The sequence below is a fragment of the Mesorhizobium sp. P2_E6 genome (genome assembly GCF_056403835.1).
Map to the genome: position 1 here is coordinate 225,814 of NZ_JBFUEQ010000015.1, position 96,052 is coordinate 321,865.

General features: G+C 61.0%; 93 protein-coding genes, 1 tRNA gene and 6 pseudogenes (1 of these 100 cut by a window edge). 58 read left to right on the forward strand and 42 right to left on the reverse strand.

The features are described 5' to 3' along the window. Positions 1-285, reverse strand: partial view of a GntR family transcriptional regulator gene (locus AC1D08_RS30120; RefSeq protein ID WP_457154758.1) — the start only. 453 nt of this gene lie to the left of the window's left edge; the window shows 285 of its 738 coding nt (coding positions 1-285); its start codon is at positions 283-285; the stop codon falls past the left edge of the window. Between the two features lie 162 nt (positions 286-447). On the opposite strand from AC1D08_RS30120, the gene kynU reads away from it, so the two are divergent. Continuing rightward, the gene (gene kynU, locus AC1D08_RS30125) at positions 448-1,695 is read left to right on the forward strand and encodes a kynureninase (protein ID WP_457154759.1); all 1,248 of its coding nucleotides are present in this window, start codon (positions 448-450) and stop codon (positions 1,693-1,695) included. 4 nt (positions 1,696-1,699) lie between these two features. Here the strand turns inward: kynU and kynA are convergent, their stop codons facing one another. Together kynA and AC1D08_RS30135 are read right to left on the reverse strand one after the other, a co-directional pair. Further along, the gene (gene kynA / locus AC1D08_RS30130; RefSeq protein ID WP_477424722.1) at positions 1,700-2,536 is read right to left on the reverse strand and encodes a tryptophan 2,3-dioxygenase; all 837 of its coding nucleotides are present in this window, start codon (positions 2,534-2,536) and stop codon (positions 1,700-1,702) included. Further along, positions 2,533-4,158 carry an AMP-binding protein gene (locus AC1D08_RS30135; RefSeq protein ID WP_477424724.1) on the reverse strand — a complete coding sequence of 542 codons (1,626 nt, stop codon included), beginning with the start codon at positions 4,156-4,158 and terminating at the stop codon, positions 2,533-2,535. The genes kynA and AC1D08_RS30135 overlap by 4 nt, the downstream gene beginning before the upstream one ends. Positions 4,159-4,469: 311 nt before the next feature. On the opposite strand from AC1D08_RS30135, the gene AC1D08_RS30140 reads away from it, so the two are divergent. After that, entirely contained in the window at positions 4,470-5,300 is an 831-nt protein-coding gene (locus AC1D08_RS30140; RefSeq protein WP_457152015.1) for an alpha/beta hydrolase, read from the forward strand. Positions 5,301-5,348: 48 nt separating this feature from the next. Here the strand turns inward: AC1D08_RS30140 and AC1D08_RS30145 are convergent, their stop codons facing one another. The 5 genes from AC1D08_RS30145 to AC1D08_RS30165 are packed head-to-tail and all read right to left on the reverse strand — an operon-like array spanning position 5,349 to position 10,754. Then, positions 5,349-6,554 (reverse strand): molybdopterin molybdotransferase MoeA, encoded by a 1,206-nt coding sequence (locus AC1D08_RS30145; RefSeq protein WP_457152014.1) that lies wholly within the window; start codon positions 6,552-6,554, stop codon positions 5,349-5,351. Beyond that, on the reverse strand, positions 6,554-7,036 hold the full coding sequence (gene moaC / locus AC1D08_RS30150) for a cyclic pyranopterin monophosphate synthase MoaC (RefSeq protein WP_457152013.1): 483 nt from the start codon (positions 7,034-7,036) through the stop codon (positions 6,554-6,556). The genes AC1D08_RS30145 and moaC overlap by 1 nt, the downstream gene beginning before the upstream one ends. A gap of 2 nt (positions 7,037-7,038) precedes the next feature. Continuing rightward, positions 7,039-7,851 (reverse strand): indole-3-glycerol phosphate synthase TrpC, encoded by an 813-nt coding sequence (gene trpC, locus AC1D08_RS30155; protein ID WP_457152012.1) that lies wholly within the window; start codon positions 7,849-7,851, stop codon positions 7,039-7,041. A 3-nt stretch (positions 7,852-7,854) separates the two neighbouring features. Beyond that, positions 7,855-8,865: an anthranilate phosphoribosyltransferase gene (gene trpD, locus AC1D08_RS30160; RefSeq protein ID WP_457152011.1), complete on the reverse strand. Its 1,011-nt coding sequence runs from the start codon at positions 8,863-8,865 to the stop codon at positions 7,855-7,857. Further along, the gene (locus AC1D08_RS30165; RefSeq protein WP_477424726.1) at positions 8,862-10,754 is read right to left on the reverse strand and encodes a SurA N-terminal domain-containing protein; all 1,893 of its coding nucleotides are present in this window, start codon (positions 10,752-10,754) and stop codon (positions 8,862-8,864) included. The genes trpD and AC1D08_RS30165 overlap by 4 nt, the downstream gene beginning before the upstream one ends. Positions 10,755-10,897: 143 nt before the next feature. On the opposite strand from AC1D08_RS30165, the gene tpiA reads away from it, so the two are divergent. The 5 genes from tpiA to AC1D08_RS30190 all read left to right on the forward strand — a co-directional run bounded on the left by tpiA (position 10,898) and on the right by AC1D08_RS30190 (position 16,173). After that, positions 10,898-11,665, forward strand: coding sequence for a triose-phosphate isomerase (tpiA, locus tag AC1D08_RS30170; protein WP_457152009.1), 768 nt, complete (start codon positions 10,898-10,900; stop codon positions 11,663-11,665). 148 nt (positions 11,666-11,813) lie between these two features. Next, a complete protein-coding gene (gene secG / locus AC1D08_RS30175; protein ID WP_457152008.1) occupies positions 11,814-12,290 on the forward strand; it encodes a preprotein translocase subunit SecG in 477 nt (158 codons plus the stop codon). A 211-nt stretch (positions 12,291-12,501) separates the two neighbouring features. Next, a complete protein-coding gene (locus AC1D08_RS30180; RefSeq protein ID WP_095081393.1) occupies positions 12,502-13,620 on the forward strand; it encodes a L,D-transpeptidase in 1,119 nt (372 codons plus the stop codon). Between the two features lie 240 nt (positions 13,621-13,860). Next, positions 13,861-15,498 (forward strand): CTP synthase, encoded by a 1,638-nt coding sequence (locus AC1D08_RS30185; protein WP_111546553.1) that lies wholly within the window; start codon positions 13,861-13,863, stop codon positions 15,496-15,498. A gap of 135 nt (positions 15,499-15,633) precedes the next feature. Further along, a complete protein-coding gene (locus AC1D08_RS30190; RefSeq protein ID WP_457152006.1) occupies positions 15,634-16,173 on the forward strand; it encodes a DUF1697 domain-containing protein in 540 nt (179 codons plus the stop codon). Between the two features lie 38 nt (positions 16,174-16,211). Here AC1D08_RS30190 and AC1D08_RS30195 read toward each other — a convergent pair whose 3' ends face one another. Further along, on the reverse strand, positions 16,212-17,669 hold the full coding sequence (locus AC1D08_RS30195; RefSeq protein WP_477424728.1) for an NCS1 family nucleobase:cation symporter-1: 1,458 nt from the start codon (positions 17,667-17,669) through the stop codon (positions 16,212-16,214). A 298-nt stretch (positions 17,670-17,967) separates the two neighbouring features. Between AC1D08_RS30195 and AC1D08_RS30200 the strand changes: the two genes are divergently transcribed. Then, a complete protein-coding gene (locus AC1D08_RS30200) occupies positions 17,968-18,270 on the forward strand; it encodes a DUF982 domain-containing protein (RefSeq protein WP_457154190.1) in 303 nt (100 codons plus the stop codon). A gap of 123 nt (positions 18,271-18,393) precedes the next feature. On the opposite strand, the gene AC1D08_RS30205 is transcribed toward AC1D08_RS30200, so the two are convergent. Then, positions 18,394-18,753: a YybH family protein gene (locus tag AC1D08_RS30205; protein WP_457154191.1), complete on the reverse strand. Its 360-nt coding sequence runs from the start codon at positions 18,751-18,753 to the stop codon at positions 18,394-18,396. Between the two features lie 81 nt (positions 18,754-18,834). On the opposite strand from AC1D08_RS30205, the gene AC1D08_RS30210 reads away from it, so the two are divergent. Next, positions 18,835-18,911, forward strand: a tRNA-Ala gene (locus AC1D08_RS30210). 88 nt (positions 18,912-18,999) lie between these two features. On the opposite strand, the gene AC1D08_RS30215 is transcribed toward AC1D08_RS30210, so the two are convergent. Further along, positions 19,000-19,809 carry an MBL fold metallo-hydrolase gene (locus AC1D08_RS30215; RefSeq protein ID WP_457154192.1) on the reverse strand — a complete coding sequence of 270 codons (810 nt, stop codon included), beginning with the start codon at positions 19,807-19,809 and terminating at the stop codon, positions 19,000-19,002. 52 nt (positions 19,810-19,861) lie between these two features. Continuing rightward, positions 19,862-20,230 carry a nuclear transport factor 2 family protein gene (locus AC1D08_RS30220; RefSeq protein WP_457154193.1) on the reverse strand — a complete coding sequence of 123 codons (369 nt, stop codon included), beginning with the start codon at positions 20,228-20,230 and terminating at the stop codon, positions 19,862-19,864. Positions 20,231-20,398: 168 nt separating this feature from the next. On the opposite strand from AC1D08_RS30220, the gene AC1D08_RS30225 reads away from it, so the two are divergent. After that, positions 20,399-21,283, forward strand: coding sequence for a LysR substrate-binding domain-containing protein (locus AC1D08_RS30225; RefSeq protein WP_457154194.1), 885 nt, complete (start codon positions 20,399-20,401; stop codon positions 21,281-21,283). A 730-nt stretch (positions 21,284-22,013) separates the two neighbouring features. Further along, positions 22,014-22,255, forward strand: a pseudogene (locus tag AC1D08_RS30230) (ABC transporter permease); the annotation flags it as partial. A gap of 451 nt (positions 22,256-22,706) precedes the next feature. On the opposite strand, the gene AC1D08_RS30235 reads toward AC1D08_RS30230, so the two are convergent. The 3 genes from AC1D08_RS30235 to AC1D08_RS30245 form a co-directional block, all read right to left on the reverse strand. Continuing rightward, positions 22,707-22,850 (reverse strand): hypothetical protein, encoded by a 144-nt coding sequence (locus AC1D08_RS30235; protein ID WP_164482338.1) that lies wholly within the window; start codon positions 22,848-22,850, stop codon positions 22,707-22,709. Between the two features lie 173 nt (positions 22,851-23,023). After that, the gene (locus tag AC1D08_RS30240) at positions 23,024-23,485 is read right to left on the reverse strand and encodes an RrF2 family transcriptional regulator (protein WP_477424729.1); all 462 of its coding nucleotides are present in this window, start codon (positions 23,483-23,485) and stop codon (positions 23,024-23,026) included. 55 nt (positions 23,486-23,540) lie between these two features. After that, complete coding sequence (locus AC1D08_RS30245) at positions 23,541-24,005, reverse strand: group III truncated hemoglobin (protein WP_477424731.1); 465 nt, start codon at positions 24,003-24,005, stop codon at positions 23,541-23,543. A gap of 603 nt (positions 24,006-24,608) precedes the next feature. On the opposite strand from AC1D08_RS30245, the gene AC1D08_RS30250 reads away from it, so the two are divergent. Then, complete coding sequence (locus AC1D08_RS30250) at positions 24,609-26,144, forward strand: FAD-dependent oxidoreductase (protein WP_477424733.1); 1,536 nt, start codon at positions 24,609-24,611, stop codon at positions 26,142-26,144. Between the two features lie 77 nt (positions 26,145-26,221). After that, positions 26,222-26,518: a hypothetical protein gene (locus AC1D08_RS30255; RefSeq protein ID WP_477424735.1), complete on the forward strand. Its 297-nt coding sequence runs from the start codon at positions 26,222-26,224 to the stop codon at positions 26,516-26,518. Between the two features lie 113 nt (positions 26,519-26,631). Here AC1D08_RS30255 and AC1D08_RS30260 read toward each other — a convergent pair whose 3' ends face one another. From AC1D08_RS30260 to AC1D08_RS30270, 3 genes are all read right to left on the reverse strand, one after another. Further along, positions 26,632-27,252 carry a Tim44/TimA family putative adaptor protein gene (locus AC1D08_RS30260; RefSeq protein WP_477424737.1) on the reverse strand — a complete coding sequence of 207 codons (621 nt, stop codon included), beginning with the start codon at positions 27,250-27,252 and terminating at the stop codon, positions 26,632-26,634. 59 nt (positions 27,253-27,311) lie between these two features. Next, complete coding sequence (gene ctaD, locus AC1D08_RS30265) at positions 27,312-28,907, reverse strand: cytochrome c oxidase subunit I (RefSeq protein ID WP_477424739.1); 1,596 nt, start codon at positions 28,905-28,907, stop codon at positions 27,312-27,314. A 102-nt stretch (positions 28,908-29,009) separates the two neighbouring features. Continuing rightward, positions 29,010-29,672, reverse strand: a complete 663-nt coding sequence (locus tag AC1D08_RS30270; protein ID WP_477424741.1) for a 5-formyltetrahydrofolate cyclo-ligase — start codon at positions 29,670-29,672, stop codon at positions 29,010-29,012. Between the two features lie 35 nt (positions 29,673-29,707). Here AC1D08_RS30270 and AC1D08_RS30275 point away from each other — a divergent pair, with 35 nt between their 5' ends. Together AC1D08_RS30275 and AC1D08_RS30280 are read left to right on the forward strand one after the other, a co-directional pair. Continuing rightward, positions 29,708-30,640, forward strand: a complete 933-nt coding sequence (locus AC1D08_RS30275) for a LysR family transcriptional regulator (protein WP_477424743.1) — start codon at positions 29,708-29,710, stop codon at positions 30,638-30,640. A gap of 67 nt (positions 30,641-30,707) precedes the next feature. Next, positions 30,708-31,253 carry a DUF488 domain-containing protein gene (locus tag AC1D08_RS30280; RefSeq protein WP_322414422.1) on the forward strand — a complete coding sequence of 182 codons (546 nt, stop codon included), beginning with the start codon at positions 30,708-30,710 and terminating at the stop codon, positions 31,251-31,253. 8 nt (positions 31,254-31,261) lie between these two features. Here the strand turns inward: AC1D08_RS30280 and AC1D08_RS30285 are convergent, their stop codons facing one another. The 3 genes from AC1D08_RS30285 to AC1D08_RS30295 all read right to left on the reverse strand — a co-directional run bounded on the left by AC1D08_RS30285 (position 31,262) and on the right by AC1D08_RS30295 (position 33,373). Next, positions 31,262-31,822, reverse strand: a complete 561-nt coding sequence (locus AC1D08_RS30285) for a GreA/GreB family elongation factor (protein WP_477424745.1) — start codon at positions 31,820-31,822, stop codon at positions 31,262-31,264. 161 nt (positions 31,823-31,983) lie between these two features. Continuing rightward, on the reverse strand, positions 31,984-32,448 hold the full coding sequence (rnk, locus tag AC1D08_RS30290; RefSeq protein WP_477424747.1) for a nucleoside diphosphate kinase regulator: 465 nt from the start codon (positions 32,446-32,448) through the stop codon (positions 31,984-31,986). A 625-nt stretch (positions 32,449-33,073) separates the two neighbouring features. Then, positions 33,074-33,373 carry an XRE family transcriptional regulator gene (locus AC1D08_RS30295; RefSeq protein WP_477424749.1) on the reverse strand — a complete coding sequence of 100 codons (300 nt, stop codon included), beginning with the start codon at positions 33,371-33,373 and terminating at the stop codon, positions 33,074-33,076. Between the two features lie 281 nt (positions 33,374-33,654). Between AC1D08_RS30295 and AC1D08_RS30300 the strand changes: the two genes are divergently transcribed. The 16 genes and pseudogenes from AC1D08_RS30300 to AC1D08_RS30375 all read left to right on the forward strand — a co-directional run bounded on the left by AC1D08_RS30300 (position 33,655) and on the right by AC1D08_RS30375 (position 50,330). Continuing rightward, a complete protein-coding gene (locus AC1D08_RS30300; RefSeq protein ID WP_477424751.1) occupies positions 33,655-34,200 on the forward strand; it encodes a hypothetical protein in 546 nt (181 codons plus the stop codon). Positions 34,201-34,211: 11 nt separating this feature from the next. Beyond that, positions 34,212-34,910: a CBS domain-containing protein gene (locus tag AC1D08_RS30305; protein ID WP_477424753.1), complete on the forward strand. Its 699-nt coding sequence runs from the start codon at positions 34,212-34,214 to the stop codon at positions 34,908-34,910. Between the two features lie 33 nt (positions 34,911-34,943). Further along, entirely contained in the window at positions 34,944-35,342 is a 399-nt protein-coding gene (locus AC1D08_RS30310; protein WP_477424755.1) for a group III truncated hemoglobin, read from the forward strand. 47 nt (positions 35,343-35,389) lie between these two features. After that, positions 35,390-35,578 (forward strand): annotated as a pseudogene (locus AC1D08_RS30315) (ferredoxin FdxA); the annotation flags it as partial. 94 nt (positions 35,579-35,672) lie between these two features. Beyond that, a complete protein-coding gene (locus AC1D08_RS30320; RefSeq protein WP_477424757.1) occupies positions 35,673-37,691 on the forward strand; it encodes a hydantoinase/oxoprolinase N-terminal domain-containing protein in 2,019 nt (672 codons plus the stop codon). A 341-nt stretch (positions 37,692-38,032) separates the two neighbouring features. Beyond that, entirely contained in the window at positions 38,033-39,196 is a 1,164-nt protein-coding gene (locus tag AC1D08_RS30325; RefSeq protein WP_477424759.1) for a cytochrome P450, read from the forward strand. 601 nt (positions 39,197-39,797) lie between these two features. Next, positions 39,798-40,046 (forward strand): annotated as a pseudogene (locus tag AC1D08_RS30330) (DUF6455 family protein); the annotation flags it as partial. A 464-nt stretch (positions 40,047-40,510) separates the two neighbouring features. Beyond that, positions 40,511-40,687, forward strand: a pseudogene (locus AC1D08_RS30335) (IS5/IS1182 family transposase); the annotation flags it as partial. 280 nt (positions 40,688-40,967) lie between these two features. Further along, a complete protein-coding gene (locus tag AC1D08_RS30340; protein ID WP_477424760.1) occupies positions 40,968-41,411 on the forward strand; it encodes a pseudoazurin in 444 nt (147 codons plus the stop codon). An 88-nt stretch (positions 41,412-41,499) separates the two neighbouring features. Continuing rightward, positions 41,500-42,705 carry an NnrS family protein gene (locus AC1D08_RS30345; RefSeq protein ID WP_477424762.1) on the forward strand — a complete coding sequence of 402 codons (1,206 nt, stop codon included), beginning with the start codon at positions 41,500-41,502 and terminating at the stop codon, positions 42,703-42,705. 776 nt (positions 42,706-43,481) lie between these two features. Next, the gene (locus AC1D08_RS30350; protein ID WP_477424764.1) at positions 43,482-43,952 is read left to right on the forward strand and encodes a (2Fe-2S)-binding protein; all 471 of its coding nucleotides are present in this window, start codon (positions 43,482-43,484) and stop codon (positions 43,950-43,952) included. Beyond that, positions 43,949-44,818 (forward strand): FAD binding domain-containing protein, encoded by an 870-nt coding sequence (locus tag AC1D08_RS30355; protein ID WP_477424766.1) that lies wholly within the window; start codon positions 43,949-43,951, stop codon positions 44,816-44,818. Before AC1D08_RS30350 ends, AC1D08_RS30355 begins: the two co-directional genes overlap by 4 nt. After that, on the forward strand, positions 44,815-47,061 hold the full coding sequence (locus AC1D08_RS30360; protein ID WP_477424768.1) for a xanthine dehydrogenase family protein molybdopterin-binding subunit: 2,247 nt from the start codon (positions 44,815-44,817) through the stop codon (positions 47,059-47,061). The genes AC1D08_RS30355 and AC1D08_RS30360 overlap by 4 nt, the downstream gene beginning before the upstream one ends. Before the next feature lie 1,011 nt (positions 47,062-48,072). Then, positions 48,073-49,434: a hypothetical protein gene (locus AC1D08_RS30365; RefSeq protein ID WP_477424770.1), complete on the forward strand. Its 1,362-nt coding sequence runs from the start codon at positions 48,073-48,075 to the stop codon at positions 49,432-49,434. A 23-nt stretch (positions 49,435-49,457) separates the two neighbouring features. Then, positions 49,458-49,979, forward strand: a complete 522-nt coding sequence (locus tag AC1D08_RS30370; protein WP_477424772.1) for a DUF2249 domain-containing protein — start codon at positions 49,458-49,460, stop codon at positions 49,977-49,979. 99 nt (positions 49,980-50,078) lie between these two features. After that, the gene (locus tag AC1D08_RS30375; RefSeq protein WP_477424773.1) at positions 50,079-50,330 is read left to right on the forward strand and encodes a DUF1858 domain-containing protein; all 252 of its coding nucleotides are present in this window, start codon (positions 50,079-50,081) and stop codon (positions 50,328-50,330) included. Here the strand turns inward: AC1D08_RS30375 and AC1D08_RS30380 are convergent. The 3 genes from AC1D08_RS30380 to AC1D08_RS30390 all read right to left on the reverse strand — a co-directional run bounded on the left by AC1D08_RS30380 (position 50,296) and on the right by AC1D08_RS30390 (position 52,843). Continuing rightward, positions 50,296-51,000, reverse strand: coding sequence for a Crp/Fnr family transcriptional regulator (locus tag AC1D08_RS30380; protein WP_477424775.1), 705 nt, complete (start codon positions 50,998-51,000; stop codon positions 50,296-50,298). The genes AC1D08_RS30375 and AC1D08_RS30380 overlap by 35 nt on opposite strands. Positions 51,001-51,272: 272 nt before the next feature. Beyond that, positions 51,273-51,716, reverse strand: coding sequence for a pseudoazurin (locus AC1D08_RS30385; protein ID WP_322414405.1), 444 nt, complete (start codon positions 51,714-51,716; stop codon positions 51,273-51,275). Positions 51,717-51,997: 281 nt separating this feature from the next. Then, positions 51,998-52,843, reverse strand: coding sequence for a ferritin family protein (locus AC1D08_RS30390; protein WP_322414404.1), 846 nt, complete (start codon positions 52,841-52,843; stop codon positions 51,998-52,000). Between the two features lie 144 nt (positions 52,844-52,987). Here AC1D08_RS30390 and AC1D08_RS30395 point away from each other — a divergent pair, with 144 nt between their 5' ends. Genes AC1D08_RS30395 through AC1D08_RS30425 form a run of 7 tightly spaced genes read left to right on the forward strand, consistent with a single transcriptional unit; the run spans position 52,988 to position 61,967 of the window. After that, positions 52,988-55,348 (forward strand): 4Fe-4S binding protein, encoded by a 2,361-nt coding sequence (locus AC1D08_RS30395; protein WP_322414403.1) that lies wholly within the window; start codon positions 52,988-52,990, stop codon positions 55,346-55,348. A 24-nt stretch (positions 55,349-55,372) separates the two neighbouring features. Beyond that, positions 55,373-57,298, forward strand: coding sequence for a TAT-dependent nitrous-oxide reductase (gene nosZ / locus AC1D08_RS30400; RefSeq protein WP_322414402.1), 1,926 nt, complete (start codon positions 55,373-55,375; stop codon positions 57,296-57,298). Between the two features lie 3 nt (positions 57,299-57,301). Continuing rightward, positions 57,302-58,690 carry a nitrous oxide reductase family maturation protein NosD gene (locus tag AC1D08_RS30405; RefSeq protein ID WP_322414401.1) on the forward strand — a complete coding sequence of 463 codons (1,389 nt, stop codon included), beginning with the start codon at positions 57,302-57,304 and terminating at the stop codon, positions 58,688-58,690. Then, positions 58,687-59,604, forward strand: a complete 918-nt coding sequence (locus tag AC1D08_RS30410; protein ID WP_322414400.1) for an ABC transporter ATP-binding protein — start codon at positions 58,687-58,689, stop codon at positions 59,602-59,604. Before AC1D08_RS30405 ends, AC1D08_RS30410 begins: the two co-directional genes overlap by 4 nt. Beyond that, positions 59,601-60,431, forward strand: coding sequence for an ABC transporter permease (locus AC1D08_RS30415; protein WP_322414399.1), 831 nt, complete (start codon positions 59,601-59,603; stop codon positions 60,429-60,431). Before AC1D08_RS30410 ends, AC1D08_RS30415 begins: the two co-directional genes overlap by 4 nt. Positions 60,432-60,445: 14 nt before the next feature. Beyond that, positions 60,446-60,970, forward strand: a complete 525-nt coding sequence (locus AC1D08_RS30420) for a nitrous oxide reductase accessory protein NosL (protein WP_322419313.1) — start codon at positions 60,446-60,448, stop codon at positions 60,968-60,970. A gap of 16 nt (positions 60,971-60,986) precedes the next feature. Further along, positions 60,987-61,967, forward strand: coding sequence for an FAD:protein FMN transferase (locus tag AC1D08_RS30425; protein WP_322414398.1), 981 nt, complete (start codon positions 60,987-60,989; stop codon positions 61,965-61,967). Positions 61,968-62,610: 643 nt separating this feature from the next. Here AC1D08_RS30425 and hemN read toward each other — a convergent pair. From hemN to AC1D08_RS30450, 5 genes are all read right to left on the reverse strand, one after another. Continuing rightward, positions 62,611-63,963: an oxygen-independent coproporphyrinogen III oxidase gene (hemN, locus tag AC1D08_RS30430; RefSeq protein ID WP_322414397.1), complete on the reverse strand. Its 1,353-nt coding sequence runs from the start codon at positions 63,961-63,963 to the stop codon at positions 62,611-62,613. Positions 63,964-64,215: 252 nt separating this feature from the next. Continuing rightward, positions 64,216-64,557 (reverse strand): ferredoxin FdxA, encoded by a 342-nt coding sequence (gene fdxA / locus AC1D08_RS30435; protein ID WP_322414396.1) that lies wholly within the window; start codon positions 64,555-64,557, stop codon positions 64,216-64,218. Between the two features lie 9 nt (positions 64,558-64,566). Continuing rightward, complete coding sequence (locus tag AC1D08_RS30440) at positions 64,567-64,803, reverse strand: hypothetical protein (RefSeq protein ID WP_322414395.1); 237 nt, start codon at positions 64,801-64,803, stop codon at positions 64,567-64,569. Continuing rightward, complete coding sequence (locus AC1D08_RS30445; RefSeq protein ID WP_322414394.1) at positions 64,797-65,069, reverse strand: hypothetical protein; 273 nt, start codon at positions 65,067-65,069, stop codon at positions 64,797-64,799. Before AC1D08_RS30445 ends, AC1D08_RS30440 begins: the two co-directional genes overlap by 7 nt. Before the next feature lie 71 nt (positions 65,070-65,140). Further along, the gene (locus tag AC1D08_RS30450) at positions 65,141-65,569 is read right to left on the reverse strand and encodes an RrF2 family transcriptional regulator (RefSeq protein ID WP_322414393.1); all 429 of its coding nucleotides are present in this window, start codon (positions 65,567-65,569) and stop codon (positions 65,141-65,143) included. 248 nt (positions 65,570-65,817) lie between these two features. Between AC1D08_RS30450 and AC1D08_RS30455 the strand changes: the two genes are divergently transcribed. From AC1D08_RS30455 to AC1D08_RS30470, 4 genes are all read left to right on the forward strand, one after another. Further along, complete coding sequence (locus AC1D08_RS30455; protein ID WP_322414392.1) at positions 65,818-66,072, forward strand: DUF2249 domain-containing protein; 255 nt, start codon at positions 65,818-65,820, stop codon at positions 66,070-66,072. A gap of 69 nt (positions 66,073-66,141) precedes the next feature. Continuing rightward, entirely contained in the window at positions 66,142-66,480 is a 339-nt protein-coding gene (locus AC1D08_RS30460; RefSeq protein WP_322414391.1) for a metal-sulfur cluster assembly factor, read from the forward strand. Then, positions 66,477-66,737 carry a hypothetical protein gene (locus AC1D08_RS30465; protein ID WP_322414390.1) on the forward strand — a complete coding sequence of 87 codons (261 nt, stop codon included), beginning with the start codon at positions 66,477-66,479 and terminating at the stop codon, positions 66,735-66,737. Before AC1D08_RS30460 ends, AC1D08_RS30465 begins: the two co-directional genes overlap by 4 nt. A gap of 91 nt (positions 66,738-66,828) precedes the next feature. Next, positions 66,829-67,116 (forward strand): DUF6522 family protein, encoded by a 288-nt coding sequence (locus AC1D08_RS30470; RefSeq protein ID WP_322414389.1) that lies wholly within the window; start codon positions 66,829-66,831, stop codon positions 67,114-67,116. Positions 67,117-67,489: 373 nt separating this feature from the next. Here AC1D08_RS30470 and ric read toward each other — a convergent pair whose 3' ends face one another. After that, positions 67,490-68,185: an iron-sulfur cluster repair di-iron protein gene (ric, locus tag AC1D08_RS30475; protein WP_322414388.1), complete on the reverse strand. Its 696-nt coding sequence runs from the start codon at positions 68,183-68,185 to the stop codon at positions 67,490-67,492. 448 nt (positions 68,186-68,633) lie between these two features. Here ric and AC1D08_RS30480 point away from each other — a divergent pair. Next, positions 68,634-69,241 (forward strand): annotated as a pseudogene (locus AC1D08_RS30480) (IS5 family transposase); the annotation flags it as partial. Positions 69,242-69,285: 44 nt separating this feature from the next. On the opposite strand, the gene mog reads toward AC1D08_RS30480, so the two are convergent. From mog to AC1D08_RS30505, 5 genes are read right to left on the reverse strand one after another with little or no spacing between them, the layout of a single operon-like run. Continuing rightward, positions 69,286-69,792, reverse strand: a complete 507-nt coding sequence (gene mog / locus AC1D08_RS30485) for a molybdopterin adenylyltransferase (protein WP_322414387.1) — start codon at positions 69,790-69,792, stop codon at positions 69,286-69,288. Positions 69,793-69,814: 22 nt separating this feature from the next. Then, positions 69,815-70,714: a ubiquinone anaerobic biosynthesis protein UbiV gene (gene ubiV, locus AC1D08_RS30490; RefSeq protein WP_477424782.1), complete on the reverse strand. Its 900-nt coding sequence runs from the start codon at positions 70,712-70,714 to the stop codon at positions 69,815-69,817. 4 nt (positions 70,715-70,718) lie between these two features. Beyond that, positions 70,719-71,717, reverse strand: coding sequence for a ubiquinone anaerobic biosynthesis protein UbiU (ubiU, locus tag AC1D08_RS30495; protein ID WP_477424784.1), 999 nt, complete (start codon positions 71,715-71,717; stop codon positions 70,719-70,721). Beyond that, positions 71,714-72,262, reverse strand: coding sequence for a ubiquinone anaerobic biosynthesis accessory factor UbiT (gene ubiT / locus AC1D08_RS30500; RefSeq protein WP_322414384.1), 549 nt, complete (start codon positions 72,260-72,262; stop codon positions 71,714-71,716). Before ubiT ends, ubiU begins: the two co-directional genes overlap by 4 nt. A 50-nt stretch (positions 72,263-72,312) precedes the next feature. Further along, positions 72,313-72,729 carry a hypothetical protein gene (locus AC1D08_RS30505; protein WP_322414383.1) on the reverse strand — a complete coding sequence of 139 codons (417 nt, stop codon included), beginning with the start codon at positions 72,727-72,729 and terminating at the stop codon, positions 72,313-72,315. A gap of 155 nt (positions 72,730-72,884) precedes the next feature. On the opposite strand from AC1D08_RS30505, the gene AC1D08_RS30510 reads away from it, so the two are divergent. Genes AC1D08_RS30510 through AC1D08_RS30520 form a run of 3 tightly spaced genes read left to right on the forward strand, consistent with a single transcriptional unit; the run spans position 72,885 to position 75,266 of the window. Then, the gene (locus tag AC1D08_RS30510) at positions 72,885-74,393 is read left to right on the forward strand and encodes a UbiD family decarboxylase (RefSeq protein WP_322419312.1); all 1,509 of its coding nucleotides are present in this window, start codon (positions 72,885-72,887) and stop codon (positions 74,391-74,393) included. Continuing rightward, positions 74,390-74,974: a UbiX family flavin prenyltransferase gene (locus tag AC1D08_RS30515; protein WP_322414382.1), complete on the forward strand. Its 585-nt coding sequence runs from the start codon at positions 74,390-74,392 to the stop codon at positions 74,972-74,974. The genes AC1D08_RS30510 and AC1D08_RS30515 overlap by 4 nt, the downstream gene beginning before the upstream one ends. A 37-nt stretch (positions 74,975-75,011) precedes the next feature. After that, positions 75,012-75,266 carry a DUF2249 domain-containing protein gene (locus AC1D08_RS30520; protein ID WP_322414381.1) on the forward strand — a complete coding sequence of 85 codons (255 nt, stop codon included), beginning with the start codon at positions 75,012-75,014 and terminating at the stop codon, positions 75,264-75,266. Between the two features lie 42 nt (positions 75,267-75,308). Here AC1D08_RS30520 and AC1D08_RS30525 read toward each other — a convergent pair whose 3' ends face one another. Together AC1D08_RS30525 and AC1D08_RS30530 are read right to left on the reverse strand one after the other, a co-directional pair. Continuing rightward, complete coding sequence (locus AC1D08_RS30525; protein WP_322419311.1) at positions 75,309-75,785, reverse strand: cupredoxin domain-containing protein; 477 nt, start codon at positions 75,783-75,785, stop codon at positions 75,309-75,311. A 143-nt stretch (positions 75,786-75,928) separates the two neighbouring features. Continuing rightward, positions 75,929-76,318 (reverse strand): hypothetical protein, encoded by a 390-nt coding sequence (locus AC1D08_RS30530; RefSeq protein ID WP_322414380.1) that lies wholly within the window; start codon positions 76,316-76,318, stop codon positions 75,929-75,931. A gap of 310 nt (positions 76,319-76,628) precedes the next feature. Here AC1D08_RS30530 and AC1D08_RS30535 point away from each other — a divergent pair, with 310 nt between their 5' ends. Beyond that, positions 76,629-77,786, forward strand: coding sequence for an NnrS family protein (locus AC1D08_RS30535; RefSeq protein WP_322414379.1), 1,158 nt, complete (start codon positions 76,629-76,631; stop codon positions 77,784-77,786). Between the two features lie 216 nt (positions 77,787-78,002). Here AC1D08_RS30535 and AC1D08_RS30540 read toward each other — a convergent pair whose 3' ends face one another. The 3 genes from AC1D08_RS30540 to AC1D08_RS30550 all read right to left on the reverse strand — a co-directional run bounded on the left by AC1D08_RS30540 (position 78,003) and on the right by AC1D08_RS30550 (position 80,322). After that, a complete protein-coding gene (locus AC1D08_RS30540; RefSeq protein ID WP_256754679.1) occupies positions 78,003-79,085 on the reverse strand; it encodes a tellurite resistance/C4-dicarboxylate transporter family protein in 1,083 nt (360 codons plus the stop codon). A 240-nt stretch (positions 79,086-79,325) separates the two neighbouring features. Continuing rightward, a complete protein-coding gene (locus tag AC1D08_RS30545) occupies positions 79,326-79,502 on the reverse strand; it encodes a hypothetical protein (protein ID WP_256754680.1) in 177 nt (58 codons plus the stop codon). A gap of 100 nt (positions 79,503-79,602) precedes the next feature. Further along, on the reverse strand, positions 79,603-80,322 hold the full coding sequence (locus AC1D08_RS30550) for a helix-turn-helix domain-containing protein (protein ID WP_322414378.1): 720 nt from the start codon (positions 80,320-80,322) through the stop codon (positions 79,603-79,605). 158 nt (positions 80,323-80,480) lie between these two features. On the opposite strand from AC1D08_RS30550, the gene AC1D08_RS30555 reads away from it, so the two are divergent. The 9 genes from AC1D08_RS30555 to AC1D08_RS30595 are packed head-to-tail and all read left to right on the forward strand — an operon-like array spanning position 80,481 to position 93,066. Beyond that, positions 80,481-83,219: a nitrate/nitrite transporter gene (locus AC1D08_RS30555; protein WP_477424788.1), complete on the forward strand. Its 2,739-nt coding sequence runs from the start codon at positions 80,481-80,483 to the stop codon at positions 83,217-83,219. Between the two features lie 15 nt (positions 83,220-83,234). Next, on the forward strand, positions 83,235-86,978 hold the full coding sequence (locus tag AC1D08_RS30560) for a nitrate reductase subunit alpha (RefSeq protein ID WP_477424790.1): 3,744 nt from the start codon (positions 83,235-83,237) through the stop codon (positions 86,976-86,978). Then, entirely contained in the window at positions 86,975-88,501 is a 1,527-nt protein-coding gene (narH, locus tag AC1D08_RS30565; protein ID WP_477424792.1) for a nitrate reductase subunit beta, read from the forward strand. Before AC1D08_RS30560 ends, narH begins: the two co-directional genes overlap by 4 nt. Further along, the gene (narJ, locus tag AC1D08_RS30570) at positions 88,501-89,226 is read left to right on the forward strand and encodes a nitrate reductase molybdenum cofactor assembly chaperone (RefSeq protein ID WP_477424793.1); all 726 of its coding nucleotides are present in this window, start codon (positions 88,501-88,503) and stop codon (positions 89,224-89,226) included. Before narH ends, narJ begins: the two co-directional genes overlap by 1 nt. Beyond that, positions 89,219-89,995, forward strand: a complete 777-nt coding sequence (narI, locus tag AC1D08_RS30575) for a respiratory nitrate reductase subunit gamma (protein ID WP_322414374.1) — start codon at positions 89,219-89,221, stop codon at positions 89,993-89,995. Before narJ ends, narI begins: the two co-directional genes overlap by 8 nt. Positions 89,996-89,998: 3 nt before the next feature. Then, positions 89,999-90,901, forward strand: coding sequence for a peptidylprolyl isomerase (locus AC1D08_RS30580; RefSeq protein WP_477424795.1), 903 nt, complete (start codon positions 89,999-90,001; stop codon positions 90,899-90,901). Then, positions 90,864-91,196 (forward strand): hypothetical protein, encoded by a 333-nt coding sequence (locus AC1D08_RS30585; protein WP_477424797.1) that lies wholly within the window; start codon positions 90,864-90,866, stop codon positions 91,194-91,196. Before AC1D08_RS30580 ends, AC1D08_RS30585 begins: the two co-directional genes overlap by 38 nt. Before the next feature lie 2 nt (positions 91,197-91,198). After that, positions 91,199-92,449: a molybdopterin molybdotransferase MoeA gene (locus tag AC1D08_RS30590; RefSeq protein WP_477424799.1), complete on the forward strand. Its 1,251-nt coding sequence runs from the start codon at positions 91,199-91,201 to the stop codon at positions 92,447-92,449. A 29-nt stretch (positions 92,450-92,478) separates the two neighbouring features. Further along, positions 92,479-93,066 (forward strand): DUF2478 domain-containing protein, encoded by a 588-nt coding sequence (locus tag AC1D08_RS30595; RefSeq protein WP_477424801.1) that lies wholly within the window; start codon positions 92,479-92,481, stop codon positions 93,064-93,066. Positions 93,067-93,396: 330 nt separating this feature from the next. Here AC1D08_RS30595 and AC1D08_RS30600 read toward each other — a convergent pair whose 3' ends face one another. Together AC1D08_RS30600 and AC1D08_RS30605 are read right to left on the reverse strand one after the other, a co-directional pair. Then, entirely contained in the window at positions 93,397-94,143 is a 747-nt protein-coding gene (locus tag AC1D08_RS30600; RefSeq protein ID WP_477424803.1) for a patatin-like phospholipase family protein, read from the reverse strand. Positions 94,144-94,175: 32 nt separating this feature from the next. After that, positions 94,176-94,874 carry a M67 family metallopeptidase gene (locus AC1D08_RS30605; protein WP_477424805.1) on the reverse strand — a complete coding sequence of 233 codons (699 nt, stop codon included), beginning with the start codon at positions 94,872-94,874 and terminating at the stop codon, positions 94,176-94,178. A gap of 125 nt (positions 94,875-94,999) precedes the next feature. On the opposite strand from AC1D08_RS30605, the pseudogene AC1D08_RS30610 reads away from it, so the two are divergent. Further along, positions 95,000-95,137: pseudogene (locus tag AC1D08_RS30610) on the forward strand (methionyl-tRNA formyltransferase); the annotation flags it as partial. Between the two features lie 369 nt (positions 95,138-95,506). Further along, the coding region (locus AC1D08_RS30615) for a cytochrome ubiquinol oxidase subunit I (RefSeq protein WP_477424807.1) at positions 95,507-96,052 on the forward strand (546 nt) is incomplete at its 3' end.

A 96,052-nucleotide genomic window follows, 5' to 3' on the forward strand; every position in this document is an offset into this window, starting at 1 on the left:
CTGGAGCAGAGGCAGTTCAACCACCAATCTGGCGCGTGACAGATCTTCCAACTCGTTGCGCGATACCGCGGCGACGGCAAAGCCGCGATTGCTGATGGCGGTCACCAGGCGCTCGGCCTCCAACCGCGAGAGTGCCTCGCGCAGCGGTGTCCAGCCGATGCCGTAGCTGTTGCGCAACGCGCTGAGCTTGAGCGGCGCGCCGGGCTTCAGACGGGTGGTGAGGATATCGCGGCGCAGCAGCCTGTAGGCTGCTACTGTCTTCGAGAAGTGCTCGTCGTCCAGCATTGCCGACCATCCGTACCAATTGGTCGGGTGATTATATATGAAATCCTTCCATTGCGTAAATAATATATAATGTTTGACAAGACCCAAGGGACTGCCCATGATCGCCAACGGTTTCACCTGATATGTTCATCTGAGCACGCCCATGCGCGGGGATAGTCGACCATGAATGCAACTCCCGATCTCGCTGCAATCGAGGCGATGGATGCCGCGGACCCGCTGCGTTCCATGCGCGATCGTTTCGTCTTGCCGCAACGGGTGATCTACCTCGACGGCAATTCGCTTGGCGCGGCTTCTCCCGCCGTCTTCGACGAACTGAACAAGGCCGCCACACAGGAATGGGCGCAGGACCTCATCCGTGCCTGGAACACCGCCGGCTGGTTCGACATGCCAGTCGAGCTCGGCGACCAGCTCGGACGCCTGATCGGCGCCGCGGCCGGTCAGACTGTGGTCTGCGATACGACGTCGATCAACATCTACAAGGTGCTGCATGCGGCGCTCGCGATGCGTCCGGACCGGTCGGTCATCGTCGCCGAGGGCGACAGCTTCCCGACCGATCTCTATATGGCCGAGGGCGTTGCTTCGACGCGGCCGGGTACGGTCCTGCGGCTCGAGGGCGTCGACGCGCCTGATATCGAGGAACTGATCGACGAGCGCGTCGCCGTTATCCTGGTCAACCACGTCAACTACAAATCCGGCCAGTTGCGCGACATGGCGGCGCTGACGCGCAAGGCCCATCAGGCTGGTGCGCTGATCGTCTGGGATCTCTGTCACACCGCCGGCGCGCTGCCGGTCGAACTCGACGCTGCCAATGCCGATTTCGCCATCGGCTGCACCTACAAGTACCTCAATGGCGGCCCGGGTTCGCCAGCCTTCATCTATGCCGCACAGCGGCACCACGGTGATGTCTATCAGCCGCTCAGCGGCTGGTGGGGGCATGCGCGGCCGTTCGCCTTCGAACAAGGCTATGCCGCAGGCACCGGCATTCGCCGGTTCCTGTGTGGCACGCAGCCGGTGTTGTCGATGCGGGCGCTCAAGGGCGCCCTGGACCTCTGGAACGATGTCGACATGGTGGCGGTGCGCCAAAAGAGCATCGGGCTGACCGATCTGTTCATCCAGCTGGTCGAAGCAAGGTGCGGGGCGTACGGGCTCGAGCTTGAAAGCCCGCGTAACGGCAACGAGCGCGGCAGCCAGGTGTCATTCATCCACCCCAGCGGCTACCAGGTGATGCGGGCCTTGATCGAGCGCGGCGTGATCGGCGATTTCCGGGCGCCTTCGACCATCCGCTTCGGCTTCACGCCGCTCTATATCGGCTACAAGGATGTCTGGCAGGCGGTCGACATGCTGGAAGACATCCTGCGCACTGGCGTCTGGCAAGACGCGCGTTTCGCGGTCAAAACCGCGGTGACCTGAGAAGCTAGAGCCGGGTGCGAACTGTCCAGAGTTCCGGAAACAGGACGACCTCGAGCATCTTCTTCAGGTAGGACGCACCCGACGTGCCACCGGTGCCGCGCTTCAGGCCGATGATGCGTTCGACCGTGGTTACGTGGTTGAAGCGCCAGCGGCGGAAATAATCCTCGAAGTCGACCAGTTTTTCAGCCAGCTCGTAGAACATCCAGTAGCGCTGTGGGTCGCGGTAGATTGTCTGCCAGGCGACCAGGACCGCTTCATTCTCGGTGCGCGTCTCACGCCAGTCGGTACGGTTGGCGTCAGCACCGATGTCGAATCCGTTGCGGGCGAGCAGCAGCAGCGCTTCGTCGTAGAGCGACGGTTCGGCCAGGATCGCCTCAAGCTTCCCGCTGAGGTCCGGCCGGTGCTTGTGCGGGCCTAGCATGGCGAGGTTGCGGTTGCCGGCCATGAACTCGATGGCGCGATACTGCCAGGACTGGAAACCCGAGGATTGGCCGAGCGCGTCGCGGAACTCTGTATATTCGCTGGGTGTCATCGTCCGCAGCACGTCCCAGGCATTGTTCAACTGCTCGAAGATGCGGGCGACGCGCGACAGCATCTTGAAGCTCGGCTCGAGGCGGTCGGCGCGGATCGAGCGGATCGCGGCACCGATCTCGTGCAGGGCAAGCTTCATCCAGAGCTCGGAGGTCTGATGCTGGATGATGAACAGCATCTCGTCATGCGCCGACGACAGCGGCGTCTGCGCCTCAAGGACTTTCTCCAGGTGCAGATAGTCGCTGTAGGACATGCGCTCCTTGAACGACATCTGTGCGCCTTCGGAGGCCGGATCGTATGGCTCGCTCAACTGATTTTCTCCGTGCGCAGCCGGAAGCGCTGGATTTTGCCGGTCTGCGTCTTGGGCAACGCAGCAATGAACTTCACAGATCGCGGATATTTGTAGGGCGCGATCGTCGCTTTGACATGGTCCTGCAGACGCTTGATGGTCATCGCGTCAGGTGCCACACCTTGCACCAACACAACATGCGCCTCGACGATCTGGCCGCGTTCGGCATCCTCAGCGCCGATCACAGCGCATTCGGCGACGTCCGGGTGCGCCAGCAGCGCTGCCTCGACCTCGGGGCCGGCGATGTTATAGCCGGCGCTGACGATCATGTCGTCGGAGCGGGCGGCGAAATGGAAGAAGCCGTCCTCGTCCTGGGTGAAGGTGTCGCCGGTGAGATTCCAGCCGTCGCGAACATATTCCTTCTGCCTGTCGTCAGCCATGTAGCGACAGCCGGTCGGCCCGCGCACCGCAAGCCTGCCAGTCGAGCCTCGCGGCACCTCACGCATCTCGTCATCGACAATGCGTGCCTCGTAGCCGCCCACCGGCTTGCCGGTAGACGCCGGCTTCATGTCATCGAAGCGGTTGGAGATGAAGATGTGCAGCATTTCGGTGGCGCCGATGCCGTCGAGGATCGGCTTGCCGGTCTTTTGCGTCCACTCCTGGAAGACCGGAGCGGGCAAGGTCTCGCCAGCCGAAACGGCGACGCGCAGCGATGACAGGTCGGCACCTTCATCCATGGCCTTCAGCATGGCGCGATAGGCGGTCGGCGCTGTGAAGGAGATAGTTGCTTTGTAGGTCTCGATGATGTGGATCATGTTGGGCGGCGTCGCCTGTTCGAGCAGCGTCGCCGCCGCACCGAAGCGCAGGGGAAAAATGGCGAGGCCGCCGAGGCCAAAGGTGAAAGCCAACGGCGGCGACCCGACAAAGATGTCATCCGGCGTCACCTGTAGGATTTCGCGGGCATAGGCGTCGGCGATGATCAGAAGGTCGCGGTGGAAATGCATCGTTGCCTTCGGCACGCCTGTCGTGCCCGAGGTGAAGCCGAGCAGCGCGACGTCGTCGCGGCCAGTGTTGACGGCGCTGAAAACGACCGACTTGTCGAGAGCCGCCCGATCAAGTTCGGCATCATGGTTGGCGGTGCCGTCGAATCCGATGACCTGCTTGAGGAACGCGCTGTCCTTGGCGCAAGCGGTCATCTCGTCCATCAGCCTGGTGTCGCAAAGCGCGATCGTGATTTCCGCCTTGTCGACGATCTTGGCGAGCTCGCCGGCGCGCAGCATCGGCATGGTGTTGACGACCACGGCGCCGACCTTGGTGGCGGCCAGCCAGCAGGCGACCATGGCGGGGTTGTTGGCCGAGCGGATCAGCACCCGGTTGCCCGGCTTGACACCATAATTCTCGACCAGCGCGTGGGCCAGCCTGTTCGTCCAGTCGGACAGTTCCTTGTAGGTGCGGCGGCGGCCATTGCCGATCAGCGCGGTGTGGTCACCCAGGCCCTTCTCGACCAGCCTGTCGGTGAGTTCGACGCCGGCGTTGAGATGTTCGGGATAGTCGAAACCGTCTAGCAGGAAGTCCGGACATTGCTCCGGCGGCGGCAGGTGATCGCGCGTGAACGTGTCGATATGCGCTGAAGGCCCAAGCATGTCGCCGCTATCCTGTCTGCTGCCTGGCCAGTGCGCGAGGCGCCTGGCTTGTTGGGGTGGATCTCAAGGTCCTGCTTTTGAAGAGGTTTTCGTGCTGCCAGTCGCACCTTGCTCGACGCCATCCGAAAGGGTGGACATTGCAGGTTTTGGCAGCACAGCGGACCTCCCATAGTCGGCTGTTCGTGACGGCAGGATCGCACCAGTCGAAATTTGTTTCAAGCCTAAAATGTTTTTGCCATGGAGCATTGACGCATGGCGTGGCGGTGGCCATTGCTAGCGCAGAAACGATGCCGTTTTGGGGGAGGATGCCGATGCCTAGACATCGCATTGCCGATTGGGACAATGCCTATGCCAACAGCGCGAACATCGCCGGCAGCGACCGCTGGCCGACCGCGTGGGTGGAGCCGGCGGAAGCGTTTCGTGACGCGCTTTCGTCAGAGGGCCGGGCACGGCTCGACATCACCTATGGCGGCGGACGGCGCAATCGCCTTGATCTTTTCCTACCCAGTGCCACGCCCAAGGGATTGGTGGTGTTCATCCATGGCGGTTACTGGATGGCGTTCGACAAGAGTTTCTGGTCGCATCTCGCCAACGGTGCCGTCAGCAGCGGCTTTGCCGTGGCGATGCCCTCCTACACGCTCTGCCCCGAAATCCGCATCGCCGGCATCGTCCAGGAGATCGGCGAGGCGATCGGCAAGGCGGCAGGACTGGTCGACGGGCCGCTGATGTTGACCGGCCATTCGGCCGGCGGACATCTCGCCAGCCGCATGGTGACGGCGACAACGCCGCTGGCGGCCGATGTGGCGCGGCGCATACGCCACGTCGTTTCGATTTCAGGCCTCCACGACCTGCGCCCGATCATGCGCACCGAGATGAACGCGACACTCGCAATCGACGAGCAGGAGGCGCTGGCCGAAAGCCCGGCGCTGTTGCGTCCCATGGATGGTGCCCGCATCACCTGTTGGGCCGGTGGTGGTGAACGCGCGGAGTTCCTTCGCCAGAACGCCTTGCTTGCCAATATCTGGACCGGCCTCGATGCCACGACCTCTTCCGTGGTCGAGCCCGACCGGCACCATTACAGCATCGTCGACGGCCTTGCCGATCCGGCCCATCCACTGACCCGGACCTTGATCTCGGAATAGCGCCGAGTCCATTTTCGGCTTGTCGTCAATGGCTTGCTTGGCGAATCTTCAGCGTAACATCAGCACGCTGCAGGCTTCGCCAGCGTCCGCTGCGGGGGCAAACGGTGCCCGCACGATCAGCCCGTTGGCATCAGCCAGCATTCTTAGCATCGAAGAATCCTGTATGCCGAACGGCGTCGCCACCGGCCCGCCGTCATCGTCCCGGACCACCGCCCGCACATAGTCCTGGCGCAAATCATTGGCCGGCATTGCAGCGCCCAGTCGCGCCGGACGAATGTCCTGGCGGTGTTCGCGGCCGCCAAGTCGCGCCAGCAGTGGCTTCAGGAACAACTGCGAGCAGACCAGGCTTGCCACCGGATTGCCGGGCAGGCCGATGCATCTGATGTCGCCGAGGCGGCCGAACATCAGCGGCTTGCCGGGGCGCATGGCGATCTTCCAGAAGCCGAGCGTCATGCCTTCGCCGGTCAGCACGTCGTGGATCAGGTCATGGTCGCCGACCGAGGCGCCACCCAGCGTGACGATGACGTCCGCGCCGGCCGCGACCGCTTTCCGCACCAGCGCGGCGATGGCCTCCTTGCGGTCGGCGGCAATGCCGAGATCGAGCGCACGAGCGCCGACCGACTGCGCCGCCGCGGCGACACCATAGGCATTGGACGAGATGATCTGATCCTGCCCGAGTTCGCTGCCGGGCGGCAACAATTCGTCGCCGGTGGCGATGATGGCGACCAGCGGCCGTTTCACCACGTTGACCCGTGGATGGTTGGCCGACGCCGCCAGCGACAATGCCGCCGGATCGAGCACGCGGCCTTTTTCCAGCAGGACGTCGCCTTTCGAGAAGTCGAGGCCGACGCGGCGGATGTTGCGCCACTCCGCCGTCCGTTCGATGACTTCGACGTCACCACCACCGAGGTCGCGGACATTCTCCTGGATGACGATGGTGTCGGCGCCTTCGGGCAGCGGCGCACCGGTGAAGATACGCACAGCCTGTGCCTTGCCGACCGTGCCGTCAAAGCCGCGCCCGGCAGGTGCCATGCCGATCACGGAAAGTCTCGACGGCACCGATGCCACATCGACGGCACGCGCCGCGTAGCCGTCCATGGCGGAAGCGTTGAATGGCGGCTGTGTGCGCAGCGCTGCGACCGGTTCGGCCAGCACGCGATCAATAGCCTCGAACAACGGAACGCTTTCGCCCGCCAAAGGTGCTGCACCCTCAAGCAAGCGTTCGAGCGCCTCGGCGACCGGAACCAGCGCCATCAGGCGTCCACTTTGTAGTCGCCCGACTTGCCGCCGGTCTTTTCGACCAATCGGATGCCGGAGATGACCATGGCGCGGTCCACCGCTTTGGCCATGTCGTAGATGGTGAGGCAGGCAACCGAAGCGGCGGTCAACGCTTCCATCTCGACGCCCGTCTTGCCGGTGACACGCGCCAGGGCGGTGACCTTCAGGCCCGGCAAAGCATGGTCGGGCTCGATGTCGACGGAAACCTTCGTCAGGAGCAGCGGGTGGCAGAGCGGGATCAGCTCATGCGCTTTCTTCGCCGCCATGACGCCGGCGATACGCGCAGTGCCAAGCACATCGCCCTTCTTGGCGTTGCCTTCGAGAATCATGGTCAGCGTCTCGGGCTGCATCGCGACAAAACCCTCGGCGATTGCGGTACGCGTCGTCTCTGCCTTGTCGCCGACATCGACCATGTTGGCCTCGCCCTGCGCGCCGAGATGGGTGAGGGCGGCCGCCATCGTCAGACGGCCTCGGCCGGCGCCTTGCCCGTCAGAAGCAGGCGCGTCGCCGTGGTGACGTCCTGTTGCCGCATCAGGCTTTCGCCGACAAGGAAGGTGCCGATGCCGCTCTTTTGCATTCTGAGGCAATCGTCATGCGAGAAAATGCCGCTTTCGCTGACCAGCAGGCGGTCGGCCGGTACCATCGACGCCAGCCGCTCGGAGGTTTCGAGACTGGTCTCGAATGTCCTGAGATTGCGGTTGTTGATGCCGATCAGCCGCGACGACAGTTTTAGCGCGCGCTGCGTCTCGGCTTCGTCGTGCACTTCGATCAGCGCATCCATGCCGAGTTCTAACGCCGTCGATTCGAGGTCGCGGGCCAAAGCATCGTCGACGCTGGCCATGATGATCAGGATGGCGTCCGCGCCCCAGGCGCGGGCTTCGTAGACCTGGTATGGGTCGAACAGAAAATCCTTGCGCAAAGCGGGCAGGGCGACGGCGGCTCGCGCCCTGGTGAGAAATTCAGGCGCGCCCTGGAATGACGGCGCGTCGGTCAGCACCGAAAGACAGGCGGCGCCGCCTTTCGCATAGGCCTGCGCCAATGCCGGCGGGTCAAAATCGGCGCGGATCAGGCCCTTGGAGGGGCTTGCCTTCTTGATCTCGGCGATCAGCGCGAAGGCGCCGGATTTGCGCTTGGTCTCGAGCGCGGCAAGAAAGCCGCGCGGCGCCTCGGCATGTTTAGCCCGCGCCTTGATCTCGGCCAGCGGTACGCGTGCCTTTGCCGCCGCGATCTCGTCGCGCTTGTAGGCCTCGATCTTGCGAAGAATGTCAGACACGCTCTACCCGTTCGAAATCTCGATCAGCCGGTCAAGCACCTGCAGCGCGCGGCCACTGTCGATGGCTTGCGCGGCGAGCGCGATGCCGTCGCCAAGTGTCGTCGCCTTGCCGGCAACCACAAGCCCGGCGCCGGCATTCATCAACACGGTGTCGCGATAGGCGCCGGCAGCGCCACTCAGCATATCGCGCAATGCGTCGGCGTTGTAGGCTGCGTCGCCGCCGCGCAATTCATCCTTGGTGTGGCGCTCCAGCCCGACAGCTTCGGGGGTCAGCGTGAAGCTGCGGATCTCACCGCCGATCAGCTCGGCGACATGGGTCTCGCCGGTGGTGGTGATCTCGTCATAGCCATCGCCATGGGCAACCCAGGCATGCTCGGCACCCAGCGCTTTCAGCGTCTCGGCCACCGGCAGGATCCATTCCGGCAGGAACACACCGACCATCTGACGCTTGACGCCAGCCGGGTTGGAGAGGGGCCCAAGCAGGTTGAAGATGGTGCGGGTGCCGAGTTCGACGCGGGTCGGGCCGACATGCTTCATCGCCGGATGGTGTGCGGGCGCGAACATGAAGCCGACGCCCGCCTCATGGATGCAGCGGCCGATGAATTCGGGCGAGATATCGATCTTGACCCCGAGCGCGACCAGCACGTCGGCGGCCCCTGTCAGCGACGACAGCCCGCGATTGCCGTGCTTGGCAACCGGCACGCCGCTGCCGGCAATAACAAACGCCGAGCCCGTCGAGATGTTGACGCTGTGGGAATTGTCACCGCCGGTGCCGACGATATCGATGGCGCCGGCGGGCGCCTCGACGCGCAGCATCTTGGCGCGCATGGTGGCGACGGCGCCGGAAATCTCGCTCACTGTCTCGCCGCGCACGCGCAGCGCCATCAGGAAGCCACCGATCTGGCCGGGCGTTGCGTCGCCCGACATGATGATGTCGAAAGCCTCGCGCGCTTCCTCGAAGGAAAGCGCGCTTCCGGTCGCGACCTTGGCGATATGGGTTTTCAGCGCGCTCATCTTGTCGAGGCTTGGGCGACGGCGGCCTGGTCGATGCGAACGTCGAATTGCGTCTGCAACTGCGCCACCAACTGGTCGAGCAGATCGTCCGACATGCCGGAGGTGAAGGATTTCTGTGCGTCTTCCGGCACGGAGCTGGCGTCAGCTCCGGCAGGCTCGAACACTTCGGCGACCTTGTACAGGATCTGTCCGTCTCCGGTGGGCGAGGGGATCAGCCCGGTGCCGCCTTCGCCGACGCCGAACATCGCTGCGGCGCCCTCCTTGCCGAAGTCGACATCGTCGGCCTCGCGCTTGACGCCGCGTTTGGTCTGCTTTTCCAGCTTCAGTTCGCCGGCGATAACGTCGAGCGTTGCGCCGGCCTTGAGCCGCTTTTCGAGTTCGCCTGCCTTGGCGGTGAGGCGCTTGGTTGTTTCGGCGGCGGTCCAGTCGGCGACGACTTTCTGGCGAGCCTCGTCCAGTGTGCGGTCGCGAGCCGGTGTGATGGAAGCCACTTCGTAGAAAACGAAACCGTTGTCCGCCGTGGTCAAAGCGTCGTTTTCCGTGTTGGGTTCAGCGTCGAAGACAGCCTTGATCAATTCCGGCGATTGCGGCAGGTCCTTGACGATGCTTGCGTCAGGTCTCAGGCCACTGCGATCGATGGCGTCGATGGTGACGATCTTCAGCTTCAACTTGGTGGCGGCGTCGGCCAGCGAGCCGCCAGCGGCCCGGGTGTCTTCGTAATTGTCGCGCACGTCCAGAAGGATGCGACTTGCCTCGCCCAGCGCCAGATCCTTGCGGATCTGGTCGGACACTTCGGTCAGCGGCTTCACCACCTGGGGCTTGATTTCGGTGACGCGCAGCAGCACCGGACCGAAGGCGCCCTGCACGACCGGGCTGACTTCATTCGCATTGAGTGCGAAGGCCGCGTCGGCGACCGCCTTGTCGGCGATCTTGTCCTTGGCCAGCGTGCCGAGCAACGTATCGGCCGGGGTCTTGCCTTCCGCCGTGACAAGCTTGTCGAAGGTGGCGCCGGCCTTGAGCGAATCCAGCGCGGCCTTGGCCGCGTCAGGCGTCTTGAACACAAGCTGCTCGATGGTGCGCAGCTCCGGCGTCGTGTAGCGCGCCTTGTTCTTGTTGTAGTCGTCGCTGACCTGTTGGTCGGTGACGGCGGTCGTATCCATGATGTCGACCGGTTCGAGGCGGACATACGAGAATTTGCGGTATTCTGGTGCCGCGTACGTCTTCTTGTTGGCGTCGAAATAGGCCGAGAGCACGCTGTCGGACGGCGCCCCGATCGGCTCGACCAAGGCCTTGGGCAGCGTCAAATAGTCGATGGTGCGGTCTTCGCCGCGATAGAGCGCGACCGCCTTGAAGAAAGTATCCGGCGCCTTGAGGCCATCCGAGACCGCCTCGACGATCTGCTGGCGCACCGCCACCTGGGCACGGTTCTTCAGATAATCGGCAGGCCGCATGCCAATCTGCTGCAACATATATTCGAAGGTTCGCCTGTCGAACTGGCCGCCAGGACCCTTGAAGGCCGGATCTTCGCGTGTCAGCTCGGCCAGCCGGTCCTTGGAGAGGCCGAGGCCCAGCTTGCGGGCCTGTTCGTCGAGAACGGCTCCCGAGACGAGCTGCGCCAGTACCTGGTTGTCGATACCGAGCGCCTTTGCCTGTTCGTGGGTGAGACGCTGGCCGAATTGCTGCGACATGACGGAGAGCTGGCGGTCATAGGCGAGACGGTATTCGTTGATCGACACCTTGGTGCCGCCGGCGAAAATAACCGAATCGTGGCCGGCGAAACCGCCCATCAGCCGTCCGGAAATGCCCCAGACCAAAAAGCTGAGCACCAGCAACACTAGTAGACCCTTCGCGACCCAGGTACCCGCCGCGCTTCTCAATACACCAAGCATCGTTACTTCCGATTTATGCGCATTTTCGCATGCGCCGAGTCTGAAACAAGCGCAATAGCGCCCTTCCGGTCCACTGTCGATTGCTTTGTGGCCTGATTTTGGTAGTGAGGGCCAGAGCCTGATATCGCCCGGAGAAGCAACCCATGACGCCAGGAATTCGCCCGCTCGTCGCCGGCAACTGGAAAATGAACGGCACCACTGCCTCGCTCAACGAGCTCAGGATGATCGGCAACGGTTTCATGAGTGGGCTCGATGCGGAGACCGAAGCGCTGGTTTGCGTTCCCGCAACCCTGCTTGCCCACGCAGCCGAGATTCTGTCACGCACGCCGGTCCACGCCGGCGGCGAGGATTGCCACACCAAGGAAAGCGGCGCCTACACCGGCTGCATCTCGGCGGAAATGCTGAAGGATGCCGGCGCGAGCCATGTCATCGTCGGCCATTCCGAGTGCCGCGAGCAACGCGGTGAGGATGACGCGACGGTCCAGGCCAAGGCTTCAGCCGCCTGGCGCGCCGGGCTTGTGGCCATCATTTGCATTGGCGAAACGCAGCAGCAGCGTGAAGCGGGCGCCACGCTCGATGTGCTGTCGCGGCAGGTCGCCGGCTCGGTACCGCCAAGCGCCACCCCGTCCAACACCATCATTGCCTATGAGCCAGTGTGGGCGATCGGCACCGGCCTGACGCCGACCGCCGCCGACGTGGCCGAAGCACATGCACATATCCGCGAAAAGCTGTCGGAAAAACTCGACAGCGTCGCGGCCAAGATGCGCATTCTCTATGGCGGCTCGGTCAAGCCTTCCAACGCGGTCGAACTGCTCGGCGTCAGGAATGTCGACGGCGCGCTGGTCGGTGGCGCCAGCCTGAAAGCGGCGGACTTCCTTGCCATCGCCGAGGCTTATCGCAGCATCGCCTAGGGGTGGACAGCGCCGGAAATCGTTGCAAAGGGAGCGTTGCTTCCCATATTCCGGCCACGGGCTTGGAAATGCCATCAAAGCATTGTATTGAGCCGCCTCCAATTCACCGGTCGGTCCGCGACCGGGCAAGGCCTTGCCAGGATAAACTATGGAAACCGTACTGATCGTCATCCATCTCATGGTCGTGCTCGCCCTTGTCGGCGTGGTGCTGCTGCAGCGCTCCGAAGGCGGCGGTCTTGGCATCGGCGGCGGGTCCGGCTTCATGACCGCGCGCGGTGCGGCCAACGCGCTGACGCGTGCGACGGCGATCCTGGCCGCCGCCTTCTTCGCCACGTCGCTGACACTGTCGATCGTCGCCCGCTACGGCGAGAAGCCGATCGACATCCTCGACCGCGTGCCCGCGACATCTGACGGCGCCGGCAAGGGTGTGCTCAACCAATTGCCCGGCACGACCACTCCGGCGCCCGCCGGCAACACCGCGCCGAAGCCGCCGTCCGGCAACGATGCCGCGGCAACGCCTCCGGCGACTGCCCCGGCCATGGCGCCCGCCGCCGGCTCGACTCAGCCCGCGACCAACGGCACCACGCCCGCTGCACCGGCGACCCCGCAGGTCCCGAACCAGTAGTCTCCAGCGCCTGAAGCCGCGATCTGTTGTCGTTTGAACACAGTCGCGGCAAATGCAGCACGATCACGAAGAATCGAGTGCTTGCAATGTGGCGTTACCCTTGAGGCGTCCGCGCTTATTCGACTATAGATTGCGCGCGGCATTTCCGGCGCCCTTGGGGGGCGCTGAGTGACGCCGTGGGCAACAAGCATAGAACGATCGGATCTTCGCCATGCAGCTTCGCAGCTTCATTTTCATGGGACTCTGCGCCGTACTCGGCATGAGTTCCCCGGCTTTCGCCGGCATGCCGGCCAATATGGCCGCAAATCAATCGGCTGAAACAACCAGTGCCATCAACGTCGCCGTCAAGAGTGATGCGGCGCAATTGAAGCTTCTCAAGAAGAAGAAAAGCCCGACACCGGACGATCTCGCCCAGATCAAGAAGATCGAGGCCAAGATCGTTGCCGACAAGGAAGCGGCCAAGGCCAAGGCGCTGGAAGCCAGGAAGCTGGCGATGCGCGAAGCGGCCAAGGCCAAGGCCGAGGCGGAACGGCAAGCGTTCCTCGCCAAGAGGGGCAAGACCGCTTCGGCAACCGAAGTGGCCGACGCCAAGCCTGCCAAGAAGACCGTCAACATCATCGAGCCGATTGCGCCGATCGAACCGATCCAGTCGGCTGAGCCACTCCCCGCCGAAGCGATGAACGTCGCTTTGACCGGAAACAATGGCGAGCTGCGCAGCGAAGTCATCGGCAAGAAGCAGTCGAGCGGCGGCCTGTTCGCCGGCCTCTTCGGCGGCAGCTCTTCGTCTTCGGTCTCATATCTCCCCGAGACACGTGCGCTGGACCAGGCTCTCGCCAAGAAGGAAGCCAAGAAGCAGTTCAAGGTGAAGCCGGAGTTTGTGCCGCAGGACGTGGAATTCACCGGCTACGACGCCGGCACCATTGTCATCGACACCAGCGCTCGCCGCCTCTACCTCGTCGAATCGTCTTCCACCGCTCGCCGCTACGCCATTGCGGTCGGCCGCGAAGGCTTGCAGTTCAAGGGCACGGTCGCGGTCGGCGACAAGCAGGAATGGCCGCGCTGGATCCCGACGCTGGACATGCAGAAGCGCGAGCCGAAGCACTATGGGCAGTACAAGGACGGCATGCCCGGCGGTGGCCAGAACCCGCTGGGCGCCCGCGCCATCTATCTCTATGACGGCAAGAAAGACACGCATCTGCGAATCCACGGCACCATCGCGCCGCAGTCGATCGGAACGAGCGCCTCCAACGGCTGCTTCCGCATGATCAACGAGCACGTCATGGACCTTTACAGCCGCGTCAGGGTAGGCACCAAGGTCGTCATCATCTGACGCCAGCATCCATCATGCCGAAGGGCCGGCCTTTGCCGGCCCTTTTGTTTTGACTTGCCCCAAGCGCGTTGCGTTGAAACGGATTCAATCGACGCGCTTTAGTTCTTTGTTTTGTGCATGTCGTTGTCCCAAAAACTGCTTCGCGCTTTGGGCGACATGCATAGGGGTATCGCGCCTTCTTGGGAAAAAACCTTCGCGGCGGTTTTTTCTCTGGCGGAATCAATCCGGCCGCGTTAAGCGATGACTCCCATGGCGCGATATGTATTCATCACAGGCGGCGTGGTTTCCTCACTTGGAAAAGGCATTGCCGCAGCGGCCCTTGGGGCTCTCTTGCAGGCGCGAGGCTATCGCGCACGCATCAAAAAACTCGACCCCTACCTCAATGTCGATCCAGGCACGATGTCGCCGTACCAGCATGGCGAGGTTTTCGTCACCGATGACGGTGCGGAGACCGATCTCGATCTTGGCCACTATGAGCGCTTCACCGGCCGCTCGGCCAACCAGCAGGACAACATCACAACCGGCCGCATCTACAAGAACATCATCGAGCGCGAACGGCGCGGCGACTATCTCGGTGCCACCGTGCAGGTCATTCCGCACGTTACCGACGAGATCAAGAATTTCGTCCTCAACGGCAATGACGACTATGATTTCGTGCTGTGCGAGATCGGTGGCACGGTCGGCGACATCGAGGCGATGCCGTTCCTCGAGGCGATCCGTCAGCTTGGCAACGACCTGCCGCGCAACAACGCCGTCTACGTGCATCTGACGCTGATGCCCTACATTCCGACGGCGGGTGAGCTGAAAACCAAACCGACCCAGCATTCGGTCAAGGAACTGCGCGGCATCGGCATCGCGCCCGACATTCTGCTGGTTCGCGCCGACCGCGCCATTCCGAAGGAAGAACGCAGAAAACTGTCGCTGTTCTGCAATGTGCGCGAAAGTGCTGTGATCCAGGCGCTCGACGTGCCGCATATCTACGATGTGCCGATGGCCTATCACAAGGAAGGGCTTGATTCGGAAGTGCTGGCCGCGTTCGGCATCGATCCGGCGCCGAAGCCGCGCATGGAGCCCTGGCAGGCAGTATCCAACCGCATCCACAATCCGGAAGGCGAGGTCACCATCGCCGTGGTCGGCAAATACACCGGCCTCAAGGATGCCTACAAATCGTTGATCGAGGCGCTTTCGCATGGCGGCCTGGCCAACCACGTCAAGGTCAAGCTCGACTGGATCGAATCGGAGATCTTCGAAAAGGAAGATCCGACGCCCTGGCTGGAAAAGGTGCACGGCATCCTGGTTCCCGGCGGCTTTGGCGAGCGTGGCTCCGAAGGCAAGATCCTGGCGGCGAAGTTCGCGCGTGAACGCAAGGTGCCGTATTTCGGCATCTGTTTCGGCATGCAGATGGCTTGTATCGAGGCCGCGCGGTCGCTGGCCGGTGTCGAGCATGCCTCATCGACCGAATTCGGCCCAACCGACGAACCGGTGGTCGGGTTGATGACCGAATGGCTGAAAGGCAACATGCTGGAAAAGCGCCGGGAAACCGGTGATCTCGGCGGCACGATGCGGCTCGGCGCCTATCAGGCCGATCTCGCCAAGGGCTCCAAGATCGCCGAGATCTATGGCGATACGCAGATTTCCGAGCGCCATCGCCACCGCTACGAGGTCAATGTGGATTACAAGGAGCGGCTCGAGGATTGCGGCCTGGTGTTTGCCGGCATGTCGCCCGATGGCGTGTTGCCGGAGACGGTCGAATACCCCGACCATCCCTGGTTCATCGGCGTTCAGTATCATCCGGAACTGAAAAGCCGGCCGCTCGACCCGCATCCGCTGTTCGCCAGCTTCATCGAGGCGGCAGTGGAACAGAGCCGGCTGGTGTAACGATTACTGGCTGGCTAGAGCATGATGCCGAAAAGTGTGAAGCGGTTTTCGGACGACATCATGCCCTATCTCTTTGATTTAGAGGCGGATTCAGATTTCAGGTCGATTCGGCCTAAAATCATCCGGCTGTAGGCGATGCAGACCTACGTCGCGCTCCTCTACAGCATCATCCTGGGCGAGGGACGGCGGCTCGTCATGGTCGACCTGAAGGCGATGGCGGAAGACCTCGGCCTGAAGAATGTTCGCACCTTGGTTGCGACCGGCAACCTGGTCTTCGAGACGTCGGCAACGGCCGTCGCTGATCTGGAGCAACGGCTGGAAGCAGCCTTCGAAAAAACCTTCGGCCGGCATGTCGATATCATCGTGCGCGGTGCCGAGGACTGGCGGACGCTTGCCGCCGGCAATCCGTTCCCGGGTGAGTCCGCCGAAGCTGGCGACCAGGTGGCGGTGCGCGTGATGCGCAAACCCGCGCCCATGGATGCTGTAACGGCGCTCCAGACCTATGCCGCCGCGGACGAGAAGGTGATGTCGATCGGTGGCGACATCTGGGTTGTTTTTTCGCGTGAGAGGCCCAGTTCGCGGCTTCTGGCGGCAACGAGCCACAAACGTCTGGGTATCGGCACGTCGCGCAACTGGAACACGGTGCGCAAACTGGCCGAAATGGTCGGCGCATAGGATCCGGGGCGGCTTTGCGCCGCCCCGGACGATGCCTGTCAGGCCTTCGCGGTCTTGGCGCCAGCGCCCAAAGCCGCAGTGCGCAGCACGTAGTAGATGGTGCCGGCGATGCCAACTCCGAAGAACCAGCCATAGACACCCCACCAGGACGGCAGCCAGTTGGTGAAGTTGGGCAGGATCGACGAGAAGATGGCGCCAATGCCGGCGGCGATGAAGGCATTGACGTGCCAGCCGCCCTGGAAGCGGAACTCGCCGTCCTCGCGATAGAGTGCTTCGACGTCGACCTCACTTTTGCGGATCAGATAGTAGTCAACCATCATCACCCCAAAGATCGGTCCCATCGTCGCGCCAATGATGTTGACGAAGGAGGCGGCACTGCCTTCCCACGGCGCGAAGGGGTAGAGCACCAGCGCGATCAGCGCCGCGATATAGCCGCCCTTCTTGAAGTCGATCTGCCTGGGAAAGACGTTTGAGAAGTCGAAGGCCGGCGACACGAAGTTGGCGACGACGTTGATACCAAGCGTCGCCACGGCGAAGGTCAGGGCCGCAAGGGCTGCCAGGAACCAGCTGTCGAATTTCGCCGAGATCTGGTCGGGGTGCAGGAGCACCTCGTGATAGACATCATAGGCGGCAATGGTGGTGACGCCGGCGACCAGCGAGAACAGAATGAGGTTGACCGGCAGGCCCCAGATGTTGCCCTTGCGCAGCGACGCCTGATCGGGCGCATAGCGGGCGAAATCGCAGAAGTTGAGATAGAGCGCCGAAAAATAGGTCACCCAGATCGCGGCCACCGCAAACAGCGCGGTCCACGAGCCCGGCGTGCCTGGCACGCCCGCATCCTTGGTCTTCTCCAACAGCACGTCCATCGGGATGTCGCTGGTGAAGGCGAAGGTTCCGGATTTGACGCATAGGTAAATCGCCAGGATCAGCATCATCACCCAGACCGCCGGACCCGCCCAATCCTGGAAGCGGCGCACCGTCTCCATGCCGCGCTGGATGATCAGAAGCTGCAGCGCCCAGATAACGACGAAGCAGATCACTTGCAGGCCGGAATGACCGAGGAAATGCGAGTTGGCGTTGAGATCGGCGAACCATTGCGAGCGGATCAAGAGTGCCACGATGGCGCCGGAGGCTGCCGACGTCTGCGCGCCGTACCAGAAGCAGGCGACGATGGCGCGCACCAGCGCCGGTATGTTGGCGCCCCAGATGCCGAATGAGGCGCGGGCGAGCACTGGATAGGGCACGCCAGTCTTCACGCCGGCATAACCGACCATGTTCATCAGCGCGTAGATGATCAGCGAACCGATGCCGATGGCGATTATGAAGTTGACGAAGCCGCCACAGAATAGGAACAGGCTGGCAGCTAGGTAGTAGCCCCAGAGGCTGTGAACGTCCGACGTCCAGACGTTGAAGATCGAGAATGGTCCCCAGTTTCGAATTTTGGCCGGAGCCAGATCCTCGTTGTACAGGTCAGGTGAAGCACCCTGTATTGTCATTGCAATGTTCCCCTTTTGCAGCACGCGCCCTCACGCGTTGGCCGCACGCAGGGTAAGCCTGACGTCGGGGAACGGACAAGCAACCTATTTGCCGGCTTTGGCCTTAAAGATATTCAATGAGAACTGCGATTATCGACGGGGCGCAATGGTGGGCCGTTTTGCGTTTGCCGGTCGAATGATTCGAAATTCGGCATATGGCGATTTTTTTATGATTCCGCTTCTTTACACGGAACCAAATCGTGGATGGTACGTTTCGTAGGGTTCGATCGCGTGCATCGCGGTCAACCGGGAGGAAATAATGGATTATCTGCACTTCTTTTCGCCTGTGCGGATTTCGCGCGGGCAGGGGTATCCTGCTGAAGAAATCGATAGTGTTGCCGAGGCCATGGTGTTCTTGAGGAAATGGCCGACAGGACGGCGCGGTCCAGTCTATCAGTGCGCGCTCAATTGCTGCTCGGCCGCAATGTCGGGCCAGATGTCGCCCGAGGAAGCAAGGAAAGCGTTCACAGGCTTTGCCCGCATCACGCGCCTTCTCGACGATGACATGGCGTTACCGGCAGCCAGCGAAAGCATGGCAAAGGTGTACGCGCTGCGGCGGTAAGGGCCTGTTGTTTTGACGGTCATGCGAGGGTCTCGCGCCGTGACGGCGCGGGTCTTGGTTTGAGATGTGCCCCGACATCAGCGGTCGAAAGATCCTCCGGATCAGGCGCTTGCCTCAGGTGGCTCAGGTGACGGAATAACGGTCGATCACCCATAACCAGGTGCCGTCGCGTTGCCGACGGGCAACCTCGCTGGTCACGTCGCCATCGGGAAGTCGGGTCGATGTGAGGGCAAGGTCGCCGCAAACGAGCGCCGGCCGCTGCTCGCCCACGGCAAACTTCCGTCCTGACGCGACGATTTCGGCATAGTAGTTGTGGATGGCCTCCTTGCCGCGCAGCAAATTTCCGCCGCCACGGTCGATCACCGCATCGGGTTCGAACAGAGCCGTCATGCCGTCGACGTCGCCCGCGTGCTGCCGCGAAACCAGCAACGGCTCCAGTTGCTGGGGATCGTAGACAGGTTCTCTGTCGGCTGTGTCGTCCATGCTGACCTCCGCACGTCATCTAGTCGGAATCATATCGCAAAAGCTCTAGGCGTGTCGGACCGGGACTAGCGTAAGCAGGATGCACCCGTAGCTCAGCTGGACAAAGTGCTACCCTCGCAAGGTGGAGGCCACACGTTCGAATCGTGTCGGGTGCGCCACTTCGGTATGAAACTGCGAACCTCGACGCGTTGCGCGAGCGCATGCAATGGTCTCGCCAGTACATTCCATCGTCGTTCTGCAACTGGGCTACAGGGCCGAAATAAACGCATATCCATGCCCCTCTTTGACTATTCTGCCGATGCCTGGTCGTCCTAGGTGAGCGCCGGCTAGCCAAATTTGTGCCCCCGCTGCGTCTTGGAGCAGCTTGATCCGGCTAGCCCTCGCCATGGACTCGTCAGTGTCATAAGCCCAAGTAAGCTCGGGACGGGCAAACTGTGCAGCAGGAACGTGGATCAGGTCGCCGCAGAATAAGATATCGTCCTCGCCAGTGCTGAGGAGATAGCCCATATGGCCCGGAGCATGCCCGGGTATCGCCACCGCCAGCAAATGTTCGTCCAGCCGGTCTCCTCCACTGATTGGGGCCAGGAGTGGCCGAAAATCCGCTAGTCGTGGCTCGGCGAGGAAATCCTCAACGGCGTCCTCCGCAATCACGATCTTGCTCAAGTTTCTGAATGCTCGCCGCCCGTCAGGCGCAAGAAGACCGTTGATGTGGTCGCCATGGGCATGGGTGAGGGCGACCATCGTGAGGGATGACGTGTCGATGCCTGCCTCGAACATGGCCTTCTCGAGGTGGCCCATGGACGGGTCCCAGCTTCCTCCCGCTCCACAATCTATCAAAACGCGGTCGATGCCGAAGCGATCGAGCAAGAAGCAGTTGACCGAAAGTCGAACGAGCGCCTCTTCCCGTTGAGGCGATGCTGTCTGCATATATATCTTGTCGTTCGGATCTCTGAGCAATTGGGCCGGCAGGTCGACATATCCGTCGGAGAGCGACCAAACCTTCGATGATCCCGAAGCACAGGCCATGGTGTTGGGGCTTTGAGACAGCAATTTCACGGGTAACCTGCCAAGCGCGGTGATCCAATTTTCTATTGCGGGACTGAAGCCGTCACGTTTTCGAAGTCACCACCTTCTGAACGATCTTCCAGGTTCCGTTGACCTTCAAGCATGACAAGAGGTCCGTGAAGTGGCGTGGCGGCACCCGCAATCTTACCTTCAGAAGCGCGAGGTCTCTTTCGACGTCAATCGATAGGATCTCGTCGTCACGCTTCACGCCCTGTTGTTTTGGAGCTTTCGTGTTGCGGACGACTGCAAGCCACATCGCAACCGGCGTTACGCCCACGTCGCCGTCGTCGGCGACCTTCGTCACTGAACTCGAGGGATGAAATATGGATGCAAATTTCTCAGCATCCATCTCATAGGCGGCGTCAAAATAGGTCTGTGCCAGGGTGCGCAAAGCGCGAACATCGGTATCCATGGGTCACCTCGTTGTTACGTCCAACCATTCCGTACACGTGGCAATCACGCGACGAGCACCAGGCAAGCCGGTGACGAGTCGACTTTCTGTCGGTCAAACCTAGGACAAGGGCACTTATGAGACTAGATATGTTGCACAGGATGGTGTCATGAGTGAGATTCATAAATCATGGGAAATGAGCTGAATGAACTCGCTGCGTTTGCAGTCGTCGCCAGCGAGCGAAGCTTTACACATGCAGCCGCGAAGCTGGGCGTCTCCCAGTCCGCCCTGAGCCACACGATCCGGCGACTTGAGCAGCGTCTCGAGCTCCAGCTTCTTGCTCGGACGACCAAGAGTGTGGCGCCAACCGCAGCGGGCGCAGCTCTTTTGAAGGAGCTGTCTCCGGCGCTTGAGCAAATTACTCGTGCGCTGGACAAAGCCCAAAGCGTTCGCCACCGACCTGCGGGACGCCTTAGAATTGTAATGTCACGGTCGGCTGCGACGATGGTATTATTGCCGAGGCTCACTGCATTCGCCGAGGCTTACCCTGACGTCGTTCTTGACGTTGTCACTGTCACTGGTCCCGTAGACATTGTCGCAGGCGAGTTCGATGCCGGTATTCAACTCGGCGAGTATATTCAAAAGGACATGATCGCGGTGCGCGTCTCGCAGGAGTTGCGTTTGGCGGTAGTGGGATCGCCCGGCTATTTTGCGTCACGAAGCATTCCTCGGAAGCCCAAGGATCTAAATGATCATCGATGTCTAAACCTGCGTCTTCCGAACGGTCCGTATCGGTGGCAGTTCGAGCAGGGACGCAAGGCGATCACAATCGGTGTGAACGGCCCGCTCGTAATCGACGATACCAACCTGGTGATTCAGGCGGCGCTCACCGGAGCCGGCCTTGGGCTCGCTTATGAAGAGCAGGTTGCGGGGCATGTTACTGAGCACCGCCTCATTCGAGTGCTTGAGAACTGGACGCCCCCTATTCCCGGCTTCTTCATGTATTACCCCAGTCGCCAGCATCAGCCTGCTGCACTAACTGCGCTGGTAAACACGCTGCGATGTTCTAAATAGCCGTCGCGCGGAGGCATCAAGCAGTCAGAATTCGGCTGGGAAGGTTCGAAATATGGCATCGATGATTACCTGGAGCTGAAATCCTCGTGTATTGGTGGCCCCCCTCGACGGAAGGCGGTGCCGACTGCCTATGATTGAATGGGAAAATTCGATAATTTCGTGTGCACTTGGCAAGGTCTAGCGATTTAGTGTTAAAGGAAAAATGCTGAAAAATCAGGAATTTAGAATAGCCATTGCACCTATGATGGATGGGGAAGATATCTAAATAAAATCAAATAGTTATTGGAGTCCGTGTGCAAAAATCGCACACGAAAGTTCTGCTTCTCTTCTTTTTTCGTTCCCACGACGGAGTCGCCGACAGCCCTTTTCGGACGCTCTTCTGCCGACGATATTGACCGTTCCAAAGCGGATGTTCGCCGAGATATCCGTGAACCTCATTGTCCGCCGCGGCGTCCAGTTTCCGGGGGTTCCTGGAGCTTTTCGAACTTTCTGCCTTGCACCTCCAGCCGAACTGCGCGGGCTTATAAAGGAAGTTGGAGTGTCGGAATCAGCTGCGGCGCAAACTTGATCGAGACACATCTGGGGTTCGAGTCGGTAGAGCGCTACCGCCTTACCCCCCCCACTCATTGAACCGCCAGTTCAAGCTTCGTTGCTACGCCTGAGCGATTTGGGCCATCTATCTTGTCGACTGTAAACTGAACGATTTTTGGCTGATTTGAGACAGTCTACTATCGCGGTCGGCGCGACTTGTGTGATCTCGTCCGGGGGGCTTGATCTTTCTGTCGGCTCATTGGCCGCCTTCATCGGCATCACCATCATGTTCATGAACACAGTGGCGCCGCATGCCGGCATTTGGGCTATTCCTGCGGGTATGGTGGTGGGGATCCTAGTCGGCCTGCTGTGCGGGCTTGCCAACGGGCTCATCGTCACGGTTGGAAGATCGAACCGTTCAACGCCACGCTTGGCACGATTATGGTACTGGATTTGCGTTGGTAGAGCCTGCCGGCGTTGGCGATAGAGCGCGGGCGGCGCGTTCGAGGAACGCTACGAAATGCGGCGCATGCGCTTCTTCGACCTCGCCGCCAACCGCACACAGCGCATGCTGGCAGCCTGTGCCTACCAATCTGCGAACCATGATCGCCGTCCTTCGCCCGCCCGAAGAGAGGCGGGGCACGACGAGGAGCCCGCCCAAAATCGGTCCGAGCGGGCCAACGATACCGGTCGATGCGGCGCTAAGAGACAGGGCGAGACCTCGGCGGCCTTCAAAAAACGCCCCACAGGCCAATCAGGCCGAACGCGCCATTCCCTGCAAACCCCTCTCTACGGAAGATCGTTGATCTTTTCCGAATAAATCGAACAAGACTGGTCTTTCCAGCTCCGAAAATCGGCTCGCCGATTATCCATCGCATCGCTAACTCCGAAACTAGACAAACATCATGACGATGATCGCGCCGATGACGATCAGAACAAGCCCGCCGATTAGCATCGGCAGCAAACTGTTGTCCGGGTCGATACCAGATTCAAACTGTTTTGTGACTGTCTCTTCGTTCTTCTTTGGTTCAACCATGGCTCATCTCCATCCGAGGAAAAGCGGCTTGTGTCCGGTAACGGGGCAGCGCCTGCGTAGGTGACTGTGACGGCTGTCTGCTCCGTCCTCAAATCGATCCGGCGAAGAGATGATGCGGCTCTTTATTCTTCGCGGCCCAAACGTTTTGTCTCCGATCGAAGGAGAGGTCGAACTTATCCGCCGCTTTGCGCAGCGCCGGAGACTTGGGGTGATGACGGCCTGCCGAGGAAATCCTGAGGCATGAGTGTGACGTCGGCCAGCGTGTAACGGTCAAGGATGCTCTGGAAGGAGGCCATCGCTTCGCCAAACATGTTCGAAAGCTTGCAGGAGCGGGTGAGCACGCATTGGTTTCCGGTGGCAAAGCACTCCACAACCGCGAAATCCGGCTCGGTCAGCCGTATGACATCGCCGATCCGGATCATCTCGGGCCGGAGCCCCAGAGCAAGGCCGCCGGAACGGCCCCGGACTGCTTTCAGGTAGCCGCCACGCGTCAGGGTATTGGCGACCTTGTTGAGGTGTGTTTTCGACACCCCGAAGGTGCGTGCAGTCTCCTCGATTGTGATCAGGCGGTCGCCAGCAGAGGCCGCGTACATCAGCATCCTCAAAGCGTAGTCCGAGAAGTTGGTCAGCCTCACGGGCGGTTCCTTTCTTGGATCGGCGTGCCGTCAACCATTCACGAGCAATTCGCCATCACAGGTCTTTGTCGGCAATCGGCTCGATGCCAATCGTGGTTTCGCCACGGTTGAAGGCGACCGCAAGACGAAAACTGTGAGCGATGCGCAACGCGCGATCCATGAAGAGCGCCGCCACCTTGGGCGGGCAGATGCGGCGCACCGTGGCGCGAAACAATTTCAACCAACGCCGGAAATGCACGTCGCCAAGGCCGGCTATCGCCAGATGTGGCGGCAGGGGCCGCCCTTCATAACGGGTCGTTCGCAGGAGTGTCGCGGACCAGAAGTCACACATCTTTGCCAGATGACGCGGCCACTCGTCGGGCTGTATCTTCTGGTGGAAGATGGGGCCGAGAAGCTCATCGCGGCGAATTTCATCATAGAAGCCGTGAACCACACCATGGATCATGGTCTCGTCAAGCACGTCCGGCAACGGTACGCCGTCAATGATGATCGTTCTCTTGCTCCGACTGTTCCCGCTCATGTGCGCGCTCCCATTTCCGCAAGGCCAAGGCGGCTTTTGGCATCACGCCAGACACAGCCAGACTGCCGGCCACACGGGTTTCGATTCTCATGGTGTTTTGGCAATAGACTCGAGCAAGCATCCCAACTAAAACATATATTGTCAATGTGTGTTCTAGAAAGCCGATCATGACGGGGACGCAAATGCATTTTGGCAGGCTTGCGTTGAACCGCACTCTGCTGAAGGCCGAGGCTTATTTGGAGTGCTCATGGCGTTGGCAGGTTGGGCATTCCGTATGGAGCACCATCACCCCTCTCTATGCCAACAGGCCGCGATCACATCACAGGCGCCGATATCGCGGCCGGGCCACCGACTGTGCTCGGAATCTTGCCAGACACCCGCTCACCGAAGGGGCCTCTTTCTGGCGCAAGACGGGGCAAGCGATCCTTTAGATGCGCCGGTCCGCCTGTTCCTATCATTAAATTTGCATGCAACCGCCGATTAAATTCGTTTGCACGATGTCGGTAATAGCGAGAAGCTGCCGTTGAACTCAAAGATTACCTGGAGGAATTCCCGCTTCTCGATCAGGACTTTTCAGATCCTGGATCCCCAATGGAGAAGGCAATGACCCAAGACCAAAGCAAGCCGACCGGACCGGATTTTTTCCGGGGCATCTCGTTGTCCGATCTTCCCGATGGCGGAAAGCTTGTCGGCCATTACGGCGACGAGCAGGTGTTGCTGGTGCGCCGAGGGACCGAGGTCTTCGCCATCGCGGCGACATGCACACATTACGGCGGGCCGCTCGTCGAAGGTCTTCTAGTGGGGGATACCGTCCGCTGCCCCTGGCATCACGCGTGCTTCGATTTGCGCACAGGCGAGGCCTTGCACGCCCCTGCCTTCAATCCACTCGCTTGCTGGTCGGTGGAACAGCGCGACGATCGGATATTCGTGGGCAAGAAGCGCACGTGGACGGCGCCGAAACCGCGCGATGGGAGCTCTGGCCAGATTCCCGGGAAAATCGTCATTGTCGGCGGGGGCGCGGCTGGTTTCGCAGCGGTCGAAACACTGCGGCGCGAGCAGTACCAGGGCAGCATCGTCATGATCAGCGATGACCAAGCGGCGCCCGTCGACCGACCGAACCTTTCCAAGGACTACCTCGCCGGAAAGGCACCGGAGGATTGGATCCCGCTCCGCGGGGAGAAGTTCTATTTAAAAAACAATATCGACCTACGTCTCAATACGAAGGCCGTTCACATCGACCTGCATTCCCGCGAGGTTGTCCTCGCGGATGAAGGCAGGATTCCTTACGACAGGCTGCTGCTTGCCACGGGGGCCGAACCGGTTCGCCTGACCATCCCCGGAGCCGACCAATCACACGTCCGCACGCTGCGCTCGTTCGCAGACTGCCAGGCGATCATCGAACGGGCGGCCAAGGCACGCCGCGCGATCGTGCTTGGCGCCAGTTTCATCGGACTCGAGGTCGCCGCCGCCCTGCGGGCGCGGGATATCGAAGTTCATGTCGTCGCGCCGGATAAACGGCCGATGGAGCGGGTACTGGGTTCGCAAATGGGGGACTTCATCCGGGCCCTCCATGAGGAGCATGGCGTCGTATTCCATCTCGAGGATACGGCGAGCAGCATCGACGGCAGGAAGATGAAACTCAGCAGCGGCGATACGTTGGCTACGGATTTCGTAGTCGCCGGCATCGGCGTGCGACCGCGGACTGGGCTTGCCGAAAGGGCTGGTCTCAGCCTTGACCGCGGTGTCGTCGTGGACGCCTTCCTGGAAACGAGCGAGCCAGGGATCTTCGCGGCCGGCGACATTGCGAGATGGCCAGATCCTCACAGCGGCGAGAACATTCGCGTCGAGCATTGGGTGGTTGCCGAGAGACAGGGGCAAACAGCGGCCAGGAACATGCTCGGCCATCGGGAGAAATTCGCGGCTGTGCCGTTCTTCTGGAGTCAGCATTATGACGTTTCCATCAACTATGTCGGGCATGCCGGGCAATGGGATGAGATCGCGGTCGATGGGGATATCACAGCGAAGGATTGCCTGCTCCACTTCAAACGCGAAGGACGCACGTTGGCTGTCGCCTCGATCTTTCGCGACATTGAAAGTTTAGAGGCCGAAGTGGAAATGGAGCGCCAAATCGCAAACTAGCAAGCACTCTCGGGCACCGGAGAGCGTAGCCAATATGACGGAACGGTGTGCCATCGCGACCGAGAGGAGTTTGACTGATGTCCACTATGCAACAGGAACTTGACACTAACAACGGTTTGCACACGTTTGCACATGCTCAGCATTATTCAAAGATCGTCAAGTTCATTAAGGGCGTCGCCGACGAGGCGTCCGACGATACGCCGACCTCGGTTGAAATCTTCTGCGACAGCGGCCACTGGTATTGCCGGGTCTGTCGCGGCGATGCAAAGACCCGGCCGATGGGACCCTATACCAAACAACAGGCTGAGCGGATCCAGGAGGTTCGGAGATTGTTGATCGCCGAAAGAGGTACCGCTCGGATCATGTTCGAGTAACCGAGAATTTCACGAGCACGCCGGCCGGCGCCCTTCTCACAGCAATGATCGTTCGGGTGAACGGCTCATAAGCCATCAGCTGTCAGGCGGACTTATCGGAACGGCACATGCTGTTAGCCGCCGTCCGTGGCAATCAACATCCAATTCAGCTTCGTTGACTGCGTTTCACAGGCGAACGTCCACGTATCGATTACCCCAACGATCTGCTCGGGATCACCGGCGACGATCGCATCGTTGGCCGAGCGTGTAACGCTGACCACGTCGGAAACGTACCGAACAACAACCTCAGCGGTACCGTCCTCCTCGAGAGTATCGACGACCTTCGCTTCGCTGGTGCCGATGAAGGTGAGATGCAGCGTCTCCTCGCGATCCCGGCGTCCGGCAATGGCTCGCTCGAAGGCATCAAGCACTTCCGGCCCGACAAGGCGCTTCAACGTCTGGATGTCACTGTCCGCATAGGCCCGCAGGATAATTTCATAGGCTGTCTTGGCGCCAGCGAGAAACGCGGCGACGTCGAAATCCGGGTCGATCTTTCGAATCCCCTCCGAGGAGGTGTCGGCGGAGGAAGTGTGTTCGGCACCGCTGGTCCGCCTGTCCGTCGGCGCATCGTCTCGCTTGGCCTTGTCTTCTCCCGAGCGCGGCAGAAGTTGATCCCAAATGCCCAGCAACGCCCAATAGAACGCGATGATCGCCACGAGCAGGATCTGGTTGTTTGGATCTGCGGTCTCGTTCATGCCGTTCTCCCGACAAAATATCGAAGTGACAGCAGGCCGATTCGGAACAGGAGGCGAAGCTAGAGAATGCGCGGCAGCTTCTCCCACTGATGGAAGGGCGGCGGCGATGGCAGTTGCCATTCGAGCGTGGTCGCCCCTTCGCCCCATGGATTGGCGCCAGCCTGGCGTCTGCGGCTGAAAGCTTCCGCCACCGTGATGAAGAAGACGACAAGTCCGGCCGTTGAAATGTAGGACCCGATCGACGAAATGAAATTCCAGCCGGCAAATGCGTCCGGGTAGTCGGCATAGCGTCGCGGCATACCGGCCATGCCCAGGAAATGCTGCGGGAAGAAGACGAGGTTGACGCCGATGAACATCAGCCAGAAATGCAGCTTGCCCAGCGTTTCGCTGTACATGTAGCCAGTCATCTTCGGGAACCAGTAATAAAAGCCGGCGAAGATGGCGAAGACCGCGCCCAAGGACAGCACATAGTGGAAGTGGGCGATCACAAAATAGGTGTCGTGCAACGAGCGGTCGATGCCGGGGCTAGCGACCATGATCCCGGTGACGCCGCCAATGGTGAAGAGCAGGACAAAGCCGAGAGCCCATAGCATCGGCGTCTTGAACTCGATCGATCCTCCCCACATGGTCGCCAGCCACGAAAACACCTTCACCCCGGTTGGAACGGCGATGACCATCGAGGCGAAGGCGAAGTAACGCTGGGTGTCGGCGGACAGGCCAACCGTATACATATGGTGAGCCCAAACCACGAAACCGATCGCGCCGATCGCCACCATCGCATAGGCCATGCCGATATAGCCGAAGATCGGCTTCTTGGCGAACGTCGAGATGACATGGCTGATGATGCCGAATCCAGGCAGGATCATGATGTAGACTTCGGGATGGCCGAAGAACCAGAAGAGATGCTGGTATAGGATCGGATCGCCGCCGCCTTCGGGCACGAAGAAAGTCGTGCCGAAGTTGCGGTCCGTGAGCAGCATTGTGATCGCGCCGGCAAGCACGGGCAGCGACATCAGCAGCATGAAGGCGGTGACCAGCATCGACCAGGCAAACAGAGGCATCTTGTGCATCGTCATGCCGGGTGCGCGCATGTTGAAAATGGTCGTAATGAAGTTGATCGCACCGAGGATCGATGACGCTCCTGCAAGGTGGATCGAAAGGATGACGAGGTCGACGGCGGGGCCGGGCTGGCCTGAGGTCGACAGTGGCGGATAGAGCGTCCAGCCGCCGCCATGACCGAGCGTGCCGGGTGCTCCTGGAACGAACATCGAGGTGATGAAGAGGATAAACGACATCACCAGGAGCCAGAAGGAAATGTTGTTCATGCGCGGAAAAGCCATATCGGGCGCGCCAATCATGATCGGCACCATCCAATTGCCGAAGCCGCCGATCAGCGCCGGCATGAGAACGAAAAAGATCATGACCAGCCCGTGGGCGCTGACGACGACGTTGTAGACGGAGGGGTCGGCGAATATCTGCAGTCCCGGTTCCTGAAGCTCCATCCGGATCAGCACCGAGAGGGCGGTGCCGAGTACTCCTGCCATGATCGAGAAGATCAGATAAAGCGTCCCGATATCCTTGTGGTTGGTCGAGAGCAGCCACCGGACGAGAAACCGGGGCCTGTGATCATCCAACGTCGTGGCTGGATTGGACATGATGTGCTTCCTGCTCTTCACTGCTGGCAGCAAGACGGACTCACCGATGGACGGCATCCGCGATCCGCCGTCACAAGGGAAGCAGGCCTTGCCTGCAATCATTCATTCATCCGTGACGATTACGCCCATCGGAATGTCGTGCGGCTGCGGATAGATGGTCTGGATCCTGCTGTCGGAGTAACCGACGCCGACGACGAATGGCCGCTTGGGCATTGCCGCGAGCGTCCGGTCGAAGAAACCGCCGCCATACCCCAGGCGATAGTTGGCCTGGTCGAAACCGACAACAGGCGCGATGACCACATCCGGCTGGACCGATGGCCCTTGTGACGGGACAAGAATGTTCCAAACGCCGCGTTCGAGTGGATCGCCCGGTGCCCAGACGCGGAACTCCAGCGGCCAGCCTTTTTTGATGACGACGGGAAGAGCGATCCGCCCGCCGCGCTCGATCACCTTTATCGCCCAGTTGCGCAGGTCGGGCTCGCCACGAAAAGGCCAGTAGCCGCTGACGATGCGCCCGCTCACCCGGCCGACAGCTAGGTCGAGAGCGGAAGCGATGCGTAAAGACCTCGCAACGCGCTCCTCGGCGTCGACGGCGAGACGCTCGTCGATCAGGCGCTTGCGCTCCGCCTTGCGCCATCGGCAGACGTCGGGCCATGAGTCCTGCACAACCGGCTCGGCGCCATATCCCGGGACAAGTTCGTGCATGAAGCACGGCGGAGAGGCGTATTCTCGCGTTTCCAAGGGAACATCCTCCTGATCAGACATCGCACGCCCCATATGTTGCAGCGGAGACCCGCCTCTTGGACGTTGCGCCGCGTAAAACAGGAAGGCAAACGGAATTAAATGCTGTATTGATGCAATATTATTGCACTGAACTGGAAGCCAGAATGGACATCGACCGCGCGCGCACGTTTTTGGAAATCGTTCATTCCGGCAGCTTTCTGAAAGCCGCCGACCGGCTCCACGTCACCCAGACCACGGTAAGCGCGCGGATACGCACGCTGGAGGAAGAGCTTGGACGCCAGCTCTTCATCCGCAACCGCAATGGCGCGCAGCTGACGCCGGCGGGCCGGGAGTTCGAGCGGTTCGCCCAGTCATTCGTGCAAATCTGGGAACGGGCACGGCACCAACTCGCCATCCCATCGGGACGGACAAGCGTCGTTGCCTTGGGCGGAGAGCTCAGCCTGTGGAACCCGCTGCTGCTCGACTGGCTGGTCTGGATGAAGAAGGCCAGACCGGAAATCGCAATCCAAGCCCAGGTCGGCGTGCCAGACCAACTCCTCGAGCAGCTCAGGACTGGCGTTCTGGACATTGCGGTGCTCTATGCGCCGAAGCTGTTGCCGGGTTTCAGGGTAGAGCTTCTGGTCGAGGAGCAGCTCGTCCTGGTGCGGACCACGGACCGAGACGGGGAACCTGTCGGCTCCAGGGACTATGTCTATGTCGATTGGGGGCCGCTGTTCGCGGCCCAGCATGGTGCCAGTTCCTCTGCCTTCGGCGAGCCGGGATTGATGGTCGGCCTTGGCCCGCTCGGGCTGAGCTATATCCTGCGCGCCGGCGGAATGGGTTATTTCCGCAGGGGCGCGGCAGCTCCCCACATAGAGGCGGGGCAGTTGGAGGTGGTAGAAGGCGCGCCGGAATTCACCTATCCGGCCTATGCAGTCTATCCGGAAGCAGGCGAGGCGCGTGCCGACGTGCAGGAGGCGCTACGCGGATTGAAGCAAGTTGTGAAATGATCGTCTTCCAGGCGCGAAGCCATGGTTTGCGTGACTGGACAAATGGATCGCCACGGATTGACCGAACATGCCTTACCCGTTCCACACCATCGGTCACTCGACCCGGTCGATTGCCGAATTCGTCGCCCTGCTACGGGTCGGAGAGATCGCCCTGGTGGTCGATATAAGGACCATCCGGCGATCGCGGGCGAACCCGCAGTTCAATAGCGAGGTACTTCCGGAAAGCTTGGCGGCGTTCGGGATCGGATATGAGCACATTGCCGAACTCGGCGGCCTGCGCGGCAAGGCACACGACACTCCACCGGCGCTCAATGCATTCTGGATCAACCAGAGTTTTCACAACTACGCCGACTACACGTTGTCGGCGGAATTTCTTGACGGCCTGAACCGGCTTGTGTCTCTCGGCAGGCAGCGGCGGTGCGCCATAATGTGCTCGGAAACGCTCTGGTGGCGCTGTCACAGAAGGATCGTCGCGGACTACCTGATCAGCCGCGGCGAGTCCGTTTTTCATCTGATGAGCCATGACAAGGTCGAGCCGGCGAAACTCACCGACGGTGTGAAGGCACGGCCCGACGGAACGCTTGTCTATCCGCCTTCACAGCCTTCGGGATAGTCCAGCCCTCAGGCGGCCGATGGACCCGGGTCGTCGAACCCGGTATCGAAGGCTGCCATGACTTTGTTCACCGCTTTGTCCCGCAGTTCATCGGAACGATGGACAACGCGCAGAACCGGTCCGCCCTGTCGCCATGAGCCCGACACTGCATTCCCCGCCAGCTTCAATCTCTCGCGCCTTGCGGCTTCTGGCTGATAGACCACTTCATGCACGGTCAGCGTTTCAAGGCCGCCGTCCGCGGTTGGAATGGACATGGACTGACCTTCGGCCAGACCAAGCAGCGCCAGGCCGCGCGGGTTGGTGATCGGCAAAAGCATGCCTACCAGACCGCGCGTCTCGTCATGTGCGACGATGCGGGTTTCGGCAGGGCCGTCGTTTACCCGATAAGCCACGCGGGTACTGAGTGTCACGACGGTGGCCGGAATGTCTTCCCGAAACATTACAACCGCGCCCGAAATCTTGCGTTGAAGGATAGCCGAGAAAGTATCGTTGCCAGGGCGGCGCTCCTGCATCACTTCAAGAATCGTATAGTCCTTGCTGGTCAGTTGGCAGCTATCGATAGTGGGCATGGCGCATCTCCAGCCGGCCCTGTGCAAGGGATCCGGCGTCAAGCAATTGATCGGGCGTGGAAAGCTCCCCCCGGGCCGGACCAGCATAGGCCGGCGCAGGGGTCACACTCCCGCGATAAGGCTGCCCGCTTGATTGAGGAGACGCATGGAAATGCCCATGTCTAGACGGCCGCCGCAATCGTCTGAGACGCTGGTGAGGGCCGGTCGGCTGTACCGCCTTCCGAAGCGGGCTGGGTCACGGTGAGCACCAACAATTCGTGCCGGCGACCGTCCCGGGCGGTCCACGTCATCGACTGCCCAGCCGAGAGGCCGATCAGGGCCGTGCCAATCGGCGTGAGGATCGAAACCTTGCCTTCGGAGATATCCGCATCGCCAGGAAAAACCAGCGTGACGGTTTTTCGATCGCCGGTATCGGGCTTGAACGTCACGGTCGAACCCATCCGGACAGTGCCGGCGGAGACCCAACCGTCGGAGACGATACGCGCGCGCTCGAGTTCGGCGAGCAGTTCATCTGAAGCCTCCGGATTCCGTGCCGCCACGGTGCTCGCAAGCACTGATAGACGCGCATGGTCGGACTGCGAGATTCGGATGTTTGGCTTACGCCGGGTTTTCGTGTTGTCTTGCATTTGAATACTCGTGCTTCTGCTCGGACCAGCCGCCCACCGAGGGTGCCGGAAACCGAGCCAATTGGTGAAAATCTTGATGGAACGTCGATGCTCCGCAGGCTTGAGGCCGTGCGGGAGCATCCCATGTGGTAAGCGCACCGCCCCTCGGCTCGGGGCCCACATGGCAGCCGAGCCGGGGGTTACATTCCCGCGATGGGACAAACCCGGAAAAGAAAATCGCGACGAATTTTGAGTGCGGCGTTCATAGGGCCATAGTTGGTGAAGCAATCCCGGAAGTCAAGTCAGTCGCCTCAGTGCAGAGTGGCGAGCATCAGACTATATTAGTCAGAGCGAGCGCCAAGCAATTTTCTTATCACTAGATCTCGTCCGGCCCTGTTTATCCCGATCCCGCTCGGTCTTTTTTCGGCCAGTCCGAGGAATACAAGGCGCTCGGCCAAGACTTTCGATAGAGATGGGTAAGGTCCGCGGTTCATTCGCTTGAGTGCCGTTTGTTCCTCCTCAGTGAGATCGTCCCAGATAACCGTCATGAGGCCTCCTTGTTTGCGTCTGCCCAGCTAAGCGAGGTCCGAATTGTCCAGCAACGGACTCTGAGCGTGAATCAATCGAACTCGAAAGACCCCGGGGCCTATGGAACAGCGTCCGTTCCGACGATGCCGCCTTCATTCTCCAGTACGCCGATCCGCTTGACTTCCGAGCGGTTGAGTTTCAGGCGAACGCCGATACCGCCACCGTTCTCGGCGATGAAAACCGCGCCGGCACCTTCAAGCACGGTTTGCAGCGTGTCGCAGACATCCTGGCCAGGAAGGCTGATCCGGCGCTCGAATTCTTCGACGACCAACGCGTCCACGCCTGAATTGCCGGCAAGCTTTTCACGGGTCCATTCGACCAGAGCGCGAGCGGCTCGGCATTGAGCACCAGTGATCATCATGGATCTCCTTCCAGGCTGCTTTCGGGAACGAATTCACTAGCTAAGACGCTCCCAACGCGCTGACTTCATCCATCAAAAATGCATATCGAATCCGAAAAGGGAAGGGCCGCGTCAATCGTCGGAATCGAGTTTATCGAGCAAAATAATTGTGCTGAAGCGGCAATAAATTTCGTTTGTCTTGCATGTAAGGATGAGTGAAGCTCTGGCGCAGTAAAATTGACAGGATCGGTGCCAGCGAGAGATCCCAACGCCGGGAAGTGAAATCCTGGCGATATCGCGTGAAGGGCACCTTGGGCTCGGCGATGATGATAATGGAAAGGCTTGAACACGATTTCGGCAGAATACTTTCCGGCCCGGACATTCAGCGTCATGTGGTCGGTCGAATGGTATCTGCCAACCGCGTCTCAATCGCACCCGCGGATGACAACGCTCTCAAAACACGGCTGCGTGCGGAACTGCTCCTCCAAGCACAGACCGGGCTGCCGATCACCTATGCAAGACTGGCCGAGAGCACGGTTGTTTCGGTCGCACCAGACGTGATCCGGGATGCACTCGAACAACTGATGGACGACGATGCGGACGAAGGCCTGCCATTGCTTGCGGCCGTTGCCGTGAAGGCGCTCCAGCCTGGTTTGCCCGCTGCCTGGTTCTTCCGGAAAGCCAAGGACATCGGGCTTTTCGTTGGCGATCCGGCCGATCTGGAAGCCTATGCTTTCCATGCAAGGGAGTTCTATCGCGCGATCAGCCTTCATGCTGGTCTGTCACATTGGGGGCAAGCCTCTGCAAGGACCCTGCCGCCGGCTCCGCCGCCCGCAGGCAGGTGAAGGAGACCGAAATGCTGATCGCCAAGGACGTCATGACGTCACCGGTCATCGCGGTAGGGCCTGACAGTACGGTGGATGAGGTTGCCGACATTCTCCTGTCGCACGGGATCAGTGCCGTGCCAGTGATTGATCGAGGTGCACTGCTGGGCATCGTTAGTGAAGGAGACCTGATCCGCCGGGCGGAGATCGGTACGGCGCCGCAGGGTCGTTCCTGGTGGATTCATTTTTTCACCAACAACGCGGTTCGGGCGGAAGGCTATGTCAAGTCTCATTCCGAGCATGTGATCGACGTCATGACACAGCAGGTCGCGACGGTGGTCGAGAGTACGCCAGTGGCCGAGATCGCAACCCTGCTTGAACACAATCGGATCAAGCGCGTTCCCGTGCTGCGCAACGGACAGGTGGTGGGGATAGTCAGTCGCGCCAATCTGGTGCGGGCTCTGGTCGTCGCCAGGAAAGGTTGGCGCGCACCGGTCCCGCATGACGATAGCAGTATCAGGCTGGAGATTATTGACGCCTTGCGATCCGAATCGTGGCCCTCGACCGGAAGCTCGGACGTGACCGTAACCAACGGCGTGGTCACCTTCTGGGGAGCTTACCTATCGGAGCAAGAGCGGAAAGCTTCGCTTATTCTGGCTGAAAACACCGCTGGCGTGCGCGCAATCGATGATCACCGTATTCCCYTCGACATGACCTACGTCGTGGTCTGAAGGACCGGATGAGCGCTGGACCAGAGTATGCCCTTGACGCAGACAGCCCCGATTTCCGAAGAGCAGATTCGACAGCTCGTCGACTCCTTCTATGGCAAGATCCGCGCCGACGCCGATCTCGGGCCGATTTTCGAGCGTGTCTTGGCCGACGATTGGGGAGCGCATTGGGGGGAGATGTACGATTTCTGGTCCTCGGTCATGCTGACCACCGGGTATTACAGGGGGAGCCTCATCGCGGTCCAAAAGCACATGGGTGGGCTGGAGATCGGTCTGCTAGACCGGTGCTTCGCCTTGTTTGGCGACAGTTGCGACGAATTGCTGGACAGCGAGGGAGCCGGGCTCTGTTGGCTGAAGGCCGTCCACGTCGCAGAACGCCTGAAGCTGTCCTTGTTCTATCGTCCCGACCGACCATGGCTGAGAAATGCAGTATGACGCTCGTGGTCACCGACGGTTGCCTCAGCTGCGTACACATGGACTGCATGGAAGTCTGTCGCGAGGATTGCTTCTATGAGGGCGAGGGTAAGTCAGTCCGCCACCCTGACGAATGGATCGACTGCGAACCGGAATGTTCGGATAAAGCCATTTTTCTCGATATCGCATCTGGTCTCGACATTTGGCTGGTGCTGAACGCAAAGTCCGCGTCCGCCTGGCCAAGCGTTGCGATCAAGCGCAATCCATCCGCCGATGCCAAGGCGTTCAACGGTGAAGCGAATAACTCGCCAAGTATTTCTCGCCAGAATCCGAGCTGGGCGCCTGATCGAAATGGAAGCATATTCGCATCAGCCGTCGCCTCTGTATCTGGGCATCGACACCGGCGGCACGTATACCGATGCCGTCCTGTGGTCGGAATCTACAGGCATTGTGGCCAAGGCCAAGTCACTGACCACGCGACACGATCTTGCCGAGGGCATCGCCGGCGCCGTCGACGCTGTTTTGTCCGAGGCTGCCATCAAAGCCGGCGCGATCAAGCTCGTCTCGATGTCGACCACGCTTGCCACCAACGCGCTCGTCGAAGGGCAGGGCGGACGGGTCGCGCTGGTCATGGTCGGCTTCGATGAAGCCGATATTGCCCGGAGCGGATTGTCAAAAGCCCTCGGCTCCGATCCCGTGATCTTTTGCCCGGGCGGACATGACGTCCACGGCGATCCGCGGCAGTTGGTGCTGGACGTTCTCGTAGGTGCGCTGCCGTCTCTCGCCGACACGGTTTCAGGCGTCGCCGTGGCCTCCTATTTTGCAGTTCGCAATCCCGAACATGAGATCGCAGTACGTGACATCGTCCGCGATCGTACCGGGCTTCCGGTGACGTGTTCGCATGAACTGTCGTCGAAACTCGGCGGCCCGCGTCGGGCGCTGACGACGCTTCTCAACGCCCGGTTGATCTCGATGATCGATCGCCTTGTCAACGCCACGGAGGGCTTTCTGGCAAGACGCGGGATCGTCGCTCCACTCATGGTCGTGCGCGGCGACGGCGCGCTTATCACCGCTGAATTCGCCCGCGCCCGGCCGATTGAGACCATCCTGTCAGGACCAGCGGCAAGCCTGGTGGGGGCGCGGTACATGACCGGCATTGATGACGCCGTAGTGTCCGACATCGGCGGCACCACCACCGACATCGCCGTTCTCGACGGCGGCCGCCTGCGGCTCGATCCGGAAGGTGCCACCGTCGGCGGAATGCGAACCATGGTGGAAGCCGTTGCCATGCGCACCTTTGGCCTCGGTGGAGATTCGGAAGTCTCGCTCCATGAGCGGTCGCTGACTTCGACGATCGTGCTCGGGCCCCGTCGGCTCGTGCCGCTGGCGCTCGCCGCAGTGAAGCACGACCATGCTATATACAAAGGCCTCAATCGGCAATTGCTCAGTCCCAACACCAGCCGGCTCGACGGCCGTTTCGCTTTGCGCACAGGGGTGCCCGAGCGTCTGGCTGCAGGCCTGACGGTTACCGAGGCAAGGCTCTATGCGGACATTTCGGCAATTCCCGCCGCGCTCGATCGGCTTCTCGTATCGACATCGCAGATCGCGACACTCAATCGCCTGGTCGCGCGCGGTCTGGTGCATATCGCGGGCTTCACGCCATCCGACGCGGCCCACGTGCTTGGCCGGCAAGCGAACTGGGATCCCGCCGCGGCTCGATTGGGCGCCGAACTGTTCTCACGCAAGCGCGACGGCCAGGGCCATCACGTCGCCAAAGACGCAGAAGCGTTTTCCGAGATGGTTCTCACCGCGGTGACCCGGCGTTCCGCCGAAGCCATTCTTGAAACCGTCTTTGCCGAGGACGGGCTGGATGGCGGCGTCTCCGTTGCCAATCCGCTGGTTCAGCGGGCGGTTGGCCGGCGCGGCGGCATGGCGCGGCTGTCAATCGTACTCGACCGGCCGGTGATCGGCCTTGGGGCGTCAGCATCTCTCCACTATGCAGGTCTACCGCGGTTGATCGGTAATGACTGCATCATCGCCGAACACGCTGACGTCGCAAATGCGCTGGGTGCTGTCGTTGGGCAGGTGCGGATGTCGGCGGAAGCGCGCGTCAGCCAGCCCGAGAACGGGCTTTTTCGTCTCAATTCAGGCCAGCGGCTGGACGACTATGACACCGAAGACGAAGCGATGGCTGCGGCCGAGGCCCACATTCGCGCTTTGGCAGCAGGTCTCGCCGAGCGCGCCGGGACCGATCAGGCGCGGATCGAGATCTCACGGGACATGAGGGTTGCTACAATCGAGGGCGAGCGCAGTTTCGTCGAAGCCATCGTCGTCGCGACAGCCACCGGGCGGCCGCGCATCGCTTCGTGACGCAGTTAGGGCTTAGATCTTGGCTATAACAACTCGTCAACTGGCACGGAAACCTCAGGCAAAGATCAGAACCTGAGAGCCGTTGGGGCCGGTCCACATCGAAAACGACAAAAAACGAAATCGGCCGATCGTTCAGGCAGACGCGGAGCTCTCCGACGCAGAGGCTCAGCTCAGCGCGGCACTTACATAGGTGCTGCCTGGTGCCGCCACCTGATACAGGGCGATGGGTTTGATCCCGGTCAAGTACCTTCAGTTTGCTCTGGGTTAGCAGAACCCTGTATTTTCAGAATTGTGTCCTGTGCCCGTGGCTTGCAGTGCAGGGAAGTTTTCAGGGAATTGCCATGAACTCGACGCCAGACAAGCCGCAACCGGATTGGGATCCCCGATCCGAACAAGTCCTTTCCGACCAGATCAAAGCCTATGACGCCATGCGTCACGGGTGCCCGGTGGCGTATAGCGACTATCTCGGCTGGTCGCTGTTCCGGCATGAGGACGTGGTGCAGGCACTCGACGATCACCATACGTTCAGCAGCGTCGTTTCTAGCCATCTGTCGGTGCCAAGCGGCATGGACCCGCCCCAGCACACGGCATACCGGCGGCTAATCGAGCGCCATTTCGAGCCCGAGCGCGTGGAACGTTTCGAACCGCTTTGCCAGGCGATTTCAGCCAATCTCGTGTCCGGCCTGGAAAGGGGCGTGGAAATCGATCTAGTGACGCAGCTTGCCCAGCTATTCGCAGTGCAGATCCAGTGCGCCTTTCTCGGGTGGCCCGCAAGTCTGCATGAGCCGTTGCTTATGTGGGTCCGTAAGAACCATGAGGCCACCTTGATAAGAAACACGAGTGCAATGTCTGCCATCGCGCTCGAGTTCGACGGCTATATCAGTGAATTACTGGATGCGCGGCGTGAGGCCGGTGCGGCCGCCCCGGATGATATCACGACGAATCTGCTCCGGCAAAAGATCGGGGACAGACCGCTGAACCACGAGGAGATCGTAAGCATCCTGCGTAATTGGACCGTCGGCGAACTCGGAACGATAACGGCCTGTGTGGGGATTTTGGGCCACTATGTTGCAGAACACCTGCAGCTGCAGCAGCAGCTTCGAGAGAATTTGCACGTGCTGCCCGCCGCCATCGACGAGATATTGCGGATACATGCACCGCTCATTTCCAACCGGCGGGTGACGACCAGGCCGGTGGAAATCGACGGACGCAGGATTGCAGCCGGCGAGCGGATTACTCTCATGTGGGCGTCGGCCGACCGCGACGAAGCGGTCTTTGGCAACTCCGACGAATTCCGCCTCGATCGCGAAGGTACGCAAAACCTCCTCTACGGCGGCGGCATCCATGTCTGTCCGGGCGCGCTTCTGGCCCGACTGGAACTACGCGTCGTGATGGAGGAATTGCTGAAATCGACCCAACAGATCGCACTGGTGCCCGGCCGGCAGCCGGCAGTCGCGAGCTATCCGGCGAGCGGGTTTTCCATGCTGCCCATGCAAATATCGTAGTTCCAGATTTGCCGAGCTTCACTAAGAGGCGTGCCGCGAGGGCCGCAGACCGAAAAGCCCTTTGCGGATTGGGTGGTCTGGCGCGACTGGGCGTTCGCCGCGACATCAGCTTCGCTGCCTGCCATTCGCTCTCCTTCGGAGTCACTTGATAGGTCAGGTGGGCCACGAACGACCCCGCGCCACGGCGCGGTTCCGCGCACGACGGACGACTGCTCGTTCTGCCTCACTCCGGAGGCGAAGGACAGATCCGTTGGATTGATCGGGTAGCACGCTGTGCTGTGCTCGCCCGGTCGTTCGAACAGGCCCCTTCCGCAGCGGCAATGTCAACAGCGGGCCGATTTGTGCGGCGGAAAATGGCGGCGAAAGGCGCCGTGCAAACGCCATATCTCGTTTTCTGTCGCAATCCGATCCGTGCGACCAGTCTTGGACACCTTAACCGTAGCCGGACCTGCGTGGGAGAAGTTTGCTCCACATCAAAGATAGGCGCGAAAGACGCTCGGCGCCGACCCTCGCGGGCGCGGCGACGCGACACATTGAGCCGTGGGACCTTGGCGGATAGAGTTTAAGGGACAAGTGGTCGCTCTGGCAGAGGGAGATCGTCATGCAGTCTGGGCAACGACAGTGGTCGCAGGCTGAGAGCGTCTGGCGGCAATTCGAGTTCATGGACCTCGTCATGGAGTGGATTGAAGTCGATCAGCTCGTGGCGGCCCGCAAATGCGGCGGAAAGGCGATAGCGGATGCGCGAAACGCCTGCCTAGGATGCTCTTTCCAGAGCGAATGCCGCGATTGGCTAGAGCGCGGCAGCGATCTTGCCGGCCTCGCCGAATTCTGCCCGAACGCCGGGTTCTTCAGGGAATGCAGACTGTCCATTGCCTCAGGGCGTTCTGGGCGCCGGAAAAAGGCGGCGGCTTTCGAACCCAGGAAGTAGATGGGCATCGACAGGTTGTTGACAAAATGCAGTATTGCGATGGTCACCACTATTTCGAAGGTTTCAGCTCATCGTAGTGAGAGCTATTGCTTCGACGCGACGATTTCGTTGCGCGGTCGCTTGGGCCTAGCAAACGTAGAATGCCCGGTTGCAAACTCGAGCTGCAACCTGGTTGAAAGGCATCGGACGCTGCAACCGATTCTAATTCGTCGACCGTGAAGAATTCGGAAGCTGCTGATTTCATATAGGAAACGCGCGATTTGCAGATTTCGGAATTGCAGGAACTGGTCAGTTTGTGGGTAGCTTTCTTGCAATTCCAGTTTGCGATTTCCCTGCCTGCCGAAGCTTGATTCACTGCTTTCATCGTGGTGAATCGGAGCCAGGCAATGGGCAGACCACGTGAACGGCGTGAGGCGGGAGAACAGGATCTGTTCCGCGCCCGCCTTGATCAGATCCTCAACATGAACCATGAGTTGGTGCGGCTGGCCCGCACCATCGACTGGCCGGTGGTGGAGGCGCGCTTCGGCGAGGTCTATTGCGACGGGCCCGGAATGCCGCCGCTGCGGGATCATGCTGCGTGGCTTCTTCAAAATCGTGGCGCCGACATATTGCGTTTGAACGCGAGCATGTCTTGCCGATGACAGGGATTATCGAGGCGGGCTAGGTACCCGAGCATCGCTTCAGCCGGCTCATGTCTAGGCGACCAACGAGTGGCAAGTGGCGGACACCGCGGCTTTTTTCCTCATTTCCCAACCTTGTTTGCGCTGTCGCAAAGTTCTCAGGCCGAAGACCGCCTAGAAATAGCGCGAACGTCATCGAGAATCTGAACAGGAAGGCAAGATCATGAGATACGCAATTGCAATCGCCGTCTCAATCGCCGTGTCGATGTTGGCAGGAGCGGCCCAGGCGGCCGATCACCAAATCCAGATGCTCGACAAGGGCGAGAAAGGTGTGATGGTCTTTCAGCCCGACTTTGTCCAGGCAGCGCCCGGCGACACGGTCACGTTCGTGCCAACCGATAAGGGGCATCTTGCACAAAGCATCTGGGGAATGATTCCGGAAGGAGCAAAGACTTTCAAGGGTAAGTCGAGCGAACAGATTACCGTTAAACTCGACAAGGAAGGTGTGTACGGCGTGAAGTGCGCGGCTCACTATGGGATGGGCATGGTGGCGCTGATCGTGGTCGGTAAGCCGGTTAATCTGGCTCATGCAGCGACTGTCAAACAGCCGGGGAAAGCCAAGAAAGCGTTCGAGACCCTGTTGGCTCAAGTTCAATTCGCCAATTGAGGCGGAGCAAATCTCATTCTAAAAATCAACAGGACCCTACAGACGGACATCACTCCGCCATGGGTTTCTCTTTTTTGAAATGCATTAGATGGCAATTCCTCGTACACGATCGGGCAGTTATCCGGCGGTTCTGTCTTACGGTTTCCGGCCGTTCTTCCTGCTCGGCTCTCTGTATGCCGGAGCAGCCATCCTTTTCTGGCTGCCGTTATTTTATGGCCATCTCACAACCTCCAGCGTCTTTCTGCCCGTTGATTGGCATGTCCATGAGATGCTCTTTGGCTATCTGGCGGCAATCATGACGGGATTCCTGCTGACGGCCATCCCGAACTGGACCGGACGTCTGCCTGTGCAAGGCCTGCCCCTGCTAGCGCTCGTCCTGCTGTGGCTTGCAGGGCGGCTTGCGGTGTTCTTTTCAGCTGACACCGGCTGGCTCGTCGGAGCCGCAGTCGACTGCGCATTTCTCCTGGCGGTAGCAGCCGCCGCCGCGACCGAAATCATCGCGGGCCGAAACTGGCGAAACCTGAAGGTGCTGCTGCCGGTTGCCATGCTTTTGGCGGCCAACGTGATGTTTCATGCCGAAGCGCACTACCAAGGCATCTCGGATATCAGCCGCCGGCTTGGCCTCGGGGCCGCTGTCGTCCTCATAATGATTATAGGGGGACGCGTTGTTCCCAGTTTCACCCGGAATTGGTTGGCACGCGAAAATCAGGGACGTGTGCCGTCCCCGTTCAGTCATTTCGACGCAGCAACAATCGCATTGTCGGCGACCGCATTGGCGGCCTGGGCCTTCTTTCCTGAAAGCAACGTAACGGGCGCAATGCTGATCGCCGGAGCGGTCCTCAACGCTATGCGGCTTGCGCGTTGGGCTGGTGATCGCACGCTCCGCGAGCCGCTGGTGCTGATCCTGCACGTAGCGTTCGTCTTTGTGCCGATCGGCTTTCTGCTGGCCGGACTTGCCGTCGTCCTACCGGAGACCGTTCCTTCCGCGGCGGGCATTCACGCGTTCAGCGTAGGTGCGGTGGCATGCATGACGCTTGCCGTCATGACCCGAGCCACCCTTGGGCATACAGGCCGCGAGTTGCAGGCGAGCATTGGCACATGCGCGGTCTTTGTCGCGATCGTGCTCGCGGCCGTCCTGCGCATCGGTGCGGCGTTCGTCCCTACTGAGGCAATACTTCTCCACATATCGGCGATGTTTTGGGTCGTGGCCTTCCTCGGATACGCAGCTCTGTTTGGCGGTATGCTCGTTCAACCCAAACTACGTGCCCGGCAGCCTAACAAAGCGCCTTCCTGACGCGCGGATCAGGACCGCATCGTATCCGCATCGATCGGCAGAAGGGGATGTAAAGATAAAGCGATACCGGCTCACCTTTAGGAAGATTCATCATTCAGTCGGCATAGGTGCCTGGATCCACTGCGGGCGAGAAACGCGGAGCCGTTGGCTGGTATAATAGGGAGAGGGGCATCTCTATATTTTCTCAGGACGGATGAATGCAACGGAATATCCTGCTCGGTGCGGAACGTCAGTTATGCTAGCCGTTCGCCGCACGGTTCTTTGCGAAATGCCAACAAGCGGCAATTTCCAGTACCTTCAGGATTCTTGGAATTGTTTGCGTTTTGACAAATAGGCTGGCTGACCACGGGGTAGATTTTCGCGCCGGGATCAATCATCGCCGCTTTTTTTGCGGCCGAGAATTCAATTGACATGACAGATTTAGAACTCGCAGCGGAAAGCTTGATCGACGTGGGGACTATCGCCCCGGCAGATCGCCACCCGCGAATTTTCGGTCCCGGGCAAGGGCACTTCTTTCATCATAGTCAACGACCACGATCCCCTGCGTTATCAGATCGAGGCCAAATATCCTGGCGTACCTTGAGCGAGGGCCGGATGTCTGGCGCGTCGAAATCAGCAGACCGCAATCGTCCGGCTGCGATTGACGCTGCGGCGGCTGATGATCAGCCCAACGTCCGGCAGCACTCTGCAGGCATCCTTTTTCGTCGCCACCGACTGGTCCAGTCCTCGCCCAGGTCAAACCTTCGAAACATCAAAGGCGAGGAGGGTTCCAAGCCATGAGAATGTCGCTGAAGATTAACGGTCAGGCGATCGAGACGGAGATTTCGCCAATCTCCCGATTGAGCGGATTTCTTCGCGACATCCTTGGCCTGACGGGTGTCAAGGAAGGCTGTTGCGAAGGCGAGTGTGGTGCCTGCACGGTGCTGCTGGATAGCCAGCCGGTTAATTCCTGTCTGATGCTGGCTTTCCAGGCCGCAGGCCGCGAGATTACCACCATCGAGGGGCTCTGTCGGGGTGGTATCAACGATCTGCAGCGGGCCTTCCTGGAGATGGGTGCCGTGCAATGCGGCTACTGCACGCCGGGGATGCTGCTGGCAGCCGAGGGGCTCTTGCGTGCCAATCCCAATCCTGGCGAAGCCGAAATCCGCCATGCACTGGCGGGCAATATCTGCCGCTGCACGGGGTTCGAGACCATCGTGCAGGCCGTCGCCACCGAGGCTGCCGCGCGCCAGGGGGCAGGGCGATGAACGCGATGGCGGTCGCCGCGCCTGTCGATATGGCCGAGTTGCGAGCAACGCTAGCTGCGGAGGTGGGACCGGTGCATTTCATCGCCGGGGGGACGGACATGCTCATCGCGGGCCGCCCGCTCCCTGGAACCGGACTGCTGGTTGATCTCGCGCGTGTGGCCGGCATGGCCTTCATTTCCACGGATGACACGGACATTCGCATCGGAGGTACCACCACTGTCGCAGCGCTTGCCGCGGATTCCGGGTTGCGAGGGAGGTTTCCGGCCCTTTGCGAGGCTGCCGCACAATGCGGATCTGTCCAGATCCGCAACCGGGCGACCATCGCCGGCAACATCGCCAATGCCGCCCCAGCAGCCGACCTGATGCCCGTGTTGTTCGCCGCAGGGGCACGACTGGTGTTGATAGGGCGTGACGGCGCACCGCGCGAGATCGCGCTATGTGACTATACGCCAAATCTCGGTTATCTGATTACGGAAGTGATCCTGCCAGGAGACGCACTTTTCCCGTACAGTGCCTTCGTCAAACTTGGACCTCGGCGAGACCTGACTATCTCTCGCCTCAATCTCGCGCTGCTAGCCGAGTATCAGAATAACCATTTCGGCGCTGTTCGCGTGGAAGCCGGCGCGCTCGGCCTAGGTCCTCTCCGCCTACCTCTAGCCGAGATAGCGCTCGCGGGCCGGAAGCTGGAGCCTGCCACGCTTCGCGATTTCCTCTCGGCATTGGCCGCCGAGGTCGACGCGGCCATTCCGGGCCGGAACTCGCAGATTTACAAACGCCGCGCGGTCGCAGGGTTGGGACTCGACCTAATTGCGCAGGCCGTGGGGCTGAGCCCGCGTGACCGACTCTTCGAGGAAGCGGCGGAATGAACCAGATTTCCCGTCGCGTGCCGCTCGTTGACGGCGTGGCTAAGGTCACGGGCGCATTGCACTTCACAGCCGATTTGCATGTCGAAGGATTGCTGCACTGTGCACTTGTTTTCAGCCCGCATCCGCATGCCCGCGTCGCCTCTATCGATGCCGCATCCGCGTTGGCGGTCGAGGGCGTGCACGCTGTATTCTGGCATGAAAACACGCCCGAACGGTACTACAACAGCTCGATCTGGTTCGCCGGACAGGAGGCGCTGGCGGACGAGCGAATGTTCGCTCCGATAGCGCGTCATGTCGGCGACCGGGTCGCGGCGGTGGTGGCGGAAACTGAAGAGATCGCGCGCCTAGCGGCAAAGCTGATCGCGGTCGAGTATGTGGATATCCCTGCCATATTTGACCAGGAAGCCGCACTCCTCCACGCCGGACTCGCAATGCAGGAAGACGGCACACCCACTTTCATGAACCCCGTGGCCTATGAGAGCTTCGTTCGTGGTGACACCGAGGCCGGATTTGCTGCTGCTGAGCTGGTGGTGGAAACGCACGTGACCACTCCACGCAGCCACCATTGTGCCGTCGAAACCCATGCCTGCATTGCCAAGCCCGAACCCGATGGCCGCATCGGGATCCTTTCACCATGTCAGAGTGTCTTTGCTGTTCAGGCGGTCGTCGTTCAGGCATTGGGAGTGCCGCAAGAGCAGATACGCGTGACGAAGACCCCCATCGGCGGGTCCTTCGGCGGCAAGGCGGAGCCGATTCTCGAACCGTTGTGTGCATTCTTTGCGCTGACGCTGGAGCGGCCGGTGATGATCCGCTACGGTCGGTATGAAACTTTCACCGCGACCCGCACGCGTTCCTCTGTCACCGGCCGGATGCGGATCGGGATCAGTATCGACGGCCGAATCCTGGCGCGCGACACCGAGACACTGGTGGACATTGGCGCTTATTGCACCGGGGGCAATTACCTGCCCAGTTCGATGCTTCAACGGCTGGTTCGGCTTTATGATGTTCCCGCGGAGCGCTATCGAGGTCGCGCCGTATATACTAACACTGTTCCCGCGGGCGCTTTTCGCGGCTACGGGTCCCCGCAGATCCACACAATAGCCGAGATCACGCTGGATATAGCCGCACGGCGGCTGGGGATTGATCCGGTGGCGATACGGTTGAGGAATCTCGTCGGCCCCAACGCGATTGAACCCTGGCAGGGGCTCGACGTCGGCAATGCTCGCGGGAGAGAATGCCTGATACGTGGAGCCGATGCATTCGGGTGGCACGTACGCCGGCGGGGGGATGCGGGGCGAGGACGGTGGCGGCGAGGAGTGGGGGTAGCCTCAGCCACTCACATCAATGGCTGCTATCCCGGTTTCCATGAGGAGACGACGGCGACGTTGAGGCTCCTGCCCGACGGGCGAGCGGAACTCGTCTGCGCGCTCCACGATCTCGGATGTGGAGCCGACACGACACTTGCCCAGATTGCGGGCGAAACGTTGGGTCTAAGGGCTTGCGACATTGCCATCGTTCCAGCCGATACCGATAGCTGTCCTTATGATCTGGGCACGCGGGCCAGTCGCATGACCTATATATGCGGCGAAGCCATCCGACGTGCAGGAGTTGCGCTCGCAGAAGCGATCCGGGTCGCAGCAGTGCTGGAGTTGAATACGGAAGCCGCTGGCATGCGGCTTGAAGCAGGCGCAGTGCGCCGCCCGGACGGCTCGGGTCTGACGCTCTCGGAATTCGCTACCCGCCTCGTCGCCCGCGGAGTAGAATTGCCCTCAGCGACCGAAATCTATCGCGCCCAGGCCAATCCGGGCTCCTACGCTGCTCATTTTGCGGAAGTGGAGGTCGACAGGCTCACAGGTCGCGTGCGGGTAACGGACTATCTTGCCGCCCATGACGTTGGCAGAGCCATCAACCCGATGCTGGTGGAGGGCCAGATCCACGGGGGGGTCCAGATCGGTATCGGTTATGCCCTTTACGAAGATGTCGCGATCGACCCGGTCACTGGCCGGATGCGTGGCGACAGTTTCAGCCGCTACACCTTGGCCAATGCGTCCGAGATGCCGCCGATGCGCGTCGTGCTGATCGAAGAGGGGGAACCGACCGGCCCGTTCGGCGCAAAAGCCGTAGGCGAGATCGCGGCCATTCCGGTTGCGGCGGCAGTGGTCAACGCCGTCAATCATGCGTTGGGCGCCGAACTGTCAGACCTGCCGCTTTCGCCGGAACGCATCCTTGCCTTCGTGGGTTGAGGTGACAATCGTCGGACACCTACTCTGCGTTATCCGATGCGAGCTGCAAGCTCCCAAAGGTTCTCGTTTCGATTCGGACAGTCACGACCGACGCCCCGTCGACCCTCGCGATCGGCGAAGGCAAATATTGGATATTTGTAGCCAGCGTGATTTGCAGGAATCGCCGATGCAGGATCGGGCTGAGTATGGACCTATTCTCAAGGTTCTCTTGATGACAGGTCATCACGTTACATTTGGCGCTTCAGGCTTTCGGCTTGATTGAATGCTGGCCAGGTTTCTCGACCGTTTTGATCAGCGCACGGCGCTGTTTGCGTGACCTGTGGCGCGATTCTAAAGAGGCGTAGGCCAGCCCGGCGAAAAAGGAAAGGCATCCAACACTGAAATAGTGATCAGCGAGCTGTCCGCTGACACATTCGTGCTCCCTTCCAAGACTGGTTGAGGTGACCGTGCGATGGCGAACAAGCGTCGATTTGGATCTACCAAAACAACAATTGCCGCGACGTTGACCTATCGGGCCGTGAAATCATCGATATCCAGTCTCCTCAAACGGTCGAACGGCTCGGTCCGGCCTACTGGCTGTACCTCGATCGGGCCTGAACGGACAACTGCAGGAAGGCATGATCCCTCTTTCGCCACTACTTGAACTCAACAATGTACCTCGAAAAGCCCGGCGCTGCGCCCGACCACGTTTGTCGATGATCGCGGTATCAAAAGCGCTGCGCTAGTATGTCAGCGTTCTGGCCGGACAGGCCGAAATCGAGGTACGCCCATATCGAGGCAAGCGCGTCGCGCTAGTCCAGTGGGCTCGGCCCTTCTGTCGAAGAGAAAATGCTTCGCTCGCAAACAAGTTTGCGTTTGGACAAAGTCGATTGAGACAGGCCGGTTAAACTTTGGGCGCGAGTGGCCTCCGGCAAGAGGAGTCCCAGTAAGGCTCCGTCGCCGGAAAGTCACAGCGAAGTTTCGACGGTTTTGATGCGCTGTCCGTCATGGAGGCGCTGCGAGGAAAAGGCTATGATAGGCACTGCGCTATCGCGCTGGACGATGTCATATTTCACCGTAGCGCTGGTCTTTCTTGTCGGTGCCCAGATGTTGATGGTCGCCGGCTACGGCTTCCCTGCGGTGGCGGCGGAGGCGCCCGAGACGCTGGTCCTCGTGCACATGGTTACGATCGGCTGGCTAAGCATGCTGATGTGCGGCGCCCTGTTTCAGTTCGTGCCGGTGCTGATCGCGCAGCCTCTGCGCGGGGAACGGTTGGTGTTGCCCGCCTTGATATGTCTTTTGACCGGGCTCGCCTTTCTTCTGGCGGGTTTCCTGCAATTGGCCGGCGTCTTCGATGCCGGCATTCCCCTGCTCGCACTGGCAGGCACGCTTCTGCCTGCCGGATTTCTGCTCGTCGCCGGTGTGCTCGGCGGCACGCTCTGGCACGCGAACTTGCAGCTTCCCGCGCGTTTCGTTGCCGTGGGTTTGGTATGCGTACTCGTCACGGCCATCCTCGGCGCGCTCTTCGCGTTGCTGCTTTCGGGCTTTCTTCCAGCGCTGGCTGTGATCGACTTCCGAATGCATGCGCTTCCCGTCCATATCGCCGTTGGACTTGGCGGATGGCTGAGTTTCACGGCGATCGGCGTCTCTTACCGGCTTTTGCCCATGTTCATGCTGTCGCCGGACCGGGAGCGCGTCAGCGGTCGTGTGTCCTGGTGGAGCGGGGTCGTCGCACTGCTCCTGACCGCGTTGGCCTCGCCAATCGCCGCCTTTTTGGAAAAAGTGGGGCTTGCTGCCACAGCCAGCCCGGCGACGGGGCTGGCGGTGGCACTCGGGATGGCTGCCCTCGTCCTTTACGGCCTCGATCTTGCTTTCTTCTACCGCCACCGCAAGCGCCGTACCATCGAATTGAACAGCCGCGCAGCCCAAGGTGCCTTTCTGGCACTCGCTTTGTCAGCGATTCTGCTGCTTGCCCTGCTCGCGACCGGAACGCTCGAACGCCATATCGGCGCGCTGCTCTATCTCGTCGCCTTCGGCTGGCTAACTGGACTGGGACTTTCGCAGCTCTACAAGATCGTCCCGTTCCTCACCTGGCTGGAATGCTATGGCCCGGTCATGGGCAGAAAGCCGACGCCGCGAGTACAGGACCTCGTCACGGAACGACGTGGCTGGATGTGGTTCGCGCTCTATTTCCTCGGCGTGCTGGCTGGCACGGTAACCCTGCTTGTCGAACAGCCCGGCTTGTTTCGCGCCGCGGCCGCCGCTACGCTGCTTGCGACGCTGGCCGTTGTCGCCGAGCTCGTCCTCGCGCGCCGTCTCGCCAACATACCGGACGATAAACGCCTGCCCGAAGGCGCGTCGCGGCCACGACTTTTCCTGCCCACCCCACATTGATGGCGAATGAACTGGAGATAGCGATGACTCTTCCCTACTACGATGTTGACGTCAGGCCGATCCTGCGCGAAGGCGGGGAACCTTTCAGTGCCATCATGGCGGCGGTCGAGGCGCTCGCTCCTGGCCAGAGCCTGCGACTGCTTGCAACCTTCAAGCCGATCCCCCTGTTTCATGTCTTGGGCAATCTCGGCTTTGAACCAGCGGCGCGCGAGATCGGCAATGGCGACTGGGAGGTGATCTTCACCCCGGTCAGCAAGCCGGCCCCTGTCGTAGCAGAACCAGAGCCAGCGGTTGTTGGGATCAGCACCACCGACGAGACCTGGCCTGCACCGATCGTCGAACTGGACAATCGCGATCTCGAGCCTCCTGAGCCGATGGTGCGGACACTGCAAGGGGTCGAGGCGCTGTCGCCCGGACAGACGCTGGCGGCACTACTGCCACGCGAGCCGATTTTCCTGTTCGAGGAACTTCAGGCGCGTGGCCATCTCTGGCGTGGAGCTTTCGAGCCCGACGGACATTACCGCGTCGTCATCCGGCGAGGCTGAGCCAATGACGCTGGCTCCGCGCCGGAGTTTGTCGATGCGCAAAGAACCACTGCCGCCCATTGCTTTAGGATCAGCCGACTTCGGAAGCGGATGACGACGATGGCATTCTTGATTGATGACGATATGACCATGGACCAGATCATGCGCAGATGGCCGCTGACCATCCGCGTGGTCATTCGCAGCGGCATGCTGTGCGTTGGTTGTCCGATTGCATCCTTCCACACGGTTGCTGACGCCGCCCGGGAGCACGGATTGGATGAAGCTTTGTTGCGCAGCGATCTGGAAGCCGCTACATCCTCCGGCGGGTTGGCGGCGCCTATGTCTTCTGCGTCCGACCTTCGGCCAGCATGAGCAGGCGATGCGGCTCCACGACAGTCACTTTCTGGCGGCCGCTTCTGACCAGTCCCTTTCCTTCCCAGGCGCTCATCAGGCGGCTAACCGTGTGCAGCGTCGTTCCCGTCATCTCGGCGATGTCCTGGCGGGAAATCGGAAAGTCGATCATGAGACCCTCCTCCGTCTTTCTTCCAGTCTGGTTCACCAGCTTGAGGAGGGCATGGGCCACTCTCCGGTCGACGTGCTCGGTTGACATTTCGACCACACGCGTGTGGGCATCCTGCAGCCTGTTGCCGACGGTCTGGTAGGTGCTGGCACCAAAGCTTGGAAAGGCGGAGGCGAATTCCGACCACAGGCTGCTAGGCCACGCCAGCACTACACAGTCGACCGCGGCGATGGCGCTGGCTGGATAGGTCGTGCGGCCAAGAGCCGTGGCTATGCCCATCAGTTCGCCAGGACCAATGTAGCGTACAGTGACCTCGCCGCCCTCCGCCGTACTCTTGACGACGCGGATATGGCCATCCAACAACAGGAAGAAGGAATGGGCGTCCTGCTCCTGCTCAAAGACGGCCCGGTTCCTTGCGATGCGGAGCGAGCGGGCCTGGCTTACCATGCGATCGAGTTCAGCCGAGGTCAGGCCCTGGAACGCCGACAGGCTGGCGATCAGCGAGCGGTCAAGACGACTCATCTTTATTTTCCGGCTTGTGCAATGTTTTGGGCTCCAAGCAACATGTCACGCGAAAGCCTTTTGCCGCAAGTCATTCCTGCTGCGGCCTAATAACCGGAACCGAGTTCGCCGCGATGTTGAGCGGCACTCGGCCAGTCAAGATAGGGTTAACGGCTAGGTGCCTCGTGCGCGGGATCGCAATCTTGCATTCCTCTATGGGTGGCGACATGGCGACACGCACACAAAAGCCGCCGCCGGATAAGCCGGCGGCGGCCAAACATGGCGGGTTCGGCTCAGTTGCCTGCCGGAACCTTTGACAACAGATCGGCAAAAACGGTCTTGGCCTTGCCAGGCTGCTTGACGGCCTTGGCTTTTTCCAGGTTCGCGGGCTTGCCGACGACGATCAGCGCCACCATGCCCATGCCGTAGTGCGGGACGCATTTGATGCCGTAGACGCCTTCCTTGTCGACCGTGACAGTGACCGGCTTGCTGATCTCGCCCTTGAAGGGCTGCGCGCCGTCCGGGATCATGCCGTCGATGCTGGCCGCGTCATGGCCTTTGTCTGTCGGGACGAAAGTCACTGTGTCGCCGGGGGCTGCTTCGATGTAATTCGGCTGGAAGACCATGACGCCGTGCTCGCCCTTGTTGAGCAGCTGCACCTGATGGTCGGCGGCCTGGGCTACGCCTGAGACGACAAGGGTCGCGAAAGCTGCCGCTGCGATGGTTGCGTATTTCATGATCTACTTTCCTTTTTTTGCGGGATGAATATCGCGCTGATACCTACCCTGGTCCAGGGAGGTTCACTTTGTTGCAGCGCAAACAAGCGTGAGATTGTTCTTTCATTTTTCGATGGGCGATCAAGGACGAGCTCGAACGACGGCACGACGCGTTGCGCGAACTGACGCGGACGCGCCCCGGGGATCGGCGATGACTTCGGCTCGCCCGGCAAGCCGCGGTCTGGAGGTAAAATGATTTGACATTGTGAGTGACGACCCGACGCAGACTGCCAGGTTCCCACCTACTTCCCTGCAAGAGTCCGGACGACAGCCAGGCGCTTGACGGCGATGGTGGCAAGGGCTTGCGCCCGATCCCGGGCGGTCTGCGAAGGCAAGTGCTCGCCGGCGTCGATGTAGTAATCAGCCAACCATTCGCAGAGCGCATCCAGGGATCTCGGCGGCGGCGGTCCAGCGTGCGGGGGATCCTGGAGAGGATCCGATGCGAGATCAAGGGAGAGCATGCGCGCCTCAAGGGCGAGATCACGGTATTCGCTTCGATCCTCGTTGCTGTCGGCACATTCCTCAAGGCTGTGGCAGACCTCCATTTCCAAGCTGGGCAGATCGTAGGGTTCCGGGACTGTCGGCCCCAGACGCCGATCCTTGAAAAAGGCTTTCCGCCGTTCGCGCCGCAGTGTTTTCGCGTGCTCAAGCTCTTCGCGCGCCATTTGCTCGGCGGCCCCGCGGATTTCCGGCGACGCGCCATGGGCAGCTATATAGGACCAGAAGGCGAAAGCTCGCTCCTCGTTTCGGACGGCGATCGCAAAAGAACGGTAGGCGTCCACGAGTTCGGGCGAAACCAGCCCTATTGTCTCATCGTCGAACACATCTTGCGGCATGGCGTCGGTCGGCAGGACTTCTCGCGGTCGGCGGCCGACCTGACGCGACCAGCTCTCAACCATATCGATATGCCGGGTCTCCTCGCGCACGAGACGATCAAATACATCGGCCAATTCCAGCTGGCCGGCTGAGCGCATGCGCTCGGAAAGGGCTGCGTAGCGGTCGGCAGACTCCTTCTCCATCGCGAGCGCGACGGCAAGAAGCTCGTCCATCGATTGGATTGGCGTCGGTTCGGATATCAGGCGGGACATGGGACAGCTTCTCTCGCTTAGGCGCTTAGTCCTACAACCTCCCTCAGCGCATTTGTTTGCGTTTGATCAAAGAACCATCCGGCAAAACCACCGACATGTGCGTCCTGAGACCGGCTGCGCCTGAAGCGGCCGGAGAGGAAGCGCATGCCGACACGCACATTCACGCACAGGACCGATCGAGCCGCATCGCGCCATGTCGGTGCTGGAGCGCGACGCGCGCTGGCATTCGTACTGGCGGCGTTCACACTGCTCGCCCTTTCGGTGCCTCAGAGCCGTGCGGACGAAAGCCTGCAGCACTTTCTTTCGGGCACGAGGCCGGGGGAGCTGATCCAAGGCGCGGACGCCTATGGCGAGATGTCGGGAAGCCCGCCACTGGCGCCGCTCCTGTCAAGCGGAAAGCCGGTCGGCTACGCCTATCTCAACACCGACTTCTCCAGCGCGGTAGGCTATTCAGGCAAGCCGATCCGCATCCTTGTCGGCATCGACCCCAAGGGCGTCATCCGCGGCATCAAGCTGGTCGAGCACAAGGAACCCATCGTCCTCATAGGCATCCCGCAGGAAAAGGTCGTCGCCGCGCTCAATTCGCTGATTGGCAAGGACCTTGGCCGAGTCGCTGCTGGTCAGGAACAGCTGCCGCAAGTGGACATCGTCAGCGGCGCGACCGTCACCGTCCTGGTGATGAGCGACAGCGTCGTGCGCTCGGCCGTGAAGTTGATCCGCAGTGGCCGTCTGGCGGAAACCGGAACGTTGGCCGCCGGCGCGCCAGTCGCCCCGGCGAAAACAGTGGATGCCACCGTTTCTGAAGTCCACGACTGGAATGCCCTGCTGGGCGACGGCTCGGTGCGCAGCCTGCGCCTGACTGTGGGCGAGGTGACCAAGGCCTTCGCCGATTCCGGCCATCCGGAGGCCGCCGCGCGACCGGAGATGGGCAATCCGGACGATCGCTTCATCGATCTCTATATCGCGCCTGTGAGCGTGCCCAGCATCGGCCGCAGCCTCCTGGGCGATACCGCCTATGAGCGACTGCAGAAGTCGCTCAGACCCGGTCAGCAGGCGATCGTGGTGGCCGGAGACGGCGCATATTCCTTCAAGGGCTCCGGCTATGTGCGCGGCGGCATCTTCGATCGCATCGAGCTATTGCAGGACGGGCAAGGGGTGCGCTTTCGCGACCGCAACCATACGCGTCTCGGCGACCTCGCGACCAAGGGCGCGCCGCACCTGCGCGAGATCGCGCTGTTCACGGTGCCGGACGAGTTTTCACTCGATCTTTCCGAGCCGTGGGAGCTGCAACTGCTCGTCCAGCGCAGCTACGGCGCTCGCGACAAGGCGACCTTGCCCTTCGAACTCGGCTACACCTTGCCCGACCGCTACCTGAAGGCGACGTCGCCAACGCCGGCAACGCAGCCCATTGAGCAACCGCAAGCAGCCGCGCCCGGACCGGCGGCTGGCACGCAGGCGGCTGCCGAGACCGGACAGGGCTCCGCGAACGAAGAGCCCCTGTGGGTGAAGATCTGGAAGCTGAACACCGTCAAGATCGGCATCACCGTAGTCGCCCTGCTGGTGCTCACAGCCATCTTCTTCTTCCAGAACTGGCTGGTGCGTCGGCCACGCCTGTTCGCCTGGGTGCGGCGCGGCTACCTTCTGTTCACGCTGGTCTGGCTGGGCTGGTACGCGAACGCCCAGCTTTCCGTCGTCAACGTGCTGACTTTCATCAATTCGCTCCTGAGCGGTTTCAGCTGGGAATTCTTCCTCACCGCGCCGCTCATCTTCATCCTTTGGGCGGCGGTGGCCGGGGGCCTGCTGTTCTGGGGCAGGGGGCCTTTCTGTGGCTGGCTGTGCCCATTCGGCGCGCTCCAGGAACTGACGAACAACATCGCGCAATGGCTGAAAGTCCCGCAGGTCAAGCTGCCCTTCGGCCTGCACGAACGCCTGTGGCCGATCAAGTACGTGATCTTCCTCGGCCTGTTCGGTCTGTCGCTTTATTCCGTGTCTCTGGCGGAGACCTACGCCGAAGTCGAGCCGTTCAAGACGGCGATCATCCTGAAGTTCGCGCGCGGCTGGCCTTTCGTCGTCTTCGCGCTGGCGCTGCTGGGAGCCGGCCTCTTCATAGAGCGCTTCTACTGCCGGTACCTGTGCCCGCTGGGCGCGGCCCTCGCCATTCCCGGCCGAATCCGCATGTTCGAATGGCTGAAGCGCTATCCCGAATGCGGGTCGCCATGCCAGCGCTGCGCCAAGGAATGCCCCGTCCAGGCAATTCATCCCGAAGGCCAGATCAATGTCAACGAATGCATTTACTGCATGCATTGCCAGGAACTCTACCACGACGACCACCGCTGTCCGCACATGATCCAGGTGCGGCTGAAGCGGGAGAAGTTCGAGGCGTTGTCCTCGCCCACAACGCGGGCCCCCGCCAAGCCGGGCAAGGGGCCGGCAAGCCCGCCGGTCGTCACGCACAAAGGATTGCCGATAAAAGTTCCCGAAAACGACACAAACCCAACAGGCTGACAGGCCAATCAAAAGGAGAAGGACATGTCGCAGGAAGACCAGGACAGAAAGACGATCCTCAGCAGGCGCCAATTGCTTGGTACGACGGCCGCGCTCGCCGCGGCGGGGGCTGCCGGCGTCGGCGGGGGACTGGCGCTGAACGGAAGCGTGGTGTCACGGGCGGCAGCCAGCGAGAAGGGCGGGCAGGAATTCGAGGTCAAGCCCGGCGAGCTGGATGAGTACTACGTGTTCTTCTCCAGCGGCCAGACGGGGGAAGTCCGTATCATGGGCGCGCCCTCGATGCGCGAAATGATGCGCATCCCTGTCTTCAACCGCTGCAGCGCCACCGGCTGGGGCCTGACCAACGAGAGCCGCAAGATCCTGACAGAGGGTCTGCTGCCGGAGACCGTCGAGTTCCTCAAGGACCGTGGCGGCGTCTACCTCAACGGCGACCTGCACCATCCCCACCCCTCCCAAACGGACGGGACCTATGACGGCCGCTACTTGTTCGTCAACGACAAGGCCAACACGCGCGTCGCCCGCATCCGGCTCGACGTTATGAAATGTGACAAGATCATCCAGCTGCCGAACCAGCATACGGTGCACGGGTTGCGCGTGCAGAAATATCCCAGGACCGGCTACGTGTTCTGCAACGGCGAGGACCGCGTGCCGATCCCCAATGACGGCAAGATCCTGGACGACAGCAAGCAGTACCATTCCATTTTCAGTGCCGTGGACGGCGACACGATGAAGGTCGCCTGGCAGGTGATGGTGGACGGCAACCTCGACAATGTCGACGCCGACTACCAGGGCAAGTACGCCTTCTCTACCTGCTACAATTCCGAGGAGGGCGTCAACCTCGAGCAGACGATGGCGAAGGAGCAGGACTGGGTCGTCATCTTCAACCTGAAGCGCATCGAGGACGCGGTGAAGAAGCGCGACTACAAGGAAATGGGAGGCGTGCCGGTCATAGACGGGCGTCACGGCTCGCCCTACACCCGCTACGTGCCGGTTGCAAATAGCCCGCACGGCATCAACACCGCGCCGGACGGCATCCATGTGGTGGCCAACGGCAAGCTGTCGCCAACGGTGACGGTGTTCGACGTGCGCAAGTTCGATGAGCTCTTCGACGACAAGATCAAGCCGCGCGACACGGTGGTGGCCGAGCCGGAACTGGGGCTCGGGCCGTTGCACACGGCCTATGATGGTCGGGGCAACGCCTACACCACGCTGTTCATCGACAGCCAGATCTGCAAGTGGAACATCGAGGACGCCAAGCGGTCCTTCGCTGGCGAGAAGGTCGACCCGATCCGCCAGAAACTCGACGTTCACTATCAGCCCGGCCACAACCATACCTCCATGGGCCAGACCAAGGAGGCGGACGGCAAGTGGCTGATCTCGCTGAACAAGTTCTCCAAGGATCGTTACCTGAACGTCGGCCCCCTGAAGCCGGAGAATGACCAGCTCATTGACATTTCCGGTGACCAGATGGTGCTGGTACATGACAGCCCGAGCTTCGCCGAGCCGCACGACGCGACCCTCGTCCACCGCTCGAAGATCAACCCGATCAGCATCTGGGACCGAGCCGATCCGTTCTTCGAGGATGCGGTCAAGCAGGCGAAGGCCGACGGCATCGACCTGATGGTGGACAGCGAGGTGATCCGCGACGGCAACAAGGTGCGCGTCTACATGACGTCCTCGGCGCCGGCCTTCGGGCTGGAAAGCTTCGGCGTCAAGCAGGGCGACGAGGTCACGGTCTACGTTACCAATATCGACGAGGTGGAGGACCTCACCCACGGCTTCGCCATCGTCAACTACGGCATCAACATGGAGGTGGCCCCCCACGCCACGGCATCGGTGACGTTCAAGGCCAGCAAGCCTGGCGTTTACTGGTACTACTGCTCGTGGTTCTGCCACGCCATGCACATGGAGATGCAGGGCCGCATGTTCGTAGAGCCACAAGGCGCCTAGGACATGTTCCGCGTCGCGCACCTGGCAGTGACGGGAATGGCGGCGTTTCTAGCCGCCATTCCCGGCTGCGCGGCCACCGCGGCCGAGATTGCCGTGCCTGCTGGTGCTGCGCCCATGCAGGCGGTGGTGGACGCCGCCGCGCCCGGCGACGTGCTGCGTCTTGCGCCAGGCGAGCATCGCGGGCCGGTCGTCATCGGCAAATCGCTGACGTTGCAGGGCGACCCGGGCGCGTCGCTGAAGGGCAACGGGCAGGGCAGCGTCGTGACCCTGCTGGCGCCCGATTCGGCTGTGCGTGGTCTTGAGATCGAAGGCTCCGGCATGGACCTCGACGCCATGGATGCAGGCGTGTTCGCCACCGAGACGGCGACGCGCGCGCAGATCGAGAACAATTCGGTCGTCGGCAACCTCTACGGCATCTATCTGCACGGCGCGCGCGACGCAGTGGCGCGCAACAATCGCATCGAGGGCCTGCGCGAGGGGCGCACTAGTCGGTCCGGCAGCGGCGTCTCGGTATGGAACGCGCCGGGGGCGAAGGTCATCGGCAATGACATCCGCTTCGGCCGCGACGGCATCTTCGCCAATGCCAGCAGGAACAACGAATTCACGGGCAACGCCTTCGCCAACCTCCGTTTCGGCGTCCACTACATGTACACCAACGACAGCGTGATCGCCGACAACGTATCGACCGGCAACATTGTCGGCTATGCAATCATGTATTCCAACGGCCTGAAGGTCACCGGCAATGTGTCTGACGGCGATCGCGACAACGGCCTCCTGTTCAATTACGCCAATGGTTCCGAGATCAGCGGCAACGTCGTGCGCGGCGGCCCGCAGCCGGCCGGCCGCTGGACCAGCAACGGGCAACGCTTCGTCGCGTATCAGGACCTGCCGGCCGCCGATGGCGCGGCGCCGGTCCTCGCTACGGCCTCGGCTATGCGCATAGGCCCGGAAAAATGTGTCTTCATCTACAATGCCAACAAGAACCGCTTCAGTGGCAACCTCTTCGAGGGTTGCGAGATTGGCGTGCACTTTACGGCAGGTTCCGAGGGCAACGCCATGACCGGCAACGCCTTCGTGCGCAACCGCAATCAGGTCAAATATGTCGGGACCCGCTCGCTCGATTGGTCGAGCGGCGGCCGTGGCAACTACTGGAGCGACAACCCGGCCTTCGACCTTGACGGCGACGGGGTCGCCGACAAGCCCTACCGGCCGAACGACATGATCGACAGGGTTCTGTGGCAGACGCCGGCGGCGAAGGTGCTGGTCAACAGCCCGGCCGTGCAGGTGATCCGCTGGGCGCAGGCGCGCTTCCCGGGGGTGTTTCCCGGCGGCGTGATGGACAGCCATCCGCTCATGTATCCCGACAGCATCGAGAAAAGGGGAAAACCATGAGCTTCAACATCGAGCTGGACGCAGTCGCGCGGCACTATGGTTCAGTCAGGGCGGTGGACGGTGTCTCCTTTTCGGCCGATGCAGGCGAGGTCATCGCCCTCGTGGGCCACAACGGCGCTGGCAAGACCACGCTCATCAAGCTCATGCTCGGGCTTGCGCGGCCCACTTCGGGCTCGGTCCGCGTGCTCGGGCAGGACCCGGCCGCCGGAGACGTGACCGTTCGCCGGCGTCTCGGCTATCTTCCCGAAAACGTCTCCTTCAATCCGGCCCTCACGGGTCGCGAAACGCTGCGCTTCTATGTCCAGCTCAAGGGCGGCCGGCCAAAGGAAGCTGACGCGCTGCTGGAGCGAATCGGCCTTGCCCATGCCGCCGACCGACGCATCGGCACTTATTCCAAGGGAATGCGCCAGCGGCTGGGACTGGCGCAGGCGATGATCGGCAGCCCAGCGGTGCTTTTGCTGGATGAGCCGACCACCGGGCTCGACCCTGAACTGCGCCAGCAGTTCTATGGGATCGTCCGCGAGATGCAAGCGGCTGGGACGACCGTGCTTCTGTCTTCCCATGCGCTGAACGAGCTGGAAGGCAATGCCGGCCGTGTCGTCATCCTGAACGAAGGCCTAAAGATCGCCGATGGCTCGCTGGACGAATTGCGCCGTATCGCACGCCTGCCGACGAGGATCCGCCTCACGGCTGCCGAAGGTGGCGCGCGGCGCTTGAGGGAATGGATGGGAGAGCCGAAAGGCCTCAGGCAGATCAACGGTCACATCGTCGAGATCGACGCCTCGCCTGAAGACAAGGCTGCCTTCCTCCGCCGGGCCGCGGGCGAGGGCGCCCCCTTCGAGGATCTCGACATGGTGCCGCCCGGCCTCGATGAACTCTATGCACATTTCCTCGCGGGGAGGGCATCCCAATGAAGACGATCCTACTGCTCTCGGCCAAGGAGGTGCGCGAAGGCCTGCGCAACCGCTGGGTGATCGCCGCCACGGGGCTTCTGGCAGCTCTGGCGCTGACGCTCGTCTTCCTCGGGAGTGCGCCTGCCGGCACGGTCGGCGCCGGCGCGCTGGATGTCGTGGTGATCAGTCTCGCCAGCCTGACCATCTTCGTCGTGCCGCTGATTGCGCTGCTCATTTCCCACGATGCCATCGTCGGCGAGATTGAGCGCGGCACCATGACGTTGCTGCTTTCTTATCCGGTCCGTCGCCGTCAGGTGCTGCTCGGCAAGTTCCTGGGTCATCTCGCGATACTGGCTTTCGCCACCTGCGTCGGCTACGGGCTTGCCGCACTGGCGCTGGTAGCGACGGACAAGGGGATTGGCGGCGAAAGCTGGACGGCGTTCGCGACGATGACGGCGTCGTCGGTGCTGCTGGGCGCCGTCTTCGTGGCGATCGGCTATCTGGTCAGCGCGCTGGCGCGCGACCGCGGCACAGCCGCCGGCATCGCCATTGGCATATGGCTGGTCTTCGTGGTCATCTACGACATGGCTCTGCTGGGGATTCTGGTCGCCGACCAGGGCCACTACGTCAGCGGAGGCGCGCTGAATGCGCTGCTCCTGTTCAATCCTACCGATGCTTACCGCATCCTCAATCTCTCCGGCTCGACCGAGATCGCCGCCGCCTCGGGCATGGCGGGGAGCGTGCAGAGTGTCGCATTGGCGCCCATGGCGCTGATAGCGGCTCTCGTTGCATGGGTTGCCGGGCCGATGGCGCTTGCAGCACTCGCCTTCTCGCGGAGGGAACTGTGAAGTCACATCTGAAGATGGCCCTGCTCGCAAGCCTGCTCGCGCTCGGCGCCTGTCAGCGCGCGCCGGAGCCGCCGCCCGCCCCCTTCGCCATGACGGAAGAGGCGATGGGCCGCTATTGCGGCATGAACATCCTCGAACATGCCGGGCCGAAGGGGCAAGTCATCCTCGCCAGATACGACGAGCCGATCTGGTTTTCCTCGGCGCGCGACACGATCGCCTTCACCATGTTGCCGGAGGAGCCCAAGGACATAAGGGCTATCTATGTTTCCGACATGGCCAAGGCGGCAAGCTGGGAGAAGCCCGGTGCGGACAACTGGGTTGACGCTCGCAAGGCCTTCTTCGTCGTCGGCAGCGATCGCAAAGGCGGCATGGGAGCGGCCGAAGCCGTGCCCTTTTCGTCGGCAGCGGCGGCGAGGACCTTCGCCGGCGACCATGGCGGCAGGGTGGTCGGCTTCGACGCCGTTCCGCGCGACTACATATTGGACGAGCAGGCGAGCGGCGGCGATACGTCGAAGCAGCCCATCAGGGAGGTCGATTGACATGATTTCTGGAACAATGACCAGACGTCGCCTGATCGCCATCAGCGCCGCCGCGGCCGGCATGGCGCTACTGCCGCCGCATGGCAAGGCAGCCCAGGAAGGCGTGACCTGGCAGGGCGAGGCGATGGGTGCGCAGGCCTCGCTCGTCATCCATCATCCCGACCGCGCCATGGCACTGAAGCTGACCAACGACGTCGTCGCGGAGGTGCGCCGACTGGAGCGCATCTTCAGCCTATACATGGACGATTCAGACCTGACGCGCCTTAACCGTCAGCGCTTTCTCATCGCGCCGCCGCTTGAGCTGGTGGACATATTGCGACAGAGCCGAGAAGTCTGGACGCTCACGGGGGGCGCCTTCGATCCCACGGTGCAACCGCTGTGGGACGCCTACCGTCGCCATTTCTCGACATCCGGCGCCGCCGAAACCGGACCTTCGGCGCAGATTGTGCGCGAATGCGTTGGCCGCGTCGGCCTCGACCGGGTCGCCTGCTCGGGCAGCCGGATAGACCTGTCGGTGCCAGGCGCGGCACTGACGCTTAACGGCATCGCCCAGGGCTACGTCACCGACAGGGTGGTCGATCTGCTGAAGGCCGGCGGCGTCGAGCGCTCCATGGTGGACATGGGTGAAAGTCGCGCTATTGGTTCGGCGCCAGGCGACAGGCCGTGGCGCGTCGGCGTCTCCGACCCGCTCGACTCGGCCCGCATCATCGAGGTACTCGAAGTGGAGGATCGCGCAGTTGCCACGTCGAGCCCGTTCGGCTTCCGCTTCGACGCGGAAGGCAGGTTCAGCCACATTATCGATCCACGCAGCGGCGCGACGCCCCAGCGCCATGCCAGCGTCACCGTGGTGGCGGGGCATGCGGCGTTGGCGGATGCGTTGTCAACCGCCTTCAACCTGATGGACGTGGCCGCGATCGCGGCCGCCGTCCACGGCAATGCCGGCGTCGAGGTCCATATCCTGTCGCATGAAGGTGGATGGACTCGTATCAGAGCATGAGGAGGCCTATCGGACAGCAGGCCCAATTGGCCGGTTGGCGGCATTGAACGGGGCGGACATCTCGATCTGTTCCGCTCCGATCAGGTCGATCCAGGATATAGCTGGAAAGACGCGGCGAGGCAGATCGCGAACGCTGGGGGCTTGCGGGGGGTGACGAAGAGCGAGTAGTCCCCTGATGCCGATGGTTTGGCGCGAAAGGATGGCAGTGGGGACCTCAAGCGGGTTCGTCTGGCGCGTCGATTCGCCGAAGGCGGACAGTTCCTTCGTTACAACCTCCTGCATCGTTTCGGGATAGGTCGCGCGGCTCGGAGCCGGTTCCGCGAGTCCTCAGCGCAAGGTCGGCGCCGTCAAATTGGCTGAAGTCCGGTCTCATTCTGGTGTCGTACATTCGCGCTCAACATCAAGCTTGTGCCCTAAAGGATTCGCAACGTGATGTCCCACTCCGGCAGGGCGAATATCGCCGAATGGTGGTAGCGGCCAGCGCCAATGCGTTTGGCCTCCCGCTCCATTCTTAAAGGCACCGAGGCCGCTGAACTGGCGACCTCGATTTATTTCGGTTAGGGCTTGGGAATACTTGCTGGCGCGGTAGTGCTGCCTCAACGATTAACCGCCGCCCGACTTCTTGCCGTAGCATTGCCGCCGCTCAGGCGGCCTGACTGTGGCTTCGGCCCGACCGATGGAGATAGGCGTCGAAGGCAGCCGCGGCGGCGCGGACCAGGAACCGATGATCACGCGTTACCCGGATGATGCCTTCGGCGACGTCGATGATGCCGTCATCGGCGAGTTCGGCAAGCCTTTGGTTGTCGGTGAGCAACCTGGCAGGGTCAAATCCATGCCGGCTGCAAACCTCCTGCACGTCGACGATGAAGTCGCACATCAGACGCTCGATGATCTCCGCGCGCAGGCGGTCCTCGTCGGTTAGCCGGTAGCCCCTGGCGGTCGCCAGCCGCCCGGAAGCGATCGAACCGGCATAGAAGCCGAGGCCGACCTGGTTCTGGACATAGCCGTGACGGGTGTGGCCTATGGCGGAGGCGCCGAAGCCGACCAGCGTTTCGCAATTGTCGGTGGTGTAACCCTGGAAGTTGCGCCGCAGTTTTCCCGTAGCCTGCGACCGTGCGAGATCGTCGTCGGGCAGCGCAAAATGATCCAGCCCGACCTGGACGTAGCCAGCGCCAACGAGCGTTTCGGCTATGGCGAGTGCCTGCTCCATGCGAGCGAGGCTGTCAGGCAGTGTCGCTTCCTCTATCATGCGCTGGTGCTTCTTGAACGACGGCACATGCGCGTAGCCGAAAACTGCAAGCCGGTCAGGCCGCATGGCGGCTGCGGTTTTGGCCGTGTCGATGTTGGATCGCACCGTCTGGTGAGGCAGGCCGTAGATCAGGTCGAAATTGATGCTGCTTACGCCGGACTGGCGCAGGCGGTCGACCGCCTCCAGTGTTGTCTCCTCGCTTTGGATGCGGTTCACCGCTCTCTGGACCACCGGGTCGAAGCTCTGCACTCCCAGGCTGGCGCGGCTGACGCCCGCGCCGCCCAAGGCGCCCGCCATCTCGATCGTGAGTGTGCGCGGATCGATCTCGACTGCAATTTCGGCGGTCTCGGCCAAAGCGAAGCGATCGCGAAGGAGATCCGTCAGTGCTACGAAATCCGCTGGCGCGACGATGGTGGGGGTACCGCCGCCGAAGTGCACCCTGTCGACATGAAGGTGCTGCGCCGCCTGCGCGGCGACCATCTGAATCTCGCTGCGCAGCAAATCCAGATATTCGACGATGGGCTGATCTTTGGCCGTGATGGTGGTGTGGCAGCCGCAATACCAGCACATCGAGCGGCAGAAGGGGATATGCAGGTAGAAGGAGGCCGGAGCGCCTCGCGGCAGGTGCGACAGCCAGTTTGCATAGGTGTCGACGTCGACCGAAGGCGTGAACTCCGGCGACGGTGGGTAGCTGGTATAGCGCGGCAGGCGCGCCTCCCCATATTTTTGCAGAACAGACAATTTCACGACCTTCCTCGCCTCCGTTGAAGCATCGGACACTCGTCGATTTCCCGCCCGGCTTCTTTGCGGAATGCCAAATGTCTTGCATCTGGGAAGGCGATGCTGCGGAGCGGTTGCGCCCGCCATCGAGAGAGTGGCGGCGCCGTGGCGAGTACAGAAATCGAAGCTGCGGGCCATTCCGGCTGCCACTGCCCGAGCGGTCGGCCGAGTTTCATTTGCCCGCATCGTCCGCGGCCATGGTCAGGGAAGGGCACCAAATCAGTCGCCCTCACCGGGTTTGGCGCTGAAATGTGCGTCGAACTTTCCGGGCATCCCGTCCCAGGCTTCCCCGTCGGCCGGCGGTGTCTTTTTGCGCGTTATGTTGGGCCAGGACGACGCAAATTTGTGATTGAGCGCGAGCCAGGCCGGAGTGGCGGAGGGGTCGGTGTCCGGGAAGATTGCTTCCGCTGGGCATTCCGGGACGCAGACGCCGCAGTCGATGCACTCGTCTGGATGTATGACGAGCATGTTCTCGCCCTCGTAGAAGCAGTCCACAGGGCACACTTCGACGCAATCCATGTATTTGCATTTAATGCAATTGTCCGTGACGACGTAAGCCATGCGAGATCCTCAGGCGGCAATCAGGCTCGGATTTGACGCGCGCGCGGTCTCTGCACGAGCGACGGCAAGCGCCATCCAGTCGCGGTAGAGGCCTTGATCCTCCCTGGAAAAGGACATGCGGCTCTTCATGTCGTCGAAGGTTTCCCCAGGATGGCTCCCGTCATAATCGGCGCGAACCAAAGATTCGAGATAAGCACGCTCGGCTGTATCTGCGGGCCGGACGAAATCGTGCGAATTGCTCAGCATGGCAATCTCCTTTCGGTTAGTTCAATATCCATCGCTGCCTGGGATCTATCCTGCTCCAGCGCCCAAATTGCGCAGGGCGGGCAGTCGACGCCACATTGTTCGATCGCTGAGAAGATCAGGCCGAGCCGCTCCTGGCGTGACAGGCCGCAGGTGAGGTCCGAGCGCGTCAACGCAGGCAAGAATCCTCGAAGGGTACGCAACGTGTGACCGATGAAAATGGCTGGCAAGGTGATCACCATCAGGCTGGATAAAAAGATATATTGCAAATGTATCTTTTTAGATATGACCCAGCAAGGGAAAACGATGCGACCAGTGAAGCGGGGAGCGTCGCCAGCCCTTAGGCCGCCGGCTGGATGCCGAAGTCTTCGGGACTGAGCAGAAGGTCGGCCAGGGTGTAGCGGTCAAGCGTCCCGGAGAAGGCGGCGAGAGCCTCCTTTAGCATACCGCGCAGGCGACAACGCGTGGTGATCAGGCAGTTGTTTTCGCTTCGGAAGCATTCGACCAGCGCAAAGTCGGGCTCGGTCGCGCGCAATACGTCGCTCAATCGGATTTGCTCTGGCGGCCTGGCGAGCGCGAGGCCGCCAGAGCGGCCGCGCACCGCCTTCAGGAAGCCGGCGCGGGTCAGTTGGTTGGCCACCTTCATGAGGTGCGCGCGCGAAATTCCGTAAACCTGAGCGGTTTCCTCGATGGTGACCAGCTGCCCGGCCCTGGCCGCAGCGTACATGAGCAACCGGAGCGAGTAGTCGGAGAAATCTGTCAGTCTCATCGAAAGCCCTCTTACAGACCGCAGGCAGCCATCTCAGCGATCAAATACCAGAAAGTGCCGTCATGGGTATCTTTTGCAAGGCGGTCAATTTTCGGCGTTTCTGGCGCGATTCTAAAACATACATTGACAATGTATCTTTATGCATCGATTATCGATGACCGTCGGTGCAGCGCAAGTTGCCTCGCCGCGGCGACGACCTGGGTCGGGATTGGATCCGCCGCTCTCACTGAAATCGAAGGAACGATTCAATGGCACTTACGACAGAAGCAGAACCGAACGAAATAGACGTCCGCAGCCTGGTGCCGATGCAGAGGCACCAGAAGATCTTCGAGCTTGTCGATCAGCTTGCGCCCGGCGGGAAGTTCATCCTCGTCAACGATCATGATCCCAAGCCCCTCTACTACCAGCTGGAGGCAGAACATCCGCACCAATTCTCCTGGACCTATCTCGAGAGGGGGCCGGTCTGGCGCGTCGAGATCGGTCGCCTCTCGAAGGCGGCGTGAGGCAGGCATCGCAACGCAACAAGCCGCCTGCGGACTTTGCGTGGGCGGCGATGTGGCAGGGGCCGTAGCATGACCGTTGGAGCAGAATCGCGGCTGGACGACGAGAAGGTCAAGGAGGCGCTTCGCCTCGTGATCGATCCGGAACTCGGTTACAACATCGTTGACTTGGGGCTTGTCTACGCTGTCCTGGTCAACGACGGCGGTGTCGTCAACATCGTGATGACCACCACGACACGCGGCTGCCCCGCCACCAACTACATGAAGGAGGGGGCCCGCGACGCTGCCTGGAGCGTTCCAGGCGTCGAATTTGTCGACGTCACCTTGACCTATGAACCGCCCTGGTCGCCACAGAAGATGAGCATCGAAGCCAAGCGGCACCTCGGCATCGGCGATGATGGCGAGTGGTGAGCGACGTTCGCACTGACTTGATCAAGCCCACGGAGCCCAACCTGTTGCAATACCGACAGGCAGATTCGATCGATGGCCTGGCGGATATCCTGGTGGCCAGCCTCGACGTGCTGGCAAAGGCCGGACAAATAGATGCCGCCTGCCGCCTTGCCGGTCGGGCGTGTGCCCAGCTGCGGGACGTCGACGCGAGGCAATGGCAGAAGTTCAACGCGCTTCTGCACCGGTTGAGCAAACAGGAGCGTTGGGACGAGCCGTAGAGGGACTATCGCGCCTTTCTCGATCCTCCGGATGGATCGGTTGCGGCTCCGCCACGATTCATCAAAGGCTTTCCGATTCGATGGTGGACCGATGCAGGTCGAAATCAGCAACGACAACATCCTCATTGACGCAAGATTGCTTGCCGATTTGCTACGTCTCGATCCGACGGCGGTGCACTCGCTGCTGAGAACACAAGAGATTACCTCCCTCTGTGAACGCGGGATTGGCGAGCACGAGGGCGAATATCGATTGAGCTTCTTCTACGGCAATCGCCGCGCGCGTCTGAGCATTGATGCCGCCGGCAATGTGATACGGCGCTCGCTGATCGACTTTGGGCAAGCTGTCCTACCGCGCCAATTGCATCGCACCGGCGGATAGCCCGCCGAGTTTTGCAGAAGTCTGGAATGACCTCGCCCGTTCGTTAAGATGTTCTAGCCCTACAGGCTCGCTCCACTCGGCTCTTTAAGGCCTTCGCGAGTTTTGATATGTCATAAGGCTGCAGGGTGAATGAAAAGCCTTTCCTTGAGCAGCAACGAGCATCGCAAAGCAGGGCTCACCACTGACGGTGCCCATGTCCATTGAAGTGCGTGAACTAAGACTCTTTCCATTCGCCTAAAGCCCAGACCGGTAGGCGAGTTGGTGTTAACAGCAACAGTGGCAGCACGGCGACTACCGCGCCCAGCGCCAAGCCCATCAGTCGAAGATTCGCCAAGCGATTCACATAGCTGCAGTCGCCATCAACGTTGGGCGGCTAGGCACGGCTTTCCGTTGCCGCGAACCGCGGGAACAGGATGTTGTTCTCCAGGTGGATGTGCTCCATCAGGTCCTCGGCAAGCTGGGCCGTGCCGACGTACAGCGCCTGCCAGGAGCGGCAGGCTCCGTCGGGCGTGACGAAGTCGTCGGTGAGGCTTTCGAGGAGCCGAAGCAAGGTGCCCTGGTCATCGTGCTCGTGCCGCAGTTCCGAAATCGGGATATCGAACTTGCCTTTGGCCCACTGCCGCATTGCCGGAAACAGAATAGCCTCTTCCTTGGCCATGTGCTGCTCCAGTTCGCTCTGCATCTGCCGTAACGCATCGGAAAGGCCGGCCGGCACCTTCGGATGCTCGCGATGCACCGCCTCAACCTTACGCGACAGGGCGATGAGCTCGGGCAGAGCACGGCGGTGCGCCTCGTGGTAGCAGGCTTCGATGTGGTCAATCAGTTCATCGCTGTCCATCGCAGCCGGCGCGGCTGTGTCCCCGGCGCCGGTACCAAGCGCCTCCAACGCGCGCTCAAGCTCGTCGGGATCGACTCCGCGCCGGTGCGCGGCGCTATCAAGGGTGAGATCGCCGTTGCAGCAGAAGTCGATCTTGAATTTGCGGAAAACGGCGGTGGCGCCAGGCAGCGTAGCGGCTATGTCGCCGACGGTGCGTTCCCATAATTCTGGACCTGGGAATTGGGTGTTCATGACGAAGCTCCATGCATGTTCAACACAACGTGAAACTCAGAGCGGGCTCATTCGCGTCGTCGCGAGGACGTTGGACCATGAAATGCCCAGATAAAGGTCCGAAGTCTTTGCGCTGGAACAAAGAGGATCAAAATGCCTTCCCTTGAAGGAGTATGCCAAACCGCAGCGTCTTTCGGCGTGTTCCGGATGTCTCGCGTTCCTCAGTGGCTGTTTGTCTGCCAATTGCCCATCGAAGCAACGGAAGCACACAGGTGGACAGCCAGGGGACTATGTCGGGCTTTCACTGCGCAGTACCGCCAAAATCCTAAAGCAGATCAGCAAGCTGCCGGCATCAGCCTCCCCGCGGAAGCCTGAGTACGGCGCGGCGCGGTTAGTTCAGGGCATTTGGCTTGATGAACATGGCTATTTTCTCAAGTTCGAATCGTACGTATCGGGCGGAGATTTCGATATTCTGTGGATCGCGCGCACCGGATCGCCTTGGCGCGATCCGATGTCTTCGGCGATTGAAACAGAGGCTTCCGCCGCTTCAGCCGCTGGAGCCGTGAGGGTGTCTGGCGGCGCATCTTTGCGGCGATGTGGGACGATCCGGACTTCGCGTGCAGTCGATTCCAGGATCATCCGCGCCCATCAACATGCTTCGAGTGCTAAAGAAGGGTCTGAAAATCAGGCCATTGGCCGTTCCCGCGGCGGCCTGAGCACCAAGATCATATGGCCGTCAGAGGTCTCGGCCGGTGCGCTTCATCCTGACCGCCGGCCAACAGGTGATAGGCCGCAGGCTTATGCCCTGATCGACGGCCCGCCAGATCGTCATGGCCGACGCTGCCTGCGACGCCGATCGCCTGCGCCAGGTGATGGCAGACAAGGACGCCGTGGCTGTCATCCCAAACCCGCGCGGGGTCAAAAACACCCTATCGACAAGCACCTTGCGCCCAGCGCCACCTGATCGAATGTTACTTCTCCAAGCTCAAACGGTTCCGACGTCGCAACTCACTTGAGAAAACAGCCAGGAATTCTCGCGCAGTCGTCACCATCGCTGCTAGAATTCTATGGATCAGACATCTATTCACAACGCCTGATCTGAAGGCGCTGTCGGCGCGAGATTATCCGAACATCGTTGAATCTGGTATGATTGGCGCTGCGCCGATCAGTTCGAGGCAGTACGGCACCGCAGGAAAGACGGCGTTGAGACATACGTCTATCGAAGCCGGCTTGCCAGGCAGGTTTATGATCAGCGAACGGCCGCGCACTCCAGCAGTCTGACGTGAAAGGATTGCTGTTCGGACTTGCCCCAAGCTGGCCTGTCGCATGAGTTCGCCAAAACCGGGAAGTTCCTTGGTGATGACCTGCTGCATGGCTTCGGGAGTGAGGTCCCTCGGAGAAGGGCCGGTTCCTCCCGTTGTCAGGATCAGATCAACTCCGCCTTCGTCGCAAAGCTCGACAAGCACATCCCGAACACTCTCGAGTCCATCGGGGATAATGCGACGGATGAAAGCGCAGGGTGTCGTCACGACACGGCGAAGCCAGCGCTCGATGGCAGGCCCGCCAAGATCTTCGTATTCGCCGCGGCTTGCACGGTCCGACACCGTGACGATTGCAATCTGGGTCATTTTTTCCGTTCGAAATCCATTTTCAGATCGAAATGGCTGCCTGCCACCCGGGCTTGCCATGGGCGTAGCCATCGACGAGCGTGCCGGGCAGATCGAGGCACGAGAGGATGAAGCGGGCAGCCTTGGGGTCCTCTCTCCCATCGGCAAGCGCTCTATAGGTCTTTGCCACTTCGACCATGTCGCACGTGTGCGGAGACAGGCGGATACGCCGGACGCCTTTGGAGGTGAGATCCGCGGGTGCGGGGCAGAAGGCCTGCACCTGGTTGGAGAGCGTCTGCACGCCATTGATCGCGAGGAACTGCTGGTCGTCGAGCGTGTCCACGGCAAGACCGTCCGGTTCCCGTTCGCAGGTAAACTGACAGGAATCCTTGTGCAGGCCGTGGATGCGGGCGTGATAGCATCGGCCGGAAAGCGCGAGCGGCAGCCGACCGAAGACGAAAATCTCGAATTCCGCCTCGGGACATGCGCCGGCCATGGCGCCGACGGCGGCGAGCGACAATTCCACGGGCGGGCATATCGTTGTGGCACCGCGCTGGATCAGGAACCGCGCGGAAGCCTCATTGTAGATGTTCAGGAACGGACCGGTCACGAAGGGCTTGCCGGAGCGTGACGGTAGGGCGGTGACATCGTTGATCTCCACCAGCCGTTCGTCGGTGCAGAGATCCGCGATGCTTCTGCGCTCTCGAACGGTTGCCGGCGCCGCCAGCGTGGACAGCACCACTTCCTTTCCCGCACGCTCGAGCCGTTCGATGATCTCGGGCCATGCCGGGTCGGAAAACGGCATCCGCTTGCCGCATATGACTTCGCCGACATGGACGCGGTCGATCGGAGCCTCGTCTGCTATCCTGCGGTAGAAGTCCAAGAGGCGGTCGGGCGACCAGTGGAAGAACACCGGCCCAAGCGTCAACGCAATTGCGGACAAGATGCTATCTCCACTTCTTGCTGTACGCTCCTGCCGTCTGCCGGGAACCTTCCGACTGGCCGGCAAGAATCCGATCGATCTCGATCGCGTCGCCACCTTGCTCGACGGCGTCGACTGCCTTCCGGAAGGCACGGACTACTTCCGTCACGTAACCTTTGCCACGCTGGCGTCCTTCGATCTTCAAGGCGGTGACGCCGGCGGCTTTCAGCCCGGCAATCATCCCGCCGGCGTTCAGGCTGACGGGATCCTCGAACAAATAGGAGGTCTTGCCGCCGGCCTTGAATTTGCCCTTGCACAATGTGGGATAGCCCACTGGCTCGCCGGGCTCGTAGCGGTCGATCGTGAACCCTGAAAGCCGCGCCGCCGTGCTGTTCGGCTCGTCGTCGTAGCTCACCATTTCGGGTGGCGAGCAGACGCCATTCAGATTTGGCGATTTTCCTGTCGCGTATGAAGAGAGATAGCAGCGGCCTTCGATCATCACGCAAAGGCCGCCGAACACGAATGCTTCCGTTTCCACTTCGATCGCACGGTTGAGCGCCGCGATCTCCTGAACCGAAAGCACCCGCGGCAGGACGACACGACGGATGCCGAAACTGTTCGCGTAGAATCCGATTGCCTCCGGCGTCGCGGCCGCTGCCTGTACGGAGAGATGAAGACGAACTTGCTTGTGATTTTTCGCGACGTGATCGAGGACGGCGATGTCCGCCGCGATGATCGCGTTGGCGCCGCATTCGGCCGCCGTGTCCGCGGCCTTCCTCCACAGGTCGACATCATTGACCCGCGCGAAGGTGTTGATAGCGACCAGAACCTTGCTGCCGTGGTCATGCGCGAAGCGGACGCCCTCGGCCAGTTCTTCCCCGGAGAAGTTGAGTCCGGGGAAATTCCGGGCATTCGTTTCGTCGCGAAATCCGCAATAGACGGCGTCCGCGCCTGCCTGGACGGCTGCCCTCAACGTTGCGGGGGTTCCGGCCGGGCAGACAAGTTCCATGCGTCCGCTTGTCATGCCTCTGGTGCCTTGCGTCTGGAGTTGCGATCGGCCATTTGGCGCGCGACATCCAGCGCACCGAGAATTCCCGTATCGACAAGTCGAGCCAGTGCGCCGCGCAAGCCGAGCAGATCCGCCGGGCGAAGCTCGGCATCCTCGATCGTGTTCCTCAGCGCGAGCACCGCCTCCGTGCGGCCGCTGATCGAGATGATCCGGCTGAAGAAAAGCGCGTCGCCATCAAGCGTGCCGTCGAGCAGGCTCAACAGTGTCAGAATAGGTCCCCTGATCTGGACGCTTGATGTCGCGGCCTCACTTTTCCTGACGACACGAACGATCGAGCGTTCAGCGTCCGGTACGACGGTAAATGCGAAGGCAAGGTCGATCGGGTCGATGAAATAGCAAGCTGTTCGATGTTCGCCGAGGCGGTCGAACAATCGAGGCTGTCGCCCGGCCAAAGAGCGCAAGGACAGCGTGAGCAACGGCCCGAGTGGCAAGCCGGCGAAGGCCGGGAAAAGATGGCGAACGAACGCCGGCAATGTCGGTTCCGTGTTTCCCGTCACCATTCAGTGCATCCTGTCCATTGGGGGGTCGCTCAAGCGGATTACGCGGCGGATTACGTGCTGGGTCCGTTCTCGAGCAGGTCTGCGAAATTCTGGCTGTTCGGACAGAAATCCTGGTAGTGGCTTTCGAAATCGAAGGCGGCCAGGTGGTCATGACACTCGCGGCGATGCGGGCAGGTGATGCAGGTGCGTGCCATGAAACCGTGCGCTTGCAGCGATTGAAAACTGTCCGGATCGATGCCGGCTGAACGCATCGCCGAAGAAAGCAGGTCTTCCGAGGCGTATGGCAACCGCATGGCATCGTCGAATTCATGTCGCGACAGACCGATGTCATTCAGAATGCCCGTGCACTCATCCATACCCATTGCCCAAAATTCTCTTGTCGCTGCCCTGCTCCGCCGGCGGTCCGCGAGAAGGGAAATTACGGACCGCCAAGCTTCGACAGTTTCGCTGATGAGATTGCCCGCCATGTGAAATCCTTTTGCCTCGATCGCCTTCCTCGGAAATGATGTGAGAAGGGAAAATAGCGGGGACGGATCGTTCGCTCTTTGCGCTAGCGCAAAGTTCTTCGTCAGCCCTGATGGCAAAATTAATCGCCGACGAACCGGTCGGGCCGGATTTCGCCATGCATCACCGCTGCCTTCCCTTGTTTTCAGATCTCGGCTCATTCCTTTCGTTCCTCGATCGGAACGGGCAGCTTCGTGAGGTTGGCGTGCCTGTTTCGACAAGGCACGAACTGACCGAGATACACAGGCGGGTGATTGCCTCGAAAGGCCCGGCGCTGCGTCTGACCACGCCCATCGACGATCGCGGCGTCAGGTCAGCCTTTCCCGTTGTCGCAAATCTTTTCGGCACCCGGGAACGTGTAGCCTGGGGCCTTGGCACCGACCTTCATGGTCTAGAAACCCTCGGCGCGCTCCTTGCTTGGATGAGATCGCCTCAGGCCCCGCAGAACCTTCGTCAGGCCCGACAGATGTTGCCTGCGGCGCGGGGTGCACTCGTGGCGCGGCCGAAGATCGTTTCCCCGCCCGGGGAGTGGCGAGACGCCGATCCGGATTTTTCGCTTCTTCCCGTCCAGACTTGTTGGCCGGGAGACGCCGGCCCCCTGATAACGTGGCCCGTGGTTATCACTCGCCCACCTGGCGAGGACGATCCGAGCACCTACAATCTGGGCGTATATCGCATGCAGGTGCTTGCTCGTGATCGCGCCATCATACGATGGCTGCCCATGCGAGGTGGCGCCGCCCACCATCGCATGTGGCAGGCGCGGGGCCTCGAGATGCCGGTGGCGGTCGTCATCGGGGCGGACCCCGCCACGTTGATCGCGTCGGTGATGCCGGCGCCCGAAGGCGTGTCGGAGCTGGCGCTGTCCGGGATGATCAACAATCGCCGAGTCGGATTGGCGCCCTGCAAGAGCATCATGCTTCATGCGCCAACCAGTGCGGAAATCGTGCTTGAAGGCGTCGTCTCTCCAACAGAGACAGCGCTGGAGGGCCCCTTCGGCGACCACACCGGATATTATAACGCGCCGGAACGATACCCCGTATTCAACCTCAAGCGCGTGCGCGTCCGCGACGGGGCAAACTACCTGACCACGTTCACCGGGCGCGCGCCCGACGAGCCCTCGGTCCTCGGCGAGGCGCTGCTCGATGTCTACAAGCCGCTCCTGCGCCAACAAATACCGGAAATCGTCGATGTATGGCTTCCGCCGGAAGCCTGCTCGTACAGGATTGCCGTTATCTCGATCGCCAAGAAATATGCCGGACAGGCCAGGCGCGTGATGATGGGGTTCTGGTCCCTGCTGCCGCAGTTCTCGATGACCAAGATGATCGTCGTGGTGGATGACGACATCGATATTCGATCATGGCCGGACGTGATGTGGGCGGTCGCCACCCGCATGGATCCCTCGCGCGATCTGATGCAGGTGGATCGGACCTCTATCGACCAGCTCGATTTCGCGTCACCGCTCGAGGGGCTTGGAGGAAAGATCGGGCTCGATGCGACGCGCAAGATTGGATCGGAAACCTCCCGCGAATGGGGAAAGGAGCTGACCATGTCAGCCGCTATCGAGGAGCAGGTATCCCAACGATGGAACGAGTTCTTTTCGCAAACGACCGCTCAGGGGCAAGAATGACCAAACGGCTGATAGTCGGTGTCACCGGTGCATCCGGCTCCGTGCTCGCGCTGGAGACCATTCGTCAACTGGTCAGGGCCGGGGTGGAGACGCATCTCGTCGTTTCCAAGGGCGCGCGATTGACCGTCGCCCATGAGCTCGGCGTCGACGGCCTTGCCCAACTGACGTCTGTCGCCAACCACGCATATTCCTATCACGACCTGGCCGCACCCATTGCCAGCGGCTCTTTCAGAACGGATGGCATGATCGTCGTTCCCTGTTCGATGCGGACCTTGGCGGCGATGGCGCATGGGTTGGGCGACAACCTTCTTACAAGGGCCGCCGATGTCGTCCTGAAGGAAAAGCGCCGGCTGGTCATCGTGCCGCGCGAGGCGCCGCTCCACGAAGGGCACCTTGACGCGATGCTCAGGCTGGCCCGGATGGGAGCGATCATCGCGCCGCCAGTGCCGCCATTCTATGTCAAGCTTGCCTCGATCGAGGAAATGGTGGTCGAGATGGCGGCCCGGCTGGTTGGCTGGGCGGGCGTGGACCCTGGCGACAAGCTGACACGGTGGGGCGAAAAGAAAGTCGCCGTCGCGTGATCGTCCTGATGGATTTGCTCAACGGGCAAGGATTGCAATGAATCTTCAGACGCCGAAAGGCGCGACATATGACGTGCGGAGACTTCCTCCTGAAAGGAAGCAGTCCGCCGTCTTGTCGATGTTCGACGGGCTCAAACCCGGTCAGACATTCGTGGTCGTTCTCGATTTCGATCCTGATAAACTCAGGTGTCAGTTCGAGGCGTTCTTTGCTGGCGAACACATTTGGGTTTGCCTTGAACCGGGACCGCCAGATTGGTTGATCGAGATAGGAAGACCTCAATCGGCGCGGTGATGTCCAACCCTGACGAAATACGTCGATCGGTCGCCTCAAGGCTCAGTTGGCGATCACCGTGAGGGTCCCCTTCATTCCAAGCTCGTAATGACCAGGTATTAGGCAGGCGAAGTCGAACTGGCCGACGCTGGTGAAGGTCCAGACGATCTCGCCTTTTCCCTTGGGTCCGATGCGGATTGAATTGAGGTCGGCGTGTTCCATGTCGGGAAGCGTCTCCATCCCGGCCTCATGCTCCATCAAACGCTCATGCGTATCCATCACAAATTCGTGGTCGTATTCGCCCTCATTGGTGAGGGTGAGGCGCACTGTCTCGCCTTTTCTCACGTTAACTGAAACCGGATCGAACGCCATCGATCCATCTTCGTTCTCCATCATGCTGATCGCGATGGTACGGTCTACGTTGGCCGCCATGCCCGGCTGACCGATAATCATCATTTCATGACCGTCATGAGTGTCGGAATGCATTCCCGTCGCAAGCGCCGGGGCGGCGAAGAGGACCATCGCGACTGTTGGCATCATGCATTTCTTCACGCGATTTCTCCTTTGCGAAATGTGTTGAGTTTCACCCTCGGGGCGGGGTGGCCGCGCGCTCTGGTCGACGATCACTGGAACCGGGCCGGCAGCGACCGCTGCAGCTCTCACAAGTTCTTGGGGTCGGCCGCCTAGGGCCCAGTCTGCACCGGGGATAAACTGAGTTGCCGCATCGAAAATGCGCCTTTCTTTGCGGTGTCCGCGATGTCGTCGAACAGGAGCGCGATATCCAGGTAGACGCTACGATCTCGTTCGGTAGCCCCCATTTCGTCAAGGTCCTGCAGGAAGAAGAGAATGGCTTCGATGCGTTCGCGTTGGTTGCGGGCATTGGCGAGATGTTCGCGGGCGATCCGTCGGATCTCCAGAGCCGTAAATCGCGCCAACGTCTCGTCGAGCCTGGAACGGCACTCACAATCCAGCTGGGCGTCGTTGATCAAGATTGCCAGCCGGCCGAAAAAGGCCATGTCGGCAAAGCGTCGGACGCCGTCGTCAATGCTGCTCGATGGACCGTTCTGCTTCATATCTTGTTCGCTCCTATGCCAAGGCCAATCACAATCCTGCAGGCGTCCGATCGAGCTGTTGGCGCGACGCGAGGGGAAACGTTTCGCGGCCGATTGCACAACGGATAGAGCGGCGCCGTCTTATCCGCCGATCCGGTCTCGAAAACTGGTCTTGATTATAGTCAACCGTTTTGAAGCCTGTTTGCGTTTGAGCAAATACGGAGGTCGATGACCCACGCTATTGCCTTCGGATCGGCTGTTTTCGATCGCCGGTCTTGCGAACGGCGAAGCGAGGATCTCGTGTCGGCCATCGCCGTGGAGGAATTGTCGCATGGCTACTGACGGGAGCGCGCTCGCTGTCGATGCGAGGCGGATGCCGGCGCCGTTTCGGCCATTTTTTCTCATCGCCGGTCTGGACGCGATCGTAGGCGCGGCGGTCTGGCTGCCCTCAGCGTTCGGAATACAGGCCATCGGCCCAACCGGGATTTCTCCCGGCGATTGGCATCGTGACGTGCTTCTGTTCGGGATGGTTCCAGCCATCCTGACTGGTTTTCTGTTGACGGCGCTGCCGCGATGGACAGGACGTCGTGCGGTGTCGCCGCTCACCACGCGTTTGCTGGTCGCTCTATTGCTGTGCAGCCGGGGGACTTTCCTGTTCCTGTCGCTTTCGGCCGGGCTTGCCCTCTCGGCGCTGTTGGTCCTGACACTCCTCTTGATCGCGGCGGGACATGTGATCGCCAGCCGGGACCGCCGCAACCTGAAGGTGGTGTTTCTGCTGCTTGTCTTTTGTGGCGGCAACGTGCTCACGGCAGCGTCCTGCCAGGTAGAATTTGCACTGCGACTGGCCCTGGCTTCGATCATCGGCCTCCTCATGATCATTGGAGGACGGGTCGTGCCGGCTTTGACCATGGCTTACGTCGAAAGCGCCGGCGGCCGGATCTTCATCGATCGCTCCGCTGTTTTGGAGTACGCGGCAGCCGTCGTGGCGGCATGCGCCCTTGGTTCGTGGGTTGTCGCGCCGCAGGCGCAACTCACTGGCCTTGCCTGCGCCCTTGCCGCCTGCGCTCAGGTGATGCGAGTCGCCCAGTGGAAAGGGTGGCGAATGGTGGCGTCGTCGTCAGTCCTCGCTCTTCATATCGGGTACGGCTGGATCACCGTCGGTTTCGGGCTTCTGGCGATCCACATTTTCGCGCCTGCAAGGCTGGGGCAGGCGGCTGCCGTTCATGCCTGGACGATCGGCGCCATCGGCACGATGGCTCTCGCCATCATGGCGAGCATGATCCGCAAGCACAGCCGCCGCGCCTTCGAGACCTCGGTTCCGGCGACAGGCGCCTTCGTGACGATGACAATTTGCTGCCTGTCGCGCCTCCTGGTCGAATCTCTGCCCGTCTACGGCGTCGCTTTAACGAGCCTTGCGGGCATGTTGTGGGTTGTCGCCTTCGGCCTGTTTCTGGTGGCCTTCCGTCGAATGCTCATACTACGGGCGTGAGACGCCCGAGCTACCAGATCCGGAAGAGCAATCGGTCAGCAGCATCGCCTGGCGGGTAGGAAGAGGAGAGGGGCGAGCAACTGGCGGCCTCGCTTTCGACCGCAGTCGTCCCGCCAGCAGATGCTGTGAATCGGCTTGGAATCGGCGCGCCAATTGAATGACAAACTATTGATTACCACTGACAGGTGGGCGGCATATCAACCGCAGCAAAGCATATTAGGTGCTTCGACTCGCCGGCTGCCTGCCCAGAAGCCACATCGTGATGTTGTGGACAAATCCCACGAAGGCGAGGCACCAGGCCGCGCCAGCGACGAAAATGAAGTAGCGTGGGATTGATAGTAGGAAGCCGAGATCCAGCGCCTCAGCCATCTTGAAAGTGCAGAGAGTGTACATCCCCAGCGGGAACACCGCGCCCCAATAGGAAGGATCGTAGCGTAACGGAAAGCGGCGGTAGATATGCCGCCAGACTCCGAGCACCAGTAGCATCGGAATCCACCATGTTCCGGTCGCCCAGAAAAATACCGTGAAACCCTTGATGAAGGGCAGCAGCGACTGCAGAAATGGCGCCCCTTTGGTGTTTTCGACGAGCGTGGCGCCTACCAGCACTGAAATCGCCATCGCTCCCATATTTATCCAGTAAGGCGGAGACAAGTCACCCGGCGAAAACGCAAAAAATGTATAGCGATAAAAGATCAGTGATATCATCCAGATATAGAACATTCCGCCCCACAGCCACATCGACAGAGCCAGAAAGTTGAGTTCGATGCGGTAGGGCTGCGCCCAATGAGCCGCAATCAACGCGCTGAGCAGGGCTACCGACTGCGTGGCGACTATCGCGAGCAGCCAAGCGCCGGTTAGACCCTCCTCCAGAGACGGTTTCTTCTGTTTAACGGTGAGCGCGACGAAGATCGCATAGGTCAGGCCCAGCCAGAGCACCAGCCCGATCAACCAGAACGCGACTGCGACAGTCAGACTATGGGCGATTATGAGACACTGGCTACCCAAAATGCAGGATGCGGCAACGAACGTAAAGAAGCCGGGGGCGCGGCGGTGGTCGATCAGATCGCTGACGAAATCGGACGGAAACCACGCCAATCGCAGCAAGGTAAGCACGGTAATAATGAAATAGATAGCGATATTCAGGACAAACATGCCGACGCCAACAGCGGGCATGCCGAGAAGGCTGAGGCCGATCGACAAAACCCCCGTTGCCATCACCATGGCAAAATAAGCCGGAGACAGGTCTCTAACACCCGCCCGAAGCTCGATCGATAGGTTGATCGCCCTTCCCAGTGCCATTCCTCCCCATCGGCGCGAGAAAAATCATCGGCAAGGCCCATTTCAGGTCTTGTGCTATCCCCTCCGGCATCGCGGGCCGATCAATACGCGGCCGATAAACCTCCAAGCGCCAGCAATGGAGTAATCGCTTAACGACGTCCTAAACGTCCAGATAGCTTGATCCAAGCATCGATGCTGCGGACGCCAATTTGTGGAGGTGGGCCCATCCTCAAGGTTCCCCTGAATTCTCATATTGGCGCTTCAGGCTTTCGGCTTGACGGAATTCTGGCGAGGTTTCTCGTCCAAATACGTTTTGATCAGCGCACGGCGCTGTTTGCGTGACTTATGACGCGATTCGAACGAGGCGTACGCCAGCACAGCCAGGAAGGCAAAGACATCCAACACCAAGATAGTGATCGTCGAACTGTCCGTTGGCACACCTGTTCTCCTTCCTCAACTGGTTGAGGTGACGGCAAGAGTGACGGACTAGCGTTGACTTGGATCAACCAACATCAAGGATCGCCGCGACTTCGGTCAATCAGACCACGAAGTCATCGGTCTCAGGCCCGTCGGTAACGGGGTCAAACCCGCATTCGGCGGCCAGCCGGGGAGCGTCATGAATCACGACAATTTGGCCATCGACTCGAATGCCTGAGTTGCTCAGGCTGGACAACGCACGCGAAAAGGATTCTCGAGTTATTCCAAGTTCGGAGGCGATCAGCATCTTCTCAAACGGTAGGACTGCTTTGTCTGGATTGCGCTGCCTCTGTGAGAGGGCCAAGAGGTAACATCCGACACGCTGGGTCGCGGTTCTCAACTTGAGGTTCTTGATTTGACGGACCATGCGCCGAAATTGCTGCGCGAGGCTGCCGATGACGGCATGCGCCAGCAAGGGGTCCGCGTCGACGGCCGCGCGAAACGCTGCCGCATGGATCAGCAGAAACCGCGAAGGCTCCGGCACCCGCGCCTGCATGAGATAAGGCGCACCGGTCAGGACAGCCGCAGGGATGACCAGATCCGGGGCGCGAACAGCTTCGATCAAGACTTCACGACCTTCGATGGATCGTCCAAATAATTGCGCGGATCCTGCCAGCACGATCAGTTGGAAGGTTGGCACATCGCCTTGCTCGAACAAAACGGTGCCTGAGGCTACACTGTGTACCACGGCGTTTCGCAGCAGGTCGGCTCGCCTGGATGCGGACAGCGCTCGAAACAGCGGCAGCGCCTCCGGTGCCACCTCATCCGCCAGCCCGTGCAACTGATTGTCTCCTCTACTGAGATAGTCACCGTTGCATCATTTGATAAATATCACAGATCGCCTTGATCTAGATCAATGCCCCGACTCCCTGCTTGGCCAATTTGGCAGTGGGCAGACAGGAGCCCGTTCCCTTGCTATCTTCAAAAGGGTCGACGACATTGCAGACAAGCGCGTATCCGAAGTCCGGTCAGATCTTGGGTGCAAGCACGGCCGCATTTACGGTCTGCTTTGCGGTCTGGACCATTTTCTCCATCATTGGCATTCGCATCCGCCAGGAACTCGGCCTTAGCGAGACTCAGTTCGGCCTGCTTGTCGGCACCCCGATTCTCACGGGCTCCCTTATAAGGGTCGTGCTGGGTATCTGGACGGACCGCTTTGGCGGCCGGATCGTCTTCACCACCAACATGCTCGCCGCCGCCGTCGCCACCTTTCTGCTTTCCTATGCTCACACCTATGCGCAAATGCTGGTGGCCGCCCTCGGCGTCGGCATTGCCGGTGGCTCGTTTGCAGTCGGTGTTGCCTATGTGTCGCGCTGGTTCCCGCCGGAAAAGCAGGGCACGGCACTCGGCATCTTCGGCGCGGGCAATGTTGGCGCCGCGGTCACCAAATTCCTCGCTCCCTTCGTGCTCGTCGCCTTCGGATGGCAAACCGTGGCGCAAGTCTGGGCAGCCGGTTTGGTCGTCATGGCCGTCATCTTCTGGCTTACGACGCAGGACGACCCCATTATCGTCGAGCGGCGGCGGTCTGGCATCAAGCCGAAAAGTGCATGGCTCGAACTCGAGCCCTTGAAGAACGTGCAGATCTGGCGCTTCGCGCTCTATTATTTCTTTGTCTTCGGCGCCTTCGTCGCGCTCGCGCTCTGGCTGCCGCAATATCTCATCAACGTCTACGGCCTGGACATCAAGACGGCCGGGATGATCGCGGCATTCTTCTCGGTTCCGGCGAGCCTGTTTCGCGCCTATGGCGGACACCTGTCGGACACCTTTGGCGCACGGCGCGTGCTCTACTGGACGTTCCTGGTCTCGGTCGCTGCGACCTTCATCCTGTCCTATCCACCGACCGACTACATGGTCCATGGCCTCAAGGGCGTAACCTCCTTCCATCTGGAGATGAGCCTCGTCGGCTTCGTCATCACGATCTTCGTGCTCGGCTTCTTCATGGCCCTCGGCAAGGCTGCCGTCTACAAGCACATCCCGGTCTACTATCCCGACCATGTCGGTTCGGTCGGCGGTCTCGTCGGCATGATCGGTGGCCTGGGCGGTTTTCTGCTGCCGATCTTGTTCGGCCTGCTGCTTGACCTCACCGGCCTATGGACGAGCTGCTTCATGGCGCTTTTTGTCCTGGTCACTGGTGCGCTGCTATGGATGCACGTTGCCATCCGCCAAATGGAACGTGGGGTCGCTGGCGAGGCACTCGCCAAGCTCCCGCCTTTCCCCGAAATGCAGGGCATGCCCAAGCCGGCGCTCGGGCCACAGAAAGGCGGCGCTCTCACCGACTGGCGTCCGGACGACCCCATTTTTTGGGAGGAGAAAGGGCGCCAGATCGCGCGGCGCAACCTGTGGCTTTCGATCCCGGCGCTTCTCCTTTCTTTTGCCATCTGGCAGGTATGGTCCGTCGTCGTCGCCAAGCTGCCGCTCGTGGGTTTCACCTTCACCACCGACCAGCTCTTCTGGCTCGCGGCTCTGCCCGGAATCTCGGGCGCGACGCTGCGCATCTTCTATTCCTTCATGGTGCCGATTTTCGGCGGCAGGCTCTGGACGACGCTCACGACCTGGTCGCTCCTCATCCCGGCGGTCGGGATCGGCTATGCAGTGCAGAATCCTGACACCCCCTATGTCGTGCTGTTGATGCTGGCGTTGCTTTGCGGCCTTGGCGGCGGCAACTTCGCCTCGTCTATGGCCAATATTTCCTTCTTCTTCCCGAAGGCGGAAAAGGGCAATGCGCTTGCGCTTAACGCCGGCCTTGGCAATCTCGGCGTCAGCGTCGTCCAGTTCGTCGTGCCGCTCGCAATCACCGCCGGGATATTCGGCTGGTTCGGTGGCGATCCGGCCATGGTCAAGGGACCGACGGGCGAGGCGCCCTTGTGGCTGCAGAATGCCGGGTTCGTATTCGTGCCGTTTATTGCGATCTCGGCTTTTGCGACCTGGTTCGGCATGAACGACATCGCTTCGGCCAAGGCATCCTTCACCGAGCAGGCCGTGATCTTCCAGCGCCGGCACAACTGGATCATGTGCTGGCTCTACACTGGAACTTTTGGGTCTTTCATTGGCTATTCGGCCGGATTCCCGCTGCTCACGAAAATGTTGTTCCCGGACGTCAACGCACTTCAGTTCGCCTTTCTCGGCCCGCTTGTCGGCGCCCTGTCGCGCTCAGGCACCGGGTGGCTGGCGGACAAATATGGCGGCGCGCGCGTCACCTTCTGGGTCTTCGTCCTAATGATCGCGGGTGCAGCAGGGGTTTTGTGGTTCATCAGCATCAAGGATCAACCTGGTGCGTTCCTTGGCTTCTTCGCCGCGTTCCTGCTGCTGTTCTTCGCCACCGGTGTCGGCAATGCCTCCACCTTCCAGATGATCCCGGTGATCATGGCCAAGGAGATGGGCCGCTTGATGCCCACGGCCGATGCAGAGACGCGCCGTCGGCAGGCGGAGAAGGAGTCCGCCGCCATCACCGGCTTTACCTCGGCTATTGCTGCCTTCGGCGCCTTCTTCATCCCGAAGAGCTACGGCAGTTCGATCGCCTTGACGGGCGGGCCGAGCGCCGCGCTCTGGGGGTTCTTGATCTTCTACGTCAGCTGCCTCGTCATCACTTGGGCCGTCTACACCCGCAAGGGCGGGCTTCTTCACGACATCGAGCGTGCCAAGCGTGGCGCGTCCGTCCATCCGGCCGTAGCCGAATAATCAGAGGCAAGAGCAATGTCGCATTTTCTCGACCGGCTAACCTTCTTCCGCAAGACCGTCGACAGTTTCTCCGACGGCCACGGCATCGTCACCAACGAGGATCGCTCTTGGGAGGACGGCTACCGCAAGCGCTGGCAGCACGACAAGATCGTGCGCTCCACCCATGGCGTGAACTGCACCGGCTCCTGTTCGTGGAAGATTTACGTCAAAGGCGGCATCGTCACCTGGGAGACACAGCAGACCGACTATCCACGCACACGGCCCGATCTTCCCAACCATGAACCGCGCGGCTGCGCGCGCGGCGCGTCCTATAGCTGGTACCTTTATTCCGGCGCGCGGGTGAAATATCCGATGATCCGCGGGCGCCTGCTGAAGCTGTGGCGGGCCGCTCGCACCACGATGCCGCCCGTTGCCGCATGGGCCTCGATTGTCAAGGATGCTGACAAGCGGAAATCCTACATCTCCATCCGCGGCCACGGTGGCTTCGTGCGCGCGACCTGGGACGAGGTGAACGAACTCATCGCGGCGGCCAATGCCTATACAGTGAAGGCTCATGGTCCCGACCGTGTCATCGGCTTTTCGCCGATCCCGGCCATGTCGATGGTGTCGTACGCAGCGGGCTCGCGCTATCTGTCGCTGATGGGTGGCGTTTGCATGTCGTTTTACGACTGGTATTGCGATCTGCCGCCAGCGAGCCCCCAGACCTGGGGCGAGCAGACCGACGTTCCCGAAAGCGCAGACTGGTACAATGCAGGCTTCATCATCGTCTGGGGTTCCAACGTGCCGCAGACACGGACGCCCGATGCGCACTTCTATACCGAAGTTCGTTACAAGGGCACGAAGAGTGCGGTCGTCAGCCCGGACTACGCCGAGGCGACCAAGTTTGCCGACATCTGGCTCAATCCGAAGCAGGGGACCGACGCTGCACTGGCACTGGCCATGGGCCATGTCATTCTTCGCGAATATTACCTCGATCGTACTGTCCCGTATTTCGATGACTACGCCCGCAAATACACCGACCTGCCGTTCCTGGTTCGCCTCACGGAGCGCGATGGCCGGTTCGTTCCCGAACGGCTTCTGCGAGCCTCGGAGATCGCTGGTGGCCTGGGTGAGAGCAACAATCCGGAATGGAAGACGGTCGCGATCGACGAGACTACGGATAAACTTGTCTCACCGCGCGGATCGATCGGCTATCGCTGGGGCGAGGGCGCCAAATGGAACCTCGAGGAGAAGGACGGCGAAGGTCGGAGCATTCGGCTCAGGCTGACGCTTGCTGGCAAGAAATCCAAGATCGTACCTGTCGATTTTCCGTATTTTGGCGGGCGCGCCACCGAGCATTTCGTATCAACCGATCACGGTGAAATTCTCACCCGCAACCTTCCGGTCCGGCGGATCAAGCTGAGCGACGGCTCCCAGGTGGCAGTTGCCACCGTGCACGACCTGATGATGGCCAATTATGGTCTCGACCGGGGCTTTGGCGGCTCCCACGCCGCCAAGAGTTATGACGAGGACGTGCCGTTCACGCCCGCCTGGGCGGAGCGCATTACCGGGGTAAAGCGCGATGCGATCATCACGGTTGCCCGTGAATTTGCCACCAACGCGGAGAAAACCAACGGCCGCTCGATGGTGATCCTCGGCGCTGGTGTGAACCACTGGTACCACATGGACATGACCTACCGGGGGATCATCAATCTCCTGGTTTTCTGCGGCGCCATCGGTCAATCGGGCGGCGGTTGGTCGCATTACGTCGGGCAGGAGAAGCTGAGGCCGCAGACAGGCTGGACGCCGCTTGCGTTCGGGCTCGATTGGAGCCGGCCACCCCGGCACATGAACTCGACGTCCTTCTTCTATGCGCAGACCGACCAGTGGCGCTACGAGACCCTGACGGCTGCCGAAATACTGTCGCCGACCGCGCCCGAGGGCGATTGGAACAAGAGTTTCATCGACTACAATGTGAGCGCTGAACGTATGGGTTGGTTGCCCTCGGCGCCTCAGCTGAAGCAGAATCCGCTGACGATCGCCGCCAAGGCCAAGGCCGCCGGCCTTGAGCCGAAGGACTATGTCGTCAACGCGCTGAAATCCGGTGAACTGGAACTCTCCTGTCATGATCCCGACGATCCCGACAACTGGCCGCGCAACATGTTCGTCTGGCGCTCAAATCTCCTCGGTTCATCAGGCAAGGGGCACGAATACTTCCTCAAGCATTTGCTCGGCACGACCCACGGTGTGATGGGCAAGGACCTCGGCGCGGAAGGGGCGGTCCGCAACACCGAAGTCGTCTGGCACGAGACGGCGCCGCAGGGAAAGCTCGACCTCCTGGTCACGCTCGACTTCCGCATGTCGACCACCTGCGTCTACTCCGACATCGTGCTGCCGACGGCCACCTGGTACGAGAAAAACGACCTCAACACGTCCGACATGCATCCCTTCATCCATCCGCTGTCGGCGGCCGTAGATCCAGTCTGGGAGTCGCGCTCCGACTGGGAGATCTACAAGGGTCTCGCGAAGGTTTTCTCAGAAGTCGCCCCCGAGGTTCTGAGCGTCGAACAGGATGTGGTTCTCACTCCGATCCAGCATGACAGCCCGGCCGAGATGGCCCAGGGCCTCGACGTGAAGGACTGGAAGCTCGGCCAAGTCGAGCCAATCCCGGGCAAGACCATGCCGTCGGTGACGCTGGTCAGCCGCGACTACCCCAACCTCTACGCCCAGTTCACGGCGCTGGGGCCGTTGATGACGAAAGTCGGCAACGGGGGCAAAGGCATTGCTTGGGACACCAAGCACGAAGTCGAGGCGCTCGGAGCATTGAACGGGGTGCACCTTGACGGTGCGGCCAAGGGCTTGCCGAAGATCGAGACCGACATAGACGCTTGCGAGGTCATCCTCATGCTGGCGCCGGAGACGAATGGCGAGGTCGCGATCAAGGCTTGGGAAGCCTTGTCGGAGATCACCGGCCGTGAGCACGCCCACCTTGCCTTGCCGAAGGAAGACGAGAAGATCCGCTTTCGCGATATCCAGGCGCAGCCGCGCAAGATCATCTCTTCACCGACATGGTCCGGCATCGAAAGCGAGAAGGTCTGCTACAACGCCGGCTATACCAACGTCCACGAATTGATCCCGTGGCGGACATTGACCGGCCGCCAGCAGCTCTACCAGGATCACCTCTGGATGAGGGCCTTCGGCGAGGGGCTCGTCACCTGGAAGCCGCCAGTCGATCTCAAGACGATCCCGGGTATCAAGGATGTCCGTCCCAACGGACACAAGGAAATCGTCCTCAACTTCATCACGCCCCACCAGAAATGGGGCATCCATTCCACCTATTCGGACAATCTGCTGATGCTGACGCTCAACCGCGGCGGCCCGGTGGTGTGGATCTCCGAGACCGACGCCAAGACGGCCGGTCTGGTCGACAATGACTGGGTCGAGGTCTTCAACATCAACGGCGCGCTCACCGCGCGTGCCGTTGTCTCCCAACGCATCAAGCCGGGCATGATGATGATGTATCACGCCCAGGAAAAGATCGTGAACACGCCAGGATCGGAGATGACCGGCAACCGGGGCGGCATCCACAACTCGGTCACCAGAACGGTGCTGAAACCCACCCACATGATCGGCGGCTACGCCCAACAGTCTTACGGCTTCAACTATTACGGCACCGTGGGCTCAAACCGCGATGAGTTCATCGTCGTCCGCAAGATGGCCAATGTCGATTGGCTCGAAGGGCCGCTCGCATCCGAAGCGCCGAAGGAGGCTGCAGAATGAAAATCCGCGCTCAGATTGCGATGGTGCTGAACCTCGATAAATGCATCGGATGCCACACCTGCTCCGTCACCTGCAAGAACGTCTGGACCAACCGGGAGGGCGTCGAATACGCCTGGTTCAACAATGTCGAGACCAAGCCCGGTGTCGGCTATCCCAAGGAGTGGGAGAACCAGAAGAAATGGAACGGCGGATGGCGGCGCAAGAAGAACGGCCGCATCGAGCCTAAGATGGGCGCCAAATGGCGCATCCTTGCCAACATCTTCGCCAACCCCGACCTGCCGGAGATCGACGACTATTACGAGCCGTTCACTTTTGACTACGAACACCTGCATACGGCGAAGGAATCGAAAGCTTTCCCAACGGCCCGCCCGCGTTCGGCGATCACCGGCGAGCGGATGGAAAAGATCGAGTGGGGCCCGAACTGGGAGGAGATTCTCGGCGGCGAGTTCGAGAAGCGTTCGAAGGACGTGAATTTCGAGGGTGTCCAGAAGGACATCTATGGTCAGTTCGAAAACACCTTCATGATGTACCTGCCGCGATTGTGCGAGCACTGCCTTAATCCGACCTGCGCGGCTGTATGCCCCTCGGGTGCCATCTACAAACGCGAAGAGGACGGCATCGTCCTGATCGACCAGGACAAATGCCGGGGATGGCGCATGTGCGTCTCCGGCTGCCCCTACAAGAAGATCTACTACAACTGGTCGTCGGGAAAATCGGAGAAGTGCATCTTCTGCTATCCCCGCATCGAGGCGGGGCAGCCGACGGTATGTTCGGAAACCTGCGTCGGGCGCATCCGCTATCTCGGCGTGATCCTTTACGATGCGGATCGTATCGAGGCGGCCGCCAGCACTCCCGATGAGAAGGATCTCTATCAGGCGCAGCTCGACGTTTTCCTCAATCCGAACGACCCGGCCGTTATCGCCCAGGCCCGCGCTGACGGGATTCCCGACAATTGGCTGGAAGCGGCCAAACTGTCGCCCGTCTGGAAAATGGCGATGGAATGGAAAATCGCCTTCCCGCTCCATCCGGAATACCGCACCCTGCCGATGGTCTGGTACGTGCCGCCACTGTCACCCATCCAGTCAGCGGCGGCCGCGGGCAAGATGGGCGTCGACGGCGACATGCCCGATGTGCGCAGCCTGCGCATCCCGCTCCAGTATCTCGCCAATCTACTGACGGCGGGCAAGGAGGAGCCTGTCGCTCTCGCGCTCGAGCGCATGCTGGCGATGCGCAGCTACATGCGGGCCAAGACGATCGACGGTCGCCTCGACGAGTCGATCGCGGCGCGGGTCGGCCTGACGGGAACGGCTATCGACGAAATGTACAAGGTGATGGCGATCGCGAATTACGAGGATCGTTTCGTCATTCCGACGGCGCACCGCGAATGGAGTGAGGACGCGCAGGACATGCGCGGCTCCTGTGGCTTCTCCTTCGGAAACGGCTGCTCGGGCGGCTCCACGGAGACGAACCTCTTTGGCACCAAGCAGACCAAGCGAGCAACAAACCCGATGGAGATCGTGTGATGACGGTAATGCTATCGCACAAAACGTTCAAGGCGCTCTCGGCGCTCCTTACGTATCCGACTGAGGAGCTTTCCGCAGCGATCCCGGAAATCACTGCCGCCCTCGCTACTGAGAGGTTGGTATCGAACAATGCAATCGAGCAGCTTCATCCCTTGCTTGGCGATCTATGCATTCTGAATTTGTACGACCTCCAGGAGCGGTACGTCGAGCTGTTCGACAAGACGCGACGTCACTCATTGCACCTTTTCGAACACATCCATGGCGAGAGCCGGGATCGTGGTCAGGCGATGGTCGATCTGGTCGAACATTATCAGCGAGCTGGGCTACTCGTCACGGCGAACGAACTGCCCGACTTCATACCGCTTTTCTTGGAGTTTCTTTCTGACCGTCCGCTCGAGGAGGCGCGGGGTCTCCTCAACGAGACCGCCCACATTTTCGCACTGCTGGAAGAGCGGCTCGCCAAGCGAAACGGGGGATATGGCGCCGTATTCGCGGCCCTGCGCTCTATCCTCAGCGAACCCGCTGTGGTCACAACTGCGCTCGACGACGATGAGCCGGAGGACCTGGCGGCCCTTGATGCAGTTTGGGAAGAAACTGCAGTCACGTTCGGCCCAGGAAATGCGACCGACGGCTGTTCCGTTGATCGCTTGCGAATTCAGATGCGCGCCGCAAACCGCAACGCACGGTACAATTTCGGACCTGAAATAGGGGGAAGCGATGTCTAACACAATCAACGACGCGCTTTTTGGCTGGTATCCCTATTTCTGCCTGACAGTTTTCCTGCTTGGGAGCCTTATCCGTTTCGACCGAGAGCAATATACGTGGAAGACTGGCTCCTCCCAACTTTTGCGGCGGCGCCAGCTTCGCTGGGGTTCCAATCTCTTCCACGTCGGTATCCTGGCGATCTTCGGCGGGCATTTCGTCGGCCTGCTGACGCCGATCTGGGTATTCGACGCGCTCGGCATCTCTCACAGTTTCAAGCAGGGGCTCGCCATCACGGTCGGCGGCATTGCAGGTGTCGCCTGCTTTATCGGCATCGCGCTTCTCGCTCATCGTCGGCTGTTCGATACCCGCATCCGCAACACGTCCGCTCCCGGCGACATCGCTATTCTGTTGCTGCTCTGGCTGCAACTTACTCTTGGCCTCTCCACAATCTTCGTCTCGCTCGGTCACATGGATGGTCACGAGATGGTGAAGTTCATGAACTGGGCGCAGGGCATTCTCACCCTACAGCCAGCGGCCGCAGCCTATGTCGCCGACGTCAACCCGATCTTCAAGGCACACCTCCTGTTCGGTATGACCATCTTCCTGGTCTTCCCGTTCACAAGGCTGGTCCATGTCTGGAGTGCGCCGATCTGGTATCTCGGCCGCCCTGGCTATCAGGTTGTGCGTACCCGCTTCGCGGAGCGCCGATCACCCGCGCCCGTGCCAGCGGTCCAGTCGACCGAGCCGGTGCGACCTGTTGCCGTTCCCTCACCCCAGCCTGCGGAGTAGATCATGACCGCGCTCGTCATCAATCATGCCGCCAGCCGCGGCCCGTCATCCGAACACCCGCACGAACACCGACCCGCCGTTCCCGACACCGCGCCGTCGCGCGAGCGCGTGGCGATGCCGCCAGTAACAGTCAATGGTGTGACGATTTCGCGTAAGGCGATTGCCGCCGAGGTGCAGAACTTTCCCGCGCGCAACCCCGGCGAGGGCTGGAGGGCGGCAACCCGAGCGCTGGTCATTCGCGAATTGCTGCTGCAGGAAGCGCGGCGGCTCGATGTCGGCGTTGAGCAGAAGACCGATGAGGACGGGCGCCAGGAAACGGTGGAGGACGCCCAGGTGCGCGGCCTCATCGAACGCGAAGTTCGTGTTCCGGAGGCGGACGAAGAAACGCTGCGCCGCTTCTATGACAACAACCTTCACCGCTTCGTGACGCCATCGCTCTATGAAGCCGATCACATCCTCATCGGCGCACGCCGCGATGAAAGCGAAGCCTTCGCCGCGGCGCGAGAAAAGGCGCTGTCGCTCAGATCGGCGCTGGCAGTTGCACCGGAGCGTTTCGCAGCCCTGGCGCAGGACTGCTCGGATTGCCCATCGGGGGCCATCGGTGGCAGCCTCGGTCAGATTGGGCCGGGCGACACGACGCCGGAATTCGAAGCCGCTCTGATTAATCTCGCCCCCGGCGACATGTCGCCTCCGGTGGAGACACGTTACGGCTTCCACCTCATCCGCCTGACGCGGCTGATCGACGGCCGCCAGCTCCCGTTCGAGGCTGTGCGGAAGCGGATCGCCGCCTACTTGACCGAGCACGTCAATCGGCAAGCCACGGCGCAATACGTGTCCCTGCTTGTCGGCCAGGCGGATATTTGTGGGATTGATCTCGACGGCTCATCCTCGCCGTTGGTGCAGTGAGGACGATGCGATGCTGGGAAACCTGATTGCCTCGCTGGACGACCCGAATGTCGCCATGGGTCTCGTTGCAGCATTCGACGAGCCCGCCTTGCTTGCCCGTTTGGCTGCGGCGGCGGATGCGTCCGGTCGCTTGCCAGCCGAGATCGTCGGCTCGGCCGTTCGCAATTTCGTGGACACCGCCTCCGACGATCATTGGACCCAGCTCATTGGTCTCATGAATCGATCGGAAGATCCTGGCCTGGCGGCCATGCGTGCAATTCTCGAAAAGTCCCTGCCGGGAATGAAGGCGGCCTGACGATGCGTGCAGTACGCCATAGCTGCTTCCACTCAGATGCGCAGATGGTGTCGTTTGAAACCGCTCGAGCCGTCGCCGTCGCGCTTGCTGAACCGCTCAACAGGCAGGAGGACGTGCCGTTGGTGCGTGCGGTCGGACGCATCTTGGCAGCGACGATCGAAGCTCCGTGTGCCCTTCCGCCATTCGATCAGGCGGCGATGGATGGATATGCCGTCCGTCTTTCGGGCGAGACGGGCGTGCCGCTGGTCCTGCCTATTTCCGGGCGCACGCGCGCTGGCGACAAGCCGGACGTGTTGACGCCGGGGACAGCCCATCGCGTCATGACTGGTGCCCCATTGCCAGGCGGAGCGGATACCGTCGTCATGCAGGAGCACGCAACCTGCAGGGGCGATCACGTGCAGTTCGGGCTTGACGTCGAAGCTGGTTGCCACGTTCGACGGGTTGGCGAGGACGTAACAAAGGGCACGGCTATCCTTCGGCCAGGCCGCGTTATCGGCTGGACAGAAGTCGCGCTGCTAAGCGCGCTTGGCATTGCAACGGTTTCGGTTGCATGCCCCCTACGGATTGTGGTCCTCGTGACGGGTTCAGAGCTCCGCCATGCAGGCGAGCCACTTCCCTTCGGCGCCATTTACGACAGCAACGGGCCCATGCTTGGCGCGTTGCTGGCGGAGCCGAGCGCGCATGTCACGTCCCTAACCGTTCGTGACGACCTGGCTGCCATCACGCAAGCACTCGAACGCATCGCGGGAACGGCCGACCTCGTTATCGTCACCGCCGGTATGTCGGTCGGCGAAGAAGATCATGTGCGCAATGCCGTCGTACGTGCCGGGGGTGGCCTCGACATCGTCAAGGTGGCGATGAAGCCCGGAAAGCCGCTGGCTTTCGGCACGCTTGCAGGCGCGTATTTCATAGGACTACCCGGCAACCCACAAGCTGCAGCGTTTGGCGCGCTCGCCTTCGTGCGCCCGATGATGAAAGCGCTTCTCGGTCAAGCTCCAGCGAACCGCATCACGGCCAAAATAAACTTCACACATCCCCGCAAACCGGGTCGCACGGAACTGCTGCCGGTCCGTTTGAACGTCGAGCAGGGTCGATTGACCGCGCACCGCAGCGGGCCGGATGGGTCCCACAGAATGATGCCGTTGGTGTTCGCGGATGCCGTTGCCGTTGTGCCTGGAGCATCAACGCCTGTCGAAGTTGGCACGCCCCTCGAAGTGCTTCCGTTCGCCCAGCCGCGGTTCGATGTTAACTGACGCAAATTCTTACGAAAGGAAGCTCTCGCATGCAAGCTGGACGCCTCGATTATCCAATCACCGCGATCGTTTATTCAGACGGTCCCAAGTTCGAAGCTTTCTTGCAGGAATTCACCGCTGCCAGGGCTAAGCAAGGCATGCGATTGGCCGGCCTCATCCAGCGTAGTGAGCCGAAACCAGGTCGCCTGAAATGCGACATGTATCTGCGGGACCTCGCCACAGGTGAGCTTCACGGGATATCAGATGATCGAGGTCCTCAAGCACGAGGCTGCGTTTTGAATACCGATCGGCTGCTCCGCGCGTGCACCGCTGCCGAAGCGCAGTTGTCAAGCCAAACCGCCTTGCTGGTTCTCTGCAAATTCGGAAAGGCCGAGGTCGAAGGCGGGGGGTTTAGATCGCTGATCGCCAAGGCGCTTGATCTATCCGTTCCCGTCCTGATCGGTGTTCCCCTCATTAATCTCACGCCATTTCGAGAGTTCTCAGCCGATCTCGCACGAGAAATCGACCTGTCCCAGATCTTATCCGATCCGCTCACGGCAACGGAACGTCTGCGATCTTCCAATTGGCCAATAGGTGAGGCGGCGGCGCTGGTCGAACGAATTTCGCGACGGGATTGATTTTGCTCCCGGTGGCAGGCCGACGGACTCTTGGAGGAAGATGTTTTGATGCATTCGACGGGTACTAGGCTGCAAACCCAGTTGCCTGAGTGATGTCGCGGCGTTGGAGTGCTGCGCTCCATGTCTCACCGATGGCGTAGGTGATGTAAGGCAAGCGGGTTCCTTCTCAGCAACCAACAGCATCAGTGTTTCTGCGGCGATACGTCCCCATGGTCATACGTGCGACCTCGTATCCATGATGAGCGATGCGGTCGAAATCTGAACCCGCAACTTTCGTGAGGTTGGTCGGATAGTTCAGGCAGGCTGCACATTCTTCGTCAGTCAGGCTCCCTACGTTACCAGCCTGCATCTTAAACTGCCTCGGAGAAGTGCCGAGCCGGAAAGGAATCCCGCTATCTCCTCCTGACTTATAGCCTTCATCAGCATTCGCGAACGGAGTGCCCGTATCTGATCGCTTGCGATATCGAATAGGCGTGGCGACGCGAGCCTTCCTTTCAACAGGCTCGACAGAATCCCAGAGGGTGGGCCGAGAGGACCTGAGGCGTCGCCGCATATCAACACGTCGCATCCTTGAAGGCCTTCTATGGGCTTATAGAGAGGTTCAATGGCCATGTTCTCGTTTTTGCCACCACCCCTCCTTAGGCAGTTCGAGCTTGAGGGCGCCGATGACGTACGGCACAGCGGCCGAGGCGGCCATGGCATCCGCGACGGCCACGTCAGAAGAGTAGTGCCTCCCGAACTGCCAGTCACCCATGGAGTCGCGCGTGAAGCGCCAGTTTTTTCCGGTCTCAAGACAGGTGCTGTTGACGTGCCATATTGGGCTCTCCGGAAGGTCGGAGAGCTATAGACCGTCTGTAGGAACTCCGATGACGACGGCCATTCTCCACCAGCAGCTGAAAAAATGGCGCCAGTCACAAGGCTGCCGCCGGAAACGGTTGAGACCTGTGTGACCCGTTCAAGGAGGTGTTCCTCTGCCAGCCACCTAACGATACCCAGGTGGAAAACGGCAGCGCGGAAGCCTCCCCCTGAAAGGGCGAGACCGATCCTGGTTGTACCAAGTGGAACCTTCTCGCCCATCAGGCCACCTTGCCGACAAGCATTGCCAGGTCCTAATCGCCGATGATCAGCGAAAGCGCCGGAAGGCCATCCAGGTCAAGCACCAGCGACAGCTGACAGATCTGTCGGATGTCTGTGGTGCTGGGCGATGCCGATGTCCCGCGTGGATGCGAGTGCCACTCGCCGATGTAGCGCACCTGACCTCCGGAACGACCTCGTGCCTCCTCAATGAGGCGCCGCAGGCCTCGGGTGCCGCGGACGAATTCCGATCTCGTCCCGGCGCTGTCAGAGGGCGTGGTAAGGACGTGGACCGCAGCGACATGCTTTGCCTCGTGATCGACGACACCTACGAGCGGTCCGCCCGTCTCGTTCGGCAAGGCACCTTCGTGCCTTGCCGTCAGGTCATCGCGCAGCTCCGCCGGGAGCGTGACGGTCCAGGCAGCCATGGAGCTCTTGATCACGGAAGTAGGGGCATTTAAGCAGTCGATCCCACCATCCTCCCGCATCGTCCAGATCGGCAGGACGGCGGTATCGTCGCGCGAGGCAGTGGCGACACCTGCCGCAAGGAGGCCCGAGAGTACGACAACGGAAGAGGCGGGAATTCTGTTGGTGAGGGCGCGGCATGCCGTCCTGTAACGAAGTTGTTGTCCGGGCTGGAGATGGCCCTTCAGCGAGGGGTTCGCCAAGATTTCGCGAAGGTATGTTGTTTCGATGTCTCGCAGGTTCACCGACCTGTCGGCCGCCTCCGCCATGAGGACCGCCGACCGTCCGTCAGGCGTGAAGAAGGCGCACATGCGACGGGCGAGCTCTGGACGGTCCGAGAGCCGGCGGAACACTGGGACGGATGCTGAAGCGTCAAGAATGAGGTCCGCACCCCGACGGCATCGACGAAGGTCCCGTGATCTTGCAGAAGACGGTCGCGATCGGCCCCGACGACACGCTGGGCAGCCTCTACTTCAACCAGCTCTTCCCGCTCGGCGTCGAAGCCATGCTGGAGGCCGCCGACCTGGTGGTGGTCCAGGGTGGCCGGCTGGAACTGCTGAAGGTGCGGCAGGAGGGCGGCGCAAAAATATCGGCGGCGGAATTCTTCAGATCTGCCGCCCTCGCCGTGGGAAGCGCCATCGACGACCGCAAGATCTTCTCCGAAGCGGCCTGACTCTTTCGGAACGTTTAGGAGTCAAGCGTTTTGCGGGCTTCCTCCAGTCGTTCACAAAGAATTTGGCAGAATAGATGTGGTTCCAAATCCGCTCTATCGACACCGTCATCAATTGCTATAGCTTGACCACGGTGTTGGAGAACGAGCCCTGACAGCTGGCGCGGTTTTGCCAACAGTCGGCTTGAGGCCGCAACTTGTCAGTTCGTTTGCGCCTGGGGAAGACAAGCAATGGACCTTGATCCTGCATTCCTGTCGCGACTGCAATTCGCCTGGGTCATCGGCTGGCACATCCTGCTGCCCGCCATTACCGTGGGATTGGCCGCATACATCGCGATGCTGGAAGGCCTCAATTTTTTTACCGGGAGGGACATCTATCTCCGTATCTCAACGTTCTGGATCAAGATCTTCTCGATTGCATTCGGCATGGGCGTGGTCACCGGCGTTGTCATGCCTTTTCAGTTCGGCACGAACTGGAGCCGCTTTTCCGACGCGACCGCCAATGTCCTTTCCCCGCTATTTGCCTATGAGGGTCTGACGGCGTTTTTCCTGGAGGCGGCCTTCCTTGGCGTCCTTCTGTTCGGACGGCAACTGGTGCCACGCTGGGCGCATTTCGTCGCCGCACTGATGGTGGCACTCGGAACTTTGCTTTCTTCCTTCTGGATCCTGTCGGCCAATAGCTGGATGCAGACGCCGGCCGGCTACGAGATCATCGACGGTCGTTTCTTCCCGACGGATTGGTTCAAGGTGGTCTTCAATCCTTCCTTTCCCTACCGG

Coding starts and splice junctions, on each gene's coding strand:
- kynU (WP_457154759.1), top strand. CDS start 448: ATGAATGCAACTCCCGATCTCGCTGCAATCGAGGCGATGGATGCCGCG.
- AC1D08_RS30135 (WP_477424724.1), bottom strand. CDS start 4,158: ATGCTTGGGCCTTCAGCGCATATCGACACGTTCACGCGCGATCACCTG.
- AC1D08_RS30140 (WP_457152015.1), top strand. CDS start 4,470: ATGCCTAGACATCGCATTGCCGATTGGGACAATGCCTATGCCAACAGC.
- AC1D08_RS30145 (WP_457152014.1), bottom strand. CDS start 6,554: ATGGCGCTGGTTCCGGTCGCCGAGGCGCTCGAACGCTTGCTTGAGGGT.
- moaC (WP_457152013.1), bottom strand. CDS start 7,036: ATGGCGGCCGCCCTCACCCATCTCGGCGCGCAGGGCGAGGCCAACATG.
- trpD (WP_457152011.1), bottom strand. CDS start 8,865: ATGAGCGCGCTGAAAACCCATATCGCCAAGGTCGCGACCGGAAGCGCG.
- AC1D08_RS30165 (WP_477424726.1), bottom strand. CDS start 10,754: ATGCTTGGTGTATTGAGAAGCGCGGCGGGTACCTGGGTCGCGAAGGGT.
- tpiA (WP_457152009.1), top strand. CDS start 10,898: ATGACGCCAGGAATTCGCCCGCTCGTCGCCGGCAACTGGAAAATGAAC.
- secG (WP_457152008.1), top strand. CDS start 11,814: ATGGAAACCGTACTGATCGTCATCCATCTCATGGTCGTGCTCGCCCTT.
- AC1D08_RS30180 (WP_095081393.1), top strand. CDS start 12,502: ATGCAGCTTCGCAGCTTCATTTTCATGGGACTCTGCGCCGTACTCGGC.
- AC1D08_RS30185 (WP_111546553.1), top strand. CDS start 13,861: ATGACTCCCATGGCGCGATATGTATTCATCACAGGCGGCGTGGTTTCC.
- AC1D08_RS30190 (WP_457152006.1), top strand. CDS start 15,634: ATGCAGACCTACGTCGCGCTCCTCTACAGCATCATCCTGGGCGAGGGA.
- AC1D08_RS30195 (WP_477424728.1), bottom strand. CDS start 17,669: ATGACAATACAGGGTGCTTCACCTGACCTGTACAACGAGGATCTGGCT.
- AC1D08_RS30200 (WP_457154190.1), top strand. CDS start 17,968: ATGGATTATCTGCACTTCTTTTCGCCTGTGCGGATTTCGCGCGGGCAG.
- AC1D08_RS30205 (WP_457154191.1), bottom strand. CDS start 18,753: ATGGACGACACAGCCGACAGAGAACCTGTCTACGATCCCCAGCAACTG.
- AC1D08_RS30220 (WP_457154193.1), bottom strand. CDS start 20,230: ATGGATACCGATGTTCGCGCTTTGCGCACCCTGGCACAGACCTATTTT.
- AC1D08_RS30225 (WP_457154194.1), top strand. CDS start 20,399: ATGGGAAATGAGCTGAATGAACTCGCTGCGTTTGCAGTCGTCGCCAGC.
- AC1D08_RS30235 (WP_164482338.1), bottom strand. CDS start 22,850: ATGGTTGAACCAAAGAAGAACGAAGAGACAGTCACAAAACAGTTTGAA.
- AC1D08_RS30245 (WP_477424731.1), bottom strand. CDS start 24,005: ATGAGCGGGAACAGTCGGAGCAAGAGAACGATCATCATTGACGGCGTA.
- AC1D08_RS30250 (WP_477424733.1), top strand. CDS start 24,609: ATGACCCAAGACCAAAGCAAGCCGACCGGACCGGATTTTTTCCGGGGC.
- AC1D08_RS30255 (WP_477424735.1), top strand. CDS start 26,222: ATGTCCACTATGCAACAGGAACTTGACACTAACAACGGTTTGCACACG.
- AC1D08_RS30260 (WP_477424737.1), bottom strand. CDS start 27,252: ATGAACGAGACCGCAGATCCAAACAACCAGATCCTGCTCGTGGCGATC.
- ctaD (WP_477424739.1), bottom strand. CDS start 28,907: ATGTCCAATCCAGCCACGACGTTGGATGATCACAGGCCCCGGTTTCTC.
- AC1D08_RS30270 (WP_477424741.1), bottom strand. CDS start 29,672: ATGTCTGATCAGGAGGATGTTCCCTTGGAAACGCGAGAATACGCCTCT.
- AC1D08_RS30280 (WP_322414422.1), top strand. CDS start 30,708: ATGCCTTACCCGTTCCACACCATCGGTCACTCGACCCGGTCGATTGCC.
- AC1D08_RS30285 (WP_477424745.1), bottom strand. CDS start 31,822: ATGCCCACTATCGATAGCTGCCAACTGACCAGCAAGGACTATACGATT.
- rnk (WP_477424747.1), bottom strand. CDS start 32,448: ATGCAAGACAACACGAAAACCCGGCGTAAGCCAAACATCCGAATCTCG.
- AC1D08_RS30295 (WP_477424749.1), bottom strand. CDS start 33,373: ATGATCACTGGTGCTCAATGCCGAGCCGCTCGCGCTCTGGTCGAATGG.
- AC1D08_RS30320 (WP_477424757.1), top strand. CDS start 35,673: ATGGAAGCATATTCGCATCAGCCGTCGCCTCTGTATCTGGGCATCGAC.
- AC1D08_RS30325 (WP_477424759.1), top strand. CDS start 38,033: ATGAACTCGACGCCAGACAAGCCGCAACCGGATTGGGATCCCCGATCC.
- AC1D08_RS30340 (WP_477424760.1), top strand. CDS start 40,968: ATGAGATACGCAATTGCAATCGCCGTCTCAATCGCCGTGTCGATGTTG.
- AC1D08_RS30345 (WP_477424762.1), top strand. CDS start 41,500: ATGGCAATTCCTCGTACACGATCGGGCAGTTATCCGGCGGTTCTGTCT.
- AC1D08_RS30350 (WP_477424764.1), top strand. CDS start 43,482: ATGAGAATGTCGCTGAAGATTAACGGTCAGGCGATCGAGACGGAGATT.
- AC1D08_RS30355 (WP_477424766.1), top strand. CDS start 43,949: ATGAACGCGATGGCGGTCGCCGCGCCTGTCGATATGGCCGAGTTGCGA.
- AC1D08_RS30360 (WP_477424768.1), top strand. CDS start 44,815: ATGAACCAGATTTCCCGTCGCGTGCCGCTCGTTGACGGCGTGGCTAAG.
- AC1D08_RS30365 (WP_477424770.1), top strand. CDS start 48,073: ATGATAGGCACTGCGCTATCGCGCTGGACGATGTCATATTTCACCGTA.
- AC1D08_RS30370 (WP_477424772.1), top strand. CDS start 49,458: ATGACTCTTCCCTACTACGATGTTGACGTCAGGCCGATCCTGCGCGAA.
- AC1D08_RS30375 (WP_477424773.1), top strand. CDS start 50,079: ATGGCATTCTTGATTGATGACGATATGACCATGGACCAGATCATGCGC.
- AC1D08_RS30380 (WP_477424775.1), bottom strand. CDS start 51,000: ATGAGTCGTCTTGACCGCTCGCTGATCGCCAGCCTGTCGGCGTTCCAG.
- AC1D08_RS30385 (WP_322414405.1), bottom strand. CDS start 51,716: ATGAAATACGCAACCATCGCAGCGGCAGCTTTCGCGACCCTTGTCGTC.
- AC1D08_RS30390 (WP_322414404.1), bottom strand. CDS start 52,843: ATGTCCCGCCTGATATCCGAACCGACGCCAATCCAATCGATGGACGAG.
- AC1D08_RS30395 (WP_322414403.1), top strand. CDS start 52,988: ATGCCGACACGCACATTCACGCACAGGACCGATCGAGCCGCATCGCGC.
- nosZ (WP_322414402.1), top strand. CDS start 55,373: ATGTCGCAGGAAGACCAGGACAGAAAGACGATCCTCAGCAGGCGCCAA.
- AC1D08_RS30405 (WP_322414401.1), top strand. CDS start 57,302: ATGTTCCGCGTCGCGCACCTGGCAGTGACGGGAATGGCGGCGTTTCTA.
- AC1D08_RS30410 (WP_322414400.1), top strand. CDS start 58,687: ATGAGCTTCAACATCGAGCTGGACGCAGTCGCGCGGCACTATGGTTCA.
- AC1D08_RS30415 (WP_322414399.1), top strand. CDS start 59,601: ATGAAGACGATCCTACTGCTCTCGGCCAAGGAGGTGCGCGAAGGCCTG.
- AC1D08_RS30420 (WP_322419313.1), top strand. CDS start 60,446: ATGGCCCTGCTCGCAAGCCTGCTCGCGCTCGGCGCCTGTCAGCGCGCG.
- AC1D08_RS30425 (WP_322414398.1), top strand. CDS start 60,987: ATGACCAGACGTCGCCTGATCGCCATCAGCGCCGCCGCGGCCGGCATG.
- fdxA (WP_322414396.1), bottom strand. CDS start 64,557: ATGGCTTACGTCGTCACGGACAATTGCATTAAATGCAAATACATGGAT.
- AC1D08_RS30440 (WP_322414395.1), bottom strand. CDS start 64,803: ATGCTGAGCAATTCGCACGATTTCGTCCGGCCCGCAGATACAGCCGAG.
- AC1D08_RS30450 (WP_322414393.1), bottom strand. CDS start 65,569: ATGAGACTGACAGATTTCTCCGACTACTCGCTCCGGTTGCTCATGTAC.
- AC1D08_RS30455 (WP_322414392.1), top strand. CDS start 65,818: ATGGCACTTACGACAGAAGCAGAACCGAACGAAATAGACGTCCGCAGC.
- AC1D08_RS30460 (WP_322414391.1), top strand. CDS start 66,142: ATGACCGTTGGAGCAGAATCGCGGCTGGACGACGAGAAGGTCAAGGAG.
- AC1D08_RS30470 (WP_322414389.1), top strand. CDS start 66,829: ATGCAGGTCGAAATCAGCAACGACAACATCCTCATTGACGCAAGATTG.
- ric (WP_322414388.1), bottom strand. CDS start 68,185: ATGAACACCCAATTCCCAGGTCCAGAATTATGGGAACGCACCGTCGGC.
- mog (WP_322414387.1), bottom strand. CDS start 69,792: ATGACCCAGATTGCAATCGTCACGGTGTCGGACCGTGCAAGCCGCGGC.
- ubiU (WP_477424784.1), bottom strand. CDS start 71,717: ATGACAAGCGGACGCATGGAACTTGTCTGCCCGGCCGGAACCCCCGCA.
- ubiT (WP_322414384.1), bottom strand. CDS start 72,262: ATGGTGACGGGAAACACGGAACCGACATTGCCGGCGTTCGTTCGCCAT.
- AC1D08_RS30505 (WP_322414383.1), bottom strand. CDS start 72,729: ATGGCGGGCAATCTCATCAGCGAAACTGTCGAAGCTTGGCGGTCCGTA.
- AC1D08_RS30510 (WP_322419312.1), top strand. CDS start 72,885: ATGCATCACCGCTGCCTTCCCTTGTTTTCAGATCTCGGCTCATTCCTT.
- AC1D08_RS30515 (WP_322414382.1), top strand. CDS start 74,390: ATGACCAAACGGCTGATAGTCGGTGTCACCGGTGCATCCGGCTCCGTG.
- AC1D08_RS30520 (WP_322414381.1), top strand. CDS start 75,012: ATGAATCTTCAGACGCCGAAAGGCGCGACATATGACGTGCGGAGACTT.
- AC1D08_RS30525 (WP_322419311.1), bottom strand. CDS start 75,785: ATGATGCCAACAGTCGCGATGGTCCTCTTCGCCGCCCCGGCGCTTGCG.
- AC1D08_RS30530 (WP_322414380.1), bottom strand. CDS start 76,318: ATGAAGCAGAACGGTCCATCGAGCAGCATTGACGACGGCGTCCGACGC.
- AC1D08_RS30535 (WP_322414379.1), top strand. CDS start 76,629: ATGGCTACTGACGGGAGCGCGCTCGCTGTCGATGCGAGGCGGATGCCG.
- AC1D08_RS30540 (WP_256754679.1), bottom strand. CDS start 79,085: ATGGCACTGGGAAGGGCGATCAACCTATCGATCGAGCTTCGGGCGGGT.
- AC1D08_RS30560 (WP_477424790.1), top strand. CDS start 83,235: ATGTCGCATTTTCTCGACCGGCTAACCTTCTTCCGCAAGACCGTCGAC.
- narH (WP_477424792.1), top strand. CDS start 86,975: ATGAAAATCCGCGCTCAGATTGCGATGGTGCTGAACCTCGATAAATGC.
- narJ (WP_477424793.1), top strand. CDS start 88,501: ATGACGGTAATGCTATCGCACAAAACGTTCAAGGCGCTCTCGGCGCTC.
- narI (WP_322414374.1), top strand. CDS start 89,219: ATGTCTAACACAATCAACGACGCGCTTTTTGGCTGGTATCCCTATTTC.
- AC1D08_RS30580 (WP_477424795.1), top strand. CDS start 89,999: ATGACCGCGCTCGTCATCAATCATGCCGCCAGCCGCGGCCCGTCATCC.
- AC1D08_RS30590 (WP_477424799.1), top strand. CDS start 91,199: ATGCGTGCAGTACGCCATAGCTGCTTCCACTCAGATGCGCAGATGGTG.
- AC1D08_RS30595 (WP_477424801.1), top strand. CDS start 92,479: ATGCAAGCTGGACGCCTCGATTATCCAATCACCGCGATCGTTTATTCA.
- AC1D08_RS30600 (WP_477424803.1), bottom strand. CDS start 94,143: ATGGGCGAGAAGGTTCCACTTGGTACAACCAGGATCGGTCTCGCCCTT.
- AC1D08_RS30605 (WP_477424805.1), bottom strand. CDS start 94,874: ATGGCGGAGGCGGCCGACAGGTCGGTGAACCTGCGAGACATCGAAACA.